This window comes from Pectobacterium aquaticum (assembly GCF_003382565.3).
Taxonomy (GTDB): Bacteria; Pseudomonadota; Gammaproteobacteria; order Enterobacterales; family Enterobacteriaceae; genus Pectobacterium; species Pectobacterium aquaticum.
The window spans coordinates 1,784,568-1,899,910 of sequence record NZ_CP086253.1; the positions used below are offsets into that span (position 1 = coordinate 1,784,568).

General features: G+C 51.1%; 105 protein-coding genes and 1 tRNA gene (1 of these 106 only partly in view). 44 read left to right on the forward strand and 62 right to left on the reverse strand.

All coding sequences use genetic code 11. The annotated features are described in order from the left end of the window. The 4 genes in view from DMB82_RS08360 to DMB82_RS08375 are tightly spaced (each overlapping or abutting the next) and all read right to left on the reverse strand, a layout consistent with a single transcriptional unit that may run on beyond the window. A protein-coding gene (locus tag DMB82_RS08360; RefSeq protein WP_116156626.1) for a hypothetical protein crosses the window boundary here: on the reverse strand, positions 1 to 130 show its 5' portion. Its footprint begins 56 nt before the window's first position; only the first 130 of its 186 coding nucleotides appear in the window; the start codon lies at positions 128 to 130; its stop codon lies off the left edge, out of view. After that, positions 123 to 323, reverse strand: a complete 201-nt coding sequence (locus DMB82_RS08365) for a hypothetical protein (RefSeq protein WP_102119522.1) — start codon at positions 321 to 323, stop codon at positions 123 to 125. The genes DMB82_RS08360 and DMB82_RS08365 overlap by 8 nt, the downstream gene beginning before the upstream one ends. Beyond that, positions 313 to 504 (reverse strand): hypothetical protein, encoded by a 192-nt coding sequence (locus DMB82_RS08370; protein ID WP_102119521.1) that lies wholly within the window; start codon positions 502 to 504, stop codon positions 313 to 315. The genes DMB82_RS08365 and DMB82_RS08370 overlap by 11 nt, the downstream gene beginning before the upstream one ends. Beyond that, positions 494 to 685 carry a host cell division inhibitor Icd-like protein gene (locus tag DMB82_RS08375; RefSeq protein WP_033071113.1) on the reverse strand — a complete coding sequence of 64 codons (192 nt, stop codon included), beginning with the start codon at positions 683 to 685 and terminating at the stop codon, positions 494 to 496. Before DMB82_RS08375 ends, DMB82_RS08370 begins: the two co-directional genes overlap by 11 nt. A gap of 213 nt (positions 686 to 898) precedes the next feature. Between DMB82_RS08375 and DMB82_RS08380 the strand changes: the two genes are divergently transcribed. Continuing rightward, a complete protein-coding gene (locus tag DMB82_RS08380) occupies positions 899 to 1,090 on the forward strand; it encodes a YlcI/YnfO family protein (protein WP_102119519.1) in 192 nt (63 codons plus the stop codon). Positions 1,091 to 1,177: 87 nt separating this feature from the next. On the opposite strand, the gene DMB82_RS08385 is transcribed toward DMB82_RS08380, so the two are convergent. The 8 genes from DMB82_RS08385 to DMB82_RS08420 all read right to left on the reverse strand — a co-directional run bounded on the left by DMB82_RS08385 (position 1,178) and on the right by DMB82_RS08420 (position 7,059). After that, complete coding sequence (locus DMB82_RS08385) at positions 1,178 to 1,780, reverse strand: BRO-N domain-containing protein (protein ID WP_116163518.1); 603 nt, start codon at positions 1,778 to 1,780, stop codon at positions 1,178 to 1,180. A gap of 14 nt (positions 1,781 to 1,794) precedes the next feature. Then, complete coding sequence (locus DMB82_RS08390) at positions 1,795 to 2,211, reverse strand: hypothetical protein (RefSeq protein ID WP_102119517.1); 417 nt, start codon at positions 2,209 to 2,211, stop codon at positions 1,795 to 1,797. Beyond that, positions 2,211 to 2,408, reverse strand: a complete 198-nt coding sequence (locus tag DMB82_RS08395; RefSeq protein ID WP_102119516.1) for a helix-turn-helix transcriptional regulator — start codon at positions 2,406 to 2,408, stop codon at positions 2,211 to 2,213. Before DMB82_RS08395 ends, DMB82_RS08390 begins: the two co-directional genes overlap by 1 nt. Before the next feature lie 115 nt (positions 2,409 to 2,523). Further along, the gene (locus DMB82_RS08400; RefSeq protein ID WP_116163516.1) at positions 2,524 to 3,321 is read right to left on the reverse strand and encodes a hypothetical protein; all 798 of its coding nucleotides are present in this window, start codon (positions 3,319 to 3,321) and stop codon (positions 2,524 to 2,526) included. A gap of 147 nt (positions 3,322 to 3,468) precedes the next feature. After that, positions 3,469 to 4,713: an integrase domain-containing protein gene (locus DMB82_RS08405; RefSeq protein WP_116163514.1), complete on the reverse strand. Its 1,245-nt coding sequence runs from the start codon at positions 4,711 to 4,713 to the stop codon at positions 3,469 to 3,471. Positions 4,714 to 4,910: 197 nt separating this feature from the next. Then, positions 4,911 to 4,987, reverse strand: a tRNA-Pro gene (locus tag DMB82_RS08410). A gap of 78 nt (positions 4,988 to 5,065) precedes the next feature. Beyond that, positions 5,066 to 6,814, reverse strand: coding sequence for an LPS biosynthesis-modulating metalloenzyme YejM (yejM, locus tag DMB82_RS08415; protein ID WP_116163512.1), 1,749 nt, complete (start codon positions 6,812 to 6,814; stop codon positions 5,066 to 5,068). 14 nt (positions 6,815 to 6,828) lie between these two features. Next, positions 6,829 to 7,059: a YejL family protein gene (locus DMB82_RS08420; protein WP_005967239.1), complete on the reverse strand. Its 231-nt coding sequence runs from the start codon at positions 7,057 to 7,059 to the stop codon at positions 6,829 to 6,831. Positions 7,060 to 7,279: 220 nt separating this feature from the next. On the opposite strand from DMB82_RS08420, the gene yejK reads away from it, so the two are divergent. Then, entirely contained in the window at positions 7,280 to 8,287 is a 1,008-nt protein-coding gene (gene yejK, locus DMB82_RS08425; protein ID WP_102118860.1) for a nucleoid-associated protein YejK, read from the forward strand. A gap of 77 nt (positions 8,288 to 8,364) precedes the next feature. On the opposite strand, the gene DMB82_RS08430 is transcribed toward yejK, so the two are convergent. The 4 genes from DMB82_RS08430 to DMB82_RS08445 all read right to left on the reverse strand — a co-directional run bounded on the left by DMB82_RS08430 (position 8,365) and on the right by DMB82_RS08445 (position 12,053). Then, entirely contained in the window at positions 8,365 to 9,513 is a 1,149-nt protein-coding gene (locus tag DMB82_RS08430) for an acetyltransferase domain-containing protein (protein ID WP_116163510.1), read from the reverse strand. Between the two features lie 99 nt (positions 9,514 to 9,612). Continuing rightward, positions 9,613 to 9,897: a 50S ribosomal protein L25 gene (gene rplY / locus DMB82_RS08435; RefSeq protein ID WP_010277411.1), complete on the reverse strand. Its 285-nt coding sequence runs from the start codon at positions 9,895 to 9,897 to the stop codon at positions 9,613 to 9,615. Between the two features lie 135 nt (positions 9,898 to 10,032). Further along, the gene (radD, locus tag DMB82_RS08440; RefSeq protein WP_116163508.1) at positions 10,033 to 11,811 is read right to left on the reverse strand and encodes a DNA repair helicase RadD; all 1,779 of its coding nucleotides are present in this window, start codon (positions 11,809 to 11,811) and stop codon (positions 10,033 to 10,035) included. A gap of 2 nt (positions 11,812 to 11,813) precedes the next feature. Beyond that, positions 11,814 to 12,053 carry a YecH family metal-binding protein gene (locus tag DMB82_RS08445; RefSeq protein WP_102118857.1) on the reverse strand — a complete coding sequence of 80 codons (240 nt, stop codon included), beginning with the start codon at positions 12,051 to 12,053 and terminating at the stop codon, positions 11,814 to 11,816. Between the two features lie 225 nt (positions 12,054 to 12,278). Here DMB82_RS08445 and rsuA point away from each other — a divergent pair, with 225 nt between their 5' ends. The 3 genes from rsuA (at position 12,279) to DMB82_RS08460 (ending at position 14,931) form a co-directional block, all read left to right on the forward strand. Next, positions 12,279 to 12,974 carry a 16S rRNA pseudouridine(516) synthase RsuA gene (gene rsuA, locus DMB82_RS08450; RefSeq protein WP_102118856.1) on the forward strand — a complete coding sequence of 232 codons (696 nt, stop codon included), beginning with the start codon at positions 12,279 to 12,281 and terminating at the stop codon, positions 12,972 to 12,974. A 40-nt stretch (positions 12,975 to 13,014) separates the two neighbouring features. Next, positions 13,015 to 14,205: a Bcr/CflA family multidrug efflux MFS transporter gene (locus DMB82_RS08455; protein WP_116155668.1), complete on the forward strand. Its 1,191-nt coding sequence runs from the start codon at positions 13,015 to 13,017 to the stop codon at positions 14,203 to 14,205. A gap of 381 nt (positions 14,206 to 14,586) precedes the next feature. Continuing rightward, positions 14,587 to 14,931 (forward strand): YejG family protein, encoded by a 345-nt coding sequence (locus DMB82_RS08460; RefSeq protein ID WP_039485625.1) that lies wholly within the window; start codon positions 14,587 to 14,589, stop codon positions 14,929 to 14,931. A gap of 41 nt (positions 14,932 to 14,972) precedes the next feature. Here DMB82_RS08460 and yejF read toward each other — a convergent pair whose 3' ends face one another. From yejF to yeiP, 8 genes are all read right to left on the reverse strand, one after another. After that, on the reverse strand, positions 14,973 to 16,589 hold the full coding sequence (yejF, locus tag DMB82_RS08465; protein WP_116155667.1) for a microcin C ABC transporter ATP-binding protein YejF: 1,617 nt from the start codon (positions 16,587 to 16,589) through the stop codon (positions 14,973 to 14,975). Between the two features lies 1 nt (position 16,590). Then, the gene (locus DMB82_RS08470; RefSeq protein WP_039506913.1) at positions 16,591 to 17,616 is read right to left on the reverse strand and encodes an ABC transporter permease; all 1,026 of its coding nucleotides are present in this window, start codon (positions 17,614 to 17,616) and stop codon (positions 16,591 to 16,593) included. Next, positions 17,613 to 18,710 carry a microcin C ABC transporter permease YejB gene (locus DMB82_RS08475; RefSeq protein WP_102118853.1) on the reverse strand — a complete coding sequence of 366 codons (1,098 nt, stop codon included), beginning with the start codon at positions 18,708 to 18,710 and terminating at the stop codon, positions 17,613 to 17,615. Before DMB82_RS08475 ends, DMB82_RS08470 begins: the two co-directional genes overlap by 4 nt. Before the next feature lie 9 nt (positions 18,711 to 18,719). Continuing rightward, entirely contained in the window at positions 18,720 to 20,528 is a 1,809-nt protein-coding gene (locus tag DMB82_RS08480; protein ID WP_116163506.1) for an extracellular solute-binding protein, read from the reverse strand. Between the two features lie 455 nt (positions 20,529 to 20,983). After that, positions 20,984 to 21,565, reverse strand: coding sequence for a bifunctional murein DD-endopeptidase/murein LD-carboxypeptidase (mepS, locus tag DMB82_RS08485; RefSeq protein WP_102118851.1), 582 nt, complete (start codon positions 21,563 to 21,565; stop codon positions 20,984 to 20,986). A gap of 323 nt (positions 21,566 to 21,888) precedes the next feature. Further along, on the reverse strand, positions 21,889 to 22,590 hold the full coding sequence (locus tag DMB82_RS08490) for a phosphatase PAP2 family protein (protein WP_102118850.1): 702 nt from the start codon (positions 22,588 to 22,590) through the stop codon (positions 21,889 to 21,891). A 37-nt stretch (positions 22,591 to 22,627) separates the two neighbouring features. After that, positions 22,628 to 23,629, reverse strand: coding sequence for a CobW family GTP-binding protein (locus DMB82_RS08495; RefSeq protein ID WP_102118849.1), 1,002 nt, complete (start codon positions 23,627 to 23,629; stop codon positions 22,628 to 22,630). A gap of 86 nt (positions 23,630 to 23,715) precedes the next feature. Further along, positions 23,716 to 24,288, reverse strand: coding sequence for an elongation factor P-like protein YeiP (gene yeiP, locus DMB82_RS08500; RefSeq protein WP_010277377.1), 573 nt, complete (start codon positions 24,286 to 24,288; stop codon positions 23,716 to 23,718). 431 nt (positions 24,289 to 24,719) lie between these two features. On the opposite strand from yeiP, the gene DMB82_RS08505 reads away from it, so the two are divergent. Beyond that, positions 24,720 to 24,974, forward strand: a complete 255-nt coding sequence (locus DMB82_RS08505) for a hypothetical protein (protein WP_102118848.1) — start codon at positions 24,720 to 24,722, stop codon at positions 24,972 to 24,974. A 10-nt stretch (positions 24,975 to 24,984) separates the two neighbouring features. Here DMB82_RS08505 and setB read toward each other — a convergent pair whose 3' ends face one another. Further along, complete coding sequence (gene setB / locus DMB82_RS08510; protein ID WP_116163536.1) at positions 24,985 to 26,163, reverse strand: sugar efflux transporter SetB; 1,179 nt, start codon at positions 26,161 to 26,163, stop codon at positions 24,985 to 24,987. Between the two features lie 333 nt (positions 26,164 to 26,496). Between setB and fruB the strand changes: the two genes are divergently transcribed. The 3 genes from fruB to fruA are packed head-to-tail and all read left to right on the forward strand — an operon-like array spanning position 26,497 to position 30,275. After that, positions 26,497 to 27,630, forward strand: coding sequence for a fused PTS fructose transporter subunit IIA/HPr protein (gene fruB / locus DMB82_RS08515; RefSeq protein ID WP_102118847.1), 1,134 nt, complete (start codon positions 26,497 to 26,499; stop codon positions 27,628 to 27,630). Beyond that, positions 27,627 to 28,565, forward strand: coding sequence for a 1-phosphofructokinase (gene fruK / locus DMB82_RS08520; RefSeq protein WP_014699594.1), 939 nt, complete (start codon positions 27,627 to 27,629; stop codon positions 28,563 to 28,565). Before fruB ends, fruK begins: the two co-directional genes overlap by 4 nt. An 18-nt stretch (positions 28,566 to 28,583) precedes the next feature. After that, entirely contained in the window at positions 28,584 to 30,275 is a 1,692-nt protein-coding gene (gene fruA / locus DMB82_RS08525; protein ID WP_116163504.1) for a PTS fructose transporter subunit IIBC, read from the forward strand. A gap of 114 nt (positions 30,276 to 30,389) precedes the next feature. Here fruA and nfo read toward each other — a convergent pair whose 3' ends face one another. Both nfo and DMB82_RS08535 read right to left on the reverse strand, forming a co-directional pair. After that, positions 30,390 to 31,235, reverse strand: coding sequence for a deoxyribonuclease IV (nfo, locus tag DMB82_RS08530; RefSeq protein WP_116163502.1), 846 nt, complete (start codon positions 31,233 to 31,235; stop codon positions 30,390 to 30,392). 68 nt (positions 31,236 to 31,303) lie between these two features. Then, on the reverse strand, positions 31,304 to 32,377 hold the full coding sequence (locus DMB82_RS08535) for a YeiH family protein (protein ID WP_116163500.1): 1,074 nt from the start codon (positions 32,375 to 32,377) through the stop codon (positions 31,304 to 31,306). Between the two features lie 120 nt (positions 32,378 to 32,497). Here DMB82_RS08535 and yieE point away from each other — a divergent pair, with 120 nt between their 5' ends. The 3 genes from yieE (at position 32,498) to DMB82_RS08550 (ending at position 36,537) form a co-directional block, all read left to right on the forward strand. Next, positions 32,498 to 33,370, forward strand: coding sequence for a DNA-binding transcriptional regulator YeiE (yieE, locus tag DMB82_RS08540; protein WP_116163498.1), 873 nt, complete (start codon positions 32,498 to 32,500; stop codon positions 33,368 to 33,370). Between the two features lie 135 nt (positions 33,371 to 33,505). Then, the gene (locus DMB82_RS08545; RefSeq protein WP_116163496.1) at positions 33,506 to 34,981 is read left to right on the forward strand and encodes an amino acid permease; all 1,476 of its coding nucleotides are present in this window, start codon (positions 33,506 to 33,508) and stop codon (positions 34,979 to 34,981) included. A 587-nt stretch (positions 34,982 to 35,568) separates the two neighbouring features. Next, entirely contained in the window at positions 35,569 to 36,537 is a 969-nt protein-coding gene (locus tag DMB82_RS08550; protein WP_102118842.1) for a 2-hydroxyacid dehydrogenase, read from the forward strand. 388 nt (positions 36,538 to 36,925) lie between these two features. Here the strand turns inward: DMB82_RS08550 and DMB82_RS08555 are convergent, their stop codons facing one another. Both DMB82_RS08555 and DMB82_RS08560 read right to left on the reverse strand, forming a co-directional pair. Continuing rightward, entirely contained in the window at positions 36,926 to 37,846 is a 921-nt protein-coding gene (locus DMB82_RS08555; protein WP_207193806.1) for an ABC transporter permease, read from the reverse strand. A gap of 71 nt (positions 37,847 to 37,917) precedes the next feature. Then, complete coding sequence (locus tag DMB82_RS08560; RefSeq protein ID WP_116163494.1) at positions 37,918 to 39,429, reverse strand: sugar ABC transporter ATP-binding protein; 1,512 nt, start codon at positions 39,427 to 39,429, stop codon at positions 37,918 to 37,920. Positions 39,430 to 39,695: 266 nt separating this feature from the next. Here DMB82_RS08560 and DMB82_RS08565 point away from each other — a divergent pair, with 266 nt between their 5' ends. Continuing rightward, complete coding sequence (locus DMB82_RS08565) at positions 39,696 to 40,784, forward strand: oxidoreductase (protein ID WP_116163492.1); 1,089 nt, start codon at positions 39,696 to 39,698, stop codon at positions 40,782 to 40,784. Between the two features lie 119 nt (positions 40,785 to 40,903). On the opposite strand, the gene DMB82_RS08570 is transcribed toward DMB82_RS08565, so the two are convergent. The 6 genes from DMB82_RS08570 to DMB82_RS08595 form a co-directional block, all read right to left on the reverse strand. Next, positions 40,904 to 41,116, reverse strand: a complete 213-nt coding sequence (locus tag DMB82_RS08570) for a KTSC domain-containing protein (RefSeq protein WP_102118839.1) — start codon at positions 41,114 to 41,116, stop codon at positions 40,904 to 40,906. 209 nt (positions 41,117 to 41,325) lie between these two features. Beyond that, positions 41,326 to 41,970, reverse strand: a complete 645-nt coding sequence (locus tag DMB82_RS08575; protein WP_102118838.1) for a glutathione S-transferase — start codon at positions 41,968 to 41,970, stop codon at positions 41,326 to 41,328. A 208-nt stretch (positions 41,971 to 42,178) separates the two neighbouring features. Continuing rightward, positions 42,179 to 43,021, reverse strand: coding sequence for an S-formylglutathione hydrolase (gene fghA / locus DMB82_RS08580; RefSeq protein WP_102118837.1), 843 nt, complete (start codon positions 43,019 to 43,021; stop codon positions 42,179 to 42,181). 42 nt (positions 43,022 to 43,063) lie between these two features. Continuing rightward, entirely contained in the window at positions 43,064 to 44,185 is a 1,122-nt protein-coding gene (locus DMB82_RS08585; protein WP_167469154.1) for an S-(hydroxymethyl)glutathione dehydrogenase/class III alcohol dehydrogenase, read from the reverse strand. Positions 44,186 to 44,298: 113 nt separating this feature from the next. Then, positions 44,299 to 45,189, reverse strand: a complete 891-nt coding sequence (gene ptrR / locus DMB82_RS08590; protein WP_116163490.1) for a putrescine utilization regulator PtrR — start codon at positions 45,187 to 45,189, stop codon at positions 44,299 to 44,301. A gap of 536 nt (positions 45,190 to 45,725) precedes the next feature. Beyond that, positions 45,726 to 45,959 (reverse strand): hypothetical protein, encoded by a 234-nt coding sequence (locus DMB82_RS08595; protein WP_189645174.1) that lies wholly within the window; start codon positions 45,957 to 45,959, stop codon positions 45,726 to 45,728. Here DMB82_RS08595 and DMB82_RS08600 point away from each other — a divergent pair. The 3 genes from DMB82_RS08600 to yeiB all read left to right on the forward strand — a co-directional run bounded on the left by DMB82_RS08600 (position 45,868) and on the right by yeiB (position 49,869). Next, on the forward strand, positions 45,868 to 47,550 hold the full coding sequence (locus tag DMB82_RS08600) for a methyl-accepting chemotaxis protein (RefSeq protein ID WP_102118835.1): 1,683 nt from the start codon (positions 45,868 to 45,870) through the stop codon (positions 47,548 to 47,550). The genes DMB82_RS08595 and DMB82_RS08600 overlap by 92 nt on opposite strands. Positions 47,551 to 47,892: 342 nt before the next feature. Then, on the forward strand, positions 47,893 to 48,555 hold the full coding sequence (gene folE, locus DMB82_RS08605) for a GTP cyclohydrolase I FolE (RefSeq protein WP_102118834.1): 663 nt from the start codon (positions 47,893 to 47,895) through the stop codon (positions 48,553 to 48,555). A 138-nt stretch (positions 48,556 to 48,693) separates the two neighbouring features. Continuing rightward, positions 48,694 to 49,869, forward strand: a complete 1,176-nt coding sequence (gene yeiB / locus DMB82_RS08610; RefSeq protein WP_116163488.1) for a DUF418 domain-containing protein YeiB — start codon at positions 48,694 to 48,696, stop codon at positions 49,867 to 49,869. Positions 49,870 to 49,878: 9 nt separating this feature from the next. Here the strand turns inward: yeiB and sanA are convergent, their stop codons facing one another. Further along, positions 49,879 to 50,658 (reverse strand): outer membrane permeability protein SanA, encoded by a 780-nt coding sequence (gene sanA / locus DMB82_RS08615; RefSeq protein WP_116155660.1) that lies wholly within the window; start codon positions 50,656 to 50,658, stop codon positions 49,879 to 49,881. Between the two features lie 305 nt (positions 50,659 to 50,963). After that, on the reverse strand, positions 50,964 to 52,277 hold the full coding sequence (gene rimO / locus DMB82_RS08620; protein ID WP_116163486.1) for a 30S ribosomal protein S12 methylthiotransferase RimO: 1,314 nt from the start codon (positions 52,275 to 52,277) through the stop codon (positions 50,964 to 50,966). Here rimO and DMB82_RS08625 point away from each other — a divergent pair. The 3 genes from DMB82_RS08625 to DMB82_RS08635 all read left to right on the forward strand — a co-directional run bounded on the left by DMB82_RS08625 (position 52,269) and on the right by DMB82_RS08635 (position 54,699). Then, positions 52,269 to 52,742 carry a hypothetical protein gene (locus DMB82_RS08625; protein ID WP_107332993.1) on the forward strand — a complete coding sequence of 158 codons (474 nt, stop codon included), beginning with the start codon at positions 52,269 to 52,271 and terminating at the stop codon, positions 52,740 to 52,742. The two genes, rimO and DMB82_RS08625, sit on opposite strands and share 9 nt — an antisense overlap. Next, complete coding sequence (locus DMB82_RS08630; protein ID WP_102119365.1) at positions 52,730 to 53,392, forward strand: ATPase; 663 nt, start codon at positions 52,730 to 52,732, stop codon at positions 53,390 to 53,392. Before DMB82_RS08625 ends, DMB82_RS08630 begins: the two co-directional genes overlap by 13 nt. A 140-nt stretch (positions 53,393 to 53,532) precedes the next feature. Next, positions 53,533 to 54,699 carry a PQQ-dependent sugar dehydrogenase gene (locus DMB82_RS08635; RefSeq protein WP_102119366.1) on the forward strand — a complete coding sequence of 389 codons (1,167 nt, stop codon included), beginning with the start codon at positions 53,533 to 53,535 and terminating at the stop codon, positions 54,697 to 54,699. A gap of 31 nt (positions 54,700 to 54,730) precedes the next feature. On the opposite strand, the gene DMB82_RS08640 is transcribed toward DMB82_RS08635, so the two are convergent. Then, a complete protein-coding gene (locus DMB82_RS08640; protein ID WP_102119367.1) occupies positions 54,731 to 55,348 on the reverse strand; it encodes a glutathione S-transferase family protein in 618 nt (205 codons plus the stop codon). A 394-nt stretch (positions 55,349 to 55,742) separates the two neighbouring features. Between DMB82_RS08640 and DMB82_RS08645 the strand changes: the two genes are divergently transcribed. Continuing rightward, on the forward strand, positions 55,743 to 56,948 hold the full coding sequence (locus DMB82_RS08645; protein ID WP_116163484.1) for a serine hydrolase: 1,206 nt from the start codon (positions 55,743 to 55,745) through the stop codon (positions 56,946 to 56,948). Here the strand turns inward: DMB82_RS08645 and deoR are convergent. The 3 genes from deoR to DMB82_RS08660 all read right to left on the reverse strand — a co-directional run bounded on the left by deoR (position 56,945) and on the right by DMB82_RS08660 (position 60,570). Further along, positions 56,945 to 57,718, reverse strand: coding sequence for a DNA-binding transcriptional repressor DeoR (gene deoR, locus DMB82_RS08650; RefSeq protein ID WP_116163482.1), 774 nt, complete (start codon positions 57,716 to 57,718; stop codon positions 56,945 to 56,947). The two genes, DMB82_RS08645 and deoR, sit on opposite strands and share 4 nt — an antisense overlap. A gap of 32 nt (positions 57,719 to 57,750) precedes the next feature. Next, positions 57,751 to 58,419, reverse strand: coding sequence for a deoxyribose-phosphate aldolase (gene deoC, locus DMB82_RS08655; protein ID WP_102119370.1), 669 nt, complete (start codon positions 58,417 to 58,419; stop codon positions 57,751 to 57,753). Positions 58,420 to 58,881: 462 nt separating this feature from the next. Further along, positions 58,882 to 60,570, reverse strand: coding sequence for an aspartate:alanine antiporter (locus DMB82_RS08660; protein WP_102119380.1), 1,689 nt, complete (start codon positions 60,568 to 60,570; stop codon positions 58,882 to 58,884). 376 nt (positions 60,571 to 60,946) lie between these two features. Here DMB82_RS08660 and DMB82_RS08665 point away from each other — a divergent pair, with 376 nt between their 5' ends. Continuing rightward, a complete protein-coding gene (locus DMB82_RS08665) occupies positions 60,947 to 61,318 on the forward strand; it encodes an inner membrane protein YbjM (protein ID WP_102119371.1) in 372 nt (123 codons plus the stop codon). 94 nt (positions 61,319 to 61,412) lie between these two features. Here the strand turns inward: DMB82_RS08665 and DMB82_RS08670 are convergent, their stop codons facing one another. Then, a complete protein-coding gene (locus tag DMB82_RS08670; RefSeq protein ID WP_010277298.1) occupies positions 61,413 to 61,679 on the reverse strand; it encodes a GrxA family glutaredoxin in 267 nt (88 codons plus the stop codon). Between the two features lie 513 nt (positions 61,680 to 62,192). Here DMB82_RS08670 and nfsA point away from each other — a divergent pair. From nfsA to rlmC, 9 genes are all read left to right on the forward strand, one after another. Beyond that, the gene (nfsA, locus tag DMB82_RS08675; RefSeq protein WP_116163480.1) at positions 62,193 to 62,912 is read left to right on the forward strand and encodes an oxygen-insensitive NADPH nitroreductase; all 720 of its coding nucleotides are present in this window, start codon (positions 62,193 to 62,195) and stop codon (positions 62,910 to 62,912) included. Positions 62,913 to 62,928: 16 nt separating this feature from the next. Beyond that, positions 62,929 to 63,840, forward strand: coding sequence for a 30S ribosomal protein S6--L-glutamate ligase (gene rimK, locus DMB82_RS08680; protein ID WP_102119373.1), 912 nt, complete (start codon positions 62,929 to 62,931; stop codon positions 63,838 to 63,840). A 266-nt stretch (positions 63,841 to 64,106) separates the two neighbouring features. Beyond that, a complete protein-coding gene (locus tag DMB82_RS08685; RefSeq protein WP_039275494.1) occupies positions 64,107 to 64,586 on the forward strand; it encodes a type III secretion system chaperone family protein in 480 nt (159 codons plus the stop codon). 372 nt (positions 64,587 to 64,958) lie between these two features. Further along, positions 64,959 to 66,068 (forward strand): spermidine/putrescine ABC transporter substrate-binding protein PotF, encoded by a 1,110-nt coding sequence (gene potF, locus DMB82_RS08690; protein ID WP_102119374.1) that lies wholly within the window; start codon positions 64,959 to 64,961, stop codon positions 66,066 to 66,068. Positions 66,069 to 66,270: 202 nt separating this feature from the next. After that, the gene (gene potG, locus DMB82_RS08695; protein WP_102119381.1) at positions 66,271 to 67,404 is read left to right on the forward strand and encodes a putrescine ABC transporter ATP-binding subunit PotG; all 1,134 of its coding nucleotides are present in this window, start codon (positions 66,271 to 66,273) and stop codon (positions 67,402 to 67,404) included. 14 nt (positions 67,405 to 67,418) lie between these two features. Next, positions 67,419 to 68,384 carry a putrescine ABC transporter permease PotH gene (gene potH / locus DMB82_RS08700; protein WP_116155655.1) on the forward strand — a complete coding sequence of 322 codons (966 nt, stop codon included), beginning with the start codon at positions 67,419 to 67,421 and terminating at the stop codon, positions 68,382 to 68,384. Then, positions 68,381 to 69,226, forward strand: a complete 846-nt coding sequence (gene potI, locus DMB82_RS08705; protein WP_116163478.1) for a putrescine ABC transporter permease PotI — start codon at positions 68,381 to 68,383, stop codon at positions 69,224 to 69,226. The genes potH and potI overlap by 4 nt, the downstream gene beginning before the upstream one ends. Positions 69,227 to 69,415: 189 nt before the next feature. Then, positions 69,416 to 69,868, forward strand: coding sequence for a YbjO family protein (locus tag DMB82_RS08710; RefSeq protein ID WP_116163476.1), 453 nt, complete (start codon positions 69,416 to 69,418; stop codon positions 69,866 to 69,868). 124 nt (positions 69,869 to 69,992) lie between these two features. Then, on the forward strand, positions 69,993 to 71,126 hold the full coding sequence (gene rlmC / locus DMB82_RS08715) for a 23S rRNA (uracil(747)-C(5))-methyltransferase RlmC (RefSeq protein WP_116163474.1): 1,134 nt from the start codon (positions 69,993 to 69,995) through the stop codon (positions 71,124 to 71,126). A 367-nt stretch (positions 71,127 to 71,493) separates the two neighbouring features. On the opposite strand, the gene artJ (DMB82_RS08720) is transcribed toward rlmC, so the two are convergent. The 5 genes from artJ (DMB82_RS08720) to artP form a co-directional block, all read right to left on the reverse strand. Next, positions 71,494 to 72,225 carry an arginine ABC transporter substrate-binding protein gene (artJ, locus tag DMB82_RS08720; RefSeq protein WP_102119379.1) on the reverse strand — a complete coding sequence of 244 codons (732 nt, stop codon included), beginning with the start codon at positions 72,223 to 72,225 and terminating at the stop codon, positions 71,494 to 71,496. 213 nt (positions 72,226 to 72,438) lie between these two features. After that, positions 72,439 to 73,107: an arginine ABC transporter permease ArtM gene (gene artM, locus DMB82_RS08725; RefSeq protein WP_039489914.1), complete on the reverse strand. Its 669-nt coding sequence runs from the start codon at positions 73,105 to 73,107 to the stop codon at positions 72,439 to 72,441. Then, entirely contained in the window at positions 73,107 to 73,823 is a 717-nt protein-coding gene (artQ, locus tag DMB82_RS08730; protein WP_015839956.1) for an arginine ABC transporter permease ArtQ, read from the reverse strand. Before artQ ends, artM begins: the two co-directional genes overlap by 1 nt. Before the next feature lie 11 nt (positions 73,824 to 73,834). Further along, positions 73,835 to 74,566 carry an arginine ABC transporter substrate-binding protein gene (artJ, locus tag DMB82_RS08735; protein ID WP_116155651.1) on the reverse strand — a complete coding sequence of 244 codons (732 nt, stop codon included), beginning with the start codon at positions 74,564 to 74,566 and terminating at the stop codon, positions 73,835 to 73,837. Positions 74,567 to 74,586: 20 nt separating this feature from the next. After that, positions 74,587 to 75,315 carry an arginine ABC transporter ATP-binding protein ArtP gene (gene artP, locus DMB82_RS08740; protein ID WP_205533022.1) on the reverse strand — a complete coding sequence of 243 codons (729 nt, stop codon included), beginning with the start codon at positions 75,313 to 75,315 and terminating at the stop codon, positions 74,587 to 74,589. A 229-nt stretch (positions 75,316 to 75,544) separates the two neighbouring features. Between artP and DMB82_RS08745 the strand changes: the two genes are divergently transcribed. Then, entirely contained in the window at positions 75,545 to 75,868 is a 324-nt protein-coding gene (locus DMB82_RS08745) for a heavy metal-binding domain-containing protein (protein WP_102116240.1), read from the forward strand. Between the two features lie 185 nt (positions 75,869 to 76,053). Then, positions 76,054 to 76,884: an N-acetylmuramoyl-L-alanine amidase gene (locus DMB82_RS08750; protein ID WP_102116241.1), complete on the forward strand. Its 831-nt coding sequence runs from the start codon at positions 76,054 to 76,056 to the stop codon at positions 76,882 to 76,884. Here DMB82_RS08750 and DMB82_RS08755 read toward each other — a convergent pair. From DMB82_RS08755 to DMB82_RS08770, 4 genes are all read right to left on the reverse strand, one after another. Then, positions 76,881 to 78,317, reverse strand: coding sequence for a DUF2867 domain-containing protein (locus tag DMB82_RS08755; protein ID WP_116163472.1), 1,437 nt, complete (start codon positions 78,315 to 78,317; stop codon positions 76,881 to 76,883). The two genes, DMB82_RS08750 and DMB82_RS08755, sit on opposite strands and share 4 nt — an antisense overlap. A 186-nt stretch (positions 78,318 to 78,503) precedes the next feature. Beyond that, on the reverse strand, positions 78,504 to 79,529 hold the full coding sequence (gene hcr, locus DMB82_RS08760; protein ID WP_116163470.1) for an NADH oxidoreductase: 1,026 nt from the start codon (positions 79,527 to 79,529) through the stop codon (positions 78,504 to 78,506). Between the two features lie 139 nt (positions 79,530 to 79,668). Beyond that, on the reverse strand, positions 79,669 to 81,321 hold the full coding sequence (gene hcp / locus DMB82_RS08765) for a hydroxylamine reductase (protein ID WP_102116244.1): 1,653 nt from the start codon (positions 81,319 to 81,321) through the stop codon (positions 79,669 to 79,671). A 187-nt stretch (positions 81,322 to 81,508) separates the two neighbouring features. Continuing rightward, positions 81,509 to 82,408: a LysO family transporter gene (locus tag DMB82_RS08770; protein ID WP_116163468.1), complete on the reverse strand. Its 900-nt coding sequence runs from the start codon at positions 82,406 to 82,408 to the stop codon at positions 81,509 to 81,511. A 326-nt stretch (positions 82,409 to 82,734) separates the two neighbouring features. Here DMB82_RS08770 and DMB82_RS08775 point away from each other — a divergent pair, with 326 nt between their 5' ends. Then, entirely contained in the window at positions 82,735 to 84,399 is a 1,665-nt protein-coding gene (locus DMB82_RS08775) for an ATP-dependent endonuclease (protein WP_116155647.1), read from the forward strand. Positions 84,400 to 84,513: 114 nt separating this feature from the next. On the opposite strand, the gene cspD is transcribed toward DMB82_RS08775, so the two are convergent. After that, positions 84,514 to 84,735 (reverse strand): cold shock-like protein CspD, encoded by a 222-nt coding sequence (cspD, locus tag DMB82_RS08780; protein WP_095699219.1) that lies wholly within the window; start codon positions 84,733 to 84,735, stop codon positions 84,514 to 84,516. Positions 84,736 to 85,157: 422 nt separating this feature from the next. On the opposite strand from cspD, the gene clpS reads away from it, so the two are divergent. Both clpS and clpA read left to right on the forward strand, forming a co-directional pair. Beyond that, entirely contained in the window at positions 85,158 to 85,478 is a 321-nt protein-coding gene (gene clpS / locus DMB82_RS08785) for an ATP-dependent Clp protease adapter ClpS (protein WP_095699221.1), read from the forward strand. 29 nt (positions 85,479 to 85,507) lie between these two features. Continuing rightward, on the forward strand, positions 85,508 to 87,781 hold the full coding sequence (gene clpA, locus DMB82_RS08790) for an ATP-dependent Clp protease ATP-binding subunit ClpA (RefSeq protein WP_102116248.1): 2,274 nt from the start codon (positions 85,508 to 85,510) through the stop codon (positions 87,779 to 87,781). Between the two features lie 170 nt (positions 87,782 to 87,951). Here the strand turns inward: clpA and infA are convergent, their stop codons facing one another. The 5 genes from infA to trxB all read right to left on the reverse strand — a co-directional run bounded on the left by infA (position 87,952) and on the right by trxB (position 93,727). Then, complete coding sequence (gene infA / locus DMB82_RS08795) at positions 87,952 to 88,170, reverse strand: translation initiation factor IF-1 (RefSeq protein WP_002211347.1); 219 nt, start codon at positions 88,168 to 88,170, stop codon at positions 87,952 to 87,954. Between the two features lie 113 nt (positions 88,171 to 88,283). Next, positions 88,284 to 88,988 carry a leucyl/phenylalanyl-tRNA--protein transferase gene (aat, locus tag DMB82_RS08800; protein WP_116163466.1) on the reverse strand — a complete coding sequence of 235 codons (705 nt, stop codon included), beginning with the start codon at positions 88,986 to 88,988 and terminating at the stop codon, positions 88,284 to 88,286. Positions 88,989 to 89,021: 33 nt separating this feature from the next. Further along, on the reverse strand, positions 89,022 to 90,743 hold the full coding sequence (cydC, locus tag DMB82_RS08805) for a heme ABC transporter ATP-binding protein/permease CydC (RefSeq protein ID WP_420892629.1): 1,722 nt from the start codon (positions 90,741 to 90,743) through the stop codon (positions 89,022 to 89,024). Between the two features lie 17 nt (positions 90,744 to 90,760). After that, positions 90,761 to 92,527 carry a heme ABC transporter permease/ATP-binding protein CydD gene (gene cydD, locus DMB82_RS08810; RefSeq protein ID WP_102116251.1) on the reverse strand — a complete coding sequence of 589 codons (1,767 nt, stop codon included), beginning with the start codon at positions 92,525 to 92,527 and terminating at the stop codon, positions 90,761 to 90,763. A 237-nt stretch (positions 92,528 to 92,764) separates the two neighbouring features. Then, positions 92,765 to 93,727: a thioredoxin-disulfide reductase gene (gene trxB / locus DMB82_RS08815; RefSeq protein ID WP_039276288.1), complete on the reverse strand. Its 963-nt coding sequence runs from the start codon at positions 93,725 to 93,727 to the stop codon at positions 92,765 to 92,767. Between the two features lie 584 nt (positions 93,728 to 94,311). Between trxB and lrp the strand changes: the two genes are divergently transcribed. From lrp to DMB82_RS08845, 6 genes are all read left to right on the forward strand, one after another. Beyond that, on the forward strand, positions 94,312 to 94,806 hold the full coding sequence (gene lrp, locus DMB82_RS08820) for a leucine-responsive transcriptional regulator Lrp (protein WP_010277211.1): 495 nt from the start codon (positions 94,312 to 94,314) through the stop codon (positions 94,804 to 94,806). Positions 94,807 to 94,920: 114 nt separating this feature from the next. Next, a complete protein-coding gene (locus DMB82_RS08825) occupies positions 94,921 to 98,409 on the forward strand; it encodes a DNA translocase FtsK 4TM domain-containing protein (protein WP_116163462.1) in 3,489 nt (1,162 codons plus the stop codon). A gap of 246 nt (positions 98,410 to 98,655) precedes the next feature. Then, positions 98,656 to 99,267, forward strand: coding sequence for an outer membrane lipoprotein periplasmic chaperone LolA (gene lolA, locus DMB82_RS08830; protein ID WP_102116253.1), 612 nt, complete (start codon positions 98,656 to 98,658; stop codon positions 99,265 to 99,267). A gap of 7 nt (positions 99,268 to 99,274) precedes the next feature. After that, positions 99,275 to 100,618, forward strand: a complete 1,344-nt coding sequence (locus DMB82_RS08835; RefSeq protein WP_102116526.1) for a replication-associated recombination protein A — start codon at positions 99,275 to 99,277, stop codon at positions 100,616 to 100,618. Positions 100,619 to 100,721: 103 nt separating this feature from the next. Then, on the forward strand, positions 100,722 to 102,017 hold the full coding sequence (serS, locus tag DMB82_RS08840) for a serine--tRNA ligase (RefSeq protein ID WP_010277199.1): 1,296 nt from the start codon (positions 100,722 to 100,724) through the stop codon (positions 102,015 to 102,017). A gap of 316 nt (positions 102,018 to 102,333) precedes the next feature. Beyond that, positions 102,334 to 103,488, forward strand: a complete 1,155-nt coding sequence (locus DMB82_RS08845) for an MFS transporter (RefSeq protein ID WP_102116255.1) — start codon at positions 102,334 to 102,336, stop codon at positions 103,486 to 103,488. On the opposite strand, the gene DMB82_RS08850 is transcribed toward DMB82_RS08845, so the two are convergent. Continuing rightward, positions 103,474 to 104,415, reverse strand: a complete 942-nt coding sequence (locus DMB82_RS08850; protein ID WP_116163460.1) for a LysR family transcriptional regulator — start codon at positions 104,413 to 104,415, stop codon at positions 103,474 to 103,476. The genes DMB82_RS08845 and DMB82_RS08850 overlap by 15 nt on opposite strands. Before the next feature lie 273 nt (positions 104,416 to 104,688). On the opposite strand from DMB82_RS08850, the gene DMB82_RS08855 reads away from it, so the two are divergent. The 3 genes from DMB82_RS08855 to DMB82_RS08865 are packed head-to-tail and all read left to right on the forward strand — an operon-like array spanning position 104,689 to position 108,719. Then, positions 104,689 to 105,993 carry a cytosine permease gene (locus tag DMB82_RS08855; RefSeq protein ID WP_116155642.1) on the forward strand — a complete coding sequence of 435 codons (1,305 nt, stop codon included), beginning with the start codon at positions 104,689 to 104,691 and terminating at the stop codon, positions 105,991 to 105,993. Between the two features lie 37 nt (positions 105,994 to 106,030). After that, positions 106,031 to 107,140, forward strand: coding sequence for a DUF917 domain-containing protein (locus DMB82_RS08860; RefSeq protein ID WP_116163458.1), 1,110 nt, complete (start codon positions 106,031 to 106,033; stop codon positions 107,138 to 107,140). 10 nt (positions 107,141 to 107,150) lie between these two features. Next, a complete protein-coding gene (locus DMB82_RS08865; RefSeq protein WP_116163456.1) occupies positions 107,151 to 108,719 on the forward strand; it encodes a hydantoinase/oxoprolinase N-terminal domain-containing protein in 1,569 nt (522 codons plus the stop codon). Between the two features lie 88 nt (positions 108,720 to 108,807). Here DMB82_RS08865 and pflA read toward each other — a convergent pair whose 3' ends face one another. From pflA to ycaO, 4 genes are all read right to left on the reverse strand, one after another. Further along, the gene (pflA, locus tag DMB82_RS08870) at positions 108,808 to 109,548 is read right to left on the reverse strand and encodes a pyruvate formate lyase 1-activating protein (protein ID WP_102116260.1); all 741 of its coding nucleotides are present in this window, start codon (positions 109,546 to 109,548) and stop codon (positions 108,808 to 108,810) included. 269 nt (positions 109,549 to 109,817) lie between these two features. Continuing rightward, a complete protein-coding gene (gene pflB, locus DMB82_RS08875) occupies positions 109,818 to 112,100 on the reverse strand; it encodes a formate C-acetyltransferase (protein ID WP_116163454.1) in 2,283 nt (760 codons plus the stop codon). Between the two features lie 57 nt (positions 112,101 to 112,157). Then, positions 112,158 to 113,018 carry a formate transporter FocA gene (gene focA / locus DMB82_RS08880; protein ID WP_116155638.1) on the reverse strand — a complete coding sequence of 287 codons (861 nt, stop codon included), beginning with the start codon at positions 113,016 to 113,018 and terminating at the stop codon, positions 112,158 to 112,160. Between the two features lie 439 nt (positions 113,019 to 113,457). After that, the gene (gene ycaO / locus DMB82_RS08885; RefSeq protein WP_102116263.1) at positions 113,458 to 115,221 is read right to left on the reverse strand and encodes a 30S ribosomal protein S12 methylthiotransferase accessory factor YcaO; all 1,764 of its coding nucleotides are present in this window, start codon (positions 115,219 to 115,221) and stop codon (positions 113,458 to 113,460) included. Positions 115,222 to 115,343 lie beyond the last annotated feature (122 nt).

Consider the following 115,343-nt stretch of genomic DNA (forward strand, 5'->3'; position numbering starts at 1 on the left):
CGATCCCAATAAGGCCGGATAATTGAGGGGAAAGGCGTTCTTTCTCCACCATTTCCAGAATGACGTGAAACAGGACAGAAACCTGCCCCGCACGGAAGGCGTCCAGATCCAGCGGAATAGCGTTATTCATGGTCTTGACCTCGCTGTTTTTGCTCTTCCAGCAGCCATAAGGATGAAGTGCCGGATAAATCGCAGGCCAGTGCTAACGCTGTCGATAAATCGCCGTCATCCAGCTCTCTGTGTGTCATTTCCAGCAGCATCAGCAGAACGCACAACTTGTCGGCCTGCTGGGCTGCCTGTGTCAGTGAATGGTTATGCGCCATGTCCCACCTCCGCTTGCTCATCCTCTGCCTGGCTGGTGCGGTACAGGTGATCGATACGCTCTTGCAGGATGAATAACAGGATTTCACGCGCCTGTGGTTCATTGGTGTTAACCGCGGCGTAGGCCAGTGCGCGGCATTGGTCGATGATTTCTTCCAGTGCTAACGGCGTGTTATCGAACATAGCGCACCTCCTGAACGGGCAGGCGGCCAGCAAAAACCATGACGCAGCCAGACGGGGATTTTTCCCGCGCTTCGCGTTCGGTAGTGGCAACAATGCGAATAATGCGGCGAGACGACATGCCCAGCGCCAGAAAGCGCCATATAAATTTGGGGTGAGTTTGGGTAGACTGTGAATCAGCCATAGCGTTACTCCTAATAACGGTGTGGTGAGAAGCCCGGTATGTGTTGGCGCACTACTGGGCTTCGTTATTTGTGTATCATCTGTGGATAAGGTGTTTAAATACCATAGTACATAGTGTTTAAACACGTCAATGCTATTTTGTTTAAACACTTTATTGTTCTTACACCTTGCTGTATGGTTTTTGGTGTTAAAACACTTCTCATAGGTAAGCAACATGGCTACAGGCCACAAAAACAATAAATCACTGTACAAAGGAATCCGTTTTCCACACGACTTGATTGAAGAAATCGACGCAAGCGTAGAAAGAGAAAAAGAAGACAACCCCTCGTCTAATTTTTCAGCCTGGGTACTGGATGCTTGTGGGCGGAAGCTAAAAGCAGAGCTACGCAAGAAATCAAAAGAGTAGCCAGCCAGCAAACGCGCAATTGAGTTGGCTAAACGGTGTGGGCGCATTTCGTATACAGTATGCGCAGTGCCGATGAGATACTGGCGATTAATCATGATCGCTACCTCCCGCCAGTGGTAAGGCTGGCTGATACTCACGCCATAGCTGTTCCTCTTCCGTGTTTAAGCGTTGCTTCTGCTGTTTGCAGGCTTGCAGATCGCGGCCTTTCTTACTGGCCTGTTTGAGGTAGGATTGTTTACGTTGCGTGAAGTCATGCAGGAATGCCCACGGCACACCGTAAGAGCCTGTTTTACGAATGGACGGAATAACCTCACCAAATACCCATTCACTAAAGCGATAGGCTGCCGTTCCCTCAACGGAAGCCTTACGGCTGCGGGCAATGAGTTTGTAGAAGCCTGACTCTGAAACAGTCGCCATCTTCTGCATACCGGCAAGGGTGGGTACTGAGTACCCCACCTTTTCATGCTCACCAAGTCGACGCAGTGGCACTTTGTGATCGGCTATCTCCAGTGCCTGGCAAACGTCTTTGGCTACAAACCACGGTTCACCAGAAATATTCACCACCCGCACTTTTGCACCTTCAAATTTGATAACAGAAATATCCTGTTCACCCACACTGAAAATATCGCTCTGGCCGTTTTTAGGGTGAGCAAATCCCTGACCGTTAAGGTCATTATTTTTTGATGTCATAAAATCAGGCTCCGTTAGCTGGCGGCGTAATCTGGGTACAGGCTCAGGATGTGGTTAATTTCTTGCTGGATAAGTGGCTGGTGGCCGTTAATATCGGCATTGTTGTTTACCAGCCTAATGACACGGGAAATATCATCACGCTTTGTAAACCGATAACGATAGTGACTGCCGATCCCGTCCGTGTTTGGTTCATCAATACGCTCTAACCGAATATCAAGCAGGCGTTCTAATTCCGTAGCGTAATTCCGGCCAGAAGAAAGGTAGCAATGGCGGAGAATGTCATTCTCAGTAAAGCCACCAGCACCGGAACGCAACATGAAGAGCCGTGCGCGATGTTTTTTAGGAACTGGTTTAATGGATAGGCTGGCGGTATGATCAGAAGCGTTACCTTTCTGACTGGCCGCCTGTAATGGGCGGTTTTTCATTTCCATCAAGCCACCTCACCACGCGATTCAGCAATACGCTGATTAATCCATTCATCGATCTCGCTTTTAATAAACGCGACGGAACGTGAACCGATTTTTACTGGATGCGGGAAGCGGCCTTGTGCAATGAGTTTGTAGATCCATGCTTTACTGTAGCCAGTACGACGCTGGGCTTCAGATAATCGTATGAGTGATATTGACATGTAGTCCCCTTGTTTGCTGTTTTTGTCAGTAGTAGGCGTTGAGATAAGCAAGGGGATTTCAGCATCAGGCAATGTACAATTCTGGAATATTCCGAAATTTTTCTAATTTTCCTTTTTAATAACGATCTATATCGACATCCTTTAACCACGCCGATACAGTTTTTCCTGATGGGATGGAAATGCCTTTTTCCTGAAACGCACGAGAAATGGAACTATCTGTATCTTCTAAGTATTTTCTTGGGGATTCTGCGACCTGAACGCCATAATTAATAGCTATTAATGACTTGATGAATTTCGCCATTGAGTTTGCTGTCTTAGAATTTGGCTTTGTTTCGTTAATGTCTCCCTTCCCATTTAGTATATTGTCAATTTTTAATAAATCATCTTTATACAAAATAAGGCTTTTTTTTGAAATTCTTCGCGATGAAGCTATGCTATATTCATCATCTGCATGTTTTTTATCGTTTATTTTAATCATTATTCTAAATTCAACATCGGAGTAATATGGCTTCAACCAAAAATCGTCATGTAAAGATGAGCCTCTACCCATTACATTGATGGAATCTTGGCATGGTATCCATAGACCAGATGCATAACCTTTAATTCGATAAACATTGGAAATACTATCTAACTCAAGATCGCTTGCACAAAAATTAGAATTTTTATCATTGTAATCAAAATAATTGTTGTGTGCGATTTCTTCTATTTCAGTGGTTTTCGTAATTAAGGGTGATGATGTTTCGATTCTTTCACCATTGATAGACAATATAGTTGACTCCATATCATCCAGATAAAAGGATATATTTATTTTTCCAATGGATTGCCAGTGAAAAAAATCATCCTCCTCACAAGAGAAAAACTTTGCAGCTCTTTCCAATGAACAATATTCAAAAGGTATTATTTTTTTTTCCATAATAGCGCCACCTCACGCCCTCTAATTTTGGCGGCTATGCCAGCCCGCAGAGGTGTACGGGTTTTCGGGGATCAGCCTAGACATAGCCTATTCTTTGTTCGTCTAAAGAAGTCTATCGCGGTATACTACAACTGTCTATCTATCCAGTTACGCACGTTTCCCAAACGAGCCATGAACCACATTCCCGCCGTTCTCCAATGCTTCCATATAGTCGGCATACCACTGAAGCATTTCCCTGCGTCCATCCAGATATTGCGCGTGGTTATAGGTGCCGCGAATAGAATTCTTATCAACGTGTGCAAGCTGGGTTTCAATCCATGCCGTGTTGTAACCCTGTTCGTGCAGAATAGTGCTCATGGTATGGCGGAAGCCGTGGCAGGTTACTTTTCCGGTATATCCAATTCGCTTAAATACTTGGTTGATACTGGCCTCGCTCATTGTTTTGCGAGAATCATTTCTGCCAGGGAACATCATTGGGTAGTTGCCAGTAATATCCTTGATTTTCTCTATGATATTTAGTGCTTGGCTGGATAGTGGCACAAGGTGAGGGCGGCGCATTTTCATGCGGTCGGTGGGGATGATCGTCCAGGTGTTCTCCGTCAGGTTTATTTCACTCCAGCGGGTTTCTGCGGCTTCGGCGGGGCGGGTAACGGTGAGTAGCTGCCATTCAATCAATAAGCGGGTCTGTAACTCAATGCTGGCGACCGATAGCGTTTTCATCAAGCCAGGTAATGCCTCTGGCCGAATGGTCGGCATATGGGTTTTCACTGGCGTCTGAAAGGCTTTGCGGATCTTGGAGGCGGGATTTGCAGGAATTAGCCCGGAGTTAACCGCATAATCCATCACCTCGTTAATTCGCTGACTTACCCGTTTGACGGTTTCCAGTTTGCCACTGGCCTGTATCGGTTCCAGTGCGGTGATGAAGTGACGAGCGGTAAGCTGTGTGATCGGTAAGGTTCCGATGAACGGGAACACGTATTTTTCCAACGAACGCCAGATATCTTTAATGGTGTTCTCGGCCAGTGGTTGTGATTTCTTTACTTCGTACCAATCAGCGGAGACTTTCTGGAAAGTGTTGCCTTTGGTCATTTCATCTCGTAGACGTTCATTTTCACGATTGGCGAGAGGATCGATGCCATTCGCCAATAGCTGGCGTGTTTCGTCTTTCATGCGTCGAGCATCCGCAAGAGAGACAGCAGGATAGGTACCAAATGCCATCATAGCGCGTTTTTTGGTGGTGGGTTTGTAGTAGCGAAAACGCCAGAGCTTTGCATTGCTGGTGGGTTTAATCAGTAACTCTAGTCCGTCACCATCGTAAAGCACTACTGGCTTGTCGTCCGCTTTAGCTGCTTTAACTTCAGTATTGGTTAATGGTCTGGTTTGTCGTGCCATGATTAATCCCCACAATCCGGTTTAGGCATGCGTGGTTTAGGCATATAGGCATTGTATGCCCAATCGTATGCCTAAACTTTCCGGCTGGAAACGTAGCAAACCGATAGATAACAGGCAACAAAAAACCCGCAAACTCAGTGAGAATGCGGGTTCTTGTGGGGTTTCCGGTAGTAAACGATACTAACCGAAGTTGTATTTGGTCGGCACGAGAGGATTTGAACCTCCGACCCCCGACACCCCATGACGGTGCGCTACCAGGCTGCGCTACGTGCCGATGCTATAGGCGTTTATACTACTGTTTCCTGACCTTATTGCAATAGCCGGATGAAACGACTGCTTTAGATTTAGACAGTTAGTTGGCAATAAAGCGCCTTTCGTTCGTTAGTACCTGCAAGAGCAGGGCAAGTTGCGGTTTTTCATCATTCAGCCGATTTCCCGCCATGTCGTAAGCTCGGTAGTTGCCGTTGCTTTCCAACACGATAAGCTGATCCTGTGTGGTGATGAGCAGTGTGCCACCGTTGCCGTTAATCAACCACGGGTAGCGTCGTTGGGCTGAGAACAGGTCTTCACCTTGCGAATAATCATCCGTGCTGTTTTTAACGTGGAGCAGGCGCTGCATTAGCGTGGTCATGACGTCTTTGTTGTCCGTCATTTTCGTAATGGTCTGCGCAGGTGTGTTTGGCCAGTGAACAATGAGCGGCGTTTGCCATTGGGTACGGGCAAAATGTGTCGCGTTGCTGGTAGTGGCATTCTGGTTTTGCGCCGTTGTCACGATGACGACCGTGTTATTCAGAATGTTTTTTTCCTGCAGGGTATGAATGATTTGCCCAATCTGGCGGTCAACGTCCTGAATGTTCATGCGATCGTTAGGCTCAGCACCTTTGCCATCTGCGATTTTCGGTGAGCTGCTCAGTTCAACGTAAGAGAACCAAGGCGCCGGGTTATTATCGCGGTTGAGCCATTCCTGCCATTGCGTGATGATGGCATCGCCGCCTTGCTGCTGTGGCGCAGGTAAGGAAAAATCAGAAAGCAGCGCTTGCCGATAAAGCGGGCTGTTGAAGCCGTTTGCTGAAAATAGCCCAAACTGATAGCCCTGCAGGCTTAATGCGGTGATCAAGGCAGAAGGTTTCCGCGCACTCAGAATACCATCCATATAGGTCGTCGAGAGGCCGTAAAACAGGTTAAACAAGGCGGCGTCTGGCTGAGATCCTGAATCGTAATGATCGCTAAAACGCACGTTTTCTGCGGCGAAACGCGACAGGTTCGGCATCCGGTTTTGTATAGCATCGGGCTGCGTATCGTCGATCATCACCATCAGCAGGTTGTAGCTGCTGCCGCCATCGCGGAAGGTAATGCTACTGAGCGGATACTCCACTGTCATAGCTTCAGGATTACCCTGCTGCATCAGTCGACGCTGATATTCCTGTGCATCCAGCAGGCCGTGTTTTTCCAGAAAACGACGCGCCGTCATCGGATAAGACAGCGGCAGGTTGGCGCGCTGCATGGTAATCGGGCGATAGAAGTTCGCATCGGCCCAGATATACATCAGATGTGACGCGAAGAACGCTGAGATAAAAACGCCCGCTAACGGTTTGCCAAAATGGCGACGGTTCAGGCTGCGAAGTTTTTGCCAGCACCAGGTGCCGAACAGCATTTCTGCCATGAAAATCAACGGAATGCCGATAAACATCCACTGCCAGTCGCGGGCAATTTCACCCTGTCCCGGATTGACGACAAGTTCCCAAACGGTGCTATTAAGGTGCAAGTGAAAGCGTGTAAAGACTTCCACATCAACGAGCAGTATCGTTAGCCCAGCCGTTGCCAGCGCCGCAGACAGGAACCGTAGCAGGCGCTGCGACATCACAATAAATGTGAGCGGGAAGATAACCAGCAGATAGGCAGCAAAGACGATAAAGCTAAAATGACCAAGCCAGCTAACCAGCGCATAAAGTCGACCAAACAGAGAGGTCGGCCAATCGGCAACAAACAGGTAGCGGCTACCCAGCCCCAAAGTGAGCAAAATGTTGAATAAGGCGAACCAGTGTCCCCAACTGATCATCTGGGAGACTTTTTCGCGGTAGCGCTGACGGTTGGTTACCATACGTTGGTCAAGACTTAGTGAGCTTTATCGGCTTTTTTAATCGAAGCCTGCAGGGCTTCAGCGAAAGAACGCGCCAGAACCTGACGTTGTGCAGGTGCGATGCTGGTGTTAATCAGGTTCGTCACCATGTTACCGAGCACCATCAAAGCAAGATCGGTTGGGGCGTGGTGCTTTTCCAGAACATTGACCATCTCAGAAAGCAGTTGTTCAACGTGTTCGTCACTATAACGGGATGATTGTGGCATAAAATGGCGTATCTCAAGCTGGTAAAGTCGCTTATCTTACCGTATAGGCTTATGCTTTTCTGCACTTTTATCATTAACGTACTTTTATCACTGGCGTACTTTTATCAATAAGTAGTGTAGACGCTTAGCGCGCGTACAGATGTAAAGGGCCGGCTTTAATGTGTTGCGGGTCGTTCGTATCAGTGTTTGAATACGCGCCTTGCCAAAAGGAGAGTTTATCATGAGTCTGGATATCGCCCAGATTGCCCTGCATCAGCTAATTAAACGTGACGAACAAACGCTGGAAATGGTGTTACGTGATTCCCTATTGCCAACCAATGCGGCAGTAGAAGAGATGATGGCTGAACTGCATCGCGTCTACAGCGCCAAAAGTAAGGCCTATGGGCTGTTTAATGAGCAAAGCGAGCTGGCGGATGCGCTGCGAGCTTGTCGCAAAGGGGATGAGGATTTTCTAAGTTTCTCACGCGCCGCGACCGGACGCTTGCGTGATGAGCTGGCGAAGTACCCGTTTGCTGAAGGCGGTATCGTGTTGTTCTGCCAGTATCGTTATCTGGCGGTCGAGTATTTGCTGATATCGGTGCTCAATAGCTGCAACAGCATGCGAGTTAATGAACAGCTGGATATCAGCACCACGCACTATCTGGATATCAACCATGCCGATATCGTTGCGCGTATCGATTTGACGGAATGGGAAGTTAATCCAGAATCCACTCGCTATCTGACGTTCCTCAAAGGCCGCGTCGGGCGCAAAGTATCTGACTTCTTCATGGATTTTCTGGCCGCGTCAGAAGGGCTGGACACCAAAGCACAAAACCGTGGCTTGCTGAAAGCGGTCGATGAGTATTGTGAAGAAGCGCAGTTAGATAAAAACGAGCGCCAGAATTATCGTCAGCAGGTGTATAGCTACTGCAATGAACAGTTGCAGTCCGGTGAGGAAATCGAGCTGGCATCGCTGTCGCAGGAACTGCCACCGCTGGGCGAGAAAACCTTTCAGCAGTTTTCAGCCGATCAGGGTTATGAGCTGGAAGAGAGCTTCCCAGCCGATCGCGGGACACTGCGCCAGTTGACCAAATTTGCTGGCAGCGGCGGCGGCATCAGCCTGAATTTTGATGCGCTATTGCTCGGTGAGCGAATTTTCTGGGATCCGGCGACGGATACGTTGACGATTAAAGGCACACCGCCGAATCTGCGCGATCAGTTACAGCGTCGAACGAGCAGCGGTAAGTAGTCGGCACCAGAAGACGCTGCCCTTTTTCTGACTTCAGGAAAAGGGCAGTGGCTGATAACAGTTTGAAACGATAGTGATTAGAAGTATTTAAGCCAGCGGATGTCTCTGCGGCGGGCTTTTAGGCGGGCAAACGCGCGAACGGGCGAAAATAACACGACCATCAGTATCACAGTGCACACCCACAATTGCCAGACGGCGGAAAAGCCGAACCATTCTCCCTGATTTTTTCCCCAGATCGCGACAGCAGTTAAATACATCCCTTTTAAAACATACAAATGCAGTAGGTAGAAAAACATCGGAGCGGCACCGAAACTCGCCAGTATAACGAGCCAACGCTTTTTCTGCTGATGCTCGAATACGGCAAGTAAGCAAAGCCCGATGCTAAGCGTCAGACAGAGGAACAGCAATGATGGCGGGTATTTCGTGATGTTGAAATAACTCATGAGCGTCTGTGTGATGACATCACCCTGCTGCCAGGGCTTTTCGCCATACAGATTGATGCTACGCAGAACGAAGAACAGCGCTAGCGTGATCCCTGCCAGAGTGAGCAGGGCTTTCTGACGCTGAAGCGGAAACACTTCTTTTCGATATAGTGCGCCAGCCGCATAGCCAAGTGAAATGACACCAATCCAGGGAAGTACCGGATATGAAGTACGCATACGGAATGTGTCGCCGATGTCTATCCAACCGCGATCGTGCAAAATCGCCCAGGGAATGGACCAAATGGAGTTTGCAGAAGCCTGCAGAGGGTCCAGCAGGTTATGTCCGCCCACGATAACGATGCCCAGTATCAAAACCAGCCCGGCAGGGAGCCAGATCAGCGCACTGAGGGCAAGCATGCTCATGCCGATTGCCCAGATTACTTGTAAATAGATAACCTGTGGCGGGAATTGGAACGTCCACGCAAAGTTGATCAACGTGAGCTCAAGAAGAATGAGAATTAAGCCACGCTGGAACAGGAATAGGGCGGTTTGTCGGCGATCTTGCACTTTCTGATGATAAAGCGCGGCAGAAAGTCCGGTTAAAAAGACAAATACGGGAGCACACAAATGCGCCAGCGTACGGTTGATGAATAGCATGGGGTCGGTACTGGTTACATCAATCGGATCGGCGAGTTGCAGGTGCAGATAAAAGGTTTCCCGCACATGGTCCAGTAGCATAAGTACCATAACCAGACCGCGCAGGGCATCGATAGCGATAAGTCGCTGTGAGATATCACGAGACATGTTCACATTCCTTTGTGAATGAACAAATTTTTATAAAAAAAACGCCGCATACGCGGCGTTCTTCTTTTCCGGCGTCCCGGAAAACGACTTCAGCGCAAACTAAACGCGAACGAAGTCGATGTGAGTCAGTTTTGGCTTGTAAACGTGACGTTGTACAGCCTGAACTTTAACTTTAACTTCTTTGCCATCGATAGACAGGATCACTGTCTCACCGTAGAAGCCTTCTTTCACTTCTTGGTTTTTTACTGAGTCGTGATCCAGTTCGATAGATACTGGTGCTTCTGAACCACCGTAAACGATGGCTGGGAATTTACCAGCTGAACGCAGGCGGCGGCTCGCACCCTTACCCTGACCTTGACGTGCTTCTGCTTTGATAGTAATCATTTTCTTCTCTACTTATATAAAGTAATCCTGCTACAGGCGACCCAGCAGCAGGTTGGGTTATTCAGCTTTTGCGAACAAAAGCGGGCTGAATTCTAGCGGAATATGGCTCTGCGGGCAAATGAATCCCAAAATTACTTAGCCGCGGAGTTCGTTGGCGCGGCGAAAGCGTCCCTGATAATCAAAGAGCTTTTCGCGTATTTGCCAGAATTTTCCGTGTTTGCGGGCGACGACAAAATCAGGCGCGCGTAATAAAGGTTGCTGTGAGATGACGTCAGCGGCATTTTGCCAGTTAAACGGCGTTCCCGGCGCGCGTTGGTGAACACGCAAAAATTGTTGCAGGAAAACGTGGCGCTGGGCGGTAGTGTGCAGGCGAAAACGTTCACTCACTTCGGCGCCTTCCTCATCGTGGTAGGTGATTTTTAGCCATTCACCTTTTGCATCCTGCCCCTGCTCGAAACTCATGCCGCTACAGCGCAGAACCAGCGCATCTTTCAGTTTCAACGCCGCTTTCAGCATATCGTCAGGATCGACCAATACCTCGTCACACTGGTGGCAGCGCCGCGCGGCAATATCATTTTCCGCGCCGCAGTGCGGACAGACTTTAAACCGAAACCGGAAATCACACTGCTTGCGTTGGCCACTTTCCGCCATTTCCCAGCCCTGACAGCGGCGGCCATAATGTTCGATGATGTCGCCGTCCGGGGTGGTTTTTCCCCAGAATAGATTGGCAAAGCCACATTCTGGGCAGAAGACCTGTACTGGCTGGCTGCCAGCATGCGGTTTGCTGTTGCCGACTTCTGGCGTATAGAGATCGTGCGGGTTGCCAGCGTAATCCAGAATCAGGCAGTCCGTTTTCCCTGGATACAACCGTAAACCGCGCCCGACGATTTGCTGATACAGGCTGACGGATTCTGTTGGTCGAAGGATAGCAATAAGGTCGACATGCGGGGCGTCAAACCCGGTCGTCAGCACCGCCACGTTGACCAGATATCGTAACGACTGCTGTTTAAAAGCCTCAATCAGCGCATCACGTTCCGCTGCTGGCGTATCGGCGCTGACCAGCGCAGCCTGACCGTTTGGTAGCAAGGCCGTAATTTCTTTGGCATGTTCGACGGTGGACGCAAAAATCATCACGCCGCGCCGCGTTTGCGCATAATCGATGACCTGACTGATGATATGCGGCGTAATACGCTGCTGACGTTTGAGTTCGAGGTTCAGGTCGGCTTCGCTGAATAACCCGTTGCTGCGGGCGACGAGCTTACTGAAATCATATTGCACCACTGGCATATCCAATCGGTCTGGCGGCACCAGAAAGCCATGCTTGATCATATAACGCAGCGGCAGCTCATAGATGCAGTCGCGGAACAAACTGCGTTCGTCGCCACGGATCATGCCATGATAGTGATACTGATATATCCAGCCTTTGCCAAGCCGATAGGGCGTCGCCGTTAAGCCGAGCAGCCGCAGCTGTGGGTTAGTTTTTTGCAGATGTTGGATAATTTGTTGATATTGGCTGTTATCGTCGTCGCTAATGCGGTGACATTCATCAATGATCAGCAGGGAGAAGGCATTATCGAACTGGTCGAGATTACGCGCGACGGACTGCACGCTGCCAAAGACCACCTTTCCCTGACTCTCTCGCTGCTGTAGACCCGCCGCGAAGATATCCGCTTCCAAATTCAAGGCGCAGTATTTGGCATGGTTTTGCGCGACCAGTTCCTTGACGTGTGCGAGCACCAATACTCGACCACGAGCAAGCCGCGCCAGTTCGGCAATCACCAGACTTTTCCCCGCACCGGTAGGCAAAACGATGACGGCCGGTTGGGTGTGACGGCGAAAATAGTCGAGTGTGGCGGAAACAGCCTCACGCTGGTAAGGCCGTAGTGTGAACGAGGCAGACTGTGTGAACGACATAACTAGTGCTGGCAGATTTTACTGGCGCTGGTGGTAAAGCCCGCATCGTGCGGGATGAATTTCCCGCGTTCAGACAGAAACTGTACCAGCATTGAGGCCGTCATATTTTCGGCGGAACAGGTGTGAAAACGCGCTGCGTTGCCGAAGCGGGTTTCTATCGTGCTAATCAGCTGTTCGGTGGTAAATGACTCACCGGATGTGAGCATCATTTGCAACACTTCATGACCGTGAATAGATGACATGGGGCTGTCCTTAAAATGTAAAAAATTGCCCTTATTATGCCTGTTGATAATACCTGGCGCGAGGGATAAGCAAGAGGCGTTGAAATTCAAAGTCGGCTAAAAAGAGCAACATATGAGCCGTGAATTGCAGGACGAGTAAACAAACCCCCGTTATACTACCCTCTCACAATTTAGGGTCTCACGATTTTGAGATAGGCAGTTATTTGAGATAGGTAGTGAGTTTTAATGCGATTGGACAAATTTTTATCCCAGCAATTGGAAATTAGTCGTTCACTGGTGGCGCGCGAGCTCCACGCACAGCGTGTTACCGTCGATGGTGAAGTGGTAAAAAGCGGCGCGTTCAAGTTATCCCCTGAGCATAATGTCGAGTTTGATGGCGAACCGCTGAAACAACAGAGTGGTCCGCGCTATTTCATGTTGAATAAGCCTCAGGGCTACGTCTGTTCAACGGACGATCCCGATCATCCCACCATTCTGTATTTCATGGATGTCCCGGTGGCGTACAAACTGCACGCGGCGGGACGTCTGGATATCGATACCACTGGACTGGTACTGCTAACTGACGACGGGCAATGGTCGCATCGCATTACCTCGCCTAAGCACCAGTGTGAAAAAACGTATCTGGTGACGCTGGAACAGCCGCTGGCCGAGGACACCGCCGCGCAATTTACGGCAGGTGTGCAACTGCATAACGAGAAGAACCTCACCAAACCCGCTACGCTTGAGAAGATAACGGATTATGTCGTTCGACTGACGATTAGCGAAGGTCGCTATCATCAGGTCAAAAGGATGTTTGCGGCAGTGGGGAATCGGGTCGTTGAGCTGCATCGCGAACGTATCGGTGGCATCTATCTGGATAGCGAACTGGAACTGGGGGAATACCGGGAGTTAAGTGCTGAGGAGATCGCCAGCGTAAAATAATGCTGCATAGCATGACCTTTTTTCTAATCTGGAGTTATTAGTGCAATTACGCCGATCTTCTCATTTCGGGCTGATCTTTATTCTTGGCCTGATTTCGATGCTAATGCCATTAGCTATCGATATGTATTTACCTGCGTTGCCGACCATTGCTAACGAATTTGGCGTGGGGGACGGTCATGTCCAAATGACGCTCAGCACCTATGTGCTGGGCTTTGCAATTGGCCAGATGTTCTACGGGCCGATGGCGGATAGTCTGGGGCGTAAGCCTGTGATTCTCGGCGGTACGCTGGTTTTTGCGTTTGCAGGCGTGGCCTGTGCGCTGGCACAAACGGTAGAGCAACTGATCTACATGCGTTTTCTGCACGGCGTCTCCGCTGCGGCGGCTGCGGTGGTGATTAATGCCCTGATGCGCGATATGTTCTCGCGGGATGATTTTTCTCGCATGATGTCGTTCGTCGTGTTGGTGATGACCGTCGCGCCGCTCATTGCGCCCATTGCTGGTGGCTGGCTGCTGCTGTGGTTTAGTTGGCATTCTATTTTCTGGACGATCTCTGGTGCGGCTTTTCTGGCATCAGCGCTGATTTTCTTTTTTATTAAAGAAACCTTACCGCCCGCTAAGCGGCAGAAATTTCATCTGCGCACCACCATCGGGAATTTTGCCATCCTGTTCCGCCATAAGCGGGTGTTCAGCTATATGGTGGCAAGCGGGCTTTCGTTTTGCGGCATGTTCTCCTTCCTGAGCGCCGGGCCGTTTGTGTATATCAATCTGTATGGCGTATCTCCTCAGAATTTTGGCTACTACTTTGCCCTGAACGTCGTCTTTCTCTTTGTGGTGACGCTGTTTAACAGCCGCAATGTACGACGGTTGGGCGCGCTGGCGATGTTCCGCGCAGGGCTGGTGATCCAGTTTGCGATGGGAATATGGCTGGTGATTGTCTGCCTGTTCGATCTCGGATTCTTGCCGCTGGTGTTTGGCGTGGCACTGTTTGTCGGCTGTATTGCGATGGTGGCGTCGAATGCGATGGCGGTGATTCTCGATGATTTCCCGCATATGGCAGGGACGGCCTCGTCGTTGGCTGGCACACTACGCTTCGGCCTGGGGGCGATTGTGGGGGGGATCCTCTCTCTGGCTTCATTCAACAGCGCCTGGCCGATGGTGCTATCAATGGCAATCTGTTCGATAGGTGCCTTTCTGCTGTATCTGTACGCAACCCGTTCTCCCGCAGCCTGATTTTTCCTTCTTCTCAGATGCAGGAAAGATGTTCCTGCATCTGAGTCTGTTCTCTCTTATTCCTCATTTTCCTTCTTACGGCGATCCACATGCGTGGATTTTGTTTTATTAATGTAAAATATTTGACTAAAAAGTGAATGAATGAGCTGAAAAGGGTTGAGATATTAAATGGAAAAGGTTAAATATAGCCAGAAAAGAAGAAAGATTCGTGATCAATTTGGCATTAATAGTCCTTGCAATCAGTTCTGTTAACCACTATCGCGATATGAAAAAGCGAGTTTGTTGTTTTTTTGTTCATTAAAAGTGGCAAAAAATAGTGTGAACACGCTACTATGATAAATATGTTACTATTTTGTGAATTATTACCTGAGGAAAACAGTAGTGGACAGTTTCCAACTTTCGGTAGTTCATCGTTTGCCGCAAAGTTATCGCTGGTTATCGGGTTTTGCAGGTATCAATGTTGAACCGATTCCGCTGAGCGGCAGAGAAGAAGACAACAACCTGATTGGCCTCAAACTGTTGAGCCACGATGGCGATATCGCATGGAACATCATGCGCCAACTGAATCAATCCCTGTCTGAAATACAGGTTGAATGCGCCGTTCTGGAATGGGAAGGCGAGCCGTGTCTGTTTTTGCATCGTAATGATGAAAGCACAGCAATGTGCCGTCTGAAGAATGTCGGTGTCGCTATCGCTGAGTCCGTATCGGCACAATATCCCTTTTAAACCGCAGCGCCAGCAGAGTGGCGCTGCGGTATTCTCTCATTTTATGCCGACTGCGTTTCTGCCGTGTAGGATGAGAACTGTAGCAGTTCCCGTGTGTAATGTTCGGCAGGGTGCGCGAATACCTGTTTGCATTCTCCCTGTTCGACCACTTCGCCTTGCCGCAACACAATAACCTGATGGCACAGAGAACGGATAACCTGTAAGTCATGGCTGATAAACAGGTAGGCGATTTTGTGCTTTTCCTGTAATGATTTCAGCAGCGCCAGAATTTGCGCCTGAACCGTTCTGTCCAGCGACGACGTGGGCTCATCGAGGATCAGTAGCTCGGGTTGCAGTATCAGCGCACGAGCGATAGCAATACGCTGGCGTTGGCCGCCGGAAAACTCGGAGGGATAGCGGTAGCGGGTCGTGGGATCCAGCCCGACTTCCTGCATTGCCTCAATCACGCGCTGGTCGAGTACCTCTTTGCTCAACTTATGATGGACGGTCAATCCCTCCGCAATAATTTGCTCCACATTCAGCCGCGGGTTCAGTGCGGAATTTGGATCCTGAAAGACAACCTGGATCCGGTGGCGGAAAGGCAGCATTTGCTTACGGGTTAGCCCTTGCAAGGGCTGGCCGTCGAACCAGATATCGCCGCGTGATTGAATCAGGCGCAGCAACGCTAATCCGGTCGTACTTTTTCCTGAGCCGGATTCTCCCACTAGCCCCAGACTTTCGCCGCGTCGCAAGGTGAAGTTGATATTATTCACTACCTGCTTTTCGTCAACGGTACGGCGCAAAAGGCCACGTTTGATGGGAAACGAAACGTGCAGTTTTTCGACCCGCAAAAGGGGTTCGCCGTCATCTGTTACCGGAAGCGGCTCGCCCGACGGTTCGGCATCCAGCAACTGGCGCGTGTAAGGGTGCTGCGGTGCGCTGAAAAGCTGCTGACAGCTATTGTGTTCCACGGCCAGACCGGATTTCATGACCGATACGTTATCTGCCAACTGACGGACAATATTCAGGTTGTGGGTGATGAACAGTAAACTCATCCCCAGTTCCTGCTTCAGCTCGTTCAGCAATTTCAATATTTGCGCCTGAACGGTCACGTCCAATGCCGTTGTGGGTTCATCGGCAATCAGCAAATCTGGCTGTGTCAGCAGCGCCATCGCAATCATGACACGTTGGCGTTCCCCGCCGGAAAGCTGGTGCGGAAAATCATTCAATCGGCTTTTAGCCTGCCGAATACCCACGCGATCCAGACAGGTGATGACTTCGCTGCGGGCGGCTTCGGTGCGCATGCCACGGTGGAGCGAAAGCACTTCAATCAGCTGTTTCTCGATGCTTTGCAAAGGGTTAAGCGACACCATCGGTTCCTGAAAGATCATCGCGATCCGATTGCCACGTATCTGACGCAGTGTTTTTTCATCAGCATGCAGCAGCGACTGCCCTGCGAAGCGAATATCCCCTTGCGGATAAACCACGGGCGGGGAGGGGAGCAAACGCAACACCGACAGTGCGGTGACGCTTTTCCCCGAACCTGATTCACCGACCAGCGCCAGCGTCTCACCCGCGTTTACCGTCAGTGAAAGCTGGTCGACAACGCGCTGTTCCTGATCGCCTTTGCGGAAGGCAATGCTGAGATTATCTATCTGCAATAAAGGTGAACTGGACATATTAATGCGCCTTGCTGGGGTCAAAGGCGTCGCGTACCGCCTCGCCGATAAAAATGAGTAAGGAAAGTACGATGGAAAGCACCATAAACACGGTAATGCCCAGCCACGGTGCCTGAAGGTTATTTTTCCCTTCCAGCAATAAGGTGCCTAATGATGGCGAGCCCATCGGCAGACCAAAGCCGAGAAAATCCAGCGATGTCAGTGTGGTAATCGAGCCGCAGAGAATAAAGGGCAGGTAGGTCAGCGTAGCGACCATCGCGTTTGGCAGCATGCAGCGGAACATAATGGCACGGTCGCTGACGCCCATCGCCTGCGCCGCACGAATATAGTCAAAATTTCGGGTACGCAGAAATTCCGCCCGTACCACGCCAACCAGACTCATCCAGCCGAAAAGCACGGTAATACCCAATAGCCACCAGAAATCCGGCTGAATCACGCTGGACAGCAAGATAATCAGAAATAGCGTCGGCATGCCGGACCAGACTTCGATAAAGCGTTGCCCCCATAGGTCGAAACGTCCGCCGTAATAGCCCTGTGTCGCACCGACAGCGATACCAATCACGCTGGACAGGATCGTGAGCGCCAGACCGAACAGCAGCGAGATACGGAAGCCATACATTACCTGGGCGACCACGTCTTTCCCCTGACTGTCTGTGCCCAGCCAGTTCTGCCAGTTTGGTGCAGAGGGGAAGGACGCTGTCGTGGCGTAGTTTATGGTGTCGTAGCTGTAGTGAATCAGCGGCCAAATAGCCCAGCCGTGGCTGCTGATACGCTCGGCGATATAAGGATCGCGGAAGTCAGCGGTGGTATCCAACTGTCCGCCGAACGTCCGCTCGCTGTGGTCGACAAGCACTGGCGTATAGAACTGGCCGTCATACTTCACCAGCAGCGGTTTGTCATTGGCGATCAGTTCGGAAAACAGGCTGACGATAAACAGCACCATGAAAATCCACAGCGACCAGTAACCGCGACGATTACTTTTAAAACGCGCCCAGCGCGCCTGATTAATCGGGCTTAAGCGGCTCATTGGCGTCCCTCAAAATCGATACGCGGATCCACCAGCGTATAGGTTATGTCACTGACGATATTTAGCAATAAGCCGATCAGCGTGAAGATATACAGCGTGCCGAACATGACAGGATAGTCACGTTGCAGTGTGGCGTCATAGCCCAATAGACCGAGCCCGTTGAGCGAGAACATCACCTCAATCAGTAGTGAGCCGGTGAAAAACATACTGATAAACGTGGCGGGGAAGCCGGCAATTACCAGCAGCATGGCATTGCGGAACACGTGGCGGTAGAGAATGCTCTTTTCATCCAGCCCTTTAGCGCGCGCAGTAACCACGTATTGCTTACGAATCTCATCCATAAAGGAGTTTTTGGTGAGCATGGTTAAGGTGGCGAAACCGCCAATGACGGAAGCCAGAACCGGTAGCACGATATGCCACAAGTAATCGGTAATCTTGCTGTACCACGGCAGGGTATCAAAATTGCTGGAAACCAGCCCTCGAAGCGGGAACCAGTCCAGATAACTGCCGCCTGCGAACAGCACAATCAAAATGATCGCAAACAAAAACGCCGGAATGGCATAGCCGATAATGATTAACGTGCTGCTCCAGGTATCGAACGGTGTGCCGTTCTTCACGGCTTTTTTGATGCCAAGCGGAATGGAGATCAGGTAGACGATCAGCGTACTCCACAGCCCCAGCGTGATCGAAACCGGCATGCTCTCCTTAATGAGTTGCATCACCGAAGAGCCACGGAACAGGCTGTCGCCGAAGTCAAAACGCACGTAATCCCACAGCAGGGTAAAGTAGCGCTCATGGATCGGTTTATCGAAGCCATAGCGTTTGGTGATTTCTTCGATGACTTCCGGGTCGAGGCCGCGTGAACCGCGATAAGCGTTCTCGATATTCGGTGCGCCGCTGGTGCCCGCCCGTGCCATACCGGCATCCATTCCGCTATTGGCGGTATAACCGCTGCCGTGCCCCATTTCAATTGCCGCAATGGCCTGATCCACCGGGCCGCCGGGGGCAATTTGTACAATGAAGAAATTAATTGTGATGATTGCCCACAGGGTTGGAATAACCAGCAAGAGGCGGCGTAACAGATACGTTCCCATTTTTATTCCTTAACGTCGCTCTGCGGGCAGCGTGGCCGCCTGTTTGGTATCGAACCACCAGCCATCAAAACCAAGCGAATAGGCTGGGCGTACAGCAGGCATGGCAAACTTGTTCCAATAGGCGAAACGATCATGATTGGAATACCACATCGGAATCATAAGCTGATTCCAGGTCAATACCCTGTCCAGCGCGTGGCCTAATGACAGCAACGGAACTTTCTGCCCCTGATGCTTAACGATTTCCGCGATGAGCGAATCAATCGCGGGATCGCTGACGCCGGAAGTATTGTAGGTTGAGTCGATATACTGCGAGCTCCAGCGCATTTGCAGACTGTCATCGGGGTAGATGAACGCAGGGTACACCGTTGCCGTCATATCTAAATCGCGCTTGCGCAGGCGGCTGTTGAACTGCGTGCTGTCGATATTACGCACGTTCATGGTGATACCGAGTTTTTTCAGGCTCTGTTGAAAAGGCAGGACATACTGCGAGTTGCCAGCGCTTGGCAGCAGCAATTCAAACGTAAATGGCTGTCCGGTTTTGCGATTGACCAGCTTTTGATCTTTCAATTCCCAACCGGCTTCTTCCAGCAGTTTGAGTGCCTTAAGCCAGTTTTGTCGATCATAGCCGCTGCCGTCGGAAGAGGGCGGTTGATAGCTGGGGCCAAAGACCTCGGCGGGTATCTTGTCTTTCAGCGGCGTCAGCCAGGCCAATTCTTCTGCGCTGGGTTCGCCTTTAGCGGCATACTCGGTGTTTTGGAAATAGCTGTTGGTACGCTGATAGGCGTTGTAATACAGCGCCTTGTTCATCCAGTTAAAGTCAAATGCCAGCGCTAGCGCTTGACGCACGCGTCGATCCTGAAACAGTGGGCGTTGGGTATTGAATACCAGCCAGCGCGTAGACTGAGCGGATTGATTGATCTGATCTTGTTTGATGATGTAGCCGCGTGCAAAGTTGCCGCCCTGATATTGGGTCGCCCAGTTTTTTGGCGAACCTTCCTCACGCAGGTCGAAAGCGCCGGCTTTAAAAGCCTCCAGCGCAACGCTGTCATCCATATAGTAGTCGTAACGGATTTTATCGAAATTGTACTGGCCTTTATTGACTGGTAGATCGGTACCCCAATAGTCTTTCACGCGAGAGTAGGTGACATATTGTCCGGTACGATAGGCGGTGATGCGGTAAGGCCCGCTGGCAGGGGGCGGATACGATAGCGGTTCGTTGAATTTATGATTCTTCCAGAATTTCTCCGGCATGATGGGCAATGTCAGCAGGCTGAACATGCGATTTTTGTCGGATACGGGAAAATCGAAGCGTATGGTCAGCGGTGCAACGGCCTTGGCGGTGATATCTTTAAAATAGATGCGGAACTGCGGTACGCCCTGCGTCATAAACATATTGTAGGTGAACGCGACGTCAGCGGCGGTGATTGGTGAGCCGTCATGAAAGCGGGCCTTGGGATTCATCTCGATTTCAATCCAGCGAAAATCCGCCGAATGGCGCGTCGTTAGGGCGACCAGCGGATAATAACTGCCGGGCTCGTCATCAGAGGAGACAAAGAGCGAATCATAGAGCCTTTCAGTTCGTGCCGCTGCCACGCCACGTAGCGCGTAACGGTTGAAGTTGTCAAAGGTCCCTAGTGCGCTGAGGGTGATGCTGCCGCCTTTGGGCGCATTAGGGTTGACATAATCAAAATGGCTGAAGTTCTCGGCATATTTGGGTTCACCCAACAGTGCAAAGCTGGTGCTGTTTTCAATCGTTTCGGCATGCGCCCCAAAATGGGCCGTGCAAAGCAATACGGCAGCGATAACGCGTTTTAACATCTGACGGTAATCTCCTGCGAATGGACGTTATCTGGCTAGGCATCGTCTGATGTAGACACGCCATATCGTAACGTCAACAATGCCGATTTCCTCGGCATAAAGTTCTTGAAATAATTAACATTCCCATCGGGAAGCTGAACGTTTTCTTTTTATCATGAAATCAGGTGATAAACCTACCTTAATCACGGTCTGTTAATGTTTCAGGTTGTTGAGTCAGTCATATTTTGCGCAGTGTGCCGCAGAAGGGGAGGGGGGAGAGGTATTCGGGTGAAAGCAGGCATAAAAACGTAGGGAACATTTTTCAACGTTGCATAGCAACGGCCCGCAGGGTGATGGACAAGGATGTCCATCATAAAAAAACGCCGCTTGTGGTCATAAGCGGCGTTGATGTCGTCTGGTTTCGTTGGCTAACAGCAAAATTCTTTCACTAACACATAGCAAGGGAGCAATATTGTTTAGCTGGTTTTTCTTTTACTCAGGACACGACGTCCTTCCTGATAGCGCTTATCCCAGTAGTCTTCTGTCATGTTGGAGATAATGACGCCGCTGCTGGTTGATGCGTGGACAAATTGATCGTTACCGAGATAAATGCCAACGTGGCGACCGGTTGAACCTGCACGGAACAGAACAAGATCGCCGACGCGCAGTTTGCTGCGCTGAATTTGCTGGCCCATCTCTTGTTGTTCATAGGTTGAACGCGGTAAATCCATACCAAACTGTTCGCGGAACGTGCGCTGAACGAAAGCTGAGCAGTCAATGCCACGTCGACTATCACCGCCTAAACGGTAACGAACACCTTTCCAACTGGCATATTGGGTAAGTAACTTGGACTTGATATCCACGTTACGAACTAGTGCTTCAAATTCATCCTGAGAGGCTTGCAGTAAAAGACCATCTTTGTCATTAACTGCATGCATATCAGTTTGAGCTTTATTGTTGTATGCACTATTACTTCCACATGCGGAGAGCATCATTGCTACCGCAACGGCAGGCACTGCCCGCCAGATATATCTCAGAATCGGTTGAGATTTGACCATTGTTGTTATGTTCCCTTGCTGTCCTTAACGATAATCATCGCTATGTAGTATCCCCATTTCACTGGGGGATAAATGCCAAACGAAAACGAGACTCAGACTAAATCAGAGTTTCTTCGTAGCCAAACACTCATCGGCGAAAGTGTGCCGGAATGCACATTATTTCTCTTGCCGCAGGGCGTTCAGTGTGTGCTAAAGAAGTAAACCCGAACGAGACTACCGTAACAGCAGCAGGATTGCGAGAAGTTTTAACCATTTTATTTATAAGATTTAATGATGTATTCAGCTAAAAAATGTCGATGTAAAAAATCTGAAATTATAGGGGTTTATACTGTCGATTTTTTAGGTAATAGCCGATTTAACAGGGTAATAGCGGCATCGCTCGCTGGCGTTAATAACCACCAACTCAATCCGACTAGAACAATCGAGAGCGAGCCGACTGCAATATCGGTAAACCAATGTGCACCAATCATGATGCGAGGCAATGAGAAAATCACCAAGATGGTCAGGCCGATAGCGAAAGCGGTACGGGTAAAATAGCGCAGCATAAAAGCCGCAAAGATCATCAACATCATGCCGTGGTCGCCGGGGAAGCTATCCGATGACGCATCTTTGGTCGGAATACCGGTTAAGTCTGAAACGCGGTTGACGTCACTAAAATAGAGCGTTGGGCTGGCGTGTTGCACCGGTAATAAATGTCCAGCCTGATTCAGCACGACAGCTGTTAACAGCATGATAAAACCGATAATCAATAAACGGCGACGCTCTGTGGGCGTGGCTTGCAGATAAAATGACAAATACAGCAATCCCATTGCCATGAGTGCACAAGCGTCAAAGGCGCGGTTATTGGTAACCGCGACCAGATGTAGAAACGCTGGACTATCGACCAAAAGATGGTTGAAATAGAAAAAGATATGGCTGTCGAGCGTGAACCAAAAGCCATGATTTTCCGGTAGATACCAGGATAAAAACAGGCCGATGCCCAACACATTGAGCGCTAAAATAGAACAAGAACGGGCAAATAACATAAGGCAAACTATCCAAACAAAGACGAAAAAATCCAGTTTACTCCACGTTAGCTAAACGAGCCTTTAACAACGAGGCTTGTAACGTATTCCATTCTGCCGGTGTTTCATTAATGACTTCGATACGGCTATCAATCGGTGCCACCGACCGGGTTTCTATATGAAGATCGTGGCCCTGACGGTTCACGACGAGCGTCCCTTCTTTTATACGCATCACCCCTTTAACCCGATTCACGGGAGAAAGGCGGACCCAGTCCAGCAGGGCTGCGGTATCAAAAGTGGTTTCAGGTGCGAATATCCAGCCACAGGCGTGGTAACCCTGTCCTTGATTGAGAGAGCGTCGCCAGGACTGCGCCTTTGGTAATTGCAAGGCGGCCAAATTATTTTTTGGCTTATGTGCGTGGTGATGGTCGCCATCTGGAAGTTCGCGCATACGCTCTTGCGATGAAGGAGGGCGCGGTTGCTCGAGCACCTGTCGATCAATGTTTCCCTGACTGGCCTCGATAATTTGTCGACCATCGCCGTTCGCCTGCTGCCACTGCTGTAAGGCCGCGAGATCGTCGGCGGTATAAGTATCGCGCTTGTTGGCGATAATAATGTCAGCGGCGGCAAGCTGATCGCGGAAGTTCTCATTTTCCGTATAGCGAGTATCACTCAATTGACGCGCATCCAGCAGACACAGCGTAGCCTGTAATGTCAGCCAGGGCTGGTAGATATCACTTGTCAGCAAGGAGAGAATTTGTTTCGGATGGCCGAGCCCCGTGGGTTCGATGAGCAACCGATGAGGCTTTTTCTGTTGCAGCAGCATATTCAGGCCAACCTGCATCGGCAAGCCGTTTACGCAGCACATGCAGCCGCCGGGAATCTCTTTCAATACCGCACCACTGTCCGCCAGTAGCGCACCGTCAATGCCCACTTCGCCGAATTCATTGACCAGCACCGCCCAGACTTCGTCTTCAGGTTTTTGCGACAGAAGATGACGAATCGTGGTGGTTTTTCCACTACCCAGAAACCCTGTAATCAAATTGACTTTCGTTAGCATGGCAGGCTCCTAATGCGGGGAAGGTTGACGTGTGCCGGATAGGTCATCCGGCGACAAGTATTGTGCGGGAAGCACAAGGTAGAATGTTAGTCTGCGCGACCCATGTAGCGACGTTCTGGAATATGAATACGGATCTTTTCACCCGCGCTCAGATATTCTGGAACGGGGATAACCAGACCGGTGCTCATGGTCGCAGGTTTGTTGCGTGAACTGGCTGAAGCACCTTTAATGCCCGGTGCCGTCTCAACAATTTCCAGATCGACCGTTTGTGGCAGTTCCAGCGCGATGATTTGGCCGTCCCAGCTCAATACCTGAATTCCCGGCATGCCGCCTTCAGGGATAAACAGCAGCTCTTCTTCTATTTGATCTTTTTTGAAGAGGTAAGGAGTGTAGTCCTCATCATCCATAAAGACGTATTCGTCGCCGTCAATATAGGAGAACGTGACCGTGCGGCGCGTCAGTGTGATGGTATCGATAATGTCGTCGCCTTTAAAACGCTCTTCCACTTTCAAACCCGTGCGGACATCAGAAAAACGCATTTTGTACAGCGTGCTGGCTCCGCGGGCGCTAGGGCTCTGGACGTCGATGTCCTTTACCAGCAATAACTTGTCGTTATAGTTAACGACCATTCCGCGTTTAATCTCGTTCGCTCTTGCCATAAAAATTACCTGCTATTAGGAGTGTGATTTTTGTGGCGACACGTTACTCGCGCCGAAGAGTTCAGGCAAGCATATACTCGTCATCCTTCAAATTTCATGTACGTTGGCTACGTTACTCGGCTCATCTCTGAGCCTCGCCCCTTTGGGGCCGCTGCAAGCAGCGTTCAAATCTGCTCCTGGCAGATTTGTCACTCACCCGAATCACTTACTTGTGTAAGCTCATCGGGATTAAATGAGAGACATCCTGTCTCTCACCAGAGGCCAGCCGTTGGCTGGTCAAATTCGTTCCCGACGAATTTGTCCTTCGCTTGCCGCCTGCCTGAAATTCGAATTATTTAGAGTATAAGGAAAAAAGGACTGATATTGGTTTTTGGTAGAAGGGCTGTTATGGTGGCGCTCTCTACTTCTTGTCAGCCCACCGGAGCTTGCTGATGGACTGTCGCCCCCATTGCGGTGCCTGCTGCATCGCGGCATCGATTTCAACGCCGATGCCTGGTTTGCCACACGGCAAGCCTGCAAACACACCCTGTATTCATCTTGATGAGGCGATGCGCTGCGGGCTGTTCCATTCTCCATTGCGGCCTGCGGTTTGCGCGGGGCTAAAGCCGCGCGCGGATATGTGTTTCAGCGATCGTGATGAGGCGATGATTTACCTGCTCAAACTGGAAGCCGACACGGCCCCTTAATGTGCAGCGATCAGGCGTCTTTGATGCGCCACATACAATAGATGGAACCGGCGATCATCAGCAGCGCGAAGAAGAAGACGGCGTGATAGTTCCAGATTTCAGCAACAATTCCAGCCAGTGAGCCGGAGATGATCCAACCAACGCGCGTGGTATTGGTAAACAGCGTGGTTGCCGCGCCTGCCTGTCCGGGCATCAAGTCCTGAAAGTAAAGCATGCCTATTCCGGCCAGAATGCCAATAAAGATCGCGTTCAGCACCTGTAACGCCAGCAGCGCTATTTCGCTATCAAGAACCAGCAAGCCGCCGAAGAACAGTAGGCCGGAGGCAACAGCAAGCCGCATCAAGAAACGTTTACCGAAGCGTTTGGCAACGTAGCCAGCAATCAGCATCACCGGAATTTCCAGCCCGGCTGCCACACCCATCATGATACCTGCCAGCTTTTCCGGCAAATGCAGTTCATGCACCAGATACAGCGGCATATTAATGAGGTAAATGCCGTTGCAGGTCCACATCAAGGTACAGGCCACGAACAGCAAGAGCGTGTCCTGACGGTTGCGGCGCGGTGATTCCAGCGTGGAAGTGGTCTTTTCCACGGTCTTGGGCATGGAAGGCAGAAAGAGTTTGACCAGAATGCCGCACAAGATAAAGACGACCGCGGCGGTCAGGTACATCGTCGTGAAGCCGAATCCCAGTGCCAGCGCAAAGGCGATAGGCGGGCCGACAACCCAGGCGAGAGAAATTTGCGCGCGGAGGATGGAGCTGAACATCGCCGCTTCACGACCCGTTTTATCCGCGTGCTCCCGTGCCAGTGCAAAAAGCTGCGGGTTAGCGGTCGAGCCAAAGCTGCTCAGCAACACGCCGATAAAGAGCAGAATAAAGTAGTTACGGTTCCAGGCAAACAGCATGCAGGCCAGTGCGCCCAGCAGGCAGCAGACGAAAATCAGCGATTTGCGATCGCCCTGACGGTCCGAACGCGTAGCCAGTATTTGGCTGACGACAATGCCGATAACCGCGCTGCCGGTATAAAACATCCCGACTAAGAAAGGACGAGCCTGTACTTCGCTGGAAAGAAAGAGGCTGAGCGTAGGAAGTTGCAGGGCACCGGCCGTTCCGGTCAGGAAGGCAATAACTAAAAATGCTGACGATGTCAGGTCGAGCGGACGTCGCGTTGTATGTGCAGGAGTGAACATAAATTGATAGCGCTTGGAAAATAGGCAGAGGCTGTCGAGCGCGACATAGTACTCGGGTTTATAATGAAACAGAAATCTTGTTTCATTATTTTTCGTCAGCATGGCTTCAGCCATTTGATGATTTTTGTTGGCGGGCAGCGCATCATCCACGCTAAAATGTGCGTGATGTCAAAATTCTGTTACGTCAGCAGCGTAGAAAGCTTGCATAAATGACGTAATAGAATGAGACTTTTGAAACGTTTCAGCGGAATTTTTTTGAAACGTCCTAACAATCGACACATTTTTTTCTCATAAAAGCTGAAACGATTCAACCTTCAGCAAGAGAGGAGTGCCATGTTCCAGTTGTCACAGCAAGATATTCATTTGGGCGCAGCGGCCAGTACTAAGCAGGAAGCTATCCAGCTTGTTGCTTCAGCGCTGACCGAGGCCGGGTGCGTTAACGCAGGGTATGTCGACGGCATGCTCCAGCGTGAACAGCAAACATCCACCTATTTGGGAAGCGGCATTGCTATCCCTCACGGCACAACCGATACCCGCGATCTGGTATTGAAGACCGGGGTTCAAGTATTTCAATTTCCTCAGGGTATTTCCTGGGGGGAAGATCAAACCGCCTACGTGGTGTTGGGGATTGCAGCCCGTTCTGATGAACACCTTGCGTTGCTGCGTCAACTGACTCACGTCCTGAGCGACGATCGCGTCGCAGCACGTTTGGCAAGCACAACCTCAGCAGAAGAATTACGTAGCCTGCTGATGGGCGAGCAGCAACTGGTGGAGTTCCGCTTTGATACCTCACTGATTGCGCTGGATGTGGCGACCGATAACCTGCTGACGCTTCAGGCGCTGAACGCGGGTCGTCTTCAGCAGGTCGGTGCAGCAGACGCCAGCTTCGTTAGTACCGCAGTCAGCAATAAACCGCTGAATCTGGGGCAAGGCGTGTGGTTCAGCGATAGCGCTGTTGGTAACCTCAGCAGCGCGGCTGCGGTGGCACGTCCGGCTACGCCGTTCAGCGTTGACGGCGAAAACGTCGCTTTACTGGTGACGGTCGCTGCGGCTGACGATCAGGCTTTTGCGCCGATTGGTTACCTGAGCAACCTGCTGATTGCGCAAAAAGCGGAACGTTTGCTGACAGCTGACGCACCGACGCTGCTGGCTCTTTTGACCAGCGACGTACCGGAAGAAAGTGAAGTGCTGACGGCAGAATTTAGCATTCGCAACGAACACGGCCTGCACGCGCGTCCAGGCACCATGCTGGTGAACGTGATCAAGCAGTTCAGCAGTGACATCACTGTCACCAATCTGGATGGCACAGGCAAACCGGCAAATGGTCGCAGCCTGATGAAAGTCGTCGCGCTGGGCGTGAAGAAAGGTCACAAATTGCGTTTCACCGCGAGCGGTAGCGATGCAGAACAAGCACTGGCCGCGATTGGCGACGCGATTACGTCCGGTTTGGGCGAGGGGGCAGCATGAGCAGGAGAGTAGCCACAATCACCCTGAATCCAGCTTATGATCTGGTTGGCTATTGCCCGGAAGTTGAGAAAGGCGAAGTCAATCTGGTTCAGACAGCGGGTCTGCACGCCGCAGGCAAAGGTATTAACGTTGCCAAGGTGCTGAAAGATCTCGGGATTGATGTCACGGTAGGTGGCTTTCTGGGTAAAGACAATCAGGATGGTTTTCAGCAATTGTTCAGCGAGCTGGGCATTGCCAACCGTTTCCAGGTTGTACCAGGACGTACGCGTATTAATGTCAAATTAACCGAAAAAGATGGCGACGTAACCGACTTCAACTTTTCCGGTTTTGAAGTGACCCAGCAAGACTGGCAGCGTTTCGTCAATGACTCGCTGAGCTGGCTGGGGCAGTTCGACATGGTCGCGGTGAGCGGCAGTTTGCCTGCTGGCGTCGATCCTGATGCCTTTACCGATTGGATGTCGCGTCTGCGCACGCAGTGTCCTTGCATTATTTTCGACAGCAGCCGTGAAGCGCTGGTGGCGGGACTGAAAGCCTCTCCTTGGTTGGTGAAACCAAACCGCCGGGAGTTGGAGATATGGGCTGGGCGTAAATTACCTACGCTGGCTGATGTGGTGGATGCCGCCCACGCACTGCGTGAGCAGGGTATCGCGCATGTTGTGATCTCACTGGGTGCGGAAGGTGCACTGTGGGTGAATGCATCGGGTGCGTGGCGGGCTTTGCCACCGGCTTGTGATGTGGTAAGTACGGTAGGTGCGGGCGACTCCATGGTTGGGGGGTTGATTTATGGCTTATTAATGCGTGAGTCCAGTGAGCACACTCTGCGTTTGGCGACGGCGGTCTCAGCGCTGGCCGTCAGCCAAAGTAATGTTGGTATTACCGATCGTCCTCAGTTGGCCGCGATGATGGCGCGTGTCGACCTGAAACCCTTTAACTGATACAGCAGGAGATAAACAATGAAAACGCTGCTGATTTTGGATAAATCACTGGGCTTGGCGAGAAGCCAACTGGTGAAGAACCTACTCGGTGCTGCCGCTGCGAAAGCAGGGGTAACGTTTACAGAACAGGCTAACGACGCTGAACTGGCGATCGTTCTGGGTGCATCCGCCGCGGCGGACAGCGCACTGAATGGCAAGCAGGTTTATGTCGGTGATATCGAACTGGCTGTTTCGCAGCCGGACGCTTTCTTGGCGAAGGCGCAGGCTGACGCCACGGTCTATCAGGCTGCGGCGTCAGCTCCCGTTCAGCAGCCCGCAGTTGCCAAGCGTATTGTGGCGATAACGGCGTGCCCGACGGGCGTCGCGCACACGTTTATGGCAGCAGAAGCGATTGAAAGCGAAGCAAAAAAACGCGGCTGGTGGGTCAAAGTGGAAACGCGCGGCTCCGTTGGTGCGGGCAACGCCATTACCCCTGAAGAAGTTGAACAGGCCGATCTGGTGATCGTGGCTGCGGACATTGAAGTCGATCTGGCGAAATTTGCTGGTAAGAAGATGTATCGCACCTCGACTGGGCTGGCACTGAAGAAGACGGCGCAGGAGTTAGATAAAGCGCAGGCTGAAGCCAAAGTATATCAGCCATCCGGGCAAGCCAGTGCGTCAAGCGCTAGCGAGTCTGGTCAGAAAGGCGGGGCAGGCCCGTATCGTCACCTGTTGACCGGCGTGTCTTACATGCTGCCGATGGTGGTGGCGGGCGGTCTGTGTATCGCACTGTCGTTTGTCTTTGGTATTGAAGCCTTTAAACAGGAAGGTACGCTGGCAGCGGCGTTGATGAAGATCGGCGGCGGTTCTGCTTTTGCGCTGATGGTGCCAGTGCTGGCGGGCTACATCGCGTTCTCCATTGCGGATCGTCCGGGCTTAACGCCGGGTCTGGTTGGCGGGATGTTAGCAGTGAGTACGGGGGCGGGCTTCCTCGGTGGGATCATTGCCGGTTTCCTGGCAGGTTATATTGCCAGAGCGATCAACAATAAACTGATTCTGCCGCAAAGTTTAACTGCGCTAAAACCGATCCTGATTATCCCGCTGTTCGCCACGTTGGCGACGGGTCTTATCATGATTTACGTCGTTGGTACGCCAGTGGCGAAAATCCTGACTGGCCTGACAGGCTGGCTGCAATCCATGGGTACGGCGAATGCGGTGATTCTGGGTGCAATCCTGGGTGCGATGATGTGTACGGATATGGGCGGGCCGGTTAACAAAGTGGCTTACGTCTTCGGTACGACCTTGCTCAGTAGCCAGATTTACGCGCCGATGGCCGCCGTTATGGCAGCTGGTATGGTGCCACCGTTGGCAATGGGTCTGGCGACCGTGCTGGCAAGCAAGAAATTCAACCCGACCGAGCGTGAAGGTGGTAAAGCGGCATTTGTACTGGGCCTGTGCTTTATTTCCGAAGGGGCAATTCCTTACGCGGCGCGTGATCCAATGCGCGTTCTGCCTTGCTGCATCATCGGTGGGGCACTGACAGGTGCGCTGTCGATGGCGGTGGGCGCTAAGCTGATGGCACCACACGGTGGTCTGTTCGTGCTGTTGATTCCTGGTGCGATTACCCCAGTTATTGGCTACCTGTTAGCGATCATTGCGGGAACCGCAGTGGCTGGTGTGCTGTACGCGCTGCTGAAACGCTCTGATGAACAACTGGCGAAAGTCGCGTAAGTCTGATTATCATCGTGAATAAAAAGTAATGCCATAACACAAGGATGTGGATGAGAGAGCGCCAGTTGGGTAAACCAACTGGCGCTTTTTACTATTATGGAGTGAAGAAGCTAATTAACGCTGGGCTTCAGATTTGAGCCAAGCGATTTCGTCGGCCCAGATATCGGGATTGATCGTTTCCAGAATCATCGGGATACCATCAAAGCGGGCATCTTTCATGATATAGCTGAAAGCGGTTTTGCCGATATTGCCTTCCCCCAGGCTATGGTGTCGGTCAACACGGCTGCCGAACGCGCTTTTGGCATCATTCAAATGCATTCCGCGCAGATAGCGAAAACCAACAATACGATCGAATTCAGAGAAGGTGGCTTCGCAATCGGCTTCTGTCCGAAGGTCGTAGCCACCGGCGAAGGCGTGGCAGGTATCGATACAGACGCCGACGCGGCTTTTATCCTCAACACCATCGATGATGGCCGCCAGGTGCTCAAAGCGGAAACCCAAATTACTGCCTTGCCCGGCGGTATTCTCAATCACGGCGGTGACGCCATCCGTTTCCGCCAGCGCGATGTTGATAGACTCGGCGATACGTGCCAGACAGTCCGCTTCCTCGATCTGTTTTAGATGGCTGCCGGGGTGAAAATTCAGCAGGCTTAGCCCAAGCTGCTGGCAGCGCGACATTTCATCAATAAACGCGATGCGTGACTTCTCCAGCGCCTCGGCGTCCGGGTGACCCAGATTAATCAGATAGCTATCGTGGGGCAGAATCTGTGCTGGCGTATAGGCGTACTGCTCACAGGCGGTTTTAAAACGGTCGATAAGCTCGGCACTGAGCGGCGCGGCCTGCCATTGGCGCTGATTCTTGGTAAATAAAGCGAAAGCCGTCGCCTGTATCTCATGTGCGCGAATCACGGCCTGATCGACCCCGCCAGATGCGCTAACGTGCGCCCCGATGTATTTCATGTTGGTCTCCTCTGGTAACGGAGACATTATGCAGGTTAATGAGACGTTAACAGGTAAATAATTTATCGTTAGCTGAATAAATGTTCGAAGAACAGATTAATGCCCGCACCGCCAACGACCAGCCAGAGAAACAGAACGAGTGCCAGCAGCAGCGGCTTTGCACCTGCCTGCTGGATGGCGCTGAATCGGGTTGTTAGCCCCAGCGCCACCATCGCCATGGTCAACAGCACATTATCGAGTTGTACCAACTGCGTGACGAGCGTAGGAGAAAGTAGCTGGAAGGAATTGAAGGCCGCTACGGTAATAAACCCCAGTGCAAACCACGGGAACATCAATGGAATCACGTCTTGCGCGACATTTTTTTGCGCCGTTTTTTTCAGGTAAAACCCAAGAATGAGAAGGAAAGGAGCCAGCATCATCACGCGCAGCATTTTGCTGATGACGGCGATGTTTTCCGTCACACCATCGATGGCATGCCCGGCGGCAACGACCTGAGCAACTTCGTGTATCGTCGAACCGAAGTACAGACCGACGATCTGCGGTGTGACGTCAATCCAGTGATTTTCGAGATTGAGCTGATAAAGCCACGGGTACAAAAACATCGCCGTCGTACCGAAAATCACCACGGTGGCAACGGAGACGGCAATCGCATTGCTGGACGCTTTGACCACGGGCGCGGTTGCCATGATCGCCGCCGCGCCGCAGATGCTGCTGCCAGCACCGATGAGAATCACGGTCTCATTGTCGAGTTTCAGCCAGCGCTTGCCTATCCAGCAGGCGAGTAAAAACGTCAACGTGACGACGGTAAGATCGACCGCAACACCGGTAAAGCCAACGGCAGTCACCTGCTGAAAGCTGAGGCGAAAACCATAAAGTATGATACCCCAGCGGAGTAAATGCTGTTTGGCCCACTGCACGCCTGGGTCACACAGCGGATGAAGACGCGGATAAACGCTATTTCCCAGTACGATCCCACTCAGGATCGCCAATGTCAGCGAACCCGGCCCCCAATGGGCGACTTTCGGAATATTTGCCAGCCAGAGAAGTGAAAAAGTTATTAAACTGACTAACAGTAGGCCAGGTAATCTCGCTTTTACTCCATCGGGTGGGGCTATTGTGTGTAATGTCGCAGGAAGAGCCATGGATTGGGTGCCTATTCTGACCGTACCGAAAATTGAGAAGCCAGCTTATAATCCACAAGATTAAAAGAGAAATTGATTATATATTTATAACCTATAAGTATTTCAGATAAAGAGCGCACTATGCATATCACGTTACGTCAACTGGAAGTCTTTGCCGAAGTTCTGAAAAGTGGTTCAACGACACAGGCTTCTGTTGTGCTTGCCCTGTCTCAATCTGCTGTCAGCGCGGCTTTGGCGGATTTAGAAGGGCAGTTGGGTGTCCAACTTTTCGACCGCGTGGGTAAACGTCTGGTGGTTAATGAACATGGCCGCCTGCTGTATCCCAAGGCACTGGCACTGCTTGAACAGTCGATGGAAATTGAGCAACTGTTCCGGCGTGATAATGGGGCGTTACGTGTGTATGCCAGCAGCACCATCGGCAACTATTTATTGCCTGCGATGATTGCCCGCTATCGTCATGCCTACCCTGACATTCCGCTGGAGCTGCATGTTGGCAATACGAAAGATGTGATCACGCGCGTATCTGAATTCAGTGTTGATTTGGGCTTGATCGAAGGCCCTTGCCATCACCCAGATTTGATTACACAGCCTTGGCTGGAAGATGAGCTGGTGGTGTTTTGCTCTCCCGAACATCCGCTCAGCCGGGGGGCTGTCTCATTAACTGCGCTGGCGGATGCGCACTGGATCCTACGTGAACGTGGATCAGGCACGCGCGAAGTGCTGGATCATCTGCTGCTGACGCACCTGTCGCATTTCCATCTGGTGATGGAACTCGGTAATTCAGAGGCGATTAAGCATGCGGTTCGCCACGGGATTGGTATCAGTTGTCTGTCGCGGCATGTCATTGCTGAACAGTTGGCGTCTGGTTCGCTGGTGGAGTTGAAGGTGCCGCTGCCTAAACTCACGCGGACGCTGTATCTGGTTCATCACCGACAGAAACATCTTTCAAATGTGCTACAGCGCTTCCTGAGTTATTGCTGCGAAACGCCATAGCGAAAATATTTTCTGCTGCTAATAATCGAGCGTGAGTTATTAACCTCTCTTATAACTCGACGATCTTAACTATTCAGCACAACGCTATTTGCTACAATCCCGCCTCGATTTTTAGCACGAGCATGCAGGATAACAATGGCTCAGCACGATATTCAACAAACTACACAGGGCGCACCGACCCTGCGCCGTGAACTGAAAGCACGGCATTTAACGATGATCGCCATTGGTGGATCGATTGGCACTGGGTTATTTGTCGCGTCTGGTGCGACGGTTTCACAAGCAGGCCCAGGTGGCGCACTTCTGTCTTATGCCCTGATTGGACTGATGGTTTACTTCCTGATGACCAGTCTGGGTGAACTGGCTGCGTTTATGCCGGTTTCCGGTTCGTTCTCCAGCTACGGTTCCCGCTATGTAGAAGAAGGGTTCGGCTTCGCGCTGGGCTGGAACTACTGGTACAACTGGGCGGTGACCATCGCGGTCGATCTGGTGGCGGCGCAGCTGGTGATGGGATATTGGTTCCCCGACGTCTCCGGCTGGATCTGGAGCGCGCTGTTCCTCGCGCTGATGTTCCTGCTTAACTACATTTCCGTGAAAGGATTTGGCGAAGCAGAATACTGGTTCTCACTGATTAAAGTGGTCACGGTCGTCGTTTTCATTGCTGTTGGCGTGATGATGATTACGGGCATCATGAGCGGCGCGGAAAATGCCGGATTCCACAACTGGGAGATTGGTGATGCGCCGTTTGCTGGCGGCTTCTCTGCTATGATCGGTGTGGCGATGATCGTCGGCTTCTCTTTTCAGGGAACGGAATTGATCGGCGTGGCGGCGGGGGAATCTCAGGAACCAAGTAAAAACATTCCGCGTGCCATCCGTCAGGTTTTCTGGCGTATTCTGTTGTTCTACATCTTCGCGATTCTGATTATCAGCTTAATCATTCCGTATACCGATCCGAACCTGCTGCGTAATGACGTCAAAGACATTACGGTGAGCCCGTTCACGCTGGTGTTTGAGAACGCGGGCCTGCTGTCTGCGGCGGCGGTGATGAACGCGGTCATCCTGACGGCAGTGCTGTCGGCGGGTAACTCTGGGATGTATGCCTCGACGCGTATGCTGTTTACGCTGGCATCGGAAGGGAAAGCGCCGCGCATTTTCGTGAGACTGTCACAAGGCGGCGTGCCGCGTAATGCGCTGTATGCCACCACCGTGGTGGCGGCGCTGTGCTTCCTGTCTTCTTTGTATGGCAACCAAACGGTTTACCTGTGGCTGCTGAATACGTCCGGTATGACAGGCTTTATTGCCTGGCTGGGGATTGCAATCAGCCATTATCGTTTCCGTCGTGGCTATGTTATGCAAGGACATGATCTGAATCGTCTGCCTTATCAATCGCGTTTCTTCCCGCTGGGGCCGATCTTCGCGTTTGTGCTCTGTCTTATCATCACGCTGGGGCAGAACTATCAGGCATTTCTGGAAGATAAAATCGACTGGTATGGCGTGACGGCGACGTACATCGGTATTCCGCTGTTTCTGCTGATTTGGTTCGGTTATAAACTGTATCGTGGAACGCACTTCATCAAGTATCAAGAGATGACGTACCCCGATCATAAGGACTAAATCGTAAGAACGCGGCTAACACCTGCTTTTTACCTTGCCATTTCTTTTCACGCCGCTGAGGAAATTTTCATTAGCGGCGTTTTTATTCGTAGTAACTTCCTTTTTATATCAAATATTTTGAATTTTATTGTTGCTGTACATACCTTTCTGATAGCGTCTTCCTCTTCCTGTTGAGTCTATGCATCATTTCTGCTGTTTTTCTCGTGAATGTATTCTTTCTGATTAACAGCGTGGCTTAGTCTTGATCCGTTATTACGGGTATCTCATTGCCGATGTCATGATAACAATGAGCAGCAGACTTTATTGTTTTTGTGATATTTCTGAATGTCGACGCTAACAATGTCGGTGAATGAAATTCATTATATTAGGTATTGTTAATTGCTTTAATGCTGACTACGCTTCACGTTACGGAGTGATGGATTTCCGATGAGGCAGGAAGTGTAACGTTATTAATACGTTCGTTGTCTTGTGTCATACAGAGAATTTAATTCATTATTTTTGTATGAGAATACCTGTCGTGATTGCCGACTGCGGAGTCCTTGATATCTGCAAACGGAAATTACTGTATAAATAGCAACCAGGGCACGATGATGTTAAAAATTACCTTTTTGGATAAAGGCTCACTGCCTGAAACCATTTTCCTGAAAAAGACGAGTTTTAGGCGTCCACAATGCCGCCATGAATGGATTGAATATAACTATACCTCGCCCGATCAGGTTATCGCCCGAGCAAAAGACACCCACGTTATCATCACGAATAAAGCCCTATTAACGCGAGACACCTTAGCCGCGTTGCCTGCGTTGAAGCTGATTGCTGTAACGGCAACAGGCACCGACAATATTGATCTTGTTGCTGCCAAAGAACTGGGTATCACGGTCAAAAATGTACCGGGCTACTCGACGCAAGCGGTATCCGAGCACGTGATTGCCATGATTTTTTCGCTAAAGCACAGCCTGATGGCGTGGTATCGCGATCAACTGAGTGACCGCTGGGCCAGCCAGTCGCAATTTGCTTATTTTGATCATCCAGTTAAAGACATTGCAGGCGCTACGCTGGGCATCATCGGCGCGGGTTCGATTGGGCGGGAAGTCGCGCGGCTGGCGCAGGCGCTGGGGATGAAGGTGATTTTTGCTGAGCGGAGAGGTGTCTCACAGTGCCGCGCGGGTTATCTGCCGTTTGAGGAGGTTCTGCGGCTGGCAAATGTGATTTCACTCAACTGCCCGCTGAATAAGAGTACGCAGCATCTGATTAATGCAGAGACGCTCGCTTTGTGTAAGCCCACGGCATTTATTATTAACACCGCCAGAGGCGGGCTGATTGATGAGCGTGCTCTAGCAGAAGCCTTGCAGCAGCGCGTCATTGCTGGTGCTGCGCTAGACTGCCTGACACAGGAGCCGCCAGCAAAGGACAACCCATTAATGGTGGCAGCGAAAACCCTGCCTAATCTTCTTATTACCCCCCATATCTCCTGGACGTCTGCCTCATCGCTGCAACTGTTGATGGAAAAGATGATTGAAAATATTGATGAGTATGCTCAGCAAAACGGATACAAATAACGTGTAATTTGATTTCGCTGAGTATAAAGGAATATAGCTTGGCAGAGAAATGATGATATTCATCAATTTTAACTGATTATCAAAACTGAGCGTTTCATCAGATCGAATTTTTCGCTGTCGATTATTCCTGTCGCTCTCGCTATATCGGCAGGGAATGAAAGTGGTGCACGTCAGACCTAAAGTGAGAACGTTATTATTTGTGATTATTCCGAACCACTATTAATTGTATGAGCGAATATTTATTTTTTAATAATAACGGAAGTAAATAATAGAACGAGTGCAGCGATAGGTGTCGGCGGCAAAACGCGGCTTAATGAGAGAAGGCATTGGTGGGCTGTATTATGAATCCGCCCCGAATTCTGATGAATGGGGCGGAAATCAGAGAGTATCAGCGTTTCTGGATATACGTCATGGCTAGCGCGAGTGCCAGAACCAGACCTTTGATGATATCCATCGCGTAATAAGGTACGGAGAGCATCACCAGTCCATTCTGCAAGACGCCAAGAATAACGGCACCGAGCAGCGTACCCAGCGCATTCGGCTTACCAGATCCTGCCAGCGAGAAACCGATGTAGGCCGCGGCAACGGCATCCATCAAATAGCCCCCCCCGGCATTGACCTGCGAAGAGCCAATGCGTGATGCCAGTAAGATCCCGCCCAGCGCCGCGAGTAGTGAAGAAAACACGTACGCCTGTACCCGATAACGCGCCGTGCGAATACCCGCCAGTCGCGCAGCTTCTGGGTTACCGCCGATGGCATACATCCGGCGACCGTGCTTGGTGAGAGACAGATACAACTGCACCAGTACCGTTACCGCTAGCATGATGACAACAATGACCGGCACCTGACCCAGCGTGGCAAAGAACTCAGGAATGACGCCTTCCGCCATTTCGCCGCTGGGCAGCACCATGTTCTGCGTGATCGAACCGCCGTAGCTGTAGGTCATCGCTACGCCCTGAATGACGAACAGGCTGGCGAGCGTTGCCAACATATCGGGAATCTTCAGCACGACGATGAGGAAGGCGTTGAATAGCCCGACCAGCGTACACAGCAGCAGCGTCAGGACAATCGCACCCGTGGTGCCGAATCCATGCCAGACGAAAAGCGAGATAACCAGCGCATTAGCTAACGAGGCCGTCGACCCTACGGAAAGATCGAAGCCGCCCACGGACAGCGAAATAGAGACGCCAATGGCAATCACCGTAACGATGGCGATAGAACGCAGGATATTGATGATGTTATACGGGTCGAGAAAGTTCTCCGACGCCAGTCCGAAAAGGGCAATCAGCGCAACAACCGTGATCAGCATGCCCCACTTATAGAGAAACTCGAAAACGTGGTGACGGAAGGGGAGCGCCCCGTTAGATGAAAGTGGGTGACTCACGCGGGAGTTCCTCCAGTTGAATAGAAAAGTAGGGTTTCTTCGTCAATCTCAGCCGCGTTCAGCTCTGCGACAATGCGGCCATCCCATAGCACGCAGATGCGATCGCAGAGCCCGACCAGTTCGGAGAACTCGCCCGACGCATAAATAATGCCTTTGCCCTGACGGGCGAGGCCATCAATGAGGGTGAACAAGTCCTGTTTGGCCTTGATATCCACGCCTTTGGTGGGCTCGTCAAAAATCAGAACCTGTGCTTCACTGCGCAACCACTTGCCGATAGCGACTTTCTGCTGATTCCCACCCGACAGACGCGCTAGCTTTTGCGCCGGACCTGTGGTGCGAACCGCCAGCCGTTCAACGATCTGTTTTGCCCAGCGCAATGCCTTGCCACGGCTGAATATACTCCAACGGGAAAAGCTGTCGGTGGCGGTGATGCTGAGATTCATGGTGACGGATTCATCAATAAAAATACCTTCTTTGCGCCGCTCTTCAGGAACCAGCGCCAGACCCTGTTCGACGGACCGGTGTGGCGAATGCGGTCGCCAGGGTTTACCACGATATTCACCCTGCGCGATCTGGCAGGATTCTGCGCCGAATAGCGCTTTACACAGCTCGGTTTTCCCCGCACCAGCCAGTCCGGCAATGCCCAGAATTTCCCCTTTGCGCAGCGTGAGAGAAATATTGTGCAGCAGCGTTTCGTCGTGTAAACCGGTGACCTGAAGCAGCGTTTCTGCGGAAGGGGTTGTTCGGCGTGGCGGGAAGATATCGTCGAGCCGATGCCCCAGCATTCTCTCTACAATCTCTTCGCCGCTGAGCCCCTGCATCGCACCGCTGCTGACAAACTCGCCGTCACGCAGAACGGTCAACGTATCGCAGATTTCGCTCAGTTCATGAATACGGTGGGAAATAAACACGATCCCGATGCCATCGGCCTGTAAACGGCGTACCACCTCGAAGAGGCGCGCGCTTTCGGCCTGATCCAGCGGAGCAGTGGGTTCATCCAAAATCAGGAAACGACATTCGTGGGATAACGCGCGGGCGAGCAGAATTTGCTGTTTCTCCGCGAGCGAGCAGGTATCTAGCCGTTGGCGAACATTGAGGTGGACGCCAAGCTGATCAAGTAGCGCCTGCGCCTGACGATAGATCTGCGGCCAACTCAGCAGATGTCCGTCCTGCGCCAGCGTATCCAGCATAATGTTTTCCGCCACGGACAGCGTGGGGACCAACGCAACATCGACTTCCTGCTGCACCAGATGAATGCCGTATCGCTTGGCATCACGCGGTGAATGCACATCGACCTGCTTGCCATTAATCAGAATGTCGCCCTGATAGTGATCGTAAGCGCCCGACAGGATAGTCATCAGCGTGGATTTGCCTGCGCCGTTTGCGCCGGTCAGGGCATGAATCGAACCACCTTCCAGTGTGAAATTAACCTGCTTGAGGGCGTGGAAACCAGAAAAGGAGATGGAAATGTTGTGCATTTCCAGTCGGCTTTGGGAGGTAGGGATCATGGTCGGTAACGCTCTTGGCGGTCAAGGTCATGAAATAACGGAAAAGAAAGGTAGCACATATCCCCGCAAATTTAATACAGCTTCAAGTGTTTGAGAATCATTGGCTATGAACGAAAAGGCATAAATTAAATAAAAAAGTTCTTAAGCTGGCGCAGGCAAGTGAATAAGATGGAATTATCAATAGAGTAGCGCAGCAGATTCGGCTGTCAGACAAACATAAGATAAGAGCCGTGCTCAAGCGAGGGCACGGCGAGGAAGATTCAAACATGCACACAACGACAGTCCGCGTACAGGTTGGCCCTGCTAACTATTTCTCTTTCTCTGGCGCTATCGATAAGCTGCTGGAATTTTATCCACCAGATGTACTGAAAAACGCGCTGTGGATCTACGGTGAGCGGGCGATTGCGGCGGCTCGACCGTATTTACCAGCCGAGTTCGATGCGCCTTCAGCCCGCCGCGTTCAGTTTGGCGCGCATTGTAGCGAAGGGGAAGTGGCAAAGCTGGTGGCGCAGGCGGGCGATGAGTGTCAGGTCGTCATTGGCGTCGGCGGCGGGGCGGTGTTGGATACCGCGAAGGTCGCCGCGCGTCATATTGGCGTGCCGCTGGTGGCAATTCCGACCATTGCGGCGACCTGTGCGGCCTGGACGCCGTTGTCCGTGTGGTATAACGATGCTGGGCAGGCGCTGCGCTTCGAGATTTTTACCGATGCTAACCATCTGGTGCTGGTGGAGCCGCGGATTATGCTGGCGGCACCGGTGGAATACTTACTGGCTGGCGTCGGTGATACGCTGGCGAAGTGGTATGAAGCCGTCGTTCTCAGTCCTCAGCCGGAAACGCTGCCGCTTTCTGTTCGGTTGGGCTTACAGGCCGCACTGGATATCCGCAATGTATTGCTGCAACAAAGTGCCACTGCGCTGGAAGCCGTCGAGCGTGGTGAATTGACGCAGGATTTTCTGGATGTCGTAGATGCGATCATTGCCGGTGGCGGCATGGTTGGCGGGTTGGGTGAACGCTATACCCGCGTGGCGGCGGCGCATGCGGTGCATAACGGTTTAACAGTGCTGCCACAAACCGAACGCTTCCTACACGGCACCAAGGTGGCTTATGGCATTCTGGTACAAAGTGCTTTACTGGGCGATAGCGACACGTTGCACCAGTTGAAGGCGGCGTTTAAGGCATTCGGTTTGCCGACTACACTCGCCGCACTGGACGTGGATATTCACGATCGCGCCGCGCTTCAGGCGGTTATTGCCCGCACCTTGCAGGCGGGGGAATCCATTCATTATCTGCCGTTGACGCTCAATGAAGACGTCCTGCTGGCGGCATTTAACACCGTTGAATCTACCGGGGAATAACTACATAGGAAGAGGAGGGCGGAGAGCATTCTCCGCCCCAAAGACTTTATCTTGAAAAACTATGCTTTATCTCTAAAAATCATGCTTTATCTCTAAAAATCATGCTTTATCTTTAAAAACTACTGCGTTTTCTCGTAGGGGAATGAATTTTTGATAAAGCTGGCGTAGTAACGGTACTTTGTCTTGCTTGCCATCAGCTCTTCATAAATCATGCGTGCTACGCCGCTGTAGAGATAGATGCTCCCATTGAGCAATTCGACTTCCAATTGGCTTTTTTCTGCATCGTATCCGACTGAAAACAACTCTGCTGATGAAACTCGTTTTCTCTGCAAAATTAATCACTCCCAACGTGTCAATGCCGCATCCTGACGGTATACCGCCTTTGAGCTATAGCGTGTTATAGCTCGAAATATATCGGGGGTAAACAGCAGCATATCGTTATTAGTTCATGAATAATCAGTAAACGCTCACAGAATTCTTGCTCTGTCGCCCAGCGACCCGCTTTGTTTGTCGTCGATGAGGTGATATTCCGATCGCACCATTAATCCTGAGCAATAGCCCGCAGAAAAGCTGGCTGGCTTTCTATCCGCTCAATGTATTGTTGGATATGCGGGTAGTGGCTGAGGTCCAGACGCGTTTTCGCCAACACCAGCGGGACGGCCATTTGGATATCGGCACCGCTGAGCGACTCTCCCGCAAACCAATCTTGTTTAGTTAAATGCTGTTCGATGAACTGAAGTTGCGTCGTCAGCCGCGGCACAATAAAGGCCTGCTCGATGCTTTGCACAATTTTGCGTGCGATAGGGCGGATGAAAAACGGCATCGGCGCGGACTCTGCTTTCGCCAATACCAGGCGCATTACCAGCAGTGGCATGAGAGACCCTTCGGCAAAATGCAGCCAGAAGCGATAATCCAGCAGCGCTTGTCCACTCTGTGGACGAAGTCTGCCATTGCCGTAAGTCTCAATCAGGTATTCCACGATTGCCCCGGATTCGGCAATCGTCAGTTCGCCGTCGGTAATCACTGGCGATTTCCCTAGCGGGTGAATTTGCTTGAGCGACGCTGGGGCGCTAAACGTTTTTGGGTCACGCGCGTAGCGAATGATTTCATAATCAACGCCCAGTTCTTCCAGTAACCAGGTCGCGCGGGTTGAGCGGGATTTTTCGAGGTGATGAACGTGTATCATCAAGGTTTCCTTTTTGTTTGTCTTGGTTCCGTCATTCAGCACGGGCAGGTGTGTGATTGTTTTACTGAGAGTTGCTGTAACAGGGAAGTGAAAATAGCACTCGGGAAACGTCCCCCGAGTGCGGTTATCAGCGAGATGAGCATAGCCCATTATTCGTATCGTGATTATGCATACAACTATTTATGCGTAAAAATTTATGCGTACAAATTTATGCGTACAAATAGTGGGCGTGGAAGCGCAGGTGATCTTCGATAAAACTGGCGATAAAGAAATAGCTGTGGTCATAGCCGGACTGTGTCCGCAGCGTCAGCGGCCAGTCATACTGGCTTGCCAGGGCTTCCAGTTTCGCCGGTTGCAACTGATCGGGGAGGAACTGATCGCAATCGCCCTGATCGACCAGTATGGGCAGCTTCTTCCGGCTATTTGCCAGCAAATGGCAGCTATCATATTGCAACCACGGCGTTTCATCCTCGCCGAGGTAGGCGGTCAGCGCCTTGCGCCCCCACGGAACCTGGCTTGGGTTAACGATCGGTGCGAACGCTGACGCAGACAGGAACTGATCTGGGTTGCGTAGCGCCAGCATCAGCGCACCGTGCCCGCCCATTGAATGCCCACTGATGGACTGACGGCTATTCACGTTAAAATGTTGCTGGATCAGCGTGGGTAATTCACTGCTGATGTAGTCATACATCCGGTAGTGTGCCGCCCAGGGTGCCTGCGTGGCATTCACGTAGAATCCTGCGCCCTGACCCAGATCGTACCCCGCGTCGTCTGCTACGCCATCGCCGCGCGGGCTGGTGTCTGGCATGACCAGCACCAGACCCAGCTCGGAGGCAATGCGCTGTGCACCGGCTTTCGTCGTAAAGTTTTCGTCGTTGCAGGTTAACCCAGACAGCCAGTAAAGCACGGGCGGCGGCGTGTCATCCTGTGTCGGTGGCAGATAAATGCTGAACGTCATGGTAGTGTTCAGCGTTTCTGACACATGGCGGTAGCGCTGTTGCCAGCCGCCAAACATACGGTGTTCTTCCAGCAGTTCCAGTGATGAAGTCATCGCTGTACAGCCTCCTCTATTCTGTTCCTGACAGTAGTGCAATTAACCGAAATGAATCACAGAGCGAATCGATTTGCCTTCGTGCATTAAATCGAATGCCGTGTTGATCTCGTCCAGCCCCATCGTGTGGGTGATGAAGTCATTCAGCGGGAATTCACCTTTCAGGTAACGATCGACAATGCCTGGCAGCTCGCTACGGCCTTTCACGCCGCCGAAAGCAGAGCCGCGCCATACGCGACCCGTCACCAGTTGGAACGGACGCGTGGCGATTTCTTCACCTGCACCCGCCACGCCGATGATGATGGATTCGCCCCAGCCTTTATGACAGCACTCTAGCGCGGAACGCATGACATTGACGTTACCGATACACTCGAAGGAGAAGTCCACGCCGCCATCGGTCAGTTCAACGATGACGTCCTGAATCGGCTTAGCATAATCTTTCGGGTTAAGCAGATCGGTGGCACCCAGCTTACGCGCCAGATCAAATTTGCTGGTGTTGAGATCGATACCAATGATGCGTCTGGCCCCTGCCATTTGCGCACCGATAATCGCCGACAAACCAATGCCGCCGAGGCCGAAAATCGCAACCGTATCGCCCGCTTTCACTTTTGCAGTATTCAGCACGGCACCCATACCCGTGGTGACGCCACAGCCCAGCAGGCAGACTTCTTCCAGTGGCGCTTCTTTATTCACTTTCGCCAGTGAAATCTCAGGCACAACGGTGTGCTCTGCGAAGGTGGATGTGCCCATGTAATGGAAAATCGGCTGGCCGTTTTTGGAGAAACGGGTGGTGCCGTCCGGCATCAGACCTTTACCCTGCGTGGCGCGAATAGCCTGACACAGGTTAGTTTTGCCGGAGCGGCAGAACTTACATTCGCCACATTCTGGGGTGTATAGCGGAATAACATGATCGCCAACGGCAACGCTGGTCACGCCTTCCCCGATAGCTTCGACAATCCCGCCGCCTTCATGGCCAAGAATCGCAGGGAACACGCCTTCAGGATCTTTGCCGGACAGCGTGTAGGCATCCGTGTGGCATACGCCGGTTGCGACGATGCGCACCAACACTTCACCTTTCTGCGGTGGCATCAGATCCACGTCTTCAACCGACAGTGGCTGGTTGGGGCCCCAAGCGATGGCGGCACGGGTTTTAATCATTTGCATGGTGGTGACTCCTAATGGCATTCCGTTATGGGTAGTAAATTGAATGACAGGACGTGGCATTGTTCGCTGTGTCGTCCCCTCTTAAACAGGGTCATTCATGGAAAACAATGGGTTCATTCCGACTGAGTGGGTGGTTCAATCATGCTGCCCTGTTCAATAATCAGCTTTTTAAGCGCCTCGACATTCGGGCCGAAGGCGTCGCGTCGCCAGACGAGCCAGGTGGACGCGGCGGCGATGTCGGGTGATAATTCATGTACCTGAACGCGCGTGCCTGCCGGCAGTGATTCGAGTACGGCATACGGGATCATGGCCAGCCCGGCACCGCTGGCGACACAGGCAAGCATGGCATGGTATGAGTGAATTTCCATGATGGTGCTGGGCACCACGCCATCCTGTCGGAACCAGTTCTCAAGGCGCTTTCTATAAGAGCAGCTAGGACGGAAAGCAAACAGCGTATCGTGGCTGGCATCCCGTGCATGGGTAATCGGCGCGTGCGTCGTGTCAGATATCAGCACTAACCGTTCCGCAAAACACGCACACCCATTTAGTTCATCGTAGACGACAGGCCCATCGACTAACGCGGCAGCCAATGTTCCCGCGCGCACGCGCTCAATGATTTCCCCCGATGTACCGGTATTCAGGGACAGCGAAACGTTGGGATAACGCTGGTGGTAAGCCGCTAATAGCGTAGGTAAACGGGTTGCCGCAGTGCTTTCCATCGAACCGAACGCGAAATTACCGGCGGGTTCTCCCGTGCGCGTCATGCTGATCGCTTCTTCGCTAAGTGCCAGGATGCGCTGTGCATAACATAAGAAATTGTGCCCAATAGGGGACAGGCGCAGGCGCTGTTTCTCACGGATAAACAGATCGGTGCCCAGTTCCAGTTCCAACTGGCGCAACCGCGTGGTCAGATTGGAGGGCACCCGATGAAGCTGCTCTGCGGCGCGTGCGACGGAACCCGTTTCGGCGACGAGACAGAACATGCGCAATTGGGTCAAATCCATAACTTTCTCTTTTTGTAATGAACTGGCGTTGAATTATTCACTTTTTGTGAATTGTAACGGTAAGTGGTGCATTTCGCAACTGGCTTGGGTCATACGGACGGTGAACACCACCTAAATCTGGCGATATGAAACAAACCCTGATGAAATTCACGTGCGTAATTATCATCAGGGTTAATATTTGGGATAAAGAAGCGATAGAATGATCGTGTTCTGAATTAATAGCACCGTAACCAACTTTATTGCGAATAGATGCCTGTTTTTAAGATGAAAGTCTCTTATGAAAATAAGAATAATCACAAAAATAAAATTGTTTTTCTGTTTTAAAAAATGACGAATTAATAAAAGTCAAATTAAAACAAATGGTTAATTTTTTTGATGAATAGGCTGTAACCAAAGGATAGCCAACGCTATCGCAATTCTTCATTTTGATCGCATTTATTGATGTAAGGGCGTAAAGTGCTTATGTAAAGTGCCGATAATGTTAATGTCTAGTAAGAATATCCCGTAGCTATTGTAATAAAATTTATTCTTTGTCATTAAACGAAAACAACGCTAACTAATGGAAGAATCAACTCTTCATTGAATGACTTAACGTGTGGTGTATTTCCAATTAAAAATGTGCAGCCATGTTGCGGAAAGCGAAAAGAAAAATCGCCAGATAATTTATAGGAGTCTTCTGTGAACTTTTTAAAAAATATTTCAATTAGAACAATGCTCTTAACAATATTGGGCCTGTTTTTGTTTTTATGGGGTAGTGCATCTTTCTTCACTACTACCTCATTAAACAACATGACTGGACTATTGGAATCGGGTGAAACTCAGCGCAAGAATGTCGAGATGTTGGTAAAAGGCAATGATCAGTATTTTCGTACGGTTACCCGTGTCGTTCGTTCGATGGATTTCCAGCAAACGGGTGATGTCGCTGATGCTGAAAAGGTATTCACGGCAGCAACGGCGGCGTTTAAGATCACATCGGATCAACTCGCTCTGTTCAAATCTGTTCAGCATATTGGCGTCGATAAAGCAACGTCAGACAATATGATCGCTGCATGGACCCAACTGCTGGATAACGGGTTGACGCCGATGCTTAATGCCGCACGTGATAATCGTCAGGATGAATTTCGCCAGCTCTTTCGTAAAACGTATCCACCACTCAGCGTCTCGTTTGGCGCCAACATGGATAAATACCAATCCGCCATTCTTTCGTCGACAGAAACCTCAATGCGTGAAGTCTACGGTCTGGTTGATTGGAGTTATTATATTCTGTTAGGTGCAGCGGTTCTTGGGTTGCTTATCCTGCTGCTGACGGATCGCTATCTGGTTCACTATCTGGTCAAGCCGCTGAATATGATCAAAGGCTATTTCCAGGCGCTGTCTGGTGGACAGCTTGGCCATCCTATTAGTGAATTTGGTAATAATAATGCAGGGCAATTAATTCCTTATCTGAAAGAAATGCAGGACAGTCTGGTTAACACGGTATCCATTATCCGCGACAGCTCTGCATCGATTCATCAGGGTTCAAGCGAAATTAAAAGCGGCAACAACGATCTGTCCGCACGCACCGAGCAGCAGGCGTCTGCACTGGAACAGACTGCTGCCAGTATGGAAGAGCTGAGTGCGACGGTGAAACAGAATGCCGATAACGTTCATCAGGCCACCAAACTGGCGCAGGACGCGTCCGTTGCGGCGAAGAAAGGGGGCGATGTCACGGCAGATGTGATGGCAACGATGGCGAGTATTACAACCAGCTCGAAGAAAATTGCCGACATCACCAGCGTCATCAACGGTATTGCCTTCCAGACCAACATTCTGGCGTTGAACGCGGCGGTCGAAGCTGCCAGAGCCGGTGAACAAGGCCGTGGTTTTGCGGTCGTCGCGGGCGAAGTCCGTAATCTGGCGCAACGTAGTGCTCAGGCAGCGAAAGAAATTGAAAGCCTGATCACCGAATCGGTTGCCCGCGTCAACATGGGATCAAATCAGGTTACACAAACCGGCGAAGCGATGGATTCCATTATTTCCGCCATTACCCGAGTGAACGATCTGATGGGCGAAATCGCATCAGCATCGGATGAACAGAGTCGCGGTATTACCCAGATTGGTCAGGCTGTTACCGAGATGGATGGTGTCACACAGCAGAACTCCGCGCTGGTACAGGAGTCTGCCGCTGCCGCCGCATCACTGGAAGATCAGGCACGTCAGTTAACTGAAGCAGTATCGGTATTCCAGTTGTCGGGTTCAGAGGCACTTCGTCGTCCACAGCCGCGTCTGGCGGATAAAGCGCCAGCAGCGCAGAAGCCGATGTTACTCGCGGGCGCTGGCGGTAAAAAAGGTAATACTAACGACAACTGGGAAACCTTCTGATAACCCCACAACACGCGGTGTCAGTGCGCTGACGCCGTAAAAATCAGATAATTTATCGTTAAAAGCACTGGAATAGTCTCCCAGTGCTTTTTTGTTTATCACTGACTTTTGTTTATCACTGAATCGTTACGACGGAATAGGCATTTTTTTATGCATGCGATTAGGCCTTGTTACTGCGCACAGGCACATCCGCCACGCTTGATAACCTGACTCTATTTCAACAATCATGACATACAATCGCTGGATAATCGTGACTCTCTCAACTAGAGTGTTGACGGCGCTAGGGTCTGACCAAGGCCGTGATAGTGCGATAGGCATAGTGACACCTGCAGGAGAATAATAATGTCATCACTAAGTAAAGAAGCCGTTATGGTGCATGAAGCGCTGCTGGCACGCGGTCTGGAAACGCCGCTGCGCGGGGCGTTATTGGATCGGGATACGCGTAAGCAACGTATTGCCGAGCATATGACGGAAATTATGAATTTGCTGAGCCTCGATCTGAGCGATGACAGTCTGGCTGAAACACCGACGCGTATCGCCAAAATGTACGTTGATGAAATATTCTCCGGTTTGGACTACGCCAACTTCCCCAAAATCACCATCATTGAAAACAAAATGAAGGTAGATGAGATGGTTACCGTACGGGATATTACGTTGACCAGCACCTGTGAACACCATTTCGTGACGATCGATGGGAAAGCCACGGTGGCGTATATTCCGAAAGAGGGCGTCATTGGCTTGTCGAAGCTCAACCGGATCGTCCAATTTTTCTCTCAGCGCCCTCAGGTGCAGGAACGCTTAACACAGCAGATTCTGGTCGCGCTGCAAACGCTGTTGGGAACCAACAACGTTGCGGTCTCGATTGATGCGGTGCACTACTGCGTGAAGGCTCGCGGTATCCGTGATGCGACCAGCGCCACGACCACGACATCGCTCGGTGGTCTGTTTAAATCCAGCCAAAATACGCGTCAGGAATTCTTGCGCGCGGTGCGTCACCACAATTAAGCCCTCTCTTATTGGCGATGATGAAGGAAATGCGCTTTGTCATCGTCAAATCGGTCATCGTCAAATCAGCAAGCATCTTCGCTTTTTCTCTGTATGTGCATACAATCGCTACTTCGATGATTTAAACATGTAATTTGTATGCCTTCTCACACTATACCGTCACCTCATTCGCCACCCTCGCGGATCGTTGCGCTGGATTTTGCGCGCGGCGTCGCCATCTTAGGCATTTTACTGCTGAATATTACGGCGTTTGGTTTGCCGCATGCGGCCTACCTGAATCCGGCCTGGCAAGGGGAGCCTACGCTGCCTGATGTTTTAACCTGGGCAGCGATGGATCTGCTGGCGCAGGCGAAATTTCTGACGTTATTTTCTCTTCTTTTTGGCGCAGGGTTACAACTACTGCTACCGCGAGGGAAACGCTGGGTACATGCACGTCTGTTCTGGTTGATGGTCATTGGGCTGATTCATGCCATTTTCCTGTGGGATGGCGATATTTTGCTCGACTATGCGCTGATTGGACTGGTGTGTTACGGCATGATTCGTCATGCGGAAAGCAGCCGGGTGTTAATGCGGACAGGGGCGGTGCTGTATCTGGTGGGCATCGGCGTACTGTATGTGCTGAGCCAGATTTTGAGCCTGCAACCGGGACGGTTTTGGCTGCCGAGCATGGCAGATATCGCCTATGAAGCCTACTGGCGGGCGTTAGGTGGGCCAGAAGCGTGGGGAAATCGTCTCGATCTACTGACAGAAAGTCTGTTATCGCTGGGCGTGCAGTACGGCTGGCTGCTGGCGGGATCGATGCTGCTGGGAGCTGGCTTGATGCGCAGCGGCTGGCTGAAAGGTGAGTTCAGTTCGGCGCATTATCGTAAGGTTGCGCTGTGGCTGACTCCGCTGGGTGTGGCAATCAACAGCGTTGGCGTAGTAGGGCAGTGGCTGGTGGGTTGGGAATATCGCTGGAGCGGGCTGTTACTGCAGATTCCGCGTGAACTGAGTTCACCTTTGCAGGCGATAGGGTATCTGTCACTGTGTTATGGCTTTTGGACCACGCTGTGCCAATGGCGAATCACCTACTGGATTACGGATGTCGGGCGCATGGCGTTAACCAACTATTTGCTGCAAACGCTGATTTGCGTCGCATTGTTTAATCAACTTGGCCTGTTTATAGCGTTCAGCCGCCTGCAACTGCTGGCTCTGGTTCCCGCTATTTGGATCGTCAATCTGGTCTTTTCTCGCTACTGGTTGCGCTATTTCCGTCAGGGGCCGCTCGAATGGCTATGGCGCACGCTCACCAATGCGATAGGGAAAACGGCGTAGAGAAAGACGCTACGGTACCGCCTGCTCGTGGTGAGGTTCAGATTCGGGCTCGGGTTTCGCCAGTTGCTCTGGTTTAACCTGATGCCCAGGAGTTGGAAGCACCTGTTCCGGTGGGACGGCAGGATAATCTGGGGCATCGTCTGGAATGGTATGTTCAGCGGGAATCGGCACCTGCGGCCCTAAAAAGCGCGGTTCGCGTTTAAGGATATACAGATCGAACAGTGCGCCCAGACGAGCGCCAAACTCACGAACCCGCACGGTCATCATATTTTTCGGGGAAGGTACGGCGTAACACTGTGCCTGAATGCCAAGGTGCAGCGCGATGAATAGTGCGCGTTCGCAATGGAAACGTTGGGTGATGATGGTGAAATCGTTGGTATCAAACACCTTGCGTGTTCTGACGATAGAATCCAGCGTACGGAACCCCGCATAGTCCAGCACGATATCCGAAGGCTGAACGCCTGCGGCGATCAAATCACGACGCATCGTCATTGGTTCATTGTAACTTTGCAGCGCGTTATCACCGCTGAGGAGCAGATAGCTGACTTTGCCGCTGTTGTAAGCGTTAATCGTCCCTTGCATACGGAACAGATAATACTGATTGATCACGCCTGTACGGTAGTATTTTGCCGTTCCCAGCACGACGCCGACCTGCCGTTTCGGCAAGGCCTGAAGCTCATCATAAATAAAGGGCGCGGTTTTCCAACTGATCCAACGATCGAGGGCAAAAGCAGAGAGCAGCAGCACGCCAATGAGGGCTAACAAACCGAATGTCAGGCGTTTCCACATGCTTATGCCTCAGGTAAGGCGAGTAGACTAATCATGCCCCAAGGCTACTTTACCTGACAGGGGGACGCAAGACGAAGGCGAGGAACGGGCGGTTTATTGATTGAATTTTCAGCGTGCGGCACGAGATGGCGTAAAAATAAAACGCCAGCCTTTCGGGCAGAAAAGCTGGCGTGATGGGTCATACTGGTTACTTAGCCCGTTGTTAGGGGAAACACAGGGGGAGGTTCCCGCAGGGAGGCCTCACCCCTGTGGTCGCCCCGTGTATCTCGATCCTTAAACGATCGGTATTAGGCGTAATGGGCGCGTTAAACTCGGCTACCCCACAGATCGTATTCATCTGCGTGTTCGACTTTCACTTTGACGATATCACCGACTTTCACATCGGTTTCGCCGTTCAGGTAAACCGCGCCGTCAATTTCAGGGGCGTCAGCCATGCTGCGGCCAATCGCGCCTTCTCCGTCGATTTCATCGATCAGCACCAGCACTTCACGGCCAATTTTATCCTGCAAACGCTGGGTGGAAATCGCCTGCTGAAGTTGCATGAAGCGATGGAAACGCGCTTCTTTGACCTCTTCCGGCACCTGATCTGGCAATTCATTTGCCGCTGCGCCTTCGACTGGGCTGAATTTAAAGCAGCCCACGCGGTCAAGTTTGGCTTCTGTCAGGAAGTCGAGCAGCATCTGGAAATCTTCTTCCGTTTCGCCAGGGAAGCCGACAATAAAGGTAGAACGCAGCGTTAAGTCCGGGCAGATTTCGCGCCAGCGCTTAATGCGCTCCAACGTTCTTTCGACTGCACCCGGACGTTTCATCAGCTTGAGAATTTTTGGGCTGGCGTGCTGGAGCGGGATGTCCAGGTAAGGCAGGATTTTGCCTTCTGCCATTAACGGAATCACATTGTCCACGTGTGGATACGGGTAGACATAGTGCAGGCGCACCCACACGCCGAGCGATGCCAGTTGCTCACACAGGCTGACCATGCTGGTTTTGACCGGTTGCCCGTTCCAAAAGCCAGTACGCTGCTTCACATCCGCGCCGTACGCTGAGGTATCCTGAGAAATCACCAGCAGCTCTTTTACCCCTGCATCAACCAGACGTTTTGCTTCATCCAACACCGAACCGATTGGACGGCTGTCTAAATCGCCACGCATAGAAGGGATGATGCAGAACGTACAGCGGTGGTTACAGCCTTCTGAAATTTTCAGATAGGCGTAATGGCGCGGCGTGAGTTTCACACCTTGCTCGGGAACTAAACTGGTAAACGGGTTATGCGTCGGTTTCGGGACGTATTGATGTACGTGTGAGAGCACCTGCTCATAGCTGTGCGGACCGGTAATTTCCAGAACTTTTGGATGTACTTCGCGTATTTGATTTTCTTTGGCACCCAAACAGCCCGTTACGATGACTTTACCGTTCTCATTCAGCGCTTCGCCGATGGCTTCCAGCGACTCTTGTACCGCGCTGTCAATAAAACCACAGGTATTGACGATCACCAGCTCAGCGTCGTCATAACGTGGGACGACCTGATAACCTTCAGTACGCAGTTCGGTCAGAATCCTCTCGGAGTCGACGAGGTTTTTCGGGCAACCGAGGGAAACAAAGCCGATACGTGGTTGTTGCATATTATTCGCTCACAAAATAAACAGAAAATAAAAACCGGAGGATTCTACACCATAGTTGATTATCCTTATAGTCAGTGGTGTAAAACTCAGCATTTTATCACTGCGGCGATGGTGCTTTCGTGGAAGGCGCTTCGCAAAGCGGCGCTAAATAGCAAATGCGCACAGAACGTTATGGTATACTTTTTCATCATTACCCATGAGTCAGGAGGCATGATGGTGCAGCGAATTAAAGTAGTGCGAAAGCATCAGCGCAAAAGCAAGATTGATGATAATCGGACCTTAATGCAGATCGGTGCCCGTGCCTCAAAGCAGGCGATAAAAGAAGCGTTGGATTCCGGTGTATCAATCGCTTATATCAAGGATGGGTGGCTGGTTAGTCAAGCACCTGATGGTACGCTCTCAGAAATTAAAGCCGTGGACGGTCAACCGCCAATTAAGCTTAGGGAGCTACTTTGCCGAGCTTGAGATTGGTTGCGGGCCCGAATGGATCGGGCAAAACGACGTTAACTAAAGAATTGAGAGAAACGTACGCCGTTCCGTTAGGGCAGTATCTTAACCCCGATGATATTGCAAAACATATTGATCTACCTGCATTGCTGGGGGAAACGGTCGATAAAGCGCTGCTGCAAGATGAATTAGCAGCCAGACTGGCACAGAAAATCTCTTTAGGTCTAAGAGATGACTGGATTCGCGATCGACTTTCTTTCACCTATGAATCCGTGATGAGTCACGAAAGTCATCTCGATTTTGTAAAGTCGGCGAGAAACAGTGGCTATAAACCCTATCTTTACTATGTTTGCACGTCAGATCCAGAACTCAATGAGGAGCGAATCACTCAGCGTGTTGCGTTAGGTGGACATAGTGTGCCAAAGGAAAAGGTCTTCGGGCGTTATCAGCGTAGCTTGAGGTATCTCTCCGGGATGATACAACTTTGCTACCGTGCCTATTTTTTCGATAATTCAACGACTAAGCTAACGTTTCTTGGTGAGGCTACGCCGGATGGCTTTCTTGATATCGTCGAGGAGTCGTTTGATAACGTGCAGCCTATGTGGTTGTACAAAAATGTGATGACGTCGTGGGATGAAAACAAAATCAGGATGATTCAGCCGAGATAATCCAACTTATCATTTCCGCCGCTTTATCTTCTGATTTCTCTGAATTTCTTCAATAAATGTAAACCTTGTCCCGTTTTTTTGCACAAATATCGACTGCCGCCTAAATTTACAGGACTTTTTTGTTGGATGGAGACGACGCTATGTCCTACTGCCTGATGCTTCGTGACTCTGCTTCACACACCCTGTTACGACGATTTTCTGTTGCACCGCATTGGTTGCTGCTTAGCGCAACGTTGCTGTTTTCCAGCCAGATTTTGGCGGCGCAACCGAAGGTGACGGAATTGCAGGATAACCTGGATCACCCGTGGTCATTAGCGTTTTTACCGCAAGAACAGGGGATTCTGATTACGGAACGCGCCGGGAATTTACGCTTATGGAAAGCAGGTAGCGTGCTGTCTGCGCCGATAGCTGGTGTACCGAAGGTCTTCGCTAAATCACAGGGCGGATTGCTGGAAGTCGCGCTATCGCCAGATTTTGCACAGAATCGGCGCATCTATCTGAGCTTTGCTGAAGAGGGGAGTGAGGGTAAAGCGGGAACCGCTGTCGGCTACGGTAAGCTCTCTGAAGATAATAAACGGTTAGAGAATTTCACGGTCTTCTTCCGTCAGGAACCGAAACTGTCGACGGGTAACCATTTCGGCGGCAAGCTGGCCTTTGATCGACAAGGGCATCTGTTTATTGCACTGGGCGAAAACAACGAACGCCCGACTGCACAAGATCTGGATAAATTACAGGGCAAAATTGTTCGCCTGACTGCTGAGGGTAAAGTGCCGTCCGATAACCCGTTTGTGAATACGCCTAACGTGCGACCGGAAATCTGGTCTTACGGCCACCGCAACCCACAGGGATTGGCGATTAATCCGTGGTCTGGCGTGCTGTGGGAAAATGAGCATGGCCCGAAAGGCGGCGATGAAATCAACATTCCCAAAGCGGGCGAAAATTACGGCTGGCCGATTGCAACGCATGGCATTAACTATTCAGGGCTGAAGATTCCAGAAGCGAAAGGAAAAGAAATTGCGGATATGGCGAATCCTGATTTTTACTGGGAGAAATCACCGGGTATCAGCGGTATGGCCTTCTATAACAGCAACCGTTTCCCGCAGTGGAAAAATTCGGTCTTTATCGGTGCACTGGCAGAGAAGAACCTGATTCGGTTGACGCTTGATGGCGACAACGTCGCGTCCCAAGAGCGCTTGCTGGGCGATCGCGGTGAACGCATCCGCGACGTAAGACTGGGGCCAGACGGCTACCTCTATCTGCTGACCGATCACGACAATGGCAAATTGCTGAAAGTCGGGCTGGAGTAAGAGATCAGGCACCTTGCGGTGCCTGTTTCACTTAAGACAGTGGAATCATGACGTGTTTCTGGTACGCCGGACGTTCGGTGAGTTGCTCATACCAGCGTTCCAGATGAGGATGCGACTGTTGCTCAATCGGCATATTCAGCCAGCCGTAAGCAATACAGCCTAATGGAATGTCGCCAACGCCAAACTGTTCGCCGGACAGCCACGGCTGGTTAGCCAGAACGGTATCGACAATATCGAACAGACGTTCGCATTCGGCGATGCCTTTCTGTACTAACGCCATATCGCGTTTTTCTGGCGCAACGCGCACCATATTAATGAACACCGGCCCGAAAGACACGGCGAAGGAGGTGGCCCAGTCCATCCACTTCTCGGCACTGGCGCGTTTTCCCGCATCGGCAATATACAGCGAATCCTGACCATACTGTGCTGCCAGATAACGGACGATGGTATTGGATTCCCACAGCACCAGATCGTCGTCCCGCAAACACGGGATGAGGCCATTAGGGTTCATCGCCAGATAATCGACCTCATGGTTAAGACCGAATTGTCCGCCCGCCGCAATATGCTGATAAGGCAGTGCAAGTTCTTCCGCACACCACAGGACTTTCTTTACGTTGGTCGAGTTATCACGACCCCAAATCGTTATCATAGCAACCTCTTTGTGCACACAAGGATATTCGGATGTTTGCGATAGTGGGAAATAATGATACACCTTTTTAGTCTTTATGATTTCACTTGTCATTCTTAACAATGGCAGCATCTTTCTAGCTCGACCTCGAGGAGAAGGCGACATTGCGATATTCCTCGTGCCATCCGTTACTCCCTCTGGCTACCTGATACCTAGATTTTCAGACATTCCTTAATTTTTCCTAAGTCCTTATTTTATATGAATTTTTTTAGAAACTTTCATTTCTTTGACTATATTTACAGAATGAGCAGTTTTCATCCCACAGATGACGCGTTACCTTTGTATGTTACTAAAGCTTTCAAAACATATTGAAAATTAAGATTTTTTAACGACTGATGGATATCGCGGCGAACTCATGAAAACAACTCCTTTCCTGACCAGACTCACGTCTTTCTCTGTAGGTACGGTATTGCTTGTTGGTTTACTGCCATCCACCTATGCGGAACAGTTGCCAGCGGTGTCGCAGATTGATGCCAAAGCCTATATCCTGATCGATCACCACAGCGGTAAAGTGCTGGCGGAAAGCAATGCTGATGAGCGTCTTGACCCTGCCAGCCTGACAAAAATTATGGCGAGCTATGTGATTGGGCAGGCGATCAAATCCGGTAAAATTCGTCCGACTGATGAAGTGACCGTCGGAAAAGATGCCTGGGCAACCGGTAATCCGGCGCTGCGTGGTTCGTCGCTGATGTTCCTTAAGCCGGGCGACCGTATCCCCGTTTCTGAGTTAAATAAAGGCATTGTCATTCAGTCAGGTAATGATGCCAGCATCGCGCTGGCGGATTACGTCGCGGGTAGTCAGGATGCGTTCGTTAGCCTGATGAACAGTTATGCGAAGGCACTTAACCTGACGAATACGCATTTTCGGACCGTGCACGGTCTCGATGCGCCAGGGCAGTACAGCACCGCACGCGATATGGCTCTATTAGGACAGGCGCTGATTCGCGATGTGCCAGAAGAATACGCGTTGCACAAAGAAAAAGAGTTCACCTTCAATAACATTCGCCAGCCTAACCGGAACCGTCTGCTGTGGAGCGCTAACCTGAATGTGGACGGTGTGAAAACCGGTCATACTAGCGGGGCAGGGCACAATCTGGTGGCCTCGGCTACCGAAGGTAATATGCGCCTGATTTCCGTGGTGTTGGGGGCACAAACGGATGCTATTCGCTTCCGTGAAAGTGAAAAACTGCTCACCTGGGGTTTCCGCTTTTTCGAAACGGTAACGCCTATCAAGACGGATGCGCCTTTTACCATGCAGCGGGTCTGGTTTGGTACTGAGAAAGAGGCACGACTCGGCGTCGCACAGGATGCTGCGCTGACCATCCCGAAAGGGCAAATGAAGAACCTGAAAGCCAGCTTTACGCTCAATCAGCCGCAGCTTGCCGCACCACTGACCAAAAATCAGGTTGTCGGCATTATCGACTTCCAACTGGACGGCAAGAGCATCGGACAGCGCGAACTGGTCGCGATGGATGATATCCCCGAGGCTGGTTTCTTTAGTCGCCTCTGGGATACGGTGATGATGAAGGTGCAGCAGTGGTTCGGTGGGATATCCGGCTAATTTCCGGGGTGGATGAACTGAATGCCGTTGTTGGAAAAATAACGTAAGTAGGCGTCGCTCGGGGCGCTGTCGGAAATGACGGTATCAAACAGCGTCATCGGGCCAATGCAGGCGCGTTTAATCTGACCGAACTTGCTGCTGTCCGCCACTAGAATGATTCGCTGTGCGGTTGCCATCGCGCGTTGCTTCATGCCCAGTTCGGCAAAGTTAAAGCAGGTGGCTCCCGCAGTCAGTTCGATACCCGCCGCAGAGATAAAGGCTTTGTTCGGACAGACGTTGTCCAGCTCGCTTCGCTGGTTGAGTGGGGTAAAAATCGCGTTATCTGGATGGTATTCCCCGCCGCACAAAATCACTCTGCACGCCTTTTTTTCCTGTAGTGCTAAAAAGGTGTTCAGGGAATAGCAAATCGCGGTAAAGGGCAACGCATCAGGAATGGCATCAATGATGAAAGGAATCGTGGTGCCACAGTCGAAAAAAACGGTATCGTTTGCTTCCACCAGATAAGCAGCCGCAGTACCGATAGCCTGCTTCTCTCTTACGTGCTTGGTCTGCTGGTCGGAGACAAAATAGTTCGTGACACCGTTATTCTTCAGGTCGCTAACCACGTAGCCGCCGAGCAGCATGACGCTGGTGGAATCGGCATTCAGATCGCGGCGCACGGTCATCTCGGACACGCCGAGTAGCTGTGCGGCGTCTTTAAGATGGAGTTTATCGGTTTTCTTTAATGCCTGAGCCAGTCTGCCGATTCGTTCGTCGCGCCGCGTTTCCATAACATTCCCTGCTAGTAAGCTATTTTTTGTTGTTAGTAATTTCCTGCTGCGGCCGTTTCACCCGAAACGATAGCGACGCCTGAACTGGTGCCGATACGCGTGGCGCCTGCTTCAATCATACGCTGTGCCGTTTGGCGATCGCGAACCGCGCCGGATGCTTTGACACCCATCTCGCTGCCGACGCTGCTACGCATCAATCGAACGTGTTCTTCACGTGCACCGCCCGTGCTGAAACCGGTAGACGTTTTGACGAACGCGACATCCAACTGACGACACATTTCACACACCAGGACAATCTGTTCGTCATCAAGCAGACAGGTTTCCAATATTACCTTCAACGGTATAGCGGCGCAAACCTCACGCACGGCCTGAATATCCGCGTTGACGGCAGCAACATTCCCGCTTTTCAGCCAGCCGATGTTAATCACCATATCGATTTCTTGCGCTCCGGCATCAATCGCCGCTTTCGCTTCAAACGCTTTGCTGGCTGTCAGTCCAGCACCAAGAGGGAAACCGATAACAGAGCACACCTGAACTTCAGTGCCTTTCAGCTTTTCGGCCACAAGGGGAACGTAACCTGAGTTAACACAGACGGCATAAAAACGGTGAGCGATCGCTTCATCGCACAGGGTGACGATTTGCTGTTCGGTGGCATTGGCCGCCAGCAGTGTGTGGTCGATATAACGAGCGTAGTCAGTCATGGCAAATCCTTGATGATGTATACCCGTCATACTTCAAGCTGCTTGTGCGTTGGCAGCCCTTACTTACCCCAGTCACTTACTTGTGTAAGCTCCTGGGGATTCGCGCGGTTGCCGCCTTCACGCAACTCGAATTATTTAGGGTATCGATTAGAAATCAGATAGCGTAATTATGACACTCAGTAATTTTAATGTCATAAAAATAACAATAAAATTAAATTTTGTTATTATAATAACAAAAAATGAAGTAAGTATGATACCGAAGGTAGGGAGAATGAGAAGATGGGGGGGGTGAATCGTATAAAAAAGAAAAGAAAACGCCCATCGTTCTTGAACCTGAAAGGCGGGAACGATGGGCTCCTCAATAAAGGGAATCAAAGAAAAGCAGTGGCACTTATTCAGACTGTAGAGCAAAGAAAAAGTTCTAGTTTTTAAAAAATAATATTGACGATTTTTTACATTTTTTCAGCCGGGCAGCTCAGGCCAGATAACCACGATAAGTGAACCCGCTAAGGTGAGTAGCACGTTAGCGATGGCATAGGTACCCGCATAGCCGAGTGCAGGGATGTTACTGCGCGCCGTATCGCTGATAATTTCCATCGCGGGGGCGCAGGTTCGAGCCCCCATCATGGCACCAAAGAGCAGCGCACGGTTCATTTTCAACACGTACGCACCAAACAGGAAACAAATGACCACTGGCAGTAGGCTAACAATCAGCCCTGAAGCCAGCATCTGGATACCGACGTCTCCCAGGCTACTGTTAATGGTGCTACCTGCACTCAGGCCAACGCCCGCCATAAAGACCATCAGGCCGAATTCTTTGACCATGTTAAGTGCGCCTTGCGGAATATAGCCGAAGGTTGGGTGGTTAGCGCGCAAGAACCCCAGCATGATACCGGCGAACAGCAACCCAGCCGCATTACCGATGCCAAAGGTGAAGTTGCTGAATTGGATGGTGATCAGCCCGACCATCACGCCGATGACGAAAAATGCGCAGAAGGCGAGCAGATCGGTGACCTGGCTATGAATAGAAATGAACCCGATTCTGTCAGCAATGCTTTTTACCCTGCGGGCGTCCCCGCTGACCTGCAAGACATCGCCTTTATTCAGGACGACGTTATCGTCAATCGGCATTTCAATCTGGCTACGGACAATCCGGTTAAGAAAACAGCCGTGATCGGTCAGCTTCAATTGGCTAAGACGCTTGCCGACGGCATTGTGATTCTTGACGACGATCTCTTCCGTCACGATGCGCATGTCCAGCAAATCGCGGTCAAAAACTTCCTTGCCATCGCGGAAATTGGAGTTCAGGCGAGAATGGGCATCGGGATAGCCGACCAGCGCGATCTCATCGCCGATTTGCAAGACGGCGTCACCATCAGGGCTGGCCAGAATCCCGTTGCGTCGGATGCGTTCGATGTAGCAGCCGGTCTGGCGATAAATCCCCAGCTCACGCAGATTTTTGCCGTCCGCCCAGCCAACCAGCTCCGGCCCGACGCGATAGGCGCGAATCACCGGCAGATACACTTTTCTCTGGCTGTCCTGGTCTAACCCGCGCTCGCGTGCAATCTGCTGAGCGCTGGTAGGTAAATCCTGATGCTGGAGTTTGGGTAGGTAGCGTGCGCCAAAAATGAGGCTGACCAGCCCGACTAGGTACGTCAGCGCATAGCCCAAACTCAGATGATCTTGCTCAATACCGAGCTGGTTACCCAAGCTGGCGGTATTGCGCAGCGTGTCACCCGCACCGACCAGCACTGGCGTTGAAGTCATTGAACCGGCCAGCATCCCTGCCGTCAAACCAATTCCCCAGCCAAAGAGTTTGCCTAAGCCCAGAGCCAGTAACATGGCGCTGCCGACCATTACCAGCGCCAGCATGAAATAGTTTTTCCCGTCGCGAAAAAAAATAGAAAAGAAATTCGGTCCAGCTTCCACGCCCACGCAAAAAATAAATAACATAAAACCGAGACTCAGCGCTTCGGTATTAATCGAAAAATGCTGTTGGCCGAGTAATAAAGAAACAACTAAAACTCCAATGGAATTACCAAGTTGTACTGGCCCGAGGCGCAATTTTCCCAGGCAGAGTCCTAATGAAAGGACCACGAATAAAAGTAGAATGTAATTCCCATTTAACAAATCAGCGACGTTTATATTCATGGAATGTAACTTGTTTTTTACCAGTAAGTTCTTGATGTTATTCATTATAGCGGCTAGATTTAGCCATGAAATGCATGAATTCCCGTGACGGTGTCAATACGCGTCGGCTGAAAGGAATCAGCCTCGTTCAGTATAATTTATCCGATAAAAATTGTTCAGTGTAATTATTGTTTAATTTAATGATTGTGGTGTCGCTGTTGAAGAAATGCGGCGAGTTATCGTCTTTTTCGGCGAATAACCTACGCATTGAATAAATCGTAGCGCAGCCTCATGTTTTTCATATCGGGGAATAGATACGCCAATCATTTTTACCATGCCGTACGTTTTCGGTCTCTGGTTGATGCAGATTGGGAGGCATATTGAGAAGGGGCGATTTATGGCAAGAAAAAAAGGTTGGGTCGGTGCGACCTGCTGTTTTTTATTGTTTACCGTAGTCTTTCTGAGTCAAAAGTTTGATGCGTCGGAGGTTACGGTGAATGACGGACTGCGTGGTAGCCCGGGAATGTTGCTCTTCCTGCTGCCCGGCATGGTCGCCTATTTTCTTTCCGCACGCGGCCGCCTGCGTTACCCGCTGTTTGGTGCATTGGCGGCAATGCCCGTTTGTTTGCTGGTGCTCCACCTGTGGAATACGCCGATGCGCTCTTTCTGGCAAGAGCTGGCCTACGTCATGAGTGCGGTGTTCTGGAGTGTGCTCGGCGCGCTGGGCGTGCTGTGCTTACGCCGTCTTTATCGACGCTATCTTCGTTGAGTGGATTCTATTGCAAACCCATAGAAAAGCGCGGACTGTCGCCGCGCTATTGTTTCGTCAGTTCGACGTTCTATGTGTTCTGCCAGTTTGATGATTATGACTGGAACAGAGCCAGATGCTCTTTGGCATAGGCTTCAAAATCGGTGCAACCGCCGATGTGTTTTTCATCCAGGAAAATCTGCGGTACGGTTTCAACTGGCTTTCCTACCGTCTTGGACAAATCTTCTTTCGAGATGCCTTCTGCGTGGATGTCTACATAGCGGAAGCTGAAGTCATCACGTTGCTCGGCCAGTTTCTCTGCCAGTTCTTTGGCACGGACACAATAAGGGCAGGCTGGGCGCCCGAAAATTACAGCAAACATGTAAACTCCTTTGTAAAATTAGAAAAATGTTTTCATTGTTGAAACGTATAGCGTGACGACTATTACAGACAAGGTCACGGCTAAAAGTGTTACGGGTAATAAGGTGACGGTGAATCGCGCTACTATACCGAAATTTATCAATACTATGCCCGCATTCATTGATGAAAAAAAGTCGTCATTACCTGTTATAACGATTTGCTGAAGCTATTATACCCGTCATACTTCAAGCTGCATGCGCGTTGGCTGCGCTCACTCACCCGAATCACTTACTTGAGTAAGCTCATCGGGATGAAATGAGAGACATCCTGTCTCTCACCAGAGGCCAGCCGTTGGCTGGTCAAATTCGTTCCCGAAGAATTTGTTCTTCTCTTGCCGCGTTACGAGGCCCATAGATGAGCCTCGCCCTAAAGGGTCAACGCTTTGCGTTGTTCAAAACGTTAACGTTTTGTCCTGCAACTTGAATTATTTAGGGTATCGATGATGAAATAACTTTACCGACTGAAGGATGCCAGTGTGACACCAACGATTGATTTGCTACAGCGCCACCGTTCTATTCGCGCATTTACGTCTCAGGCCATAACGGATGAGCAACGCCACGCCATCATTACCGCCGCACAAAGTGCGTCCAGCTCCAGCTTTTTACAATGCAGCTCCATTATCCGTATTACCGATCCTGCCGTGCGGGAAACGCTTGTTCACTATACTGGCGAGCAAGGTTATGTGGCACAGGCGGCGGAGTTTTGGGTCTTTTGTGCCGATTTTCATCGGCATGTAGAGGTCTTTCCACAGGCAGAAACTGGTCTGGCGGAGCAATTGCTGATTGGCTGCGTTGATACCGCTATCATGGGGCAGAATGCACTGATTGCCGCCGAATCACTGGGGTTGGGCGGGGTATTTATCGGTGGGATCCGCAATCGAATCGCTGACGTGACGCAGTTGTTGCAACTGCCAACGTTGGTTCTGCCGTTGTTTGGCCTGTGTCTGGGGCACCCAGACGCGGACCCTATCCTGAAACCGCGCATGCCAACCGCGATGATGCTGCATGAAAATGTCTATCAGCCGCTCGACCGCGGTGTGCTGGCGCAATACGACCAGCAAATGGTGGAATATTATCTGCAACGTACCGGTAGCCGTCGTGAAAGCTGGAGTGAGCACGTGGAACGGACGCTGAAAAAAGAGTTACGTCCATTCATGCTGGACTACTTACATCAACAAGGATGGGCGATACGTTAGTATCCGTAGGATATTTATGAAGATAGCCATTCTGTCTCGTGATGGGTCGTTATATTCCTGCAAACGTCTGCGTGAAGCGGCTGAGGCGCGCCAGCACCGCGTTGAGATTATTGACCCGCTTTCCTGCTATATGAATATCAATTCGGCGGCGCCGTCAGTGCATTACCGCGGGCGTCGGCTGGATAAATTTGATGCGGTTATTCCGCGTATCGGCTCACAGATCACGTTTTATGGTACGGCGGTATTACGCCAGTTTGAAATGCTTGGCAGCTACCCGCTGAATAATTCTGTCGCCATCATTCGCGCCCGCGACAAGCTGCATTCGCTGCAACTGCTTGCTCGTGAGGGAATTGACCTGCCGATCACTGGATTTGCTCACTCACCGGATGATACTGGCGATCTGATTGCGATGGTGGGCGGTGCGCCGCTAGTCGTAAAATTGGTGGAGGGCACGCAGGGAATCGGTGTGGTATTGGCCGAGACGCGACAGGCGGCGGAAAGCGTGATTGATGCTTTTCGCGGGCTGAATGCGCACATTCTGGTGCAGGAGTACGTGCATGAAGCGCAGGGTAAAGATATCCGCTGCTTTGTGATCGGCAACCGAGTTGTTGCGGCGATTGAGCGACAGGCGAAAGCGGGGGAATTCCGTTCAAACCTGCATCGCGGCGGCTCGGCGAATAAAGTGAAGATTACGGCGAAGGAGCGTGCGATTGCTATCAAGGCGACAAAAACGCTGGGGCTGAATATCGCGGGCGTCGATATTTTGCGTGCCGACCGAGGGCCGTTGGTGATGGAAGTCAACGCCTCACCGGGGCTGGAAGGGATTGAAACGACGACCGGAGTCGATATTGCCAACATGATAATTGAATTTATTGAGCAAAATACCCAGAGACGCCTCGCAATATCGGCAACAATAAGCAAAAGTTAGCTTTCTGAAACAGGGACAGCGCCGTAAAATACGGCGTTCCCTATTTTGGCGTGTAGGCACCGGACAGCGGTACTCTTCGACGTGTCACCGTGCTGCGGAACGAGGAAAGCGGGTGGCGGGGCGCTTTTATCGTGGCATCGTCGCACAATATTCCGTAAGCTATGGGCCGTTTTTAAGGCTCTTTCTGTTTTAACATCGCTTCTGCGTAAACGGTGTTTTCTTTTCAACAACGCTGTCTGTACGGCAGTAGGTATGAGGCAAACATGATGGATTCACTCATCGTCCCGGATTTGGCTATGCTACGGCGGTGGCTGGATCAACTGAACATTCTGTATTTCGAATGTGATTCCTGTCAGGCGCTCCATCTTCCTCATATGCAAAATTTTGATGGTGTGTTCGATGCAAAAGTTGATCTGGTAGATAACGTGATCCTGTTTTCTGCTCTTGCCGAAGTGAAGCCTAGCGCGTTGATTCCTCTGGTCGGCGACCTGAGCCAAATCAATGCCAGTTCGCTGACTGTCAAGGCGTTTATCGACGTTCAGGACGATAACCTGCCGAAGTTAATTGTCTGCCAGTCATTCAGCGTTGCCGCTGGTATGACGTTGGAACAATTCAGGCATTTTATGCAGCAGTCCGAAGAACAAATCTCAATGGTGATCCTTGAGGCCGGTGCTAATAATCTGCTGTTTATCGGCGAGGAAGAAGAAGGCTCTGCTGCCAGAGTTACTACCTCTCATCTGCATTGATACGGTTGCTGCCAACGGCAGCAATTGGTTTTACTTATTTTTCTTTCACCGCCATTTATTCTGGTTATTTCGCATTATTGCCAGATATTTCTCTTTGTTTGTTGCTAAACGCCTTCATCACATCGATAAAATGTGAATAAATAATCGTTAAAACCCATTTTTTACGTTCAAGTATGGTGCACACGATGTTGTGGGGTTATGCTTTATTCCTGTAAGACACAGACAGCGGAATCAGAGCTATGTGTGTGTCTGGGCGAATAAAAATCGGTGCATACTCATTCACCGGTTGGATAGCGCGGCAGGACATATTTTGTATCGGAACGATACAGATTAACTCCCATGAATCACCCCCTTATATGGAGGAAGGAACGGATGTTCACCCAACGTAAAAAATGGCTATCGGGTGTTGTTACCGGCTTGCTGATGGCCGCGTCCGTCACCGCATCTGCGGAAGAGAAAACGCTGCATGTTTATAACTGGTCCGACTATATCGCACCGAACACGTTAGCCAATTTCCAGAAAGAAACCGGTATTAAGGTCGTCTATGACGTGTTTGACTCCAACGAAGTGTTGGAAGGCAAGCTCATGGCGGGCAGTACGGGTTTTGATCTGGTCGTGCCTTCTGCTAGCTTCCTGGAGCGCCAGCTCTCTGCGGGAGTGTTTCAGCCATTAGACAAGAGCAAACTACCGAATTACAAAAATCTGGATCCTGAGCTGATGAAGTTGATCGCACAGCACGATCCAGACAATAAATATGCCCTGCCTTACCTGTGGGCGACCACGGGCATTGGCTATAACGCTGAGAAAGTCAAAGCCGCGCTGGGTGCTGATGCACCAGTTAACAGCTGGGATTTGGTGCTGAAGCCAGAAAATCTGGAAAAGTTGAAAAGTTGTGGTGTCTCCTTCTTGGATGCGCCAGAAGAGATCTTTGCAACCGTGCTGAACTATCAGGGTAAAGATCCGAACAGCACCAAGCCGGGTGATTACACCACCTCTGCGACCGATCTGCTGCTTAAACTGCGTCCGAGCATTCGCTACTTCCATTCCTCGCAATACATTAACGATCTGGCGAACGGTGATATCTGCGTCGCGGTAGGCTGGGCGGGTGACATTTTGCAAGCAGGAAACCGTGCGAAAGAAGCGAAAAACGGGGTGAATATCCAATACAGCATTCCGAAAGAAGGTGCGCTGGCATTCTTTGACGTTCTCGCCATTCCGAAAGATGCTAAAAATCTGGATGAAACCTATGCGTTTCTGGATTACCTGATGAAGCCAGAAGTGATGGCTGAAATCAGTAACCACGTGTATTACGCGAGCGGTAATCTGGCTTCCTTACCGTTGGTGAACGACGAAATTCGTAATAACCCAGGCGTTTATCCGCCAGCGGATGTACGTGCCAAGCTGTTTACGCTTAAAGTGCAATCTCCTCAGATTGATCGTACGCGTACTCGCGCATGGACTAAGGTTAAAAGCGGCAAATAGCCTCTTGGATCTGAATCGTTACCCACGCGCTTGACGGTTGCTGGTTTCAGCAACCAGAGAATGGATGGGTATAAAATGTGGCGAACAGGCGGATAATCCGCCTGTTTGCGCTCTATATTATGTCACACTGCTGAATGCAAAAGCCCTGAGTGGCGGTATCCACGGTGTGACTTGTTCTGCTTTTGCCGGAGAGCAATGCGAAGTGAATGACGCGATCCCCCGCCCTCAATCCAAACCTCCCAAAGCGGCCACGCCGCTGCTGGAAGTGCGTAACCTGACAAAATCGTTCGACGGCCAGGCCGCCGTCGATGATGTCAGCCTGACGATTTATAAAGGCGAAATTTTTGCTCTGCTGGGTGCCTCTGGCTGTGGGAAATCCACGCTGTTGCGCATGCTGGCAGGTTTTGAGCTTCCTACACAGGGGCAGATTGTTCTGGATGGTCAGGATTTGTCATTGGTGCCGCCTTACCAGCGTCCTATCAATATGATGTTCCAGTCTTATGCGCTGTTCCCACACATGACGGTGGAAAAGAATATCGCGTTTGGTCTGAAGCAGGACAAGCTACCGCGCGCAGAAATTAAAGATCGTGTGGAAGAGATGCTGTCGCTGGTGCACATGCAGGAGTTTGCCAATCGTAAACCGCATCAGCTTTCCGGCGGTCAACGTCAGCGTGTTGCGTTGGCTCGTAGTCTGGCGAAGCGTCCCAAACTGCTGCTGCTGGACGAACCAATGGGAGCGCTGGACAAAAAATTACGCGACCGTATGCAGCTTGAAGTCGTCGATATTCTGGAACGCGTGGGCGTGACCTGCGTGATGGTGACGCACGATCAGGAAGAAGCCATGACCATGGCGGGTCGTATTGCCATTATGAATCGCGGTAAATTCGTACAGATTGGCGAACCGGAAGAGATTTATGAGCACCCGAACACGCGTTTCAGCGCGGAGTTCATCGGCTCAGTCAATATGTTTGAAGGGATCTTGCAGGAACGTCAGGACGATGCGCTGATCATTAAAAGCCCCGGACTGGTGCATCCGCTGAAAGTGGATTCTGATGTCTCGGTGGTCGATGGTGTTCCGGTCTACATCGCGTTGCGTCCTGAGAAAATCATGTTGTGCGAAGAAGTTCCGGCTGACGGTTGTAACTTCGCGGTAGGGGAAGTGGTCCATATCGCCTATCTGGGCGACTTGTCGATTTACCACGTCAGGCTCAACAGCGGGCAAACTATCAGCGCGCAGTTACAAAATGCCTACCGCTATCGTAAAGGCATGCCGACCTGGGGGGATGAGGTCCGGCTGTGTTGGGACGCGGATAGCTGTGTCGTTCTGACGGTGTAGCGAGGAAGAATACCATGACTTCATTTCCCGAACATAACGCGGCGGAACCACCGGGCAAGGCCAGACTCTGGTTTCGCGTACTCATCGCGCGCTGGCGTCAAAAACACGGGCGCAAGCTGGTCATCGCGCTGCCGTATCTGTGGCTGCTGCTGCTGTTTATGCTGCCGTTCCTGATCGTGTTCAAAATCAGTCTTGCAGAGATGGCGCGGGCGATTCCACCTTATACCGATCTGGTTTCGTGGCTGGACGGCAAGTTGGATATTTCCCTGAACCTTGGGAACTACCTGCATTTGTTGGACGATCCGCTGTATTTCGATGCCTATATGCAATCGCTTCAGGTTGCTGCTGTGTCGACGCTGTGCTGTCTGTTTATTGGTTACCCACTAGCCTGGGCGGTAGCGCACAGTAAACCGTCAACGCGTAATATCCTGTTGTTGCTGGTGATTCTTCCATCGTGGACGTCATTCCTGATTCGCGTCTACGCCTGGATGGGGATTCTGAAAAATAACGGAATCCTGAATAACTTCCTGCTGTGGTTGGGCGCGATCGATGAACCGCTGGTCATTCTGCACACCAATTTGGCGGTTTATATCGGCGTCGTGTACTCCTATCTGCCGTTTATGGTGTTGCCGATCTATACCGCGCTGATGCGGCTGGACTATTCGTTGGTTGAAGCGTCGTTGGATCTGGGCGCGCGACCGCTGAAAACTTTCTTCAGTGTGATCGTTCCCTTAACGAAAGGCGGAATTATTGCGGGCTCGATGCTGGTCTTCATCCCTGCGGTGGGGGAGTACGTGATTCCAGAACTGCTCGGTGGGCCGGACAGCATTATGATTGGCCGTATTCTGTGGCAGGAATTCTTCAATAACCGCGACTGGCCGGTAGCTTCTGCCGTTGCCGTCGTCATGCTGCTGCTGTTGATTATGCCGATTATCTGGTTCCACAAACATCAGAGTAAAACGGCGGAGGGTGAGGCGTGAATAATTTACCTGTCGTTCGCTCACCGTGGCGTATTGTGATTTTGGTGCTGTGCTTTACGTTCCTCTATGCGCCGATGCTGATGCTGGTGATCTACTCGTTCAACAGTTCCAAGCTAGTGACTGTATGGGCTGGCTGGTCAACACGTTGGTACGTCGAGTTGTTCCACAATACGGCGATGATCAGCGCGGTGCTCCTGAGCCTGACGATTGCTGCCGCCTCGGCCACGATGGCCGTGATTCTTGGGACGATCGCTGCCGTGGTCATGGTGCGTTTTGGCCGTTTCCGTGGCTCCAATGGGTTTGCTTTTATGCTGACAGCGCCGCTGGTCATGCCGGATGTGATCACCGGTCTGTCGCTGCTGCTGCTCTTTGTTGCATTAGGGCATGCCATTGGCTGGCCAGCAGAACGAGGAATGTTCACCATCTGGCTGGCGCACGTCACGTTCTGTACCGCGTATGTCACCGTGGTGATCAGCGCTCGCCTGCGTGAGCTTGATCGTTCGATTGAAGAAGCGGCGATGGATCTGGGGGCGAATCCGCTCAAGGTGTTCTTCATTATCACGGTGCCGATGATTGCTCCCGCGCTGCTTTCCGGCTGGCTGCTGGCGTTTACGCTGTCGTTAGACGATTTGGTTATCGCCAGCTTCGTAGCTGGGCCCGGCTCGACAACGTTGCCAATGCTGGTGTTCTCCAGCGTCAGAATGGGCGTTAATCCACAAATTAACGCCTTGGCTTCCCTGATATTGTTAGTCGTTGGTATTATTGGGTTTATCGCCTGGTGGTTTATGGCGAGAGCAGAGAAACAGCGCTATCGCGATATGCAAAAAGCGAGACGCGGCTGATTCGATTTCTCATCGTAATTTGTTAGCCTAGCGAAGATTTCCAGCAACGCCGCCAGAGTATGGGGGCGTTGCTGTTTTATATCAGCATCACGTTTTATATTGGCGCCGGATTCTATAGTGGTGCTGTATTTTTGGCGGGTAAATGCCGCATGAAGGGAGAGCGTTGAAATTCTGTACACGAAGAAGGAAATGACACAACGCAAAGTTTATGCCCCGGTGCCAGTGATGGTGGCGGGGATTGCGATTATTGCTACTCGTGTTTTGGGGATTCTGCTGCTTGTCTGGGAGCTAGGGTTCAGCGATTTGAGCGGCTGGATTGGCAGCAACGCGGAGTCTTGGGATTCGACGCTGGTGTTACTGCTATCGCTGGTTATCGTCGGCGTTGAAATTCGCTGTGGCTTTGCCGTTTTGGCCGGAGTGAACTGGGGGCGATGGGGTTATGTGGTCTGTCAGGCCATCGTGGTGTGTTACCTGCTGCTGGCGTCGCTGAGTGAATTTATGCCAGCGATATTCCATATCTCAGGAGAGAACAACGCTGCCGTGCTGCATCAGCTCCTGCTGCAAAAAATTCCAGATCTTCTGGTGATTGTTTTACTGTTTCTGCCACGACGCAGTAAGCGCTTCTTTATGCGTCAGAAATAGACATTTCTCTCTTATAAGCCAATCTGGCCGCTGGCGTCGCCCATAAATCGGCAAAAGGTCGCAGGGTGACGCCGTCAGAGTGATATAATCCTCACATTCCGTATTTTTTAATAGTTAGATTTCTATGCATTGTGCCCGCTACAGCACGGGAACCTGTCGTTCCTGCCAATGGTTGGAAAAAGCCTACCCTCAGCAATTGTCTGATAAGCAGCAGCATCTTGAAGGTTTGCTGCAACCGCACGCTGTGCAGTGCTGGTTGCCCGTGCAACCTTCTGCGCAGTCTGCATTTCGTAATAAAGCTAAAATGGTGGTGAGCGGCAGCGTGGAACGCCCGCTGCTGGGGATGCTGCATCGTGATGGAACGGCGGTGGATCTCTGCGATTGCCCGCTTTATCCGTCCAGCTTTGCGCCGGTTTTCGACGTGCTTAAAGTCTTCATCGCAAGGGCAGGGCTGACGCCTTATAACGTGGCTCGACGTCGCGGGGAACTGAAACACCTGCTACTGACGGAAAGTACGCAGCGCGGTGCGTTCATGCTGCGCTTTGTCTTGCGCTCAGAAACCAAGCTGGCGCAGTTGCGAGCCGCATTGCCGTGGCTACAGCAGCAATTGCCTCAGCTTGAGGTCATATCCGCCAATATTCAGCCTGTGCATCAGGCGATTATGGAAGGGAAAACGGAGATTATCCTGAGTGACGCAGCCGCATTGGCTGAACAATTCAATCAGGTGCCGCTGTATATCCGCCCACAAAGCTTTTTCCAGACGAACCCGCAGGTGGCAGCCGCGCTGTATGCGACGGCACGTGATTGGGTAGCAGAGTTGGATATTACTAGCATGTGGGATCTGTTTTGCGGGGTAGGGGGTTTTGGCCTGCACTGTGCATCATCGGAGATGCGTCTGACGGGGATTGAAATCAGCGCTGAGGCGATAGCCTGCGCGCGTCGCTCTGCGGAACAGTTAGGGTTGAAGCAGGTGGAGTTTCAGGCGCTGGATTCAACGCAGTTCGCGACGGCTAAAGCGGAAATCCCGGATCTGGTGTTGGTCAATCCGCCGCGCCGCGGTATCGGCAGCGAACTGTGTGCCTACCTGAGTCGCATGACACCAGACTATATTCTCTATTCCAGCTGTAACGCGGAAAGCATGGCGAAAGACATGACAGAGCTGACGAATTACCGAGCGCTGCGCGTACAGCTGTTCGATATGTTCCCTCATACGGCGCACTACGAAGTACTGACGTTACTGAAGCGTGAGGATGGCTAAGGCAAAGTCAGGACATCTGAATGCTTTGCGGGATTTGCTATAAAAGGCGTAAAAAATTATGCATCGGTGGGCTTGACCGCCGAGTGAGCGGCATGGATGCCGCGAAAGTCAGTGCCGCGTCGGGAACGCGTCACTGGCGGCTCGATTAGCGGTCATGAACGCCGATGGGACCGCGCAGCGGCATAATTCACGCCTTCAAAGCCAGAGGTCAAGGAGCTGCGGCGGTTGAGCGCTCCTTGTCGGGCGTGTGATGAAATGACAAAAGAATACTGTAATTAACACGCACGAAACCTTTGGACTATCTGACATGGAATAGTGGAAGCGTTTAATAACGCGGTGTATCACACCGCGTTAAGCTAAGTGGATCTTATTGCGGGAACCACTTGTCGTTGATGGTTTTGTAAGTGCCGTCCGCTTTGATGGCATCCAGCGCTTTATTTAACTTCTCCAGCAGCGCCTTGTCATCGGGACGAACGGCGATGCCCAGTCCGGTGCCGAAGTATTCTGCGTCAGTCACATGTTCGCCAACCGTTGCCAGTTCAGGGTTCGTTTTAATCCACTCGTTGACAACAGCGGTATCACCGAATACGCCATCAATACGGCCATTTTTCAGATCCAGAACCGCGTTCTGGTAGCTGTCATAAGAGACAGTTTGCACTTCCTGGTGCTTATCATGCATGTACTTCTGGTGCGTCGTGCCGTTTTCCATCCCAATGCGTTTGCCCTTCATCGCGGCGAAGTCGCTGAATTTCCCTTTTTGCGCGATAACCACAGCAGAGTTGGCATAGTAAGGTTGCGTGAACGCGACCTGCTTGCTGCGCTCGGGGGTGATATCCATACCGGAAATCACTGCGTCATAGCGGCGGAATTTCAGTGCAGGGATCAGGCTGTCAAACGCCTGATTGGTGAACGTACAAGTCGCTTGCATTTGCTTACACAGCGCTTTCGCCAGATCCATATCGAAACCGACGATTTCGTTACTGGCATCCAGTGACTCAAATGGCGGGTAGGTGGCTGATGACGCAAAACGGATGGTGTCTGCGGCGGTGGCGCTGAAGGCAATTCCTGCCAGTAACGTGGCGAGCACTAATTTTTTCATTACCTACTCCTGTTTTTCTTATATTGATAAATATAGTTGTGCGGAAGGGTTCCGACGTCATGGCGATTACCATGCCATCGATTGAATTTATATGCAATTAAAATGATTAATGAGTCGATTTGTTGCGTGTTTTTACATCAGCACGCCATAAAAAAAGCAGGCTATCAAAGCCTGCTTTCTAAGCGAGTAATGCGCGGATAAATGCGATAAGGATTAATTACGGCGTTCGAATGCCAGTGAGCGACGCTCAACCCAGCGCATCAGCAACGTCAGTAACCCGTTGACGCACAGGTAGATAATCCCAGCGGCACCAAACACCATCACATCATACGTCCGGCCGTACATCAGTTGGCTGTAGCCCATGACTTCCATCAGCGTGATGGTGTAAGCCAGTGAGGTACTCTTAAACACCAGCACCACTTCATTTGAATAAGAAGACAGCGCACGTTTAAACGCAAACGGCAGCAAAATACGTAATGTTTGCTTCTGATCCATGCCCAACGCGGCACAGGATTGCCACTGTCCGGCAGGGATCGCTTTTACCGCACCATAGAACAGTTGCGTAGTATACGCTGCACTGTTGAGCGCCAGCGCCACCATCGCACACAGCCACGGTTGTGAAAGCAGGCTCCACAGCCAGGGGATTTGCTGGATAGAAGTAAACTGTCCGGGCCCATAGTAAATCAGGAAGATTTGCACCAGCAGCGGCGTACCGGTAAACAGCGTAATGTAGCCTTTCGCCAACAGCGATATGACCGGCGTTTTGAGCGTCAGTACCACAGTCAGCAGCAGTGATAGCACCAGTGCTACGACGATGGAAACGGCAGTTAAGGTCAGGCTGGTATGCAGGCCTTTTACTAGCTCAGGTAAATAAGCGAGCATCAGGAAGGCCTCCGCTCAAAACGCGTGGTGCGCAGTTCAATGCGTTTCAGCACATATTGACTTAACAGCGTAATAATCAAATAGATCGCCGCCGCGACAACGTACCAGGTGAAGGGCTCTTGCGTCCGTGTCGCAATACTTTTGGTTTGCAGCATCAAATCGTTCACGCTGATCAGCGACACCAGCGCGGTATCTTTTAGCAATACCAGCCACTGATTGCCTAACCCCGGCAGGGCGTGACGCCACATCTGCGGCATGATCAGACGGAAAAAGATCGCGGATTTACTGAGCCCCAGCGCCTGACCCGATTCCCATTGCCCTTGCGGGACGGCTTTCAGCGCGCCGCGCAGCGTTTGGGAGGCGTAGGCCGCATACAGCAGCGCCAGCGCAATGACGCCGCACAGGAATGGGCTGATTTCAAACATGCCGATATCCAGTTTTACCGGAATCTGCACGATGAAGAGATTCAGAGTAAAACCGTCTGCCAGCATCATCAGCAGTTGAGAAGAGCCGAAATAGATGAACAGCACGACCAGAATTTCTGGCAGGCCGCGCAACAGCGTCACGACGGCGGTTCCCGTCCAGCTAACGGCTTTCCAGCGGACAGTTTCCCAAACGGCAAACAGCATCGCCAGCACGAGGCCGAGCACCAGTGCACAAACGGCAAGGCCGACGGTCATCCCGGCGGCGCTTGCAAGAGGTTGAAATTCAATCATTGAGCGTCAGATTACTGCTGGAACCATTTTTTGTAGATGGTCTCGTAAGTACCATCTTGCTTGATTTTGTTGAGCGCATCGTCGAATTTTTTCAGCAGCTCATCGTTGTTCTGGCGCACGGCGATGCCCAGACCGATACCGAAGTAACCTTTATCCGTCACCTTCTGGCCTACGGTTGCCAGCGCATCGTTCTGCTTCAGCCATTCGTTAACCACGGCGGTATCACCGAACACGGCATCCAGACGACCATTTTTCAGATCCAGCACGGCATTCTGGTAGCTGTCGTAAGGCACAGTTTTGATATCGCTATGCTTTTCCATCAGGTATTTCTGGTGGGTAGTGCCATTCTGTACGCCAACGCGCTTTCCTGTCAGCGCGGCGATATCGGCAACTTTCCCTTTCTGGGCAATAAACTGAGCGGAGTTATCGTAGTAAGGCTGAGTGAATGACACCTGCTGCTGGCGTTCCGGCGTAATATCCATTCCCGCGATGACGGCTTCAAAACGACGGAATTTCAAACCGGGGATCAGACTGTCGAAGGCCTGATTGCTGAACGTACAGGTCGCCTGCATTTCTTTGCACAGTGCATTCGCTAGATCGATATCAAAACCTTGGATCTGGTTATTGGCATCGACAAATTCGAACGGAGGGTAGGAGGCTTCAGTCGCGAAACGGATGGTATCTGCGGCGTTAGCAGAGGCGGCACCAACGGCGAATAAGGCTGCAACAATCAATTTTTTCATTATCATTTTCCTGATAGTAATCAATGTGACAAATAACCAGCGAATTCAGGCGTCTGCGGTTGGGTAAAGTGCGTCGCATCCCCTTGTTCAACGATGCGGCCGTTTTCCATATACACCACACGACTGGCCGTTTTACGGGCAAATTCAACTTCGTGGGTCACAATCACCTGCGTAATCCCGGTTTCTGCCAATTCACGAATGATGTTGACGACCTGAGCGGTAATTTCAGGGTCCAGCGCGGCAGTGGGCTCATCAAATAGCAGAACCTGAGGTTCCATCATCAGCGCACGGGCAATCGCGACACGCTGTTGCTGCCCGCCAGAAAGATGGAGAGGGAAGCGATCGGCAAAGTCATTGAGGCGCAGACGTGTTAGCAGTTTGTTCGCCCGCGCTTTCGCTTCTTCTTTACTCAGTCCCAGCACGCGGCAGGGCGCTTCGATAAGATTCTGCACCACGGTCAAATGCGGCCACAAATTATATTGTTGGAACACCATTCCGACGTTCTGACGCAATTCACGGATCGCGCTGTCGGATGGCGTGCGCTGAAAATCAAACTGATTACCGGCGATGGAAAGCTTGCCAGAACGCGGCATTTCCAACAGATTAAGAACGCGTATCAGCGAGCTCTTTCCCGCACCGCTGGGACCAAGGAGCACGAGCGTTTCACCCGCAGGACAATCGAGGGTGATATCAAATAGTGCCTGGTATGTGCCGTAGAAACAGTTAATGCCGTTTAGTTGAATACTCATGCGTAAGAATTGAATAGACATTGATGCGGCGAATGTTAACGTCGGCAGAATAGTTATGCAATCACCGTGGGTTAAAATTTGCCAATAAGCGATTTGTTGATTAAATAATAGCACAAAATAGCGGCTTACAATCTGGGCGCCCGCTTTCTCATAGCGGGTGCTAACAGTACCGCCGACTTATATTTACGTGTACTTAACATTCATTAGAAAAGCAGTGAAAGGAGACGACATGCAATTATCCACCACGCCAAGTCTGGAAGGTTTCACCATCACTGAATATTGTGGCGTCGTGACCGGCGAAGCCATCCTGGGCGCGAACATCTTCCGGGACTTTTTTGCCAGCATCCGCGATGTCGTTGGCGGCCGGTCTGGTGCCTATGAGAAGGAGCTACGTAAGGCGCGGCAGATTGCGTTCAAAGAGTTACAGGAGCAAGCCGAAGATTTAGGGGCGAATGCCGTGGTAGGCATCGATCTTGACTATGAAACCGTCGGGAAGGACGGCAGTATGCTGATGGTGACCGTGAGCGGTACCGCAGTAAAAGTTCGCCGCTAGCAGCTTATACTCGTCATACTTCAAGTTGCATGTGCGTTGGCTGCGCTCACTCACCCGAATCACTTACTCAAGTAAGCTCATCGGGATTCGTTCTCTTGCCGCCTTCCTGAAACTCGAATTATTTAGAGTATATATAGTGAGTTGGCGAAGAGATGGTGTGGAAGAACGTATAGAGTGGAATAACGATGTTGAAATGGATGCTCTGTATAGTATTGGGGCTGTTAGCGGGTTGCCAGTCAGCACCTTCCTTGTTGCAGGAACAGAATAATTATGTGCTGGAGACCGCAGTGCAGTCGCGGGCGCAGGAATCGCGTATCCGCTTTCTGGTGATTCACTATACGGCGGAAGACTTTGCCACCTCGCTGAATATTTTGACCGATGAGCATGTCAGCGCCCATTATCTGATTCCAGCTCACCCTCCTTTGCAACGTGGTAAGCCACTTGCTTGGCAACTGGTGCCGGAATCTCAGGCTGCCTGGCATGCGGGAGCCAGTAGCTGGCGCGGATTTAGTCGACTGAATAATTCTTCGATTGGTATTGAGATCGAAAACGCGGGCTATGAACGCACGCTAACGGGCTATACGTGGGAGCCGTTTACCGCCTCGCAGATTCAGCTCGTGACTGCGATCGCCCGCGATATTGTCGACCGCTACCAGATTGCTCCGCAGAACGTGGTGGCGCACAGCGATATTGCTCCACAGCGCAAACAAGACCCCGGGCCGCTGTTCCCTTGGCAGGCGCTAGCGCAAGCGGGCATTGGTGCCTGGCCGGATGCGCAGCGGGTCGCGTTCTATTTAAGTGGTCGACTGCCGATGCAGCCAGTGGATGAAGCGGTTCTGCTGGAGAAACTGGGGCGCTATGGTTACGCGGTGCAAGACACGATGACGGCGCGCGAAAAGCGGCAGGTGATTGCCGCTTTCCAGATGCATTTCCGCCCCGAGAACTATCAAGGCCAGCCAGATGCGCAAAGTGAAGCGATCGTCGACGCGCTGCTGGAGAAATACGGCAACCGCTAAACCGTTTCCTTCTCTGCCAGTTTCGCAATACGCGCCGCCATACCACGGAAGATAAACAGGTGAGCGGGCATCATCAGAAACCAGTAGACCAGCCCGTTGAACCCTGAAGGGTGCCAGCGGGCGCGCACATCCACGGTTCGGTGAGTGCCCTTATCGGTGATGGTAAAATTGAGTTTACCCAACCCTGGGGCTTTCATGCCGAATAATAGCACTAGCTGACGCTGTGGCTTGATCGAAATAACCTTCCAGCCGTCAATCTTGTCGCCCACTTCCAGCGTCGGACGATCGGGGCGTCCGTAAGTCACGCCGTTGCCGCAGAGATCGTCGAGCCGAGCGCGGATATTCCACAGCGTATTGGCGTAAAAATAGCCTTCCTTGCCGCCGACCTGCTGGATGACCTGCCAGAGCGCCTGACTGGACGCGGACGTCTTCATCGAATGGCCCGCTTGTTTAGGGTAAAAGCCGTAATTGGGCTTCCAACGTGCGCGGACCTCGGTGTCATCGCCCCAGTCGGCCTGCTGCACGCTCTCCATTTCGCTTTGCAGCGTGAAGCGCACGGCGTCATCAAAGCTAATCAGCGTTTGTGGGATCAATGTCTGGAGTTCGCGGTCATCGGCCTGTAAATCGTGTTTTAAACCCTGAATAAGCGCGCGGGCGATGAACGGCGGAACCGATGTGACCAAGTGCAGGAACCAGACAGACATGAAATGTGTCGGCATGGGAACGGGTATCAGCAATCTGCGTTTGCCGCTGATCTGAATGAAACGCTCGAACATGGTCTGGTAGCTGATGTATTCGGGGCCTGCGGCATCCATGATGCGGTTTTCTGTCGCGGGGTGCTGTGCGATATTGATCAGATACACCAGCAGGTTTTCCAGCGCAATGGGGGACGATTTAGATCGCACCCAGCGCGGCGGCGTCAATATCGGCAGGTTATAGACCATATCGCGCATGATCTCGAACGCCGCCGAACCGGTACCGATAATAATACCCGCACGCAGCTCTGTGACGGGAATGCCGCTACTGCGTAATACATCACCGGTGATTTGACGTGCTTGCATGTGTGGTGAGGCATCACGTTTTACCTGAAGCGACCCCAGATAGATAATCTGTTTTACGCGGCTAGAGGTCAGTGCCAGCAGCAGGTTCATGGCGGTCATCCGTTCTCTTGCCACGAAGTCCGCGCCGTCGCCCATGCTGTGCACCAGATAATAGAGTGTTTCTGCGCCCCACAGGCCATCCGGCAGGCTTTCTGGCTTAGCGAGATCAACCTGTTGGCAGTCGACGCCCGGCAAATTTCGTGAGGCGAGGGACTCAGTATTTCGGCCAGCAGCGATGACTCGGTTGCCTTGTTTACTCAACCGCTCGGTTAAATGGCGGCCAATGTAGCCAGTTGCGCCCAGAATCAGGATCGGGGCTGAGGGGGATGTCATGTGCCAGTGGCTCCACAGCAAAATATAACCATGGCTTACTATAATCGCGAAAAGGCAAATCGGGAAAGGGCAAAAAACGACGAAAAATAGGGAATTAATGCTTAGCTGGAACCAAGCGTAATCTAACATGACCTACCTGCCCGATAGCCGAGGCTACCGGACAGAAGGGGGTAAAACGCGGGCGTATTAGGCCAGAACGGTGTCGCCTTGCAGTTGGCAACTACAGGCCAAAACATAGCCCTGTTCGATCTCGGCTGGTGTTAGCGTCATGGTACTGCTAGTGGTGTAATTACCGGATAGCACGTGAGTTTTGCAGCTCCCGCAAACACCGGCGCGGCAGGCAGCGGTAACCAGCACCTTATTGGCTTCCAGTGCGGCTAGCAGGCTGATACCCACTGGCACGCGCAGGTTTTTCAGCGGACGACTGATGGTCAGCGTGAGCTGATCGGCGTCGTCATCCAGCACGTCATCTGTTGGGCGGAACTGTTCTTTGAAGATGCGGTTTGAGGCAACGCCAAGCTGCTGACTCAGGGTTTCAATCTGATTCATGTACGGCGCTGGGCCGCAGGTCATCACGGTGCGGCTGGCGATATCCGGTACGTGTTCGACCAGCAGGTCGCCGCTGATTCGTCCAGAGAGGAAGCCGGGCGCAGCGTCAAATTCTGCCATCAGCGTCAGATGCAACTGCTGAGGGTAACGCTGCACCAGATCCTGCCATTCTTTGGCGAAGATCACCTGCAGCGGATTGCGCACGTTGAAAATAACGTGGATATCGGTTTGTGATTTGTTTGCCAGCAGCCAGCGGCACATCGACATAATCGGCGTGACACCGCAGCCTGCCGCCGCCATCAGGTAGCGATCGCTGACGGCGTTGGCACAGGTAAACTCGCCCTGTGCATCGGACAACCACAGATAATCGCCGACTTTCAGCGTTTGGGTCAGCCAGCGTGAACCGACACCGTCGTCCAGTCTTCTTACCGTTAAGGTAATAAAACGGCTGAGGCCCGGTGAAGACGAAATCGTATAAGCCCGTAGCGTCTCCGCGCTGTTGGCAATGCTGACTAACGCATACTGACCCGGCTGATACGGATAAAAATCATGATTAACCAGTGAAATCGTCCAGACATCCGGCGTTTCCTGGGTAATCGAATGTACCTGCATGCGGTTAGAACAAAGCGGTGTCGGCCCAATCTGTAGTGCGGGCATGGTCATAATCAATCTCCATAACAAACGGGTACGGTGAAGCGTGTAAAAATGGCGGCCCATAAGACAGTGGGCTTAGCGCGAGGCATCAATGCTGACACCTCACGCTGCGTGACGAGGAACACGCTCCTCCGTCCGCATTGATTCATCACGCGGCCAGAATGGTGTTCATGTCCTGTTCAACGGTGGTAATCGCTCGCATACCGAATTTGTCGTTCAGAATGGCAAGCAGGTTATCCGTCAGGAAGCCCGGAGCCGTCGGCCCGGTGTAGATATTCTTCACGCCGAGAGACAGCAGGGTGAGCAGGATGACAATCGCTTTCTGTTCAAACCAGGACAGCACCAGACTCAGCGGCAGGTCGTTCACGCCACAGCCCAATTTTTCCGCCAGTTTCACGGCCAGAATAATTGCCGCGTAGGCGTCATTACATTGGCCGACATCCAGCAGACGTGGCAGGCCTTCCAGCGTACCGAAGTCCAGTTTGTTGAAACGGTATTTACCGCAGGCCAGCGTCATGATCAGGCAGTCTTGCGGAACGTTCAGCGTAAAGTCAGTGAAGTAGCTACGTTCTTCACGGCTACCGTCACATCCGCCAACTAGGAAGACGTGGCGCAGTTTTTTCTGTGCTACCAGATCGATGACGGTATCCGCGGCGCTCAGCAGCGTTTCACGACCAAAGCCGACGGTGATCATGTGCTCGATTTCGCTGTATGGGAAACCAGCCAGACCCTGCGCCTGCTCGATAACTGGGCTGAAATCGTCGCCTTCCAGATGGTTCACGCCCGGCCAGCCAACGATGCTGCGCGTCCAGATACGGTCGCCATAGTTACCCACGTTTGGATCGATAATGCAGTTAGAGGTCATGACGATCGCGCCTGGGAATTTGGCAAACTCAGTCTGCTGGTTCTGCCAGCCGCTGCCGTAGTTACCCGCCAGATGCGTGAATTTTTTCAGCTCTGGGTAACCGTGTGCAGGCAGCATTTCGCCGTGGGTATAAATATTCACGCCGGTGCCTTCGGTTTGCTCCAGCAGCATGCGCAGATCTTTCAGGTCATGACCGGAAATCAGAATCGCTTTACCCGCAATTGGGCGGACGTTAACGGAGGTTGGCTGTGGATGACCGTAAGCATTGGTTTCGCCATGGTCGAGGATCGCCATAACGTTGAAGTTCATTTTACCGATGCCCATTGCGTTGTTCAGCAGGGTGTCAACATCGGATGGTTGCGTGCCCAGCCATGCCATGAAGGCATGATATTCGGCATAAATTGCATTGTCATACTGACCGAGAACGTGGGCATGTTCCATATAGGCCGCCGCGCCTTTCAGGCCATAAAGGTTGAGCATGCGCAAGCCGTGAATGTCGTCACCCACGCTGGCTTTATCACTGTCCAGCGCAAAATCCGCTGCCTGTTGCAGTAAGGTCGGAATATCGTTGCCAGCCAATTGCAGGGCTGCCATTGGGTGATCCACGGTCGCGGTGGCATCGTGCAGACGGCAGCGAACAGCCAGGGACTCACGCAGTGTAATGGCTTCCTGTGCGTAGCCAATAATGCGTTGGGAATCGAAGTTAACGTTGGTCAATGTCGAGAAGAAGGCGCGTGGCGCAAAGTTGTCGACATCGTGATCGATGATATCCAGCTCGCGCGCTTTCAGCGCCCAGGCAGAAAGCCCTTGCAGCACCGCGACCAGCAGGTCTTGCAGATCGGAGGTTTCTGCGGTTTTGCCGCACATGCCCTGCGCGTAAGAGCAGCCGTTTCCAACAGGGGTACGAATCGTTTGTTCACATTGCACACAAAACATAATGACTTCCTTTTTAAGTTGCATTTTAAATGCTTGTTTAAAGCATAGTGTTAGCCGAGGCAGGTAAAAAGGCTTTTTTACTGCAACTTTAGGTAAATTTGATTTAGCGCAAGTTTGGTGATGGGCAATGAAAATCACTCTCAATCACAGCCCATAAACGAGGGGGAAAACGGTGTTTAGTGTGCGCTTATGAAGAAAACAGCGCCATCAGTATTGGCGCCGCGAGGCTTAATAAGAAACCATGTACGATAGCCGCAGGCACGACGTCGATACCCGCACTGCGCTGCAAAACGGGCAGCGTGAAATCCATCGAGGTTGCACCGCAAAGGCCTAACGCACAGGAGCGATTCCGCTGTGCCAACACGGGAACCAGCATAATCGCCAGTAGCTCGCGAGTCAGATCATTGAAAAACGCGGTGCTGCCGATGACGGGCCCGAGAGCATCGGTCAGCAGAATGCCTGACAGTGAATACCATCCATAGCCGGATGCCATCGCCAGACCGGTTTTCAGCGGCAGTCCTAGAATCCATGCGGCAAGCAGGCCGCCACCGAGCGCGCTGATACCGACGACAAGCGCGATGACCAGACCGCGACGGTTTAAGACGATTTGGCGCAACGTCATCCCGCTGTTACGCAGTTGAACGCCGACCAGAAAGAGCAGGAAGATCAGGGCATATTCGCTGCCTTTGCTGGCGTAGGTGAATCCCGGCCATTGCGTTAAGCCCAGCAGAAAACCACCGAATACCACGCCGCAGAGTTTGAACGATTCAAGAATCATTCGCAGTCGGGAAAGCGGTGCCGCGTCTCTGTACTTACTACGCCACGCACTGCGTTTTTCCCACAGCCACAGGGCAATGCCGTTTGCTGCGACAATACAGAAGGCGAAGACGGCAGTGTAGCGGAAGATCAGTAACAAATTGCTGCTGAGATTTTCCAGAAAAGCTAGGCTTATGCCCATCAAAAACAGAATAACGTACACCATCCAACTCAGCAGTTGGTTAATCAGCTGTAATGCTTTTTTGCCGCGCAGCGGTAACAGATAGCCAATGATGAGCGGTAATAAAATAATTAATAATCCTGAATACATCACAGAATTGATGTCCTTACGCGAGAAAAACGGCGCTAACCCGTATTTTAGGATTGACGGGGGTTACCGTAGTTAAACCATGAGGCTTTTCTTCTTCAGCTCTACCCCGATAGGGTTCGGCACGGAGGAAATACAGACCGTGCGTTGACAACATCGTCATTAACAACATCGCGGGATTCATCGGCTACACTTGGCGGGAAGAAAAACGATAATCTATTAAAATTAAACAAATTATCGCGGTGAGTAAAGCGCTGTCTGGCAGGATATTCTATACGGTGAGCGTTTTTGCAGCAGAAACTCGCAGGCCGCTGCTACAGGAGAGAAGGATGCATCTGGAACGTATTGAAATCCTGGGATTTCGGGGAATCAATCGTCTGTCGCTGACGCTGGACGATAACAATGTACTGATTGGTGAGAACGCCTGGGGAAAATCAAGCCTGCTGGATGCGCTCTCGCTGCTGCTGGCACCGACGCTACCGCTCTATCATTTTGATATGCAGGATTTTCACTTCACACCGGGAGATGAAAATAGCCGAGAAAAGCATCTTCAGGTTATTTTTACGTTTTGCGAGACGGCACCCGGCCATCATCTATCCCCTCGCTACCGTTCGCTGAGCCCCGTTTGGATTGAGGGGAATGAGTCGCTATACCGCGTTTTTTATCGGCTGGAAGGTGAGGTGGACGAAAGCCAGTCGGTCTTCACCTTGCGCAGCTTTCTTGACGCTGATGGGCACCCGATACCGCTGGATGATATTGATGAACTGGCCAGAGAGATTATCCGCCTGCATCCGGTGCTGCGGCTGCGAGACGCGCGTTTTATGCGGCGCTTGCGTTCTGGGACGTTGGCCGCGACGTTAGATAACAGCAATGAAAAGTTGACTCAGCAGTTTGAACAACTGATGCGCGAGTTGGTGCAAAATCCGCAGAAGCTGACGGATAAAGAACTGCGTCAGGGACTGGTGGCGATGCGACAACTGCTGGAGCACTATTTTTCCGAGCAGAATGCCACAGGTAACGACCGACGCCATCACCGGCATGCGCGAACGCACAATGGTAAATCGTGGCGATCGCTGGATAACATCAATCGCCTGATTGCCGGCCCCAATAGCCGCAGTCGCCGAATTATCCTGCTGGAATTGTTTTCTACGCTGTTACAGGCGAAAGGATCGGTGGCGTTGGATCCCCATGCGCGTCCGCTTTTGCTGATTGAAGACCCGGAAACTCGGCTGCACCCGATTATGCTATCCGTCGCCTGGGGGCTTCTGGTGCACTTGCCGCTCCAAAAGGTCACAACAACGAATTCAGGCGAGCTGCTGTCGCTGGTGCCGATGGAGCAGGTGTGCCGTCTGGTGCGGGAATCCTCACGGGTGGCGACATATCGCATTGGTCGTCAGGGGATGAATGCGGAAGACAGCCGACGCATTGCGTTTCACATTCGTATGAATCGACCTGCGTCACTCTTTGCCCGCTGCTGGCTGCTGGTGGAAGGGGAAACCGAAGTCTGGATGCTGAATGAACTGGCGCACCAATGCGGACACCATTTTGAGGCGGAAGGGGTTAAAGTGATTGAATTTGCCCAGTCGGGACTCCGGCCATTGCTGCGGTTCGCACGTCATATGGGGATTGAATGGCATGTCCTGGTTGATGGCGATGACGCGGGGAAGAAATATGCCGCGACGGCAAAAGGCATGCTAGCCGCACAGGACGAGAGCGAGCGCGATCATTTGACCGTCTTGCCCGCATCGGACATGGAACACTACATGTATCGTGAGGGATTCAGCCACGTTTATCACCGCATCGCGCAGTTGCCGGAAAAAGTGCCGCTCTCGATGCATAAAATCATCATCAAGGCGATCCACCGGTCATCCAAGCCAGACCTGGCGATTGAAGTCGCGATGGAAGCCGCAGCGAGGGGCTGCGAGGCAATCCCATCGCTTATTCGCAGCATGTTCTCCCGCGTGCTGTGGCTGGCCCGTGGGCGGGCGGATTAGTGTAATACATATAAAAAAATGCCGTTCAGTGTAACGAACGGCATTTGTCGCATCATAGTCATTTTATGGTTTGGCGTAGCGTGTTCTGAGTCGATGTGTAGGGTGTAGAAAGGGTCAGGATACGGCCTCGGCGATTTGCGGCACGATCAGGCAGGCATGATTGCCTTTTGGCCCTTGATGAACATCAAACCTGACAACCTGCCCGGCTTTCAGAGTCCGGTAGCCATCCATTTGAATGGTTGAGTAGTGCGCGAAGATATCGTCACCGCCCCCTTCTGGACAGATAAAACCAAACCCTTTGGCGTTATTGAACCATTTAACAGTACCTGTCTCCATGCATTGACATCCTTCGCAAGAGTATTCTTTTCAGTAAGGTGTGGTTATTTGGTTACTACGAATACGAATTGATTAAAACCCCATCAATTCATCCGTACACTTTAGTGAAATCGATCCCAGCGTCAAGCGGTCCATCGCGCGGCGAGGAGGGCAGTTTGCCAAAGTTTGATGCAGATAACGCTATTGATGAACCTACGATCGCGTTGCGTCATCAAGATATCGGTTACAGACCTTGAATTTTGCTTTCCGAGAACCATTTAATTCCTCAGGTGGTAAAATAAAAAGCAGACGTGCTACTGTAAATGTAGAGATACCCGTCATCTTTCAAGTCGCAGGCACTCATTTCCTGCTTCTCGGATCTATTAGGAATAAACAGACTGATGTCGTGAGTTGCGATATTCGTTACATGATGTGGATAGAGAATGGGAAACAACAGTACGTGGTCACAATCTGAGAACCTGACCGCCGATAAACAGAAAGAAAAATTGCAGCCGCCATCGATGTATAACGTGGTGTTGAATAACGATGATTACACGCCGATGGAATTTGTTATTGACGTTCTGCAAAAGTTCTTTTCTTATGATATTGAACGTGCCACGCAGCTTATGTTAAGCGTGCATTATCAGGGCAAAGCAATTTGTGGCGTATTCAGCGCTGAAGTGGCTGAGACCAAGGTCGTACAAGTCAATCGTTATGCCAGAGAAAACGAGCACCCGCTGCTCTGTACGCTGGAAAAAGCCTGAAGTCAGGCAATTTATTGGGAGAGGTGCCTATGCTCAATCAAGAACTGGAACTCAGTCTCAACATGGCTTTCGCCAGAGCGCGTGAGCACCGACACGAGTTTATGACCGTGGAGCACCTGCTGTTGGCTCTGCTCAGTAACCCAGCCGCCCGTGAAGCATTGGAAGCCTGCACGGTAGATTTAGCCGCGCTGCGTCAGGAACTGGAAGCGTTCATTGAGCAAACCACACCAACATTACCGCAGAGTGACGACGAGCGAGAAACGCAACCCACGCTCAGCTTCCAGCGCGTACTCCAACGTGCCGTCTTCCACGTGCAGTCCTCCGGCCGCAGCGAGGTGTCTGGCGCCAACGTTCTGGTCGCGATTTTTAGCGAGCAGGAATCTCAGGCCGCCTACCTGCTGCGCAAGCATGACGTCAGCCGTCTGGATGTCGTGAACTTTATTTCTCACGGCACACGTAAAGAAGAATCCGATCAGGCGCCAAACCCTGAAAGTCCCGTCAATGAAGAACAGGCAGGAGGGGAAGATCGTATGGAAAACTTCACCACCAATCTGAATCAGCTGGCTCGCGTTGGCGGTATCGATCCGCTCATTGGCCGGGATAAGGAACTGGAGCGCACGATTCAGGTATTGTGCCGTCGCCGTAAAAATAACCCGCTGCTGGTCGGCGAATCCGGCGTCGGTAAAACCGCGATTGCTGAAGGGCTGGCCTGGCGTATTGTGCAGGGCGATGTACCGGAAGTGATGGCGGAGTGCACGCTGTACTCGCTGGACATCGGTGCACTGCTGGCAGGCACTAAATACCGTGGTGATTTTGAAAAACGCTTCAAGGCGCTGTTGAAGCAGTTGGAGCAGGATAAAAACAGTATTCTGTTCATTGATGAAATTCATACGATTATCGGCGCGGGTGCGGCGTCCGGTGGTCAGGTCGATGCGGCTAATCTGATTAAACCACTGCTTTCCAGCGGTAAGATTCGCGTTATCGGCTCGACTACCTATCAGGAATTCAGCAATATCTTTGAAAAGGATCGTGCGCTGGCGCGTCGTTTCCAGAAAATCGATATCACTGAACCGAGCGTGGAAGAAACCGTACAAATCATTAATGGTCTGAAGCCGAAATATGAGGCTCACCATGATGTTCGCTATACGTCGAAAGCGGTTCGTGCCGCGGTAGAACTGGCCGTGAAATACATCAATGACCGTCACCTGCCGGATAAAGCGATTGATGTGATCGATGAGGCCGGTGCACGCAGCCGTCTGATGCCGGTCAGTAAACGCAAGAAAACGGTCAACGTGAGTGATATTGAATCGGTTGTCGCCCGCATCGCCCGTATTCCAGAAAAAACTGTCTCCGCCAGCGATCGCGATGTGCTGAAAAATCTCAGTGACCGCCTGAAAATGCTGGTGTTTGGGCAGGACAAAGCAATCGAAGCCCTGTCTGAGTCTATCAAGATGAGTCGTGCAGGGTTGGGTCAGGAGCGTAAACCAGTTGGTTCCTTCTTGTTTGCTGGTCCTACCGGCGTGGGTAAGACGGAAGTCACGTTACAGTTGGCCAAAGCGCTGGATATCGAACTGCTGCGCTTTGATATGTCCGAATACATGGAGCGCCATACGGTTAGCCGCTTGATTGGCGCGCCTCCCGGCTATGTGGGCTATGATCAGGGCGGCCTGCTGACGGATGCGGTGATTAAGCACCCCCATGCGGTACTGCTGTTGGATGAGATCGAGAAAGCGCATCCTGACGTCTTTAACCTGCTGCTGCAGGTAATGGATAACGGTACGCTGACGGACAACAATGGCCGTAAAGCGGATTTCCGCAATGTCATTGTCGTCATGACCACCAACGCAGGCGTGCGGGAAACACAGCGTAAATCCATCGGCATTATCCATCAGGACAACAGTACGGATGCGATGGAAGAAATTAAGAAAGTATTTACGCCGGAGTTCCGTAACCGTCTCGACGGTATTATCTGGTTCAACCATCTGTCGACCGATGTCATTCAGCAGGTTGTCGATAAGTTTATCGTAGAACTTCAGGCGCAGTTGGATGCGAAAGGCGTGTCGCTGGAAGTGAGCGATGAAGCACGCGACTGGCTGGCAGAAAAAGGTTATGACAAGGCAATGGGTGCCCGACCAATGGCACGCGTGATGCAGGAAAGCCTCAAGAAACCGCTGGCCAACGAGCTGCTGTTTGGTTCGCTGGTGGACGGAGGGTCTGTGACGGTGGAACTGGATAAAGAAACGCAACAACTGACGTATGGCTTCGTGAGTGCGCAGAAGCGAAAAACAGAAAGTGTTAATTAATCAATATCGTGTGTTATCTAAGAGGGATGCTGAGGCATCCCTTTTTTTATGTTTCTGGGCTGCACTGAATAGTATGGCTACCCAAAAACAAAAGCCCTTACCATAAAGGAAAGGGCTAGGGAGGGAGTCACATCCTCATATATCGCTGTAATCAGCGATGAGCGAACCGGTTAGCGGCTGCGGAAGACAATGCGGCCTTTACTCAGGTCGTACGGGGTTAACTCTACAGTGACTTTGTCACCCGTCAGGATGCGGATATAGTTTTTACGCATTTTACCGGAGATATGAGCGGTAACCACGTGCCCGTTTTCCAATTCAACGCGGAACATGGTGTTGGGCAGCGTATCAAGCACGGTGCCTTGCATTTCAATATTGTCTTCTTTGGCCATCGAATCCTCTAGGTCTAACTACCTTTATTTTTTAACCGCAAGATAATGCCGAAAAACCGACATTATGTAAAGAAGCGTTCACGTTTGGGGCGTTATTTACACGGTTTCCTCTATCACCCTGTCGGTTCGGCGAGCTGTTGTGGTAGCCAACAACCGTCATCGACGGAAATATCCTGCCACTGGAAAAGCAGTTGCAGAAAGCGTTCGCGGGGTATTTCACTCACGCCCAGTGACGCCGTATGGGCATTTAACACCTGACAATCAATCAAATGACCGCCGTGGCGAATAAAATGCTGCTGGAACGCCAGCAGTGCATATTTTGAGGCGTTATCCATGCGGCTGAACATGGATTCACCGCAAAATAATCGGCCTTGTTCAATACCATATAACCCACCAACCAGTGCGCCATTGTGCCACACTTCGACGGAATGTGCTTTCCCAACCTGATGAAGCTGGCGATAAGCTGAAATTATGTCTGGCGTAATCCAGGTACCGTCATAGTGCTCATGCGCGCAAGCGTGGATAACATCATCGAATGCCTGATTCAGCGTCGCGTGAAAAGTATGGCGCTTCAGAAATTTTTTCATGCTGCGGCTGAGATGGAATTCACCGGGAAACAGAACCGCGCGTGGGTTTGGTGACCACCATAAAATAGGCTCACCGGGAGAAAACCAAGGGAAAATGCCCTGTCGATAAGCTGCGTTTAATCGGGCCACGGAGAGGTCACCGCCAACGGCCAGCAGGCCGTTGGGGTCATCTAACGCATGGTTCGGATCAGGAAACTGAAGCGATTGAGATGAAAGCTGGTATAGGCGCATGTTTTTCAAACGTTGTGTTTCACGGAAATTGCCTTAAACGTGCTGGCGGAATTGCCAATAACGACCTTGTTGTGCCATTAAAACCTGATGACTGCCCTGTTCGATCACTTTGCCATCGTCCAGAATACAGATGCGATCCATCGATTCTAAACCGTATAGCCGGTGGGTAATGACGATCAGCGTCTTATTGGCACAGTGCTGGCGGAGCAGTTGCAGAATACGCTTTTCGGTTTCAGCATCCAACCCTTCAGTCGGTTCATCCAATAGAACGAGCGGTGCATCGTGCAATAAGGCACGTGCCAACGCGATACGGCGCTGTTCGCCACCGGACAGTTGTCGACCGCCTTCTCCCAGCCAGGCATTCAGCCCTTCGTTTTCTAGCAGTTTTTCTAACCCAACCTGCTGTAATACCTCGGTCAGTTTTTCATCTCGTGCCGTCGGTGCTGCTAACAGCAGGTTATCACGCAGCGTGGCGCTGAAAATATGCACGCGCTGCGGCACCACGCTCATCATGGCGCGGAGATCGTCTTCTCGCCAATCGGCAATAGGATGTCCATTCAGCGCAATGTCTCCGTATTCACAATTCCATGCCCGGGTCAGCAAGTGCAATAGCGTCGATTTCCCGCATCCGGTACGTCCTAGCAGCGCCAGATGCTCGCCCGGTCGAATGGAAAGCGTAATATTCTGCAACACAGGCTGGGGTTGACCGGGATAGGTGAAACCGACATGTGAGATGTCTAGCGACGCCTTACACGAGGTTTCTGGCCCATGTGCTGGGAACGTGACGTCAACGGGCTGGCGAATGATTTGATCGACCCGAGCCGCGGAGGCAATCACTTGTCCCATATGCTGGAAGGCCACCGTGACAGGGGCCAGCGCTTCGAAAGCCGCAAGTGAGGCGAACGCGAATAGCGCAATCAACGCACCGGGCTGTGGGTTATCACCAACCCCATCGGCTGCCAGCCATAGAATCAGGGTAACGGTCAGTCCGCTGCATAAAATCATCACCGCCTGAGACAGGCCGGTAAGGTTGGCCTGCTGACGTTGTCGGCGCAGCCAGTTAATTTCCACCAGCGCCAACTGTTGACGGACGCGACTGAGTGCGCCGAAGACGGTGAGTTCCGCTTGACCTTGTAGCCAGGTCGTTATCTGAAGGCGGTATTGTGCACGCAGCGCGGTCAAATCCTGCCCGATACCGTTCCCCGCCCGATAAAAGACAATCGGCAGGCACAGCAGGAGTACCAGCATAATGGCACCGAGCGTCAGAGCCAGTGAGGCATCAAGGAAGCTCAGGCCGTAGCAAACGATAAGAATGACGGCGAATGCGCTGACGATGGGTGAAATCACGCGGAGATAGAGGTGGTCGAGCGTATCCACGTCTGCCACGAGCCGGTTTAGCAGTTCAGCCTGACGAAATTGTGCCAGTCCACCCGGAGAGAGCGGCAAAATGCGAGAAAAAGTGAAAACACGTAAGCGTAGCAAAACGCGGAAGGTGGCATCGTGGCTGACGACTCTTTCCGCGTAGCGCCCAGCAGTACGGGCGATAGCCGCGCCGCGCACGCCAGCGGCGGGCAGCATATAGTTAAACGTAAGCAGCCCGACGATCCCCGCCAGTGCGGCACCCGCCAGAAACCAGCCGGATAGGGCGAGTAGACCAATACTGGCCAGCAACGTAGCAATCGCCAATATCACGCCCAGACTCAAATACCAGAAGTGCTGACGATAAAGTGCCAGAAATGGTTTTAATACCTGCATCGTTTTCATCTGAGCCATTACAGCGCCTCCTGTCGTTGTGCCAGTAGCGTCGCGAAGGGACCTGCTTCGGCTCGGAGTGTTTGATAATCACCCTGTTGAACTAACCGACCGCCTTCCATGACCCAGATCGTGTCATATTCGACGATCTCGGTGAGCTGATGCGTGATCAGTAGCGTGGTCTGTGAACGTGCAGCGTCGTTCAGCGCCGTCATAACGAGCGCCTCGCTATGGGCATCCAGACTGGCTGACGGTTCATCCAGCAGCAGTAAGTTGCAAGGATGAATGAGCGCACGGGCAACGGCGACGCGCTGTGCCTGTCCGACGGAGAGGCGTGCCGCACCGTCACCGGTTGTCGTTTCCAGACCCTGCGGGAGGTGCGGTAAAAATTCCTGTACATGCGCACGCTCAATCGCCTGTTGCAATTCCAAAGGGCTGGCCTGCGGATTACCCAGCAGAATATTGCTGCGTAGCGTCTGTTCCGGTAGGTGGGGATTTTGTCCGACCCAGCTTAACTGCTTGCGCCATGATTCAGGCGTCAACGTGTTCAATGCCTGACCGTTGACGGTGAGTGAACCGCGATAGGGCAGAAATCCCAGCAGCACATTCAGCAGCGAGCTTTTTCCTGCTCCGCTGAGGCCGACCAGCGCGATACGTTCACCTGCACGAATATCGAACGTCAACGGTTGGGTCAGCGGCGTACCATTCGGCGCGAGGACAACCAGATCTTCCGCCCGGATAGCAATGGCGTTATCGCTGCTGAACGCGTGTGTGCCAAAGCCGACCGTTTCGCCTTCCTCTGACAAAAAAGTCACCAACGATTCTGCTGCCCCGATAGCCTGAGCTTTGGCATGATAGAAGGTGCCCAAATCGCGTAAAGGCTGAAAGAATTCTGGAGCCAGAATCAATACGAGAAAGCCGGCGAAGAGCGTCACCCCCATGCCGTAATGACCAAAATCCAGTTCACCGAGATAAGAGAATCCGAAATAGACGGCGACCACGGCGATTGAAATGGAGGCGAAAAATTCCAGCACGCCCGAGGAGAGAAACGCCATACGTAGCACTTCCATTGTGCGACTACGGAAATCTTCGGAAGCATGACGGATTTCTTCAATTTCAGCCTTGCCACGATGGAACAGACGCAGAGTCTCCATCCCGCGCAGGCGATCGAGGAAGTGTCCGCTCAGGCGTGCCAGAGCCAGAAAGTTACGTCGGTTAGCATCCGCCGCGCCCATGCCAACCAGCGCCATAAAAAGCGGGATAAGCGGGGCGGTTAGAAACAGAATCAGGCCAGCAGCCCAATTGAGCGGGAAAATCGTGATTAAGATAAGCAGCGGAATCAGCGCGGCAAGATACATTTGTGGCAGATAGCGGGCGTAATAATCCTGCATATCATCAACCTGCTCAAGAATCATCGTTGCCCAACTGCCGGCGGGTTTGCCCTGAACCCAAGCAGGGCCAAGCTGTTGCAATCGATCCAGTACCAGCTTACGAATTTGCTGTCGAACGGCTTGTCCGCAAAGAAAACCCACACGCTCGCGTAACACACTGTTGAGTGCGCGCAGAATAAATGTGGCAATCAGCAGAAGGAAGGGGGAAAGCAGAGATTCGCGAGTAGCATGCTCGATAATCAAGGCATGAAGCAGTGTCGCTAACAGCCAAGCTTGCGCCACGATTAATGCACCGCTCAGGAATCCAAGCAGGAGTGAAATCCGGAGCCAACGTTGCGCCAGCTTACTCTGCTGTTTCAGCCAGGCGGTCAGTTCTTGCTGTCTGGTTTTTTTCATCAGGCACCAGTTCGTTATATTGCAGAAATGGACTTAACAGAAAATAACTCTCATGCAACCGTTAGTTAACAAAATTATCTTCTATCACGCAGAATGATGTCATGTTACCGCGACAGGGGCGCGCTGCAAACGAAAAGGAGAGGGGAAATGGGTGAGACGATCAATTTTGTGTTGTGGAAGGTAAGCCAAAAGTGAAGAAAACGGAACGGCCATCGCCGCTCCGTTATCAGCAGCGTATTACTTGTTGACGGTCAGTCCGTCCAGGTAGCGTTCAGCATCTAGTGCCGCCATACAGCCAGTACCTGCGGAGGTAATGGCCTGACGGTAGATGTGATCCATGACGTCGCCTGCGGCAAAGACGCCAGGAATACTGGTCTGTGTCGCGTTGCCGTGAATACCGGACTGCACTTTGATATAACCGTTTTCCAGTTCCAGTTGACCGCCGAACACGGCCGTATTTGGGCTGTGGCCGATAGCGATAAACACGCCAGCCAGCTCCAGTTCTTCCGCTGCGTCGCTTTGCGTATCGCGGATACGCACACCGGTTACACCCATGTCATCGCCCAGCACGTCGTCCAGCGTACGATTGGTATGCAAGATGATGTTGCCGTTTTTAACTTTGTCCATCAGGCGGTCGATCAGAATTTTCTCTGAACGGAACGTCTCGCGACGGTGAATTAAATGCACTTCCGCCGCGATGTTAGACAAATACAGCGCTTCTTCAACCGCGGTATTCCCACCGCCAACTACAGCGACTTTCTGGTTACGGTAGAAGAACCCGTCACAGGTTGCACAGGCAGAAACCCCTTTGCCTTTAAAGGCTTCTTCTGACGGTAGGCCAAGGTAACGCGCTGATGCCCCCGTGGCAATGATCAGCGCGTCACAGGTGTACTCGGCGCTATCGCCGAATAAACGGAAGGGACGGTTTTGCAAATCGACACGTTCAATATGATCGAAGATCACTTCAGTATTGAATTTGGTCGCGTGTGCATGCATACGCTCCATTAACAGCGGGCCAGTTAAATCATCGGCATCACCCGGCCAATTTTCTACTTCGGTCGTGGTCGTCAACTGACCGCCTTTTTCCATGCCAGTGATTAATACTGGCTGTAGATTTGCCCGTGCAGCATACACTGCGGCAGTGTAGCCAGCCGGGCCTGAACCCAGAATCAATAACTTGTGATGTTTAACGGTACCCATGCTTTCCTCATTTCATGACGGCGGATAATGTTTATATGAACGGTCTCTACGACAAACACGTTTCCTTATTACAAACAGTCTCTACCACGGACAATGCGAATGATTGTAAGGAAATTACAAGAGTAAAAAAAGTATGCAGAAAAGTTGCTGGCTATTTGTTTAATCGTTAATGACGATGGTGACGACAAATCGCTGAAAAATCAGCCACATTCATAAGTAAAATGATTGAAGTCACTTCGACGAAGGGCTCTGACTTATCCAATCTGGCAGTTTCTTCTGATTTTCGTTGTTTTGCTTTGACAATCGGCTGTGCATTTGCGAAAACATCTGGGTAAGAGGAAATTTTTTGTATGTGAACAGTTAAAAGCTCGGCTTTTTATTCGTTTTTTCGCAGGTAGGCCTTTGGGCCACGGATATGACGTGATGGTCTTCTTCGCGGGTAAGCAATACGTGGGGCGATAACGAGAAGTTAATGACTGTTGATATACAAAATAGGCAGCGTGTCTTCTTTAAGGGTAGCTCTGATACATGAGGTCTATCGGGGTAAAGCGGGTGCAGGGAAAAGTGAAGAGAGACAATAATAAATGGTAGACACTAAAAAACGGCCAGGAAAAGATCTCGATCGTATTGATCGTAACATCCTGAATGAATTGCAAAAAGATGGGCGTATTTCCAATGTCGAGCTTTCCAAACGTGTTGGGTTGTCGCCAACGCCTTGTCTGGAACGTGTACGTCGTCTGGAAAGACAGGGCTTCATTAACGGCTACACAGCGCTGCTAAACCCGCATTATCTGGATGCGTCACTGCTGGTTTTTGTTGAAATAACGCTAAACCGCGGCGCGCCTGATGTATTTGAACAGTTCAATGCTGCGGTGCAAAAACTGGAAGAAATTCAGGAATGTCATCTGGTTTCCGGTGATTTTGACTACCTGTTGAAAACGCGTGTGCCAGACATGTCCGCTTACCGTAAGCTCCTGGGTGAAACGCTGCTGCGTTTGCCGGGCGTAAACGACACCCGTACCTATGTGGTGATGGAAGAAGTGAAGCAAAGCAACCGTCTGGTCATTAAGACGCGATAAACGTGTGGGTGCAAAACCCGATAAATTCAGCTACACTCCTGTGAATTTATACAGTCCCAGCGCCGGGTTTTCTCGGCGCTTTGTCATAAACCTTACAGGCCCCTGGAGAGACTCTTGAGCCAGGAATATACAGAAGATAAAGACGTTACCCTGAAAAAGCTCAGTGGAACACGTCGTTTGCTTGAAGCGATTTTAATCGTTGTGGCACTTTTTGCGGTTTATCTTAGTGTCGCACTACTCAGTTTCAGCCCCTCCGACCCCAGTTGGTCACAGACTGCATGGCATGAACCGATTCACAACCTTGGTGGTGTAGCAGGTGCATGGCTGGCGGATACGCTGTTCTTCATTTTTGGTGTGCTGGCCTACGCTATTCCGCCGATTATGTTATCTCTGTGCTGGGTCGCCTTCCGCCAGCGTGATAACAACCAGACTATTGACTACTTTACCTTTTCACTTCGCCTGATTGGGACATTGGCGCTGATCCTGACCTCTTGTGGTTTGGCTGCGTTGAATATTGACGATCTCTACTATTTTGCTTCCGGTGGTGTTTTGGGAAGCCTGTTTAGCAGCTCAATGATCCCGCGTTTCAACAGCATGGGCGCAACGCTGATTTTGCTGTGCGTATGGGGGGCTGGGTTAACGCTGTTTACCGGCTGGTCATGGTTAACGATTGCTGAAAAAATTGGCGCGGGTGTCTTGGGTTGTTTGACGTTTATGTCAAACCGTTCACGCCGCGACGAGGACTATCGCGAAGAACACGATCGTGAAGAGGATGATCGCGATGCGCTTAATCTGCGTCACGATGAGGCGTTGGGTGAGGCCGTAACACAACAGCGTGATGATGATGACGTTCTATTTTCTGCGCCTTCCGTTGCTGATGCGGTAAACGACACGACGGCAGACAATAATATAGAAGCCTTATCACCGTTAACCGATAGCGCGCCGACGGTGACACAATCGGCCTTCTCCGCTGAAACACCGGTGGCAGGGCCAACATTGTCTGATGTGGCAGTGTCTGATTCAGCATTACCAGAATCAGTATTCTCTGGTTCATCGTCTGGCATTGTGCCACCCATTACTCCAACCCCGAGTGATTCGACGCCGTCGCCAAATCCACCGCTGTATTCGTTTGAAATCCCTGAAACGCCAGCGACAATGCCAGAGATTGCAACCTCACCTGAGCTCCATAGCAGTGCGTATGCACCTTACGGAAATAGTTACGGAGAGAGTGCTGTACCACCGATTGTCTCGGCACCTGTGGTTCAACCTTTTGCTGAACCGCGACAACCTGTACGCGATACGGATTTCAATACGAACAGTACGTTTATGCCTGCGTTCAGTGCCGATGGCGATGATAATCCGCAGATTAAACGCGGCGTAGGGCCTGAACTGCCGCGTCCTAATCCAGTACGTATTCCTACTCGCCGCGAGCTGGCGTCATATGGAATCAAACTGCCGTCGCAGCGGTTGGCTGAAGCACAAGCAAGGCTGCAGGCGCAGAATGGTAGTGCAGAAACGGAATTGGCGAACGACGTGTATCAGGAAGAGACTCCAGATGACCTCGCCCAGCAGGAAGCGGCATTGCAGCAAGCGTATCTGGATCAGCAACGTCAGCGTTACGGTGATGAATACCCGTTACAGGAAGACGATGAAGATGCGCTTCTGCAAGCGCAGCTAGCCAGAGATTTCGCAGCACAGCAGCAGTCACGTTATGACGGCAGGGCGTTGCAGCGCGATGAGGAAATTCCTGCTCCGATAGCACCGCCTGCGGTCAGCGAGCCTGTTCAGCCAAACCCTGTTACATCGCACAACGCTTTTTCATTCTCGCCGTTTAGTGCGGAGAATGAACGTGAGCCTGAACCGCATACGTTCAGTGAACCCACCTATTTACAGCCGTCCTATAACTCCGAGCCAGAGCTTCCGCCGATGCATGCTGGTGAAGATGAGGACGACGACGATGATCGCAACCCATTGGTGTTTAGTCAGCCAATGCAGCCAGCGTCAGCGCCTGTTGAGGCCGCGAAACAGGAAAATGTGGTAACACCAACGCATCATCCGGCAATGGATGGCTTGATTCATCCGTTCCTGATGCGTAATGAACAACCGCGGCAGAAGCCGACTACGCCGCTGCCAACCTTGGATTTATTGACGCCACCGCCGGCTAGCGAAGCGCCTGTTGATAATTTTGCACTTGAACAGACGGCGCGACTGATTGAAGCGCGTCTGGCTGATTTCCGAGTAAAAGCCGATGTGGTCGATCACTCTCCCGGGCCGGTGATCACACGGTTTGAATTGGATCTGGCTCCGGGCGTTAAAGCGGCTCGTATCTCGAATTTGTCGCGCGATTTGGCACGTTCACTGTCGGTTGTCGCGGTGCGTATTGTTGAGGTTATCCCCGGCAGACCGTACGTCGGGCTGGAATTGCCGAACGCGCATCGCCAGACGGTTTATCTGCGAGAAGTGTTGGACTGCGATCAGTTCCGGGATAATCCATCGCCGCTGTCGATTGTGTTGGGTAAAGATATTGCGGGTGAACCTGTCGTTGCCGATTTAGCGAAAATGCCACACCTGCTGGTTGCGGGTACGACAGGGTCGGGTAAATCGGTCGGCGTTAACGCCATGATCATCAGTATGTTGTATAAAGCCACGCCAGAAGACGTACGCTTTATCATGATTGACCCGAAAATGCTGGAACTCTCGGTGTACGAAGGTATTCCGCATTTGTTGACGGAAGTCGTGACCGACATGAAGGATGCGGCCAATGCATTACGCTGGTGTGTCGGTGAAATGGAACGCCGTTACAAGCTCATGTCAGCGCTTGGTGTACGAAATCTGGCGGGATACAACGAACGGGTGATGACGGCAAATGCAATGGGCCGTCCGATCCCCGATCCGTTCTGGAAACCGAGTGACAGTATGGATATGACGCCGCCGGTGCTGGAAAAACTGCCGTATATTGTTGTGATGGTCGATGAATTTGCTGACTTAATGATGGCGGTGGGTAAGAAAGTTGAAGAATTGATTGCCCGACTCGCACAAAAAGCGCGTGCTGCGGGGATCCACTTGGTGCTGGCGACGCAGCGTCCTTCGGTTGATGTCATCACCGGATTGATCAAAGCAAACATCCCGACGCGTATCGCGTTTACCGTTTCCAGTAAAATCGACTCACGGACTATCCTCGATCAAAGTGGCGCGGAGTCGCTATTGGGGATGGGGGATATGTTGTATATGGCGCCTAACTCCTCGATACCTGTCCGTGTTCATGGCGCTTTTGTGCGTGATGAAGAAGTTCATGCCGTCGTTCAGGACTGGAAGGCGCGTGGTCGCCCTCAATATATCGATAATATTGTTAGCGGTGGCGACGATGCTGAAGGTGGAAACCTCGGTCTTGATGGTGATGAAGAACTCGATCCGCTGTTCGATCAGGCTGTAGAGTTTGTGGTCGATAAGCGTCGGGCATCAATCTCTGGCGTACAGCGTCAGTTCAGAATCGGCTATAACCGCGCTGCGCGAATTGTTGAACAAATGGAGGCGCAGGGTATTGTCAGCGCTCCAGGACACAATGGTAACCGTGAGGTATTGGCACCGCCATCGATGGAATGAAAATGCAGTATTGATTGACGTCATCTACTAAGGGCTGCGTAAGCAGCCCTTATGCAAAGAAGCGTAAAAGCAGCAATAAGCAGATAATTCACCTATCACCGTCCGACTGGGTTCAGATAACATAGATCTATAGATAATGTAGCTCGACGAATAACACCGATCTGTAAAGAACATAGGCGCTATGCAAAGCGTCTGACCTCGATAGATGAAGGTTCGTTATATTAAGAAATTCAAAGGATTATGCGTATGAAAAAGTGGTTAGCTATCAGTTGCCTGATTGCAGGTGTTACCTCAACCGCTGTCTATGCGGATGCGGCAAAAGATTTGCAGGGTCGCCTCAATAAAGTCAGCAGTTTCCACGCCAATTTCAGCCAGAAAGTCACCAGCGCTGACGGCGCAGCGGTGCAGGAGGGGGAAGGCGAACTGTGGTTGAAACGTCCTAACCTATTTAACTGGAAAACCACATCACCTGACGAAAGTGCGTTGATTTCTGATGGCAAAACGCTTTGGTTCTACAATCCGTTTGTTGAACAAGTCACGGCAACCTGGCTGAAAGATGCAACAGGCAATACACCGTTTATTCTGATCACGCGTAACGACACCAGCGACTGGAATAAATACGATGTGCGCCAGAAAGGTGATGATTTTGAACTTACGCCGAAGTCAGCGAGCGGCAATCTGAAGCAGTTTGCGATTAATGTGACGACAAGCGGCACAATCAAACAGTTTACCGCGACGGAACAAGACGGTCAGCGGAGCACTTATGTGCTGAAAAATCAGCAAAACGGCGCTGTTGATGCCGCACAATTCACGTTCACACCGCCGAAAGGCGTCACGCTGGATGACCAGCGTCAGTGAGGCCAGAGTGAGCAATCTGTCCCTTGATTTTTCCCATAATGAATTCCAACCGCTGGCCGCGCGTATGCGGCCAGCGACGTTGGCACAGTATATCGGTCAACAGCATCTGTTAGGAGCTGGTAAGCCTCTGCCACGAGCTATTGAGGCAGGGCAGTTGCACTCAATGATTCTCTGGGGGCCGCCAGGAACGGGAAAAACCACACTGGCAGAACTGATTGGGCATTACGGGCAGGCGGATGTTGAACGTATTTCTGCCGTGACGTCCGGGATCAAAGAAATTCGTGAAGCGATTGAGCGTGCTCGACAAAATCGCAATGCGGGGCGTCGCACTATTTTGTTTGTCGATGAAGTCCATCGTTTCAACAAAAGTCAGCAGGATGCGTTTCTGCCACATATTGAAGATGGAACGATCACCTTTATTGGTGCGACAACGGAAAATCCCTCTTTCGAACTCAATTCCGCCTTGTTATCTCGCGCCCGCGTCTATTTGCTAAAAGCGCTGACGGCGGAAGATATCGAGCAGGTCTTGCAGCAGGCCATGAGCGACAGCGAGCGTGGGTACGGCGGACAGAATATTGTCCTGCCTGCCGAAACCGCGCGAATGCTGGCCGAATTGGTCAATGGCGACGCCAGACGTGCGCTGAATAGCCTGGAAATGATGGCGGATATGGCGGAAATCGACGCGCAGGGCCTACGTGTTCTGACGCCGGCACTCCTCAACGAAATTGCTGGCGAGCGTAGTGCCCGCTTTGATAACAAAGGTGACCGCTATTACGACCTGATTTCGGCGTTGCATAAATCAGTAAGAGGTTCCTCGCCGGACGCGGCGCTTTATTGGTACGCCAGAATCATTACCGCCGGCGGCGACCCGCTGTATGTTGCCCGACGGCTGTTGGCAATTGCATCGGAGGATGTTGGCAACGCCGACCCGCGTGCGATGCAGGTGGCTATCTCCGCTTGGGATTGCTTCACTCGTATCGGCCCTGCAGAAGGGGAGCGCGCCATTGCTCAGGCGATTGTTTATCTGGCCTGCGCTCCTAAAAGTAACGCCGTGTATAGCGCATTTAAAGCCGCGATGCAGGATGCGCGCGAGAAGCCAGACTATGATGTTCCCGAGCATTTGCGCAATGCGCCTACGCGGTTGATGAAAGAAATGGGGCTCGGCGCTGAGTATCGGTACGCACACAATGAACCCAATGCCTATGCCGCTGGCGAGAGCTATTTTCCGCCGGAAATGGCCGATACGCACTATTACGCGCCAACCTCACGCGGCCTTGAGGGCAAAATTGGTGAAAAGCTCGCCTGGCTTGCCACTCAGGATCAAAATAGCCCGACAAAACGCTACCGTTGAACTAAGCGTTGCGGTAAGGTTATTGCGGTATTTTCTGAAACCGGCCGCGTAGCGCGCCGTGTACGCCACCATTTCATTTGATAATCATAAGCACAGGATTAGCATGCTCGATCCCAATTTACTGCGCAATGAGCTAGACGCAGTCGCCGAAAAGTTACTGGCTCGCAGAGGCTTTAAGCTGGATGTTGAGACCCTGCGTAAGCAGGAAGAACGTCGTAAAGTATTGCAGGTAGAAACTGAAAACCTGCAGGCAGAGCGTAACTCCCGATCGAAAGAGATTGGTGCAGCGAAAGCACGCGGTGAAGATATCGAGCCTTTGCGTCGTGAAGTTAACACATTAGGCGAAAAACTGGATGCCGCGAAAGCCGAGCTGGATCAGTTGCAGAATGAAATTCGCGATCTGGCGTTAACGATCCCGAACCTGCCGGACGACTCTGTGCCGCTTGGAAAGGACGACACGCAGAACCAGGAAGTGACTCGCTGGGGTGAGCCACGTAAGTACGATTTCCCCGTACGCGATCATGTTGAACTCGGAGAGATGGCTGCCGGGCTGGATTTTGCCGCTGCGGTGAAATTAACTGGTGCGCGTTTTGTCGTGATGAAAGGGCAGATTGCCCGTCTGCACCGTGCGCTTGCCCAGTTCATGCTGGATTTGCATACACAGCAGCATGGCTATCAGGAAGCGTATGTTCCTTATCTGGTCAACCACGCCACGCTATACGGTACAGGCCAACTGCCTAAATTTGGCGAAGACCTGTTCCATACCACTCCGCTGAGCGAAGAAGCAGAAAGCAGCAGCTATGCGCTGATTCCGACAGCTGAAGTGCCGTTGACCAACTTGGTGCGTGACGAGATTCTGGATGAAGAATCCTTACCGTTGAAAATGACTGCACACACGCCGTGCTTCCGTTCAGAAGCTGGCTCGTATGGTCGTGATACGCGTGGGTTGATTCGTATGCACCAGTTTGACAAGGTTGAACTGGTACAAATCGTTCGCCCTGAAGATTCTATGCAGGCACTGGAAGAATTGACGACCCATGCCGAAACCGTGCTGCAACTGCTGAAATTACCGTATCGTAAGGTCTTGCTGTGTACGGGTGATATGGGCTTTGGCTCCACCAAGACTTACGATCTGGAAGTCTGGCTGCCGGCGCAGGACACGTACCGTGAGATCTCTTCCTGCTCAAACATGTGGGATTTCCAGGCGCGCCGTATGCAGGCTCGCTGCCGCAGTAAGTCCGATAAGAAGACTCGACTGGTTCACACGCTGAACGGTTCTGGTCTGGCAGTCGGTCGTACACTGGTTGCTGTTCTGGAAAACTATCAGCAGGCTGATGGCCGTATTGAGGTTCCAGAAGTATTGCGTCCGTATATGGGCGGGCTGGAATTTATTGGCTAATTGCGGTTATCTGAATAAAGCGCCTCAGGGCGCTTTTTTTTTACGCCATAGTTTCGGTAATATTTTTTCATCGTAAAAAGAGTTTATCTACCTTAAACCACTCGCGTTACTTAAATTTTAAGTTAAAAATGATTTAAGATCAGCAATGTAGAGGCTTTCTGTTTTTAAGCGTAGCGGGTTTCCTGTTTGTGTTGATTAATTCTTTCAATCTATCACTTGAAAAAGGACTTTTAGCACTTTTGCCCTGATTGACTTTTATATACGCAGTGGCATGATGCGCTCACTCTTCTCCGGTTGTTTGGTTACCCACTTCGCTATGCCTGCTTATTCTCGCCCAGTGCTGTTATTGCTCTGCGGACTTTTGTTGCTGACAGTTTGTATTGCGGTATTAAATACCCTAGTACCGCTATGGTTGAGTTATCAATCTCTTCCTGTCTGGCAGGTTGGCCTTGTTGGTTCATCCTACTTCGGCGGCAATCTGGTTGGAACGCTACTAGCCGGTAAATTAATCAAGCTTTATGGGTTTAACCGCAGCTATTATTTCGCGGCTTTATTATTCGGCATTGCGATCCTTGGCCTCGGTATTTCTGCGGATATCGGCAACTGGCTGTTGTGGCGTTTCCTTGCTGGGATCGGCTGTGCATTAATCTGGGTTGTGGTTGAAAGCGCTTTGTTATGCAGCGGAACGCCGACGCAGAGAGGGCAACTTCTGGCTGCTTATATGATCGCTTACTACCTCGGTAGCGTGATTGGACAGCTTCTGCTTGGGGTATTGCCAACTGCGTTGCTGGGCGTGCTGCCGTGGATGGTTGCGCTAGTTACTTTGGCCGTATTACCACTGCTGTTTACTGGTCTTCCTACGCCGCCAGAGCAGCACGAAAAGCATATCAATATGTGGAAAATGCTGACGTACCGCAGTGCCCGTTTAGGTGTACACGGCTGTATTATTTCCGGTGCAATTTTAGGATCGCTGTATGGCCTGATGCCGCTGTACCTCTCGCATCAAGGAATGAATGATGCGCAGGTTGGATACTGGATGGCGCTGCTGATCAGCTCCGGTATCATCGGGCAATGGCCTGTTGGACGCATGGCCGATCGTTATGGTCGGTTGCTGGTTTTGCGGGCATTAGTCTTTGTGGTGATTATTGGCTGTATTGCGATGTTAAGTATTAGCCACTATGCCATGGCACCGTCGCTGTTCCTGCTGGGATGCGCAGGGTTTACGCTGTACCCTGTTGCCATGTCGTGGGCATGTGAAAAAGTGCGCCCTGACGAACTGGTCGCGATGAATCAGGCGCTGCTCCTCAGCTACACGCTTGGCAGCCTTTGCGGACCAAGCGTCGCTGCGGTATTGATGCAAAGTTACTCCGATCGATTGTTGTTTGTATTGATTGCGGCTATTGCCATGATCTACCTGATGCTGTTGCTCAGAAAAGCCGATCATCATCCAACGCCATTAGCCGCTGCCTGAGCTAGCGACATCAAGGCTGGCCAGCGAACTTTGTCCTGCTTCTACCATGTTATTCCACAGCGCTTCGGCTACTGGGCTAAGGCGCTGTTTTGCGTTTCGCACCAGATAAAATATGCTGGTGAGCCCGAGTTTTTCCGGTGAAATAGCTGTGAGTTGTCCAGTTTCAACCCATTTCGCTGCATAGTGATCGGGAAGAAAACCAATATGTGTGCCAGCTAATAAGAGCAGCAAGCTACTTTCTAAATTCCAGGCTGTATTTTGCAAACCTTTCTTTGCGACTGGGCCTAGTTGCTTACTAATTTCGTACAGTGCATGGCCACCAATGAGTAACCTGTTCGGGTTAAGTGTTCCATCACGCCACTCTTTTTCTATCCTTGCTGCATTTTCTGAAGCGGAATAAAAATAACTTTTTTCAACGAAAACTGGCTGGAAATAGATGTCGGTTGGAACATCATCCGGTAAGACGCTCAAGATAATATCGATATGACCATTCTTTAGGCGTTCCATCAGCGGTGTGTAATCACCGATCTCTAGTTCAACCGCAACGTCAGGGCTCTGGCCGTACAATTTTCCAATCGCCTTGGAGATAACTTTGGCAGGGTGGGTGACAGTATTATCCAAACAGCCAATACGGGCTTCACCAATGAGTTGATGCTTGATCCGTGCTAATCGATTTGCAAAGTCATCCAGCGTGGCGATAACCGATTTGGCTTCCTGATAGACCACTTCGCCTTCCGTTGTGAGAGCAAACCCTCCACGCCCTCGTTCGCAAAGGACTAGCCCGAGCGTATCCTCAAGGCGAGACAGGTAGTGACTTAGGACGGGTTGGCTTAATCCTGTTGCGGACTGTGCATTGGTAATTCCTTTTTTTTCAACGATTTTACAAAAAAGCTTTAACCAGCGAATCTCCAGTTTATCTAAGCGCATAGCATGTCCTTCGCATACATCACATATCTGAATGTTAACATCAAAATATATCTGTATTAATCGATATGAAACCCATTTATCTTATTCTTACGCCACATCACTGGTGTGGTTGCCACAAAAAGTGTGGTTTTATGCGTCACATCAGGGTCTCTCATCAGCACAATGGTGTTGTTAGCTTGCTAACGACACCATTGTTCTATACGCCGCCAGACAACCTCTATAAAATATCACAACGATACAATAATTATTTGCTGCTTATTTAATGGAGGAATTATGTCTCAAGGGAATGCTGTGCCTGAAAAAGAACAACAGGGACGGCAAATCTATGATTACGAATACGGCCCTGTTCCTGCTGAAGCCAGAAAAAGTTGGTATGTTATCGCTTTAATATGGCTGGCAATGGGAATTGACATTTCAGGCCTATTTCTTGGCGCTTTCTTAAGCGGTGGGTTACCTTTTTCTCAGGCTGTTAGTGCCACGCTTATCGGTTCCGCCTTTTTAGGTGTGTTGGCAGCATTATGTGCTAACGTCGGTTATGGATGCGGATTATCAACAACGCTACTGAGTATCTCCGTTTTTGGACGCCTCGGTGGAAAGATCATCGGTATTTTCTCTGCTGTATCATTGATTGGCTGGTTTGCTTTTCAACTCGATTTTTTTGGCGTAATGCTGCAAAAATCATTGCTACATTATCAATTAGAACCTGGACGTTTCCTTATTTTGGTTTTCGGTATGGTGCTGATGATCTCTACCGCTATTTGGGGCGTTAGGGCATTGGGCAAACTGAGTATATTCAGTGTGCCATTAATGCTGATATTGATCATTACAGGTTTGGTTTTAGCCGCAAGTAATCATTCAGAAATACCGATTCCGATAATTAAAGCGCCAATTAGCATGGGAAGCGCTATCTCTTACGTAGTTTCTATATGGATAGTATCTGCAGTGATGTCACCGGATATTGCCCGCTATGCCAAAACACGCAAAGACGCGTTTCTCGGCGCTGGTTTAGGATTCTTTTTAGGCAATAGCTCAACCATATTAGTTGCACTCATTCTGACTCATTTGGTTGGTACAGAGGATCTCGTTGAAGTGTTCTTCAGTATCGGTTTGGGCATGTCTGCTATTGTGGTACTTATTTTTGCACAGTGGACAACGAATAGTACCAATCTGGTTTCTGCATCACTGGGACTATCTGTTGTTATTCGAACGCTATCTCGGCCAGTATTGGTTGTACTAATGGCTATTGCCGGTTTGCTGTTAGCCTACAACGGTATGATTAATAATTTTACTCAATTTTTGTCACTGCTTGGTGTATTGATTTCTCCTATCGCAGGTGTCTATCTTGTCGAATATTATTTTATTAAATCCTCACGTTTGCAGAAAAATGTATCAGAGGCATCATTCTTGAATGTGACGGCGGCTATATCGTGGTCACTCGGTAGTATTGTGAGCCTGTTGACCTCCCCTGATTTTTTCGATTTATTTACGATAAGCTCGATCTCTGCCCTGGATGGCGTAATCGTCAGTATGGCGATGTATATCGGCATACATAAATTTTTTCCTCAATTGGCAGATTGAACGTGTTATGCAGATAACACGAGATCTTGGGTAGGATATGTCTCGTTATATTAATGCACAAATAATTGATGATATAGCACTAGGGGCCGCTGTTCTCGGTACAGGAGGCGGCGGTGATCCGTATGTAGGTTCTTTAATGGCAAAGCACGCATTAAAAAATGCGGATAAGATTCCTGTATTCGGTTTAGATGAAATTAAAGACGACGATATATTTGTTCCTTGTAGCATGATCGGTGCAACGACGGTTGTTGTAGAAAAAATCATGTCAGCAAGTCAATTCGTTCGAGCATTTGACACGATGGAAAAGGCGCTTGATCGACCTATTACGGCGACCTTTCCTATCGAAGTCGGTGGCATCAATTCGTTAATACCGTTAGTAGTTGCGGCCGCAAAAGGGTTACCTGTTATCGATTGCGATGCGATGGGGAGAGCTTTTCCCGAAGCACAGATGGTGACTTTTTTTCTTGATGGCTTACCTTCGGCGCCCAATACGTTAGCTGATGAGAAAGGTAATACGGTTATTCTTAATCCCATTGATGGCATGTGGTCGGAACGGCTGGCCCGCTCAATTGTGGAGCAAATGGGCGCCGCTTGCGCGATGTGTGATTACCCCTTGCGCGGTAGCCAACTTAAGCGTAGCGCCATCAAAGGCACGCTGACGCTAGCGCAGGATATCGGAAAAATGCTTCGTCTGGCTCACAAGTCAGGCAGCCATCCAGTACAATCTCTACTCACAGTGTTGAATGGCCATGTCGTTGCATCAGGAAAGATTGTTGATGTAGCTCGGCGCACAGATGGCGGTTTTGCGCGGGGCAACGTAGTGCTGGATGGTATGGGGAACGATAAAGGCGAATCGTTTACGGTACTTTTTCAGAATGAGTTATTGTTGGCTTATCGCTCATCACAGGTGAAAGATCCTACGCAGGATAATCTGCTGGCCGTTGTGCCTGATTTAATCTCCATAGTAGATAGTGAAACCGGACGTCCGATTATCACGGAACATTTACGTTATGGGCAGCGAGTCGATGTGATTGCCTATCCGTGCAATGACAAGTGGCGAACGCCAAAAGGGATTGACGTTGCGGGGCCGGAGTATTTCGGTTATCCGGTGCAGTATGTGCCGATAGAACGGCTTGCAAATCGCTGAGGCTTTCCCGATGTTACATAAAAATGATTACCGACTCGGGATTGATGTCGGTGGCACCAACACGGATGCGGCAATTTTAGATGCTAACCTGCGCTGCATTGCGACCGCCAAATTTCCTACCAGTCTGGATATCTACAGCGGCATCGAACGGGCGATTGCGGAAGTATTGGCGCAGTCTGGCATCGCACCACAGCATATTCGCTATGCGATGTTGGGTACAACCCAATGTACCAATGCGATTGTTGAGCGAAAAGGGCTGGATCGCGTAGGATTATTGCGCCTGAGCCTGCCAAGTAGCGATAGCGTCCCGCCGCTGTGTGGCTGGGATGACGAGTGGCAAAGGGCGTTAGGCGAGCATTTCTACCAGATTCATGGCGGCTATGAATTTGATGGTCGAGAGATTCATTCTGTACTGCGGGATGAAGTGCTGTCAGTTTGTGACAAAATGCGCGGCCATGTCGATAGCGTGGCTATCTGTGGCGTATTTTCCCCCGTAAACAATCAACAGGAACTGAAGGTTGCCCAGTGGGTGAGTGCGGCATTGCCAGCGGTTTCCGTGTCGTTATCCCACCGGATAGGCAGCACGGGATTACTGGAAAGGGAAAACGCGACCATCCTGAATGCGTCGTTGCAAAGCACCGCGAACCGTTTTGTTAACGGCTTTACGCAAGCGTTAGTGCGGCACGGTATCAAGGCTACGCCATTTTTCGGGCAAAACGATGGCACATTGATGTCCGAGAGTATGGTGAAGCAATACCCTATTCTGACGATGGCCTGTGGACCAACGAACTCGATTCGCGGAGCGTGCCACCTTTCTGGACTGGATAATGCGCTGATTATCGATGTTGGCGGGACGACGACAGATATTGGCGTGTTGGTGAATGGTTTCCCGCGTGAATCGGCAATTGCCGTTGAAGTCGGCGATGTACGGACGAATTTCAGGATGCCAGACATTATTTCTATCGGCATTGGCGGTGGAACCTGCGTTCGGCAGTCTCAGGATGGAAAACTTACCCTTGGGCCGGATAGTGTCGGCTATCGTCTGCTTGAACAGGGCCTCAGCTTCGGCGGTGAGACGTTAACGCTCAGCGACATCATGCTACAACTACATCGTGAACGATGGATTGCGGATCTTCCTCGTCCGCTACCCAAGCTGGATAATGCATTTTGTCAGCAGGCTTATCGTCAGATGATTGAGAAAGTGGAAAGCGCTATCGATCGGATTAAATCGTCAAGCACGGCTATTCCCGCAGTGCTTGTTGGCGGCGGCAGTATTTTGCTGCCTGACGTTTTATCCGGTGTCAGCCAGGTCGTGCGTCCGCAGAATTTTGATGCGGCTAATGCGGTGGGTGTGGCGTTAGGGGCGGTGGGCGCACAGATCGAACGTGTGGTTAAAATGCCGGATAACGATCGTGAAAAGATAAAAAACGAATTGCAGCAGCAAACCATTTGTCTTGCAGAAGAGATGGGCGCTAGGGCAGGCAGTGTTGAAATCATCGACTATCAGGAAATTCCGTTGGCTTATCTGCCGGGGAATGCGGTACAGGTGAAAATCAAGGCAGCAGGGACTTTGGCGTAGCGCAGCGTATTAACACCGTTATGATATCTACCCGCTAAAATGTAAATAGCGCGCCCTGAGCGCGCTATTTTTCAGAAAACGTCAGAGGTTAGTACATGACCTTGTGACCGTAGCTTTCAAGAATCGATTTAACGCGATCCATTGTATCGGCCTTCGGCGGTTTAACGCCGTCTAATTTGTACTCTTCGCCCATCGCGATCCACTTGTGTTTACCAAGCTCATGGTAGGGGAGAAGCTCAATTTTCTCGATGTTCGTCATGTCTTTGGTGAATTCGCCCAGCTTATGTGCGGACGCATCATCGTCAGACCAGCCGGGCACAACCACATAACGTATCCAGGTACGTTGGTTGCGCTTTGCCAGATAGCGAGCGAAATCCAGAGTACGGTGATTGGATACGCCAACTAAATTTTGGTGTATGTCGTCATTCATTTGCTTCAGGTCGAGCATCACTAAATCGCTGACGTCTAATAGCTCGTCAATGACGGGATCGTAGCGGCGCACGAAGCCATTGGTGTCCAGACAGGTGTTGATACCTTCAGCCTTACAGGCACGGAACCAGTCGCGCACAAATTCGGCTTGGAGAATAGCCTCGCCGCCGGATGCCGTTACGCCGCCGCCGGATGCATTCATAAAGTGGCGGTAGGTCACGACTTCTTTCATGAGTTCTTCAACCGTGACTTCCTTACCGCTGTGCGTATCCCAAGTATCACGGTTATGGCAATACAGGCAGCGCATCAGGCAGCCCTGAAAGAAGATGATGAAACGGATGCCTGGGCCATCGACGGTGCCACAGGATTCAAAGGAGTGGATGCGACCGATTACTGACATTGCGAGGTTTTCTCCAAATTTGACCGGACAATAGCGGTCTTTATGAGCGCAGTCATGAGAAAGCAGGTACCAATCTGGCAGGAATTTCTGACAGAAAAACACCGTGTGACAGATGCTGCGTCGAATCTGTTTTGCAAGCCATCCACATGATGAGGGCAACATAGCGGGCTGGCAAAACAGGCTAACACCCTGAACGATAAGTGAGGGCGAGAAAAAGGCCCCACTGACGTGGAGCCTTTATTTTACGCCTTTTCAGACAGCCATGGAAATTAGATTGACTGTGTGAAAGTACGGGTGATGACGTCTTGTTGCTGTTCTTTCGTCAGTGAGTTGAAACGCACTGCGTAGCCAGATACACGAATGGTCAACTGCGGATATTTCTCTGGGTTTTCCATCGCATCAAGCAGCATTTCACGGTTCATGACGTTGACGTTCAGGTGCTGACCGCCTTCGATGCTGGCTTCGTGGTGGAAGTAACCATCCATCAGGCCGGCAAGGTTAGCTTTACGCACATTGTCATCTTTACCTAACGCGTTAGGGACGATGGAGAAGGTATAAGAAATACCATCTTTCGCGTAAGCAAACGGCAGTTTAGCAACGGAAGTCAGAGAAGCCACGGCGCCTTTCTGATCGCGGCCATGCATTGGGTTAGCACCTGGTCCGAACGGCGCACCTGCACGGCGGCCATCTGGCGTGTTACCCGTCTTCTTACCATATACCACGTTAGAGGTGATGGTCAGAACAGACTGCGTTGGTGTTGCACCACGGTAGGTATTCAGTTTCTGAATTTTCTTCATGAAACGTTCAACCAGATCACAAGCCAGTTCATCTACGCGAGAATCGTTGTTACCGAATTGTGGATATTCACCTTCGATATCAAAGTCGATAGCCAAGCCATCTTCATCACGAATGGGTTTAACTTTGGCATATTTGATGGCAGACAGGGAGTCAGCAGCAACAGACAGACCCGCGATACCACACGCCATGGTACGGAATACGTCACGGTCATGCAGTGCCATCAGCGACGCTTCGTAGCTGTATTTGTCATGCATGTAGTGAATGATATTCAGAGCGGTGACGTATTGTTTAGCCAGCCAATCCATGAAGTGATCCATACGCTCCATCACTTCGTCGAAGTTCAGAACGTCGCCTTTGATCGGGGCTGATTTCGGACCAACCTGCATTTTCAGTTTTTCGTCGACGCCGCCGTTGATCGCGTACAGCATAGTTTTTGCCAGGTTTGCACGCGCACCAAAGAACTGCATTTGTTTGCCAACGATCATCGGGCTTACGCAACACGCAATCGCGTAGTCATCATTGTTAAAGTCAGGACGCATCAGATCGTCATTCTCGTATTGCAGAGAAGAGGTATCGATGGAGACTTTAGCTGCATAGTTTTTAAAGCTTTGCGGCAATTTTTCAGACCACAGAATGGTCATATTTGGTTCTGGAGACGGCCCCATGGTGTACAGGGTGTTCAGGAAGCGGAAGCTGGTTTTGCTAACCAGAGTACGACCATCCAGACCCATACCTGCCAGAGATTCTGTTGCCCAGATTGGGTCACCAGAGAACAGCTCATCATACTCAGGCGTACGCAGGAAACGAACCATACGTAGTTTCATGACCAGATGGTCAATCATTTCCTGAGCTTCTTCTTCAGTGATTTTACCTGCTTTCAGGTCGCGCTCAAGGTAGATATCGAGGAAGGTGGAGACGCGTCCGAAGGACATTGCCGCACCATTCTGTGATTTCACCGCAGCCAAGTAACCGAAGTAAGTCCACTGCACGGCTTCCTGAGCTGTCGCTGCTGGGCCAGAAATGTCACAGCCATATTTAGCGGCCATTTCTTTAATTTGGCTCAGCGCATGATGCTGGTCAGCAATTTCTTCACGCAGACGGATTGTTGCTTCCAGATCTTCTCCGTTTTCCAGTTTGGATTGCAGAGAAGTGAACTGGGCAAACTTGTCTTTCATCAGGTAGTCGATACCGTACAGCGCAACGCGACGGTAGTCACCGATGATACGACCACGGCCGTAAGCATCTGGCAGACCGGTCAGAACGCCTGATTTACGACAACGCAGGATATCTGGGGTGTAAACATCGAATACGCCTTGGTTGTGCGTTTTGCGGTATTCGGTGAAGATTTTTTTCAGTTGAGGATCCAGTTCACGGCCGTAAACTTTGCATGAACCTTCAACCATTTTGATGCCGCCGAACGGAATTAACGCACGTTTCAGCGGAGCGTCAGTCTGCAGACCAACGATTTTTTCCAGACCTTTGTTGATGTATCCCGCGTCGTGAGACGTAATAGTTGCAGCAACATTGGTATCAAAATCAACAGGCGCGTGAGTACGGTTTTCCTGTTTGATGCCTTCCATAACGCTGTCCCACAGCGCTGAGGTCGCTTTAGTTGCGCCAGCCAGGAAAGACTCATCACCTTCATACGGCGTGTAGTTTTTCTGGATAAAGTCACGAACATTGACGTTATCCTGCCATTCACCTTTGCTAAAGCCTTGCCATGCATTGGCCAATTTTTCATTCAGCTCGGTCATTTTACACCTACCTTTGATATGGATTTCTTAAAACCCGACGTTGCGGCCGATTGCACCTTAGTGGTGCTTGTCTCCACCGCGCAAATAAATTACCCAATATGTCAAACCGACCATTACGCCACCGCCGATGATGTTCCCTAGGGTGACGGGAATCAGATTGTCGGTAATAAAGTGGCTAACGGTTAAATGTTCAAACTGAGACGGCACCATGCCAATGGCATCCCAGAATTCTGGGGTCGCAAAATTTTTGATAACGATGCCCATAGGAATCATGAACATGTTGGCGATACTGTGCTCAAAGCCGCTGGAAACAAACATGGCGACAGGCAGAATCATGGCAAACATTTTGTCTGTAAGCGTACGGCCGGAATAACTCATCCACACGGCCAGACAAACCAACAGGTTGGCCAGAATACCCAGACACAGCGCTTCAACAAACGTGTGTTCAAGTTTGTGTTCAGCTGTTTTCAGGACATTAAGCCCCCACGCACCGTTTGCGACCATATGCTCTCCCGAGAACCAGATAAGTCCAACGAAGAAAAGCGCGCCAATCAGGTTGCCGACATAGACATTTGCCCAGTTACAGGCTAGTTGCTTCCAGGTAATACGTCCACTGGCTTTGGCAATCACGATGAGAACGGTTGAGGTAAACAAGTCTGCACCGCAGACGACCACCAACATGAGGCCAAGGGAGAAACAGATACCACCGATCAACTTCGCGATGCCGAAAGGAATCGTTGCGGTCCCCGTGGTAGCCGTAATATAAAAGACGAAGGCGATCGAAATAAACACCCCCGCAGTGATCGCTAAATAAAACGTCGTGTACGGTTGTTTGGTAGCTTTATAGACTCCGGCGTCTTCAGCAACTTTTGCCATAGCGGCCGGAAGTAATAGAGTAAAGGGGTTGTCAGCTTTCACACTAACTCTCTCTTAAAAATTATCAGCGTTGAGATACTAACAAAGCAGTATACGGTAAAATTTGACGTGGATCATATTGCAAGAAATTAACAGGTTGGTGGGGAGGGTGAAATACCGAGATTTTATTGTTAATTTATTGAATTTTATAATAAAAAAATATTTTAAATTTTACAAAAAGAGTTGAATGGCATACGTTAAACCTACCGATTTAGCGTTAATAAAAATCATGTTTTGTAGAATTTCAGTACCACCTTGTTGATGTAATTTAATTAAAAATTCACCATTCAATAACAATATTCTAATTATACATTACGAATAATAAATATTGCCCTTTGGACAATAAAATAGCCCTTTAAGATAAAGGGCTATTTCTCGGTTGCTATTTGTACTCGATCGCACTCATCGATATAAAACGCGTGCTGATTTCATCATTCTGGCATTATTTTGCTTGCCAATAACGACGTTTCGCCTGTTGCAGTTTTTCATAGGCAGCCAGCAGCGATTGGTGTGCAGGTAAAGAGCTAAAGGTGTCATCCACGGCAAACAGACCATAGAAGCAGGCTTCGCCAGCAACCGCAGCGCTAGCGGCATCGACGGTCTCACTGCCGTACATTTTGGTGAAGGCATCGTAATATTCTGCCGGATCGCGCTCAGGCTCTTGCGCCAGTAACAGCAGGGTCTGCAGGCAACGGTAATAATTGCTGCGCTGTGCCGTAAAGACGGAGTCGTTGAAATCTTGCGTCCACTCTGTCCAGGTCAGCGCCTGATCCAGATCGCCTCCAGCCAGAGCCAGCATGGCTTTCAATTCGCCAACGCGCAGAGTGAGCCAGCCATTATCTTTGCCGGTGGCAATGCCAAGCAGCTCGCGTATGCGGGTGAAATCATCCAGACCTTCGTCATCCAACTGTTGCAACAGCGTCAGATAGTCTTCTTTTTCCCATTTGCTGTCAGGCAGCGCCAGCAGCGTGTCACGCAGGTGAGCACCCATGCTGTTATTGGCCAGCAACAGATCGTCGGCAGGGTAGATGTCCGACATTCCCGGTACGATGATGCGGCAGGCATAAACGGCCAGATGCTCATAGTCAGCAATGTAGACTTCTTTATCTTCCTGCTTGAAGATCGCCATCAATGTAGCGAATTCTTCTTCCGTCGACCCTTTAAAGCTCCAGTCGGCAAACTCATAATCCGCTGTTTTCTTGAACATATCCCAAGAGATCAGACCGCTGGAGTCGATAAAGTGGGTTTCCAGATTAGCGTGCTCGGCAACTTCTTCATCATCGAACGTCGGTGGGGTGAACACGTCTAAATCTTTCAGGCCACGGCCTTGCAGCAGCTCGGTAACGGTACGCTCCAGCGCCACGCCGAAGTCAGGGTGCGCGCCGAAGGAGGCAAAGCAGGTGCCGTTGGCGGGATTAAACAGCACCACGCAGATAACCGGATATTTCCCGCCCAGTGAGGCATCGTAAGAGAAAATCGGGAAACCTTCTTTTTCCAGCGTTGCAATCGCTTCCACCACGCCTGGGTAGCGGTTCAGCACCTCTTGCGGAATTTCTGGCAGGCTGATGGATTCGGCAATGATGCGGTTCTTGATGCTGCGCTCAAACACTTCAGACAGCCCCTGAACGCGGGCCTCGTTGGCGGTGTTACCTGCGGACATCCCGTTAGATACGTACAGGTTACCGATGATATTCATCGGGATATAAACGGTTTGCTGATCGGATTGACGGGTAAACGGCAGTGCGCAAATGCCTCTGTCGGCATTGCCAGATTGCAGATCGATCAGATCGCTGGCGCTCAGTTCCTGCTCAGGATCGTAAAACTGATGCAGACGGGCATCCAGAATACCTTCCGGTAGCGCATCATCTTCTGGAATCGGGAACCATTTTTCATTCGGGTAGTGAACGAAATCACCGTTGGCGATCGTCTTGCCGAGATAGAAGTCAGCGAAGAAATAGTTGGTGGACAGACGCTCGAAATACTCGCCTAACGCGGAAGCAAGTGCCGCTTTCTTACTGGCGCCTTTGCCGTTAGTGAAGCAGAGCGGGCAATCGCGGTCTCGAATATGGACAGACCAGACATTTGGCACCGGGTTCAGCCATGACGCTTCTTCGATGTTAAACCCCAGGTCTTGGAGCTGTTGTTGAAAACGGGCGATGGAATCTTCCAGGGCGGCGTCTTTGCCTGGGATAAACGTTTGAGTCATGGTGTTCACTCTTATCGAGATTAGCGGAAGCGGCATGATACGGATTTTTCTGCCCAGACTCTATTTATTCATAACAGATCGGCAACAGTGAAAAAGAACAGGCTGCGTAACGTGCCGTTTTG

What these genes read in the sequence shown, in the direction of transcription:
- DMB82_RS08855 (WP_116155642.1), top strand. Translation starts at nt 104,689, where the DNA reads ATGTCTCAAGGGAATGCTGTGCCTGAAAAAGAACAACAGGGACGGCAA.
- rplY (WP_010277411.1), bottom strand. Translation starts at nt 9,897, where the DNA reads ATGATTACTATCAAAGCAGAAGCACGTCAAGGTCAGGGTAAGGGTGCG.
- DMB82_RS08480 (WP_116163506.1), bottom strand. Translation starts at nt 20,528, where the DNA reads ATGTTAAAACGCGTTATCGCTGCCGTATTGCTTTGCACGGCCCATTTT.
- DMB82_RS08560 (WP_116163494.1), bottom strand. Translation starts at nt 39,429, where the DNA reads ATGATCCCTACCTCCCAAAGCCGACTGGAAATGCACAACATTTCCATC.
- DMB82_RS08635 (WP_102119366.1), top strand. Translation starts at nt 53,533, where the DNA reads ATGTCCTACTGCCTGATGCTTCGTGACTCTGCTTCACACACCCTGTTA.
- fruK (WP_014699594.1), top strand. Translation starts at nt 27,627, where the DNA reads ATGAGCAGGAGAGTAGCCACAATCACCCTGAATCCAGCTTATGATCTG.
- DMB82_RS08445 (WP_102118857.1), bottom strand. Translation starts at nt 12,053, where the DNA reads ATGTCATCTATTCACGGTCATGAAGTGTTGCAAATGATGCTCACATCC.
- DMB82_RS08370 (WP_102119521.1), bottom strand. Translation starts at nt 504, where the DNA reads ATGTTCGATAACACGCCGTTAGCACTGGAAGAAATCATCGACCAATGC.
- DMB82_RS08550 (WP_102118842.1), top strand. Translation starts at nt 35,569, where the DNA reads ATGATGTTAAAAATTACCTTTTTGGATAAAGGCTCACTGCCTGAAACC.
- DMB82_RS08575 (WP_102118838.1), bottom strand. Translation starts at nt 41,970, where the DNA reads ATGATACACGTTCATCACCTCGAAAAATCCCGCTCAACCCGCGCGACC.
- DMB82_RS08585 (WP_167469154.1), bottom strand. Translation starts at nt 44,185, where the DNA reads ATGCAAATGATTAAAACCCGTGCCGCCATCGCTTGGGGCCCCAACCAG.
- yeiP (WP_010277377.1), bottom strand. Translation starts at nt 24,288, where the DNA reads ATGGCAAGAGCGAACGAGATTAAACGCGGAATGGTCGTTAACTATAAC.
- DMB82_RS08745 (WP_102116240.1), top strand. Translation starts at nt 75,545, where the DNA reads ATGCAATTATCCACCACGCCAAGTCTGGAAGGTTTCACCATCACTGAA.
- DMB82_RS08750 (WP_102116241.1), top strand. Translation starts at nt 76,054, where the DNA reads ATGTTGAAATGGATGCTCTGTATAGTATTGGGGCTGTTAGCGGGTTGC.
- folE (WP_102118834.1), top strand. Translation starts at nt 47,893, where the DNA reads ATGTCATCACTAAGTAAAGAAGCCGTTATGGTGCATGAAGCGCTGCTG.
- artJ (WP_116155651.1), bottom strand. Translation starts at nt 74,566, where the DNA reads ATGAAAAAATTGATTGTTGCAGCCTTATTCGCCGTTGGTGCCGCCTCT.
- DMB82_RS08755 (WP_116163472.1), bottom strand. Translation starts at nt 78,317, where the DNA reads ATGACATCCCCCTCAGCCCCGATCCTGATTCTGGGCGCAACTGGCTAC.
- serS (WP_010277199.1), top strand. Translation starts at nt 100,722, where the DNA reads ATGCTCGATCCCAATTTACTGCGCAATGAGCTAGACGCAGTCGCCGAA.
- DMB82_RS08495 (WP_102118849.1), bottom strand. Translation starts at nt 23,629, where the DNA reads ATGCTAACGAAAGTCAATTTGATTACAGGGTTTCTGGGTAGTGGAAAA.
- potF (WP_102119374.1), top strand. Translation starts at nt 64,959, where the DNA reads ATGTTCACCCAACGTAAAAAATGGCTATCGGGTGTTGTTACCGGCTTG.
- artQ (WP_015839956.1), bottom strand. Translation starts at nt 73,823, where the DNA reads ATGATTGAATTTCAACCTCTTGCAAGCGCCGCCGGGATGACCGTCGGC.
- DMB82_RS08670 (WP_010277298.1), bottom strand. Translation starts at nt 61,679, where the DNA reads ATGTTTGCTGTAATTTTCGGGCGCCCAGCCTGCCCTTATTGTGTCCGT.
- DMB82_RS08640 (WP_102119367.1), bottom strand. Translation starts at nt 55,348, where the DNA reads ATGATAACGATTTGGGGTCGTGATAACTCGACCAACGTAAAGAAAGTC.
- mepS (WP_102118851.1), bottom strand. Translation starts at nt 21,565, where the DNA reads ATGGTCAAATCTCAACCGATTCTGAGATATATCTGGCGGGCAGTGCCT.
- DMB82_RS08475 (WP_102118853.1), bottom strand. Translation starts at nt 18,710, where the DNA reads ATGGGAACGTATCTGTTACGCCGCCTCTTGCTGGTTATTCCAACCCTG.
- pflA (WP_102116260.1), bottom strand. Translation starts at nt 109,548, where the DNA reads ATGTCAGTAATCGGTCGCATCCACTCCTTTGAATCCTGTGGCACCGTC.
- DMB82_RS08390 (WP_102119517.1), bottom strand. Translation starts at nt 2,211, where the DNA reads ATGGAAATGAAAAACCGCCCATTACAGGCGGCCAGTCAGAAAGGTAAC.
- DMB82_RS08850 (WP_116163460.1), bottom strand. Translation starts at nt 104,415, where the DNA reads ATGCGCTTAGATAAACTGGAGATTCGCTGGTTAAAGCTTTTTTGTAAA.
- DMB82_RS08395 (WP_102119516.1), bottom strand. Translation starts at nt 2,408, where the DNA reads ATGTCAATATCACTCATACGATTATCTGAAGCCCAGCGTCGTACTGGC.
- DMB82_RS08505 (WP_102118848.1), top strand. Translation starts at nt 24,720, where the DNA reads ATGGACTGTCGCCCCCATTGCGGTGCCTGCTGCATCGCGGCATCGATT.
- trxB (WP_039276288.1), bottom strand. Translation starts at nt 93,727, where the DNA reads ATGGGTACCGTTAAACATCACAAGTTATTGATTCTGGGTTCAGGCCCG.
- rlmC (WP_116163474.1), top strand. Translation starts at nt 69,993, where the DNA reads ATGCATTGTGCCCGCTACAGCACGGGAACCTGTCGTTCCTGCCAATGG.
- DMB82_RS08645 (WP_116163484.1), top strand. Translation starts at nt 55,743, where the DNA reads ATGAAAACAACTCCTTTCCTGACCAGACTCACGTCTTTCTCTGTAGGT.
- DMB82_RS08375 (WP_033071113.1), bottom strand. Translation starts at nt 685, where the DNA reads ATGGCTGATTCACAGTCTACCCAAACTCACCCCAAATTTATATGGCGC.
- DMB82_RS08865 (WP_116163456.1), top strand. Translation starts at nt 107,151, where the DNA reads ATGTTACATAAAAATGATTACCGACTCGGGATTGATGTCGGTGGCACC.
- cydD (WP_102116251.1), bottom strand. Translation starts at nt 92,527, where the DNA reads ATGAAAAAAACCAGACAGCAAGAACTGACCGCCTGGCTGAAACAGCAG.
- DMB82_RS08490 (WP_102118850.1), bottom strand. Translation starts at nt 22,590, where the DNA reads ATGTTATTTGCCCGTTCTTGTTCTATTTTAGCGCTCAATGTGTTGGGC.
- rimK (WP_102119373.1), top strand. Translation starts at nt 62,929, where the DNA reads ATGAAGATAGCCATTCTGTCTCGTGATGGGTCGTTATATTCCTGCAAA.
- ycaO (WP_102116263.1), bottom strand. Translation starts at nt 115,221, where the DNA reads ATGACTCAAACGTTTATCCCAGGCAAAGACGCCGCCCTGGAAGATTCC.
- hcr (WP_116163470.1), bottom strand. Translation starts at nt 79,529, where the DNA reads ATGACCATGCCCGCACTACAGATTGGGCCGACACCGCTTTGTTCTAAC.
- DMB82_RS08430 (WP_116163510.1), bottom strand. Translation starts at nt 9,513, where the DNA reads ATGTCTCGTGATATCTCACAGCGACTTATCGCTATCGATGCCCTGCGC.
- DMB82_RS08555 (WP_207193806.1), bottom strand. Translation starts at nt 37,846, where the DNA reads ATGCTGATCACGGTTGTTGCGCTGATTGCCCTTTTCGGACTGGCGTCG.
- fruA (WP_116163504.1), top strand. Translation starts at nt 28,584, where the DNA reads ATGAAAACGCTGCTGATTTTGGATAAATCACTGGGCTTGGCGAGAAGC.
- fruB (WP_102118847.1), top strand. Translation starts at nt 26,497, where the DNA reads ATGTTCCAGTTGTCACAGCAAGATATTCATTTGGGCGCAGCGGCCAGT.
- DMB82_RS08535 (WP_116163500.1), bottom strand. Translation starts at nt 32,377, where the DNA reads ATGGCTCTTCCTGCGACATTACACACAATAGCCCCACCCGATGGAGTA.
- fghA (WP_102118837.1), bottom strand. Translation starts at nt 43,021, where the DNA reads ATGACTTCATCACTGGAACTGCTGGAAGAACACCGTATGTTTGGCGGC.
- yejK (WP_102118860.1), top strand. Translation starts at nt 7,280, where the DNA reads ATGAGTCTGGATATCGCCCAGATTGCCCTGCATCAGCTAATTAAACGT.
- DMB82_RS08685 (WP_039275494.1), top strand. Translation starts at nt 64,107, where the DNA reads ATGGATTCACTCATCGTCCCGGATTTGGCTATGCTACGGCGGTGGCTG.
- artP (WP_205533022.1), bottom strand. Translation starts at nt 75,315, where the DNA reads ATGAGTATTCAACTAAACGGCATTAACTGTTTCTACGGCACATACCAG.
- DMB82_RS08380 (WP_102119519.1), top strand. Translation starts at nt 899, where the DNA reads ATGGCTACAGGCCACAAAAACAATAAATCACTGTACAAAGGAATCCGT.
- DMB82_RS08860 (WP_116163458.1), top strand. Translation starts at nt 106,031, where the DNA reads ATGTCTCGTTATATTAATGCACAAATAATTGATGATATAGCACTAGGG.
- DMB82_RS08420 (WP_005967239.1), bottom strand. Translation starts at nt 7,059, where the DNA reads ATGCCACAATCATCCCGTTATAGTGACGAACACGTTGAACAACTGCTT.
- clpA (WP_102116248.1), top strand. Translation starts at nt 85,508, where the DNA reads ATGCTCAATCAAGAACTGGAACTCAGTCTCAACATGGCTTTCGCCAGA.
- DMB82_RS08545 (WP_116163496.1), top strand. Translation starts at nt 33,506, where the DNA reads ATGGCTCAGCACGATATTCAACAAACTACACAGGGCGCACCGACCCTG.
- DMB82_RS08470 (WP_039506913.1), bottom strand. Translation starts at nt 17,616, where the DNA reads ATGAGCCGCTTAAGCCCGATTAATCAGGCGCGCTGGGCGCGTTTTAAA.
- sanA (WP_116155660.1), bottom strand. Translation starts at nt 50,658, where the DNA reads ATGTGGAAACGCCTGACATTCGGTTTGTTAGCCCTCATTGGCGTGCTG.
- yejF (WP_116155667.1), bottom strand. Translation starts at nt 16,589, where the DNA reads ATGTCCAGTTCACCTTTATTGCAGATAGATAATCTCAGCATTGCCTTC.
- yejM (WP_116163512.1), bottom strand. Translation starts at nt 6,814, where the DNA reads ATGGTAACCAACCGTCAGCGCTACCGCGAAAAAGTCTCCCAGATGATC.
- pflB (WP_116163454.1), bottom strand. Translation starts at nt 112,100, where the DNA reads ATGACCGAGCTGAATGAAAAATTGGCCAATGCATGGCAAGGCTTTAGC.
- deoR (WP_116163482.1), bottom strand. Translation starts at nt 57,718, where the DNA reads ATGGAAACGCGGCGCGACGAACGAATCGGCAGACTGGCTCAGGCATTA.
- setB (WP_116163536.1), bottom strand. Translation starts at nt 26,163, where the DNA reads ATGTTCACTCCTGCACATACAACGCGACGTCCGCTCGACCTGACATCG.
- rsuA (WP_102118856.1), top strand. Translation starts at nt 12,279, where the DNA reads ATGCGATTGGACAAATTTTTATCCCAGCAATTGGAAATTAGTCGTTCA.
- radD (WP_116163508.1), bottom strand. Translation starts at nt 11,811, where the DNA reads ATGTCGTTCACACAGTCTGCCTCGTTCACACTACGGCCTTACCAGCGT.
- rimO (WP_116163486.1), bottom strand. Translation starts at nt 52,277, where the DNA reads ATGCAACAACCACGTATCGGCTTTGTTTCCCTCGGTTGCCCGAAAAAC.
- nfo (WP_116163502.1), bottom strand. Translation starts at nt 31,235, where the DNA reads ATGAAATACATCGGGGCGCACGTTAGCGCATCTGGCGGGGTCGATCAG.
- DMB82_RS08400 (WP_116163516.1), bottom strand. Translation starts at nt 3,321, where the DNA reads ATGGAAAAAAAAATAATACCTTTTGAATATTGTTCATTGGAAAGAGCT.
- potH (WP_116155655.1), top strand. Translation starts at nt 67,419, where the DNA reads ATGACTTCATTTCCCGAACATAACGCGGCGGAACCACCGGGCAAGGCC.
- DMB82_RS08660 (WP_102119380.1), bottom strand. Translation starts at nt 60,570, where the DNA reads ATGAATATAAACGTCGCTGATTTGTTAAATGGGAATTACATTCTACTT.
- DMB82_RS08365 (WP_102119522.1), bottom strand. Translation starts at nt 323, where the DNA reads ATGGCGCATAACCATTCACTGACACAGGCAGCCCAGCAGGCCGACAAG.
- hcp (WP_102116244.1), bottom strand. Translation starts at nt 81,321, where the DNA reads ATGTTTTGTGTGCAATGTGAACAAACGATTCGTACCCCTGTTGGAAAC.
- DMB82_RS08565 (WP_116163492.1), top strand. Translation starts at nt 39,696, where the DNA reads ATGCACACAACGACAGTCCGCGTACAGGTTGGCCCTGCTAACTATTTC.
- cydC (WP_420892629.1), bottom strand. Translation starts at nt 90,743, where the DNA reads ATGCAGGTATTAAAACCATTTCTGGCACTTTATCGTCAGCACTTCTGG.
- lrp (WP_010277211.1), top strand. Translation starts at nt 94,312, where the DNA reads ATGGTAGACACTAAAAAACGGCCAGGAAAAGATCTCGATCGTATTGAT.
- ptrR (WP_116163490.1), bottom strand. Translation starts at nt 45,189, where the DNA reads ATGGATTTGACCCAATTGCGCATGTTCTGTCTCGTCGCCGAAACGGGT.
- yeiB (WP_116163488.1), top strand. Translation starts at nt 48,694, where the DNA reads ATGCCTTCTCACACTATACCGTCACCTCATTCGCCACCCTCGCGGATC.
- DMB82_RS08710 (WP_116163476.1), top strand. Translation starts at nt 69,416, where the DNA reads ATGACACAACGCAAAGTTTATGCCCCGGTGCCAGTGATGGTGGCGGGG.
- clpS (WP_095699221.1), top strand. Translation starts at nt 85,158, where the DNA reads ATGGGAAACAACAGTACGTGGTCACAATCTGAGAACCTGACCGCCGAT.
- infA (WP_002211347.1), bottom strand. Translation starts at nt 88,170, where the DNA reads ATGGCCAAAGAAGACAATATTGAAATGCAAGGCACCGTGCTTGATACG.
- DMB82_RS08775 (WP_116155647.1), top strand. Translation starts at nt 82,735, where the DNA reads ATGCATCTGGAACGTATTGAAATCCTGGGATTTCGGGGAATCAATCGT.
- aat (WP_116163466.1), bottom strand. Translation starts at nt 88,988, where the DNA reads ATGCGCCTATACCAGCTTTCATCTCAATCGCTTCAGTTTCCTGATCCG.
- DMB82_RS08385 (WP_116163518.1), bottom strand. Translation starts at nt 1,780, where the DNA reads ATGACATCAAAAAATAATGACCTTAACGGTCAGGGATTTGCTCACCCT.
- DMB82_RS08665 (WP_102119371.1), top strand. Translation starts at nt 60,947, where the DNA reads ATGGCAAGAAAAAAAGGTTGGGTCGGTGCGACCTGCTGTTTTTTATTG.
- cspD (WP_095699219.1), bottom strand. Translation starts at nt 84,735, where the DNA reads ATGGAGACAGGTACTGTTAAATGGTTCAATAACGCCAAAGGGTTTGGT.
- DMB82_RS08845 (WP_102116255.1), top strand. Translation starts at nt 102,334, where the DNA reads ATGCCTGCTTATTCTCGCCCAGTGCTGTTATTGCTCTGCGGACTTTTG.
- DMB82_RS08405 (WP_116163514.1), bottom strand. Translation starts at nt 4,713, where the DNA reads ATGGCACGACAAACCAGACCATTAACCAATACTGAAGTTAAAGCAGCT.
- artM (WP_039489914.1), bottom strand. Translation starts at nt 73,107, where the DNA reads ATGCTCGCTTATTTACCTGAGCTAGTAAAAGGCCTGCATACCAGCCTG.
- DMB82_RS08770 (WP_116163468.1), bottom strand. Translation starts at nt 82,408, where the DNA reads ATGTATTCAGGATTATTAATTATTTTATTACCGCTCATCATTGGCTAT.
- yieE (WP_116163498.1), top strand. Translation starts at nt 32,498, where the DNA reads ATGCATATCACGTTACGTCAACTGGAAGTCTTTGCCGAAGTTCTGAAA.
- artJ (WP_102119379.1), bottom strand. Translation starts at nt 72,225, where the DNA reads ATGAAAAAATTAGTGCTCGCCACGTTACTGGCAGGAATTGCCTTCAGC.
- lolA (WP_102116253.1), top strand. Translation starts at nt 98,656, where the DNA reads ATGAAAAAGTGGTTAGCTATCAGTTGCCTGATTGCAGGTGTTACCTCA.
- deoC (WP_102119370.1), bottom strand. Translation starts at nt 58,419, where the DNA reads ATGACTGACTACGCTCGTTATATCGACCACACACTGCTGGCGGCCAAT.